Annotated in this window: 106 protein-coding genes (1 of these 106 running past the window's edge); 70 read left to right on the forward strand and 36 right to left on the reverse strand. The window is 35.2% G+C overall.

Features of this window, described 5'->3' with window-relative positions; genetic code table 11:
• Nucleotides 1–484: 484 nt before the first annotated feature.
• The 5 genes from NK356_RS05405 (at nt 485) to NK356_RS05425 (ending at nt 6,837) form a co-directional block, all read left to right on the forward strand.
• Entirely contained in the window at nt 485–1,651 is a 1,167-nt protein-coding gene (locus NK356_RS05405) for a T9SS type A sorting domain-containing protein (protein ID WP_253316400.1), read from the forward strand.
• 126 nt (nt 1,652–1,777) lie between these two features.
• A complete protein-coding gene (locus NK356_RS05410; protein WP_253316401.1) occupies nt 1,778–4,429 on the forward strand; it encodes a 4-alpha-glucanotransferase in 2,652 nt (883 codons plus the stop codon).
• 139 nt (nt 4,430–4,568) lie between these two features.
• Nucleotides 4,569–5,564, forward strand: coding sequence for a hypothetical protein (locus NK356_RS05415; RefSeq protein WP_253316402.1), 996 nt, complete (start codon nt 4,569–4,571; stop codon nt 5,562–5,564).
• Nucleotides 5,565–5,750: 186 nt separating this feature from the next.
• Nucleotides 5,751–6,200, forward strand: coding sequence for a hypothetical protein (locus NK356_RS05420; RefSeq protein ID WP_034695675.1), 450 nt, complete (start codon nt 5,751–5,753; stop codon nt 6,198–6,200).
• A gap of 127 nt (nt 6,201–6,327) precedes the next feature.
• Entirely contained in the window at nt 6,328–6,837 is a 510-nt protein-coding gene (locus NK356_RS05425; RefSeq protein ID WP_002981834.1) for a ferritin, read from the forward strand.
• A gap of 73 nt (nt 6,838–6,910) precedes the next feature.
• Here the strand turns inward: NK356_RS05425 and NK356_RS05430 are convergent, their stop codons facing one another.
• Nucleotides 6,911–7,135, reverse strand: coding sequence for a hypothetical protein (locus NK356_RS05430; protein WP_034695683.1), 225 nt, complete (start codon nt 7,133–7,135; stop codon nt 6,911–6,913).
• 132 nt (nt 7,136–7,267) lie between these two features.
• Entirely contained in the window at nt 7,268–10,408 is a 3,141-nt protein-coding gene (locus NK356_RS05435) for an exodeoxyribonuclease V subunit beta (protein WP_253316403.1), read from the reverse strand.
• Between the two features lie 182 nt (nt 10,409–10,590).
• On the opposite strand from NK356_RS05435, the gene NK356_RS05440 reads away from it, so the two are divergent.
• From NK356_RS05440 to NK356_RS05455, 4 genes are all read left to right on the forward strand, one after another.
• Nucleotides 10,591–11,337 (forward strand): hypothetical protein, encoded by a 747-nt coding sequence (locus tag NK356_RS05440; RefSeq protein ID WP_034695688.1) that lies wholly within the window; start codon nt 10,591–10,593, stop codon nt 11,335–11,337.
• Entirely contained in the window at nt 11,338–12,156 is an 819-nt protein-coding gene (locus NK356_RS05445) for a hypothetical protein (RefSeq protein ID WP_253316404.1), read from the forward strand.
• 15 nt (nt 12,157–12,171) lie between these two features.
• A complete protein-coding gene (locus NK356_RS05450; protein ID WP_253316405.1) occupies nt 12,172–12,984 on the forward strand; it encodes a carboxypeptidase-like regulatory domain-containing protein in 813 nt (270 codons plus the stop codon).
• A 79-nt stretch (nt 12,985–13,063) separates the two neighbouring features.
• Complete coding sequence (locus tag NK356_RS05455; RefSeq protein WP_034695695.1) at nt 13,064–13,798, forward strand: SIMPL domain-containing protein; 735 nt, start codon at nt 13,064–13,066, stop codon at nt 13,796–13,798.
• Nucleotides 13,799–13,852: 54 nt separating this feature from the next.
• Here the strand turns inward: NK356_RS05455 and NK356_RS05460 are convergent, their stop codons facing one another.
• The 3 genes from NK356_RS05460 to NK356_RS05470 all read right to left on the reverse strand — a co-directional run bounded on the left by NK356_RS05460 (nt 13,853) and on the right by NK356_RS05470 (nt 15,940).
• Nucleotides 13,853–14,365, reverse strand: coding sequence for a GNAT family N-acetyltransferase (locus tag NK356_RS05460; RefSeq protein ID WP_253316406.1), 513 nt, complete (start codon nt 14,363–14,365; stop codon nt 13,853–13,855).
• A 3-nt stretch (nt 14,366–14,368) separates the two neighbouring features.
• Nucleotides 14,369–14,590: a PspC family transcriptional regulator gene (locus NK356_RS05465; protein WP_034695702.1), complete on the reverse strand. Its 222-nt coding sequence runs from the start codon at nt 14,588–14,590 to the stop codon at nt 14,369–14,371.
• 93 nt (nt 14,591–14,683) lie between these two features.
• Nucleotides 14,684–15,940 carry a DUF2851 family protein gene (locus tag NK356_RS05470; protein WP_253316407.1) on the reverse strand — a complete coding sequence of 419 codons (1,257 nt, stop codon included), beginning with the start codon at nt 15,938–15,940 and terminating at the stop codon, nt 14,684–14,686.
• A gap of 901 nt (nt 15,941–16,841) precedes the next feature.
• Between NK356_RS05470 and NK356_RS05475 the strand changes: the two genes are divergently transcribed.
• From NK356_RS05475 to NK356_RS05495, 5 genes are all read left to right on the forward strand, one after another.
• On the forward strand, nt 16,842–18,401 hold the full coding sequence (locus NK356_RS05475; protein WP_253316408.1) for a T9SS type A sorting domain-containing protein: 1,560 nt from the start codon (nt 16,842–16,844) through the stop codon (nt 18,399–18,401).
• Between the two features lie 28 nt (nt 18,402–18,429).
• On the forward strand, nt 18,430–21,210 hold the full coding sequence (locus NK356_RS05480) for a hypothetical protein (protein ID WP_253316409.1): 2,781 nt from the start codon (nt 18,430–18,432) through the stop codon (nt 21,208–21,210).
• A 3-nt stretch (nt 21,211–21,213) separates the two neighbouring features.
• The gene (locus NK356_RS05485) at nt 21,214–24,870 is read left to right on the forward strand and encodes a DUF6443 domain-containing protein (protein WP_253316410.1); all 3,657 of its coding nucleotides are present in this window, start codon (nt 21,214–21,216) and stop codon (nt 24,868–24,870) included.
• Between the two features lie 12 nt (nt 24,871–24,882).
• On the forward strand, nt 24,883–25,512 hold the full coding sequence (locus tag NK356_RS05490) for a hypothetical protein (RefSeq protein ID WP_253316411.1): 630 nt from the start codon (nt 24,883–24,885) through the stop codon (nt 25,510–25,512).
• Nucleotides 25,513–25,774: 262 nt separating this feature from the next.
• Nucleotides 25,775–26,101, forward strand: coding sequence for a hypothetical protein (locus NK356_RS05495; RefSeq protein WP_253316412.1), 327 nt, complete (start codon nt 25,775–25,777; stop codon nt 26,099–26,101).
• A gap of 723 nt (nt 26,102–26,824) precedes the next feature.
• Here the strand turns inward: NK356_RS05495 and bshA are convergent.
• Together bshA and NK356_RS05505 are read right to left on the reverse strand one after the other, a co-directional pair.
• Nucleotides 26,825–27,973, reverse strand: a complete 1,149-nt coding sequence (bshA, locus tag NK356_RS05500; protein ID WP_034695707.1) for an N-acetyl-alpha-D-glucosaminyl L-malate synthase BshA — start codon at nt 27,971–27,973, stop codon at nt 26,825–26,827.
• Between the two features lie 26 nt (nt 27,974–27,999).
• Nucleotides 28,000–29,703, reverse strand: a complete 1,704-nt coding sequence (locus NK356_RS05505; RefSeq protein WP_253316413.1) for a glycoside hydrolase family 3 protein — start codon at nt 29,701–29,703, stop codon at nt 28,000–28,002.
• 116 nt (nt 29,704–29,819) lie between these two features.
• Here NK356_RS05505 and NK356_RS05510 point away from each other — a divergent pair, with 116 nt between their 5' ends.
• Nucleotides 29,820–30,359 carry a hypothetical protein gene (locus NK356_RS05510; protein WP_253316414.1) on the forward strand — a complete coding sequence of 180 codons (540 nt, stop codon included), beginning with the start codon at nt 29,820–29,822 and terminating at the stop codon, nt 30,357–30,359.
• A gap of 81 nt (nt 30,360–30,440) precedes the next feature.
• On the opposite strand, the gene NK356_RS05515 is transcribed toward NK356_RS05510, so the two are convergent.
• The 9 genes from NK356_RS05515 to NK356_RS05555 form a co-directional block, all read right to left on the reverse strand.
• Nucleotides 30,441–31,394: a hypothetical protein gene (locus NK356_RS05515; protein ID WP_253316415.1), complete on the reverse strand. Its 954-nt coding sequence runs from the start codon at nt 31,392–31,394 to the stop codon at nt 30,441–30,443.
• A gap of 159 nt (nt 31,395–31,553) precedes the next feature.
• Nucleotides 31,554–32,150 (reverse strand): GTP cyclohydrolase II, encoded by a 597-nt coding sequence (ribA, locus tag NK356_RS05520; RefSeq protein ID WP_052198528.1) that lies wholly within the window; start codon nt 32,148–32,150, stop codon nt 31,554–31,556.
• An 18-nt stretch (nt 32,151–32,168) separates the two neighbouring features.
• Nucleotides 32,169–32,627, reverse strand: a complete 459-nt coding sequence (locus NK356_RS05525) for a hypothetical protein (RefSeq protein WP_253316416.1) — start codon at nt 32,625–32,627, stop codon at nt 32,169–32,171.
• Nucleotides 32,624–33,238, reverse strand: a complete 615-nt coding sequence (locus NK356_RS05530; protein WP_253316417.1) for a DUF4254 domain-containing protein — start codon at nt 33,236–33,238, stop codon at nt 32,624–32,626. The genes NK356_RS05525 and NK356_RS05530 overlap by 4 nt, the downstream gene beginning before the upstream one ends.
• Nucleotides 33,239–33,253: 15 nt before the next feature.
• Entirely contained in the window at nt 33,254–33,469 is a 216-nt protein-coding gene (locus NK356_RS05535) for a twin-arginine translocase TatA/TatE family subunit (protein WP_034695724.1), read from the reverse strand.
• 31 nt (nt 33,470–33,500) lie between these two features.
• Nucleotides 33,501–35,063 (reverse strand): murein hydrolase activator EnvC, encoded by a 1,563-nt coding sequence (locus NK356_RS05540; protein ID WP_034695725.1) that lies wholly within the window; start codon nt 35,061–35,063, stop codon nt 33,501–33,503.
• A complete protein-coding gene (locus NK356_RS05545) occupies nt 35,060–35,905 on the reverse strand; it encodes a DUF4292 domain-containing protein (protein WP_034695727.1) in 846 nt (281 codons plus the stop codon). The genes NK356_RS05540 and NK356_RS05545 overlap by 4 nt, the downstream gene beginning before the upstream one ends.
• Nucleotides 35,906–36,010: 105 nt before the next feature.
• Nucleotides 36,011–37,027 carry a sugar phosphate nucleotidyltransferase gene (locus tag NK356_RS05550; protein ID WP_034695730.1) on the reverse strand — a complete coding sequence of 339 codons (1,017 nt, stop codon included), beginning with the start codon at nt 37,025–37,027 and terminating at the stop codon, nt 36,011–36,013.
• A 153-nt stretch (nt 37,028–37,180) separates the two neighbouring features.
• Nucleotides 37,181–38,608, reverse strand: coding sequence for an oligosaccharide flippase family protein (locus NK356_RS05555; RefSeq protein ID WP_253316418.1), 1,428 nt, complete (start codon nt 38,606–38,608; stop codon nt 37,181–37,183).
• A 101-nt stretch (nt 38,609–38,709) separates the two neighbouring features.
• On the opposite strand from NK356_RS05555, the gene NK356_RS05560 reads away from it, so the two are divergent.
• The gene (locus NK356_RS05560; protein ID WP_253316419.1) at nt 38,710–40,047 is read left to right on the forward strand and encodes a dihydroorotase; all 1,338 of its coding nucleotides are present in this window, start codon (nt 38,710–38,712) and stop codon (nt 40,045–40,047) included.
• A 196-nt stretch (nt 40,048–40,243) separates the two neighbouring features.
• On the opposite strand, the gene NK356_RS05565 is transcribed toward NK356_RS05560, so the two are convergent.
• From NK356_RS05565 to NK356_RS05575, 3 genes are all read right to left on the reverse strand, one after another.
• On the reverse strand, nt 40,244–42,541 hold the full coding sequence (locus NK356_RS05565; protein WP_253316420.1) for a GH92 family glycosyl hydrolase: 2,298 nt from the start codon (nt 42,539–42,541) through the stop codon (nt 40,244–40,246).
• Nucleotides 42,542–42,618: 77 nt separating this feature from the next.
• On the reverse strand, nt 42,619–43,302 hold the full coding sequence (locus NK356_RS05570) for a response regulator transcription factor (protein ID WP_034695738.1): 684 nt from the start codon (nt 43,300–43,302) through the stop codon (nt 42,619–42,621).
• 12 nt (nt 43,303–43,314) lie between these two features.
• A complete protein-coding gene (locus tag NK356_RS05575) occupies nt 43,315–44,568 on the reverse strand; it encodes a sensor histidine kinase KdpD (protein ID WP_034695740.1) in 1,254 nt (417 codons plus the stop codon).
• Nucleotides 44,569–44,727: 159 nt separating this feature from the next.
• On the opposite strand from NK356_RS05575, the gene NK356_RS05580 reads away from it, so the two are divergent.
• The 9 genes from NK356_RS05580 (at nt 44,728) to NK356_RS05620 (ending at nt 53,312) form a co-directional block, all read left to right on the forward strand.
• Nucleotides 44,728–45,138 carry a DUF1573 domain-containing protein gene (locus NK356_RS05580; RefSeq protein ID WP_034695742.1) on the forward strand — a complete coding sequence of 137 codons (411 nt, stop codon included), beginning with the start codon at nt 44,728–44,730 and terminating at the stop codon, nt 45,136–45,138.
• A gap of 175 nt (nt 45,139–45,313) precedes the next feature.
• Complete coding sequence (locus NK356_RS05585; protein WP_034695744.1) at nt 45,314–46,195, forward strand: SDR family oxidoreductase; 882 nt, start codon at nt 45,314–45,316, stop codon at nt 46,193–46,195.
• A gap of 84 nt (nt 46,196–46,279) precedes the next feature.
• Complete coding sequence (locus NK356_RS05590) at nt 46,280–48,220, forward strand: M1 family metallopeptidase (protein WP_253316421.1); 1,941 nt, start codon at nt 46,280–46,282, stop codon at nt 48,218–48,220.
• Nucleotides 48,221–48,767: 547 nt separating this feature from the next.
• On the forward strand, nt 48,768–49,655 hold the full coding sequence (locus NK356_RS05595; protein ID WP_253316422.1) for a DUF2589 domain-containing protein: 888 nt from the start codon (nt 48,768–48,770) through the stop codon (nt 49,653–49,655).
• Nucleotides 49,656–49,670: 15 nt separating this feature from the next.
• Nucleotides 49,671–50,366, forward strand: coding sequence for a hypothetical protein (locus tag NK356_RS05600; RefSeq protein ID WP_034695748.1), 696 nt, complete (start codon nt 49,671–49,673; stop codon nt 50,364–50,366).
• Nucleotides 50,366–50,944: a hypothetical protein gene (locus NK356_RS05605; RefSeq protein WP_034695751.1), complete on the forward strand. Its 579-nt coding sequence runs from the start codon at nt 50,366–50,368 to the stop codon at nt 50,942–50,944. The genes NK356_RS05600 and NK356_RS05605 overlap by 1 nt, the downstream gene beginning before the upstream one ends.
• A gap of 11 nt (nt 50,945–50,955) precedes the next feature.
• Nucleotides 50,956–52,218 (forward strand): S8 family serine peptidase, encoded by a 1,263-nt coding sequence (locus NK356_RS05610; RefSeq protein WP_253316423.1) that lies wholly within the window; start codon nt 50,956–50,958, stop codon nt 52,216–52,218.
• Nucleotides 52,215–52,418, forward strand: a complete 204-nt coding sequence (locus NK356_RS05615) for a hypothetical protein (RefSeq protein ID WP_253316424.1) — start codon at nt 52,215–52,217, stop codon at nt 52,416–52,418. Before NK356_RS05610 ends, NK356_RS05615 begins: the two co-directional genes overlap by 4 nt.
• Before the next feature lie 66 nt (nt 52,419–52,484).
• On the forward strand, nt 52,485–53,312 hold the full coding sequence (locus NK356_RS05620) for an endonuclease/exonuclease/phosphatase family protein (protein WP_253316425.1): 828 nt from the start codon (nt 52,485–52,487) through the stop codon (nt 53,310–53,312).
• Nucleotides 53,313–53,316: 4 nt separating this feature from the next.
• Here the strand turns inward: NK356_RS05620 and NK356_RS05625 are convergent, their stop codons facing one another.
• Both NK356_RS05625 and NK356_RS05630 read right to left on the reverse strand, forming a co-directional pair.
• On the reverse strand, nt 53,317–54,003 hold the full coding sequence (locus tag NK356_RS05625; RefSeq protein WP_253316426.1) for a response regulator transcription factor: 687 nt from the start codon (nt 54,001–54,003) through the stop codon (nt 53,317–53,319).
• Complete coding sequence (locus NK356_RS05630) at nt 53,993–55,315, reverse strand: sensor histidine kinase KdpD (protein WP_034695763.1); 1,323 nt, start codon at nt 55,313–55,315, stop codon at nt 53,993–53,995. The genes NK356_RS05625 and NK356_RS05630 overlap by 11 nt, the downstream gene beginning before the upstream one ends.
• A gap of 248 nt (nt 55,316–55,563) precedes the next feature.
• On the opposite strand from NK356_RS05630, the gene NK356_RS05635 reads away from it, so the two are divergent.
• Together NK356_RS05635 and NK356_RS05640 are read left to right on the forward strand one after the other, a co-directional pair.
• Nucleotides 55,564–57,933 carry an outer membrane beta-barrel family protein gene (locus NK356_RS05635; protein WP_253316427.1) on the forward strand — a complete coding sequence of 790 codons (2,370 nt, stop codon included), beginning with the start codon at nt 55,564–55,566 and terminating at the stop codon, nt 57,931–57,933.
• Nucleotides 57,934–58,039: 106 nt separating this feature from the next.
• Complete coding sequence (locus NK356_RS05640) at nt 58,040–59,905, forward strand: M1 family metallopeptidase (RefSeq protein WP_034695887.1); 1,866 nt, start codon at nt 58,040–58,042, stop codon at nt 59,903–59,905.
• A 169-nt stretch (nt 59,906–60,074) separates the two neighbouring features.
• Here the strand turns inward: NK356_RS05640 and NK356_RS05645 are convergent, their stop codons facing one another.
• From NK356_RS05645 to clpB, 9 genes are all read right to left on the reverse strand, one after another.
• Nucleotides 60,075–61,484: a phosphatase PAP2 family protein gene (locus NK356_RS05645; protein WP_034695767.1), complete on the reverse strand. Its 1,410-nt coding sequence runs from the start codon at nt 61,482–61,484 to the stop codon at nt 60,075–60,077.
• Nucleotides 61,485–61,592: 108 nt separating this feature from the next.
• The gene (locus NK356_RS05650) at nt 61,593–62,606 is read right to left on the reverse strand and encodes a zinc metalloprotease (protein WP_034695769.1); all 1,014 of its coding nucleotides are present in this window, start codon (nt 62,604–62,606) and stop codon (nt 61,593–61,595) included.
• Nucleotides 62,607–63,015: 409 nt separating this feature from the next.
• Nucleotides 63,016–64,020 carry a zinc metalloprotease gene (locus tag NK356_RS05655; RefSeq protein WP_034695772.1) on the reverse strand — a complete coding sequence of 335 codons (1,005 nt, stop codon included), beginning with the start codon at nt 64,018–64,020 and terminating at the stop codon, nt 63,016–63,018.
• Between the two features lie 248 nt (nt 64,021–64,268).
• A complete protein-coding gene (locus NK356_RS05660) occupies nt 64,269–64,910 on the reverse strand; it encodes a response regulator transcription factor (RefSeq protein WP_034695775.1) in 642 nt (213 codons plus the stop codon).
• Nucleotides 64,907–65,638, reverse strand: coding sequence for a sensor histidine kinase (locus tag NK356_RS05665; RefSeq protein WP_253316457.1), 732 nt, complete (start codon nt 65,636–65,638; stop codon nt 64,907–64,909). Before NK356_RS05665 ends, NK356_RS05660 begins: the two co-directional genes overlap by 4 nt.
• A gap of 32 nt (nt 65,639–65,670) precedes the next feature.
• Nucleotides 65,671–66,318, reverse strand: coding sequence for a hypothetical protein (locus NK356_RS05670; protein WP_034695781.1), 648 nt, complete (start codon nt 66,316–66,318; stop codon nt 65,671–65,673).
• A 26-nt stretch (nt 66,319–66,344) separates the two neighbouring features.
• A complete protein-coding gene (locus NK356_RS05675) occupies nt 66,345–66,890 on the reverse strand; it encodes a hypothetical protein (protein WP_253316428.1) in 546 nt (181 codons plus the stop codon).
• A gap of 203 nt (nt 66,891–67,093) precedes the next feature.
• Entirely contained in the window at nt 67,094–67,246 is a 153-nt protein-coding gene (locus NK356_RS05680; RefSeq protein WP_185103682.1) for a hypothetical protein, read from the reverse strand.
• Between the two features lie 138 nt (nt 67,247–67,384).
• Nucleotides 67,385–69,979 carry an ATP-dependent chaperone ClpB gene (gene clpB / locus NK356_RS05685; protein ID WP_253316429.1) on the reverse strand — a complete coding sequence of 865 codons (2,595 nt, stop codon included), beginning with the start codon at nt 69,977–69,979 and terminating at the stop codon, nt 67,385–67,387.
• A 557-nt stretch (nt 69,980–70,536) separates the two neighbouring features.
• Between clpB and NK356_RS05690 the strand changes: the two genes are divergently transcribed.
• From NK356_RS05690 to NK356_RS05785, 20 genes are all read left to right on the forward strand, one after another.
• The gene (locus tag NK356_RS05690; RefSeq protein ID WP_253316430.1) at nt 70,537–71,115 is read left to right on the forward strand and encodes a TetR/AcrR family transcriptional regulator; all 579 of its coding nucleotides are present in this window, start codon (nt 70,537–70,539) and stop codon (nt 71,113–71,115) included.
• A 325-nt stretch (nt 71,116–71,440) separates the two neighbouring features.
• Nucleotides 71,441–72,757 (forward strand): phenylacetate--CoA ligase family protein, encoded by a 1,317-nt coding sequence (locus tag NK356_RS05695; RefSeq protein ID WP_253316431.1) that lies wholly within the window; start codon nt 71,441–71,443, stop codon nt 72,755–72,757.
• Complete coding sequence (locus NK356_RS05700) at nt 72,757–73,842, forward strand: 2Fe-2S iron-sulfur cluster-binding protein (RefSeq protein WP_253316432.1); 1,086 nt, start codon at nt 72,757–72,759, stop codon at nt 73,840–73,842. The genes NK356_RS05695 and NK356_RS05700 overlap by 1 nt, the downstream gene beginning before the upstream one ends.
• A 115-nt stretch (nt 73,843–73,957) precedes the next feature.
• Nucleotides 73,958–74,896: a 1,2-phenylacetyl-CoA epoxidase subunit PaaA gene (gene paaA / locus NK356_RS05705; RefSeq protein WP_034695794.1), complete on the forward strand. Its 939-nt coding sequence runs from the start codon at nt 73,958–73,960 to the stop codon at nt 74,894–74,896.
• A 103-nt stretch (nt 74,897–74,999) separates the two neighbouring features.
• On the forward strand, nt 75,000–75,281 hold the full coding sequence (gene paaB / locus NK356_RS05710; protein ID WP_034679196.1) for a 1,2-phenylacetyl-CoA epoxidase subunit PaaB: 282 nt from the start codon (nt 75,000–75,002) through the stop codon (nt 75,279–75,281).
• A gap of 103 nt (nt 75,282–75,384) precedes the next feature.
• Entirely contained in the window at nt 75,385–76,134 is a 750-nt protein-coding gene (gene paaC / locus NK356_RS05715) for a 1,2-phenylacetyl-CoA epoxidase subunit PaaC (RefSeq protein WP_253316433.1), read from the forward strand.
• A 6-nt stretch (nt 76,135–76,140) separates the two neighbouring features.
• Nucleotides 76,141–76,950 (forward strand): alpha/beta hydrolase, encoded by an 810-nt coding sequence (locus tag NK356_RS05720; RefSeq protein ID WP_253316434.1) that lies wholly within the window; start codon nt 76,141–76,143, stop codon nt 76,948–76,950.
• A gap of 3 nt (nt 76,951–76,953) precedes the next feature.
• Complete coding sequence (paaD, locus tag NK356_RS05725) at nt 76,954–77,418, forward strand: 1,2-phenylacetyl-CoA epoxidase subunit PaaD (protein ID WP_034695803.1); 465 nt, start codon at nt 76,954–76,956, stop codon at nt 77,416–77,418.
• A gap of 142 nt (nt 77,419–77,560) precedes the next feature.
• The gene (locus NK356_RS05730) at nt 77,561–78,361 is read left to right on the forward strand and encodes an enoyl-CoA hydratase/isomerase family protein (protein WP_034695806.1); all 801 of its coding nucleotides are present in this window, start codon (nt 77,561–77,563) and stop codon (nt 78,359–78,361) included.
• Nucleotides 78,362–78,396: 35 nt separating this feature from the next.
• Nucleotides 78,397–78,633, forward strand: a complete 237-nt coding sequence (locus tag NK356_RS05735; RefSeq protein ID WP_367399295.1) for a four helix bundle protein — start codon at nt 78,397–78,399, stop codon at nt 78,631–78,633.
• A 157-nt stretch (nt 78,634–78,790) separates the two neighbouring features.
• Complete coding sequence (locus NK356_RS05740) at nt 78,791–79,924, forward strand: 3-hydroxyacyl-CoA dehydrogenase NAD-binding domain-containing protein (RefSeq protein WP_253316435.1); 1,134 nt, start codon at nt 78,791–78,793, stop codon at nt 79,922–79,924.
• An 89-nt stretch (nt 79,925–80,013) separates the two neighbouring features.
• Nucleotides 80,014–80,322: a hypothetical protein gene (locus NK356_RS05745; RefSeq protein WP_034695814.1), complete on the forward strand. Its 309-nt coding sequence runs from the start codon at nt 80,014–80,016 to the stop codon at nt 80,320–80,322.
• 9 nt (nt 80,323–80,331) lie between these two features.
• Complete coding sequence (locus NK356_RS05750; RefSeq protein WP_253316436.1) at nt 80,332–80,745, forward strand: PaaI family thioesterase; 414 nt, start codon at nt 80,332–80,334, stop codon at nt 80,743–80,745.
• A 111-nt stretch (nt 80,746–80,856) separates the two neighbouring features.
• Nucleotides 80,857–82,062 (forward strand): 3-oxoadipyl-CoA thiolase, encoded by a 1,206-nt coding sequence (gene pcaF, locus NK356_RS05755; RefSeq protein WP_253316437.1) that lies wholly within the window; start codon nt 80,857–80,859, stop codon nt 82,060–82,062.
• Nucleotides 82,063–82,168: 106 nt separating this feature from the next.
• Entirely contained in the window at nt 82,169–82,762 is a 594-nt protein-coding gene (locus NK356_RS05760; RefSeq protein ID WP_253316438.1) for a transferase hexapeptide repeat family protein, read from the forward strand.
• 55 nt (nt 82,763–82,817) lie between these two features.
• On the forward strand, nt 82,818–83,432 hold the full coding sequence (locus tag NK356_RS05765; RefSeq protein ID WP_253316439.1) for a transposase: 615 nt from the start codon (nt 82,818–82,820) through the stop codon (nt 83,430–83,432).
• A gap of 58 nt (nt 83,433–83,490) precedes the next feature.
• Nucleotides 83,491–84,318: an alpha/beta hydrolase gene (locus tag NK356_RS05770; RefSeq protein WP_253316440.1), complete on the forward strand. Its 828-nt coding sequence runs from the start codon at nt 83,491–83,493 to the stop codon at nt 84,316–84,318.
• Nucleotides 84,319–84,426: 108 nt separating this feature from the next.
• Nucleotides 84,427–86,922: a phenylacetic acid degradation bifunctional protein PaaZ gene (gene paaZ, locus NK356_RS05775; protein WP_253316441.1), complete on the forward strand. Its 2,496-nt coding sequence runs from the start codon at nt 84,427–84,429 to the stop codon at nt 86,920–86,922.
• A gap of 120 nt (nt 86,923–87,042) precedes the next feature.
• On the forward strand, nt 87,043–87,768 hold the full coding sequence (locus NK356_RS05780) for a hypothetical protein (protein ID WP_034695830.1): 726 nt from the start codon (nt 87,043–87,045) through the stop codon (nt 87,766–87,768).
• Nucleotides 87,769–87,888: 120 nt separating this feature from the next.
• Nucleotides 87,889–88,050, forward strand: coding sequence for a hypothetical protein (locus NK356_RS05785; RefSeq protein ID WP_156106444.1), 162 nt, complete (start codon nt 87,889–87,891; stop codon nt 88,048–88,050).
• A 57-nt stretch (nt 88,051–88,107) separates the two neighbouring features.
• On the opposite strand, the gene NK356_RS05790 is transcribed toward NK356_RS05785, so the two are convergent.
• Nucleotides 88,108–88,785, reverse strand: coding sequence for a CPBP family intramembrane glutamic endopeptidase (locus NK356_RS05790; RefSeq protein WP_034695831.1), 678 nt, complete (start codon nt 88,783–88,785; stop codon nt 88,108–88,110).
• Nucleotides 88,786–89,020: 235 nt separating this feature from the next.
• On the opposite strand from NK356_RS05790, the gene NK356_RS05795 reads away from it, so the two are divergent.
• The 3 genes from NK356_RS05795 to NK356_RS05805 are packed head-to-tail and all read left to right on the forward strand — an operon-like array spanning nt 89,021 to nt 93,223.
• A complete protein-coding gene (locus NK356_RS05795) occupies nt 89,021–89,791 on the forward strand; it encodes a DUF4241 domain-containing protein (protein ID WP_253316442.1) in 771 nt (256 codons plus the stop codon).
• Nucleotides 89,792–89,793: 2 nt separating this feature from the next.
• Entirely contained in the window at nt 89,794–90,480 is a 687-nt protein-coding gene (locus NK356_RS05800) for an SMUG2 DNA glycosylase family protein (RefSeq protein WP_034695832.1), read from the forward strand.
• 58 nt (nt 90,481–90,538) lie between these two features.
• Nucleotides 90,539–93,223: a DEAD/DEAH box helicase family protein gene (locus NK356_RS05805; RefSeq protein ID WP_253316443.1), complete on the forward strand. Its 2,685-nt coding sequence runs from the start codon at nt 90,539–90,541 to the stop codon at nt 93,221–93,223.
• Between the two features lie 87 nt (nt 93,224–93,310).
• On the opposite strand, the gene NK356_RS05810 is transcribed toward NK356_RS05805, so the two are convergent.
• Both NK356_RS05810 and NK356_RS05815 read right to left on the reverse strand, forming a co-directional pair.
• Nucleotides 93,311–94,132, reverse strand: a complete 822-nt coding sequence (locus NK356_RS05810; protein ID WP_253316444.1) for a T9SS type A sorting domain-containing protein — start codon at nt 94,130–94,132, stop codon at nt 93,311–93,313.
• Nucleotides 94,133–94,168: 36 nt separating this feature from the next.
• Nucleotides 94,169–94,720, reverse strand: a complete 552-nt coding sequence (locus tag NK356_RS05815) for a phage tail protein (RefSeq protein WP_051934321.1) — start codon at nt 94,718–94,720, stop codon at nt 94,169–94,171.
• A 256-nt stretch (nt 94,721–94,976) separates the two neighbouring features.
• On the opposite strand from NK356_RS05815, the gene NK356_RS05820 reads away from it, so the two are divergent.
• The 14 genes from NK356_RS05820 to NK356_RS05885 all read left to right on the forward strand — a co-directional run bounded on the left by NK356_RS05820 (nt 94,977) and on the right by NK356_RS05885 (nt 107,239).
• The gene (locus tag NK356_RS05820) at nt 94,977–95,741 is read left to right on the forward strand and encodes an enoyl-CoA hydratase/isomerase family protein (protein WP_034695836.1); all 765 of its coding nucleotides are present in this window, start codon (nt 94,977–94,979) and stop codon (nt 95,739–95,741) included.
• A gap of 424 nt (nt 95,742–96,165) precedes the next feature.
• Nucleotides 96,166–99,117 (forward strand): SusC/RagA family TonB-linked outer membrane protein, encoded by a 2,952-nt coding sequence (locus NK356_RS05825; protein ID WP_034695893.1) that lies wholly within the window; start codon nt 96,166–96,168, stop codon nt 99,115–99,117.
• A gap of 12 nt (nt 99,118–99,129) precedes the next feature.
• A complete protein-coding gene (locus NK356_RS05830) occupies nt 99,130–100,635 on the forward strand; it encodes a RagB/SusD family nutrient uptake outer membrane protein (RefSeq protein WP_253316445.1) in 1,506 nt (501 codons plus the stop codon).
• 166 nt (nt 100,636–100,801) lie between these two features.
• Nucleotides 100,802–101,419, forward strand: a complete 618-nt coding sequence (locus NK356_RS05835) for a hypothetical protein (protein ID WP_034695838.1) — start codon at nt 100,802–100,804, stop codon at nt 101,417–101,419.
• Entirely contained in the window at nt 101,419–102,039 is a 621-nt protein-coding gene (locus NK356_RS05840; RefSeq protein ID WP_034695840.1) for a hypothetical protein, read from the forward strand. Before NK356_RS05835 ends, NK356_RS05840 begins: the two co-directional genes overlap by 1 nt.
• 94 nt (nt 102,040–102,133) lie before the next feature.
• Nucleotides 102,134–102,424: a transcriptional regulator gene (locus NK356_RS05845; protein WP_034695841.1), complete on the forward strand. Its 291-nt coding sequence runs from the start codon at nt 102,134–102,136 to the stop codon at nt 102,422–102,424.
• Nucleotides 102,425–102,491: 67 nt separating this feature from the next.
• A complete protein-coding gene (locus tag NK356_RS05850) occupies nt 102,492–102,779 on the forward strand; it encodes a hypothetical protein (RefSeq protein ID WP_253316446.1) in 288 nt (95 codons plus the stop codon).
• Nucleotides 102,780–102,809: 30 nt separating this feature from the next.
• On the forward strand, nt 102,810–103,106 hold the full coding sequence (locus NK356_RS05855; RefSeq protein ID WP_034695842.1) for a hypothetical protein: 297 nt from the start codon (nt 102,810–102,812) through the stop codon (nt 103,104–103,106).
• Between the two features lie 26 nt (nt 103,107–103,132).
• Nucleotides 103,133–103,618 (forward strand): Coq4 family protein, encoded by a 486-nt coding sequence (locus NK356_RS05860; RefSeq protein ID WP_034695844.1) that lies wholly within the window; start codon nt 103,133–103,135, stop codon nt 103,616–103,618.
• A gap of 9 nt (nt 103,619–103,627) precedes the next feature.
• On the forward strand, nt 103,628–103,924 hold the full coding sequence (locus NK356_RS05865; protein WP_253316447.1) for a hypothetical protein: 297 nt from the start codon (nt 103,628–103,630) through the stop codon (nt 103,922–103,924).
• A 66-nt stretch (nt 103,925–103,990) separates the two neighbouring features.
• On the forward strand, nt 103,991–105,361 hold the full coding sequence (locus NK356_RS05870) for a DUF4153 domain-containing protein (RefSeq protein WP_253316448.1): 1,371 nt from the start codon (nt 103,991–103,993) through the stop codon (nt 105,359–105,361).
• Nucleotides 105,362–105,418: 57 nt separating this feature from the next.
• The gene (locus NK356_RS05875) at nt 105,419–106,072 is read left to right on the forward strand and encodes a DUF1361 domain-containing protein (protein WP_253316449.1); all 654 of its coding nucleotides are present in this window, start codon (nt 105,419–105,421) and stop codon (nt 106,070–106,072) included.
• 54 nt (nt 106,073–106,126) lie between these two features.
• Complete coding sequence (locus NK356_RS05880; protein WP_034695852.1) at nt 106,127–106,666, forward strand: hypothetical protein; 540 nt, start codon at nt 106,127–106,129, stop codon at nt 106,664–106,666.
• Between the two features lie 60 nt (nt 106,667–106,726).
• Entirely contained in the window at nt 106,727–107,239 is a 513-nt protein-coding gene (locus tag NK356_RS05885; protein WP_253316450.1) for a hypothetical protein, read from the forward strand.
• Nucleotides 107,240–107,328: 89 nt separating this feature from the next.
• On the opposite strand, the gene NK356_RS05890 is transcribed toward NK356_RS05885, so the two are convergent.
• The 3 genes from NK356_RS05890 to NK356_RS05900 form a co-directional block, all read right to left on the reverse strand.
• Nucleotides 107,329–108,987, reverse strand: coding sequence for a S8 family peptidase (locus tag NK356_RS05890; protein WP_253316451.1), 1,659 nt, complete (start codon nt 108,985–108,987; stop codon nt 107,329–107,331).
• A 269-nt stretch (nt 108,988–109,256) separates the two neighbouring features.
• Nucleotides 109,257–109,706: a D-aminoacyl-tRNA deacylase gene (gene dtd, locus NK356_RS05895; RefSeq protein ID WP_034695854.1), complete on the reverse strand. Its 450-nt coding sequence runs from the start codon at nt 109,704–109,706 to the stop codon at nt 109,257–109,259.
• A gap of 9 nt (nt 109,707–109,715) precedes the next feature.
• Entirely contained in the window at nt 109,716–110,171 is a 456-nt protein-coding gene (locus NK356_RS05900) for a hypothetical protein (protein ID WP_034695855.1), read from the reverse strand.
• A 109-nt stretch (nt 110,172–110,280) separates the two neighbouring features.
• Between NK356_RS05900 and greA the strand changes: the two genes are divergently transcribed.
• The 6 genes from greA to NK356_RS05930 form a co-directional block, all read left to right on the forward strand.
• Nucleotides 110,281–110,751: a transcription elongation factor GreA gene (gene greA / locus NK356_RS05905; RefSeq protein WP_034695856.1), complete on the forward strand. Its 471-nt coding sequence runs from the start codon at nt 110,281–110,283 to the stop codon at nt 110,749–110,751.
• 57 nt (nt 110,752–110,808) lie between these two features.
• On the forward strand, nt 110,809–111,198 hold the full coding sequence (locus tag NK356_RS05910; RefSeq protein ID WP_034695857.1) for an HIT family protein: 390 nt from the start codon (nt 110,809–110,811) through the stop codon (nt 111,196–111,198).
• Nucleotides 111,199–111,266: 68 nt separating this feature from the next.
• The gene (gene clpX / locus NK356_RS05915; RefSeq protein WP_034695858.1) at nt 111,267–112,454 is read left to right on the forward strand and encodes an ATP-dependent Clp protease ATP-binding subunit ClpX; all 1,188 of its coding nucleotides are present in this window, start codon (nt 111,267–111,269) and stop codon (nt 112,452–112,454) included.
• 74 nt (nt 112,455–112,528) lie between these two features.
• Entirely contained in the window at nt 112,529–114,505 is a 1,977-nt protein-coding gene (locus tag NK356_RS05920) for a T9SS type A sorting domain-containing protein (RefSeq protein WP_253316452.1), read from the forward strand.
• Nucleotides 114,506–114,510: 5 nt separating this feature from the next.
• Entirely contained in the window at nt 114,511–114,732 is a 222-nt protein-coding gene (locus tag NK356_RS05925) for a hypothetical protein (RefSeq protein WP_034695862.1), read from the forward strand.
• Nucleotides 114,733–114,793: 61 nt separating this feature from the next.
• Nucleotides 114,794–115,343, forward strand: partial view of a TlpA disulfide reductase family protein gene (locus tag NK356_RS05930; RefSeq protein ID WP_034695865.1) — the 5' portion only. It continues 743 nt past the right edge of the window; 550 of the gene's 1,293 nt are visible here — the first part of the coding sequence; its start codon is at nt 114,794–114,796; its stop codon lies beyond the right edge, outside the window.

A 115,343-nucleotide genomic window follows, 5' to 3' on the forward strand; every position in this document is an offset into this window, starting at 1 on the left:
TCCAACAATGGGTCTTTACCTTCAATACTATTCTTTATTCCAACCCAGTCTGTCACTCCGTAGGAGTCTAAATAAAGCTCTTTCGTGGAATTAAAATAACAGAAATATAATTTCTTCTTATTAAAATGCTTCGACTCCGCTCAGCATGACACTGCTGATACTGACTGCTAAAAAACTTAGACATTTTCTTGTCATCTTACATTCTTTAAACCTCTCATACATGAACCTTGATTCTTACGGAATGACACAATGGTATAGCAATGTGACACTTGAAATAAAGAAGATAGTAGAACAAAAATTTATAACCAATCATTCTAATTCTGACTCCATAACCTCGTATCACGAAACTCGTCATTCATTATTTTTCATCTCTCCAGTGTCCCTATTTAAATTTTATTCAAATACCAGGGATTTTTAATTTTCTAATTCAAAAATTATGTAACTTAGTAAGATAAAAACGATTACGAATCTAAAAATATATGATATGAAAAAACATTTATTCCCTCTGTTTTTACTGTTATTAGGTGTGAATGCACAGGCACAACAGGATTTCTTTGCGATTACAGGAAAAGATACCCAAAGTATTACTTTCAACGATTTTAGGGCAATTGATGGGGTTAGTGGAACTTCAAGAGAGAAGTTTTTTACTGCCGAATCTTCATCAAAAGTATTTTCCCAAACAAGAAAAGGTGTTGTAGCAGAAGACAAAAATTCTTACAATCATTCTCAAGCCGTAACATTAGCTGCTCTTGCCTATGATTCTTCGAATAATAATCTGGTATACATGCCTATGTTTTCTTCGAATATTTATGTTTTGAATCCAAAGACAAAAGAAATTACCTTAGTGGAAAATAATGTGGCAAGAGTATCATCATGTGATATTAATTCTCATATTACCAGAATGGCAACCGGATATAACGGAAACATTTATGCGGTAAATAATGCAGGAACACAGTTTTTAGAAATCAGAAAAGAAGCCGGACAATACAATGTAAATGATCTAGGAATGATTAAAGATGATCCTTCAAATGGCAGAAATTCATTTACTGCAATGGAAACCGGTTTTGGAGGTGATATGATTGCTGATGCAGATAATAACTTCTATGTTTTTGCAGCTTCAGGAAATGTTTTCAAAGTCTTGACCAAAGATTTGAAAGCTAAATTTATAGGTAAAATTGCAGGTATTCCTGATAACTATTCAGTCAATGGTTCCGCAGTAAACGCCCAAGGAAAGGTTGTAGTAGCTAGTGCAAAAGGAGGAGCTTTATACGAGGTTGATCTGACAACTTTACAAGCGAAACAACTTCCGGGAGAAGAAGGACTGCATATTTATGATTTAGCAAGTAAATATTTTGCTAATGATAAATCTTCAACAGTAAATACTCTGGCTGCTAATCTTGATATTTATCCAACAAGAGTTGATGAACATTATATCAACGTTCATATTAATAACAATGTAAAAGGTTCCATTAAACTGAACATTTTTGATATGGCTGGTAAAAATGTAATGACTCAGAACCTGTCTGTGAAAGAGGGTTCATTGGATGAAAAAGTATATCTTAAAGGGTTGGTAGCAGGAGCTTATATTGTGAATATTGCTGATGAATCAGGAAAAATAATATTTAATAAAAAGATTCTGGTAACAAGATAATAGAGTGCTACAATTCAGTATATAAAGACCTTTTCAAATTATTTTGAGAAGGTTTTTTAATGATTATTTGATATCCAATAAGTTTTATTTTTCGATATTAAAATGTACTTTTATAAAAAAATATAGATGAAACTATACTTTAATGTAGGATATATTGTAAATGCTGGAGAAAACCTGCAGCTGGTATTTGGTGAAGAGGAGAATGCCTTACATGTCCATACTATGTTTTACGCGGAGAATGGTGTATGGAAATGTGAAGTAGACTATTTTTCAAAATTCATTTCCTATCATTATCGAGTAGTGAATGAAAAAGGAAATGTATTAAGGGAAGAATTTGTGGGACATCATCTGAGTTTTCCACATAATTATAAGGAATTTATCATTTTTGATGAATGGAATAACAAAAACTTTCCCGAGAATTATTTAAATAATAAAATTCTTTACAATAAACTGCACGACTTTATTCCTGAAAAAGTTACTGTTTTAAAAAAACATACCCATCTCTTTAGAATAGAAGCTCCTATTTATAATCCGGATTGGAGGATTGTTCTTTTCGGAAGTACAGCATCTTTAGGAAACTGGAGCTACGAAAAAGTGGTTCATCTGAATCAGACAGATTTTGGAATGTGGGAAGCTTCCGTTGAAATTCCGGAGAATGAATTTATCCAATTCAAATATTGTATTTACGATACTAAAGAAAATAGGGTTATTGATGTAGAAACCGGAGAAAACAGATTTACGGTAGCTAACCAATTATCTGATGTTTTGCAGGTTGTTTCCAACCATTATTTCAGGTTCAAAGGATATCAGATGTATCATGATGCCGGTGTAGCAATTCCCGTATTCTCTTTGAGAAGTGAAGACGGATTTGGAGTGGGAGAATTTACAGATCTTAAAAAACTGGCAGATTGGACTAAAGAAACCAATCTTGGAATTATTCAGATTCTTCCGATCAATGATACAACAGCTAATTATTCCTGGACGGATTCTTATCCTTATGCAGCTGTATCCGTATATGCTTTGCATCCACAGTATATCTCTTTAGAAAGTCTTGATTATTCTTTACCGAAAGAATTAGTTAAAGAGTATCTATATGAAAAAGAACATTTAAATGCTCTGGATCTGATTGATTATGAAAAGGTGATAGAGGGAAAGTGGAAATATCTTACCGCTGTTTTCAACAAGGAAAAGGATAAAATTTATAAAGACAGAAATTTCAAAAAATTCATCAAGGATAATGAATATTGGCTTGTTCCTTATTCTGCGTTCTGTGTTTTGAGAGACAAATATAAAACACCTAATTTCAACGAGTGGAAGACCCACAAAAAGTATATTGCAGGAAAGATCTCACAATTTTTTACAACGAAAAATAAAGATTACGATACCTCAATGCTTCATGCCTGGGTACAATATCAATTACATGTACAGCTGAAAGAGGCTGTTGATTATACCCATAACCTGGGAGTTTCGTTGAAGGGAGATCTTCCCATTGGTATTTACAGATATTCTGTAGAAGCCTGGACAGAACCGGAATTATTCGGTATGGATTTCCAGGCTGGTGCACCTCCTGACCAGTTTACTGAACTGGGCCAAAACTGGGAGTTCCCAACATACAATTGGGAAGCGATGAAAGCAGACGATTACAAATGGTGGAAAAACAGATTCAAAGCACTGGAACAGTATTTTGATGCCATGAGAATTGATCATATTTTAGGATTCTTCAGAATATGGAGAATGCCAATTTCTGCTGTACAGGGAATTTTAGGGTACTTTTATCCAGCTGTTCCTATTGTAGCGGATGAATTTAAAGCCTGGCAGATTCCGTTCAGTTTTGACAGATACTGTAAACCTTTTATCAACAATAAGATCTTATGGGATTATTTTGGTGAAGAAAGCGGAAAAGCTCTTGAGTTTATGAACCGTAATGAAGATGGTACTTATACTTTCAAAGAAGAATTTGATACCCAGAGAAAACTCGTTAACTTTTTTAAGAAAAAACCACATGGTTCTATTGAAGAAAAATTAGTTTCCCTTTGTGCCAATGTTTTGTTTTTAACAGAAGAAAGAAACGGGAAAACAGTTTACCATCCGAGATTCAATGTTTACAATACGGAATCTTATCAATACCTTCCTGAATCAGAACAGAAAAGTATTTATGATCTGTATCATGATTACTTCTTCAGAAGACAGGATCACTTATGGTTTGAAAAGGCTATGGAGAAACTTCCGGTTATCCTGAATGCTACTAAAATGCTGATCTGCGGTGAAGACCTGGGGATGGTTCCTGCCTGCGTACCCATTGTGATGGATGAATTGGCTATTATAGCCCTTAAAGTACAGAGAATGCCTTCTGAAAATATTCCATTCTATAATCCTAAGAATGCCAATTATATGAATGTGGTGACAGCTTCTTCTCACGACAGTTCCACATTGAGACAATGGTGGAAAGAAGATCCTGCATTGACACAGAAATATTACAACCAACAGCTGATACAGTACGGAAAAGCTCCTGAAGATCTCAATCCTCATCTTGCAGAGATCATTATGAAGCAGCATTTATATAATGAAGCTATGCTGGCTATTTTCCCGATTCAGGAGTTTCTGGCGACGGATGCAGAACTTACCAATAAGAAAATGGATAACGAAAGAATCAACAATCCTGCAGTTTTTCCACATTATTGGTGCTACAGAATGCATATCAAACTTGAAGACCTGAAAGAGCAGAAATCTTTCAACAATAAAATTGCTCACTGGGTAAAAGATAGTGGAAGGATGTAAATTTAACAATTGATTATCAGTTAGTTATAAATAATTTAAAAGAAGTTTGATCTTATGATTTAACTTCTTTTTTTTATTTGTATCAAAAAGATAGAATTAAGATATTCTGCTATATATTAACCAATTAACGACTATAGAGATGAAAAAAATATTTTTGGGATTAGCTCTTGGGTTAGGCATTTTAACGTCGGCTCAGCAGTATCCGAATAATGGTTGGGATGATGATGGTTATTATCAGAATGATGGAGGTTATTACAGTGATCAAGATGATAGAAATTATTTCCCTGACGATTATTATTACAATTATCCTCAGGACTATTATCCAAGTAATTATTACCAAAGCTATTATAACGACTACAGAGGAAGTATTATTAATATAGACTGGAACGGATTTTTCGTACAGAACAGATTAAGCAGATGGCAGGTAGATCAGATTATGAGATTGAATAATCTGTATGCAAGTTTTACAGCATGGAATAATTTCTACAGATATAATCCGGACAGATGGTATTATGACAGGTTTTATGCTCTGGAAAGAATCTTAGGACCAAGAGTATTTGTAGTTTTCCAGAATAACTATTACAGAGGTTCAAGCCCGATAGTGTATTTTCAGAATTACAGAAGAACTTATTATGTACCGAGATATACTGTAATGCCAAGATATAGAAATATTAATATCAATATTTACAGGGTAGACCGATCAAGATTCCGCAGAATGGATAATCCTACTTTTGATATTATCAGAAGAGACAGCAGACCAGATAACGGTTTCAGAAACACAAGAAGCAATGGAAACTCAGGAGGGTTCCGTGGAAATAACGGAAATAACAATAATTCCGGTTTCAGAAATGAAAGTAATGGTGGTTTCAGAAACAGCAATGAAGGCGGTTTCAGAGGGAATTCTGATAATGGAGGAAACAGAGGAAATGCCGATAACGGAGGCTTCAGAAATAATAATGGAGGCGGTTTCAGAGGAAACAGTGATGTAAGAAGAGAAGCTCCTAAAAGAGAAGATAATGGCGGATTCAGAGGGAATAATGGAGGCTTCAGACAAAAATCTGAAAATTCTGCACCAAGACAAGAGAACCGTGGTAATAGCGGTGGCGGTTTTAGAGGCAGTTTAGTAAGGAATTAATTTTCATATATTATATTTAAGTGGTGTGAAGGACAGGTTTTTATAATCTGTCCTTTTTTTGCTGTTTTGTTAATTTATTTTTATTAAAATTTAACATTATTTATGAATTTGTCAATTTAACTTGTGTTTTAATTCATAATCAAAAAGATATAATAACAAAATAACAATTAATTAAATTTTAAAAAGATGAAAAAATTAGTTTTAGCAATAGCATTTATCGGAATGGGAGGTTTTGCAATGGCACAACAGACTACAACTCCACAAGACAGACAGGCAAGAGCGGTTGAAATGAAGCAGAAAATGGAACAGAAACAACAGGAACGTTTAGACCAGATGCAAAAAGACCTTAATCTTAACTCATCTCAGGTAGCTCAGATAAAGGCACTTCAGGATAAAAGAAAAGCTGAAATGAAGGCGGAATTCGACAAAAATAAAGTAGACAGACAAGCTAAGATGCAGGAAATGCAGGCCAAAAGAGCACAGATGGATACTGATATGAAAAAAATCCTTACTCCTGATCAATATGATAAATGGCAGGCTGACAGAAAAGCTAAAGCAGAGAAAATGAAAATGGCAATGAAGGAAAGAAGAATGATGAAAAAGCCAATGAATACGGGAACTGCTGAAGTAAAATAACAGTTTGTAATTTTAGTTTTTTAATGTGTTAAGGATGGATAGTTTTCCATCCTTTTTGTATTAATTTTCTTTAAAACTTTTGATTTCGGGCTTTTATTCCCTATTTTTGACTATAAATTTAATACTTATGGTTAGCGAAAAAATTGCAAAATTAATTAACGAACAAATTGCCCACGAACAATACGCCGCTCAATATTATCTTTCAATGTCTGCATGGTTTTCTGGAAAAGATCTGGATGGAATTGCCAACTATTTCAGAGTACAGAGCAAAGAAGAATTGATGCATGCAGATAAAATGTTTGATTATTTGAATGATGTAGGAGGAGAAATTATCATCGGAGAAATTCCAAAGCCACCCCATGAGTTCGAAAATGCAACAGATATTTTTGAAAAAGCATTAGCACATGAGAAAATCGTAACTAAAAGTATTTTCAATATTGTAAAAAATGCAAACGAAGAAGGAGATTTTGCAACAACATCATTCCTGCAGTGGTTTATCAACGAACAGGTAGAAGAAGAAGCAAGTGCTTCTCAATACGTAACAAAAATCAAAATGGTATGCGATAATCCATCTGCATTATACCTTTTTGATCAGGAATTGTCTCAGAGAGTATTTACTCCTGATACAACCGCTTAAGATTGAAAATTCTTCAAAATATAAAACCGTTATCCTCAGGAATAGCGGTTTTTTTTATTGTATGATAATATCGTTATTTCTTATACGTAGGTCTTTGTATTCTCACTGCAGAAATAAAAACGACTGCTCCCAATACAAAGCTCAGAAACAACGAGTTGGCAATGTTTTCAGTAGACATATAATGACGGTTATCTTCTGTAGCAGATGAATCTAAGTAATCCACAATATGATAAATGACCATTGTAGAAAACAACATCATAATCAGACTTATTACAAGGGAAGTTAAATATATTCTCATGGTTGGTTAGTTGTAATCAAAATATAATCAAAGACTATATTTTATTCGTACTGAATAAAAATAATAAAACCTTTTCTATTTTGAAAGATTTTTTACAAGAATTATGATATTAACCTTTTGGGAATGTTTAAATTATAGATAAATAATCTGAGTTTTGATTACTTTTTTACCCAGGCGTTCAAGAATATTTTTATATCCTTCTACCTGTGCTTCATCCTTCGCTTTTTGTTCACCGGTTTTGAAATCAACAATGATATACCCTTCTTCTCCCTTTAAAATACGGTCTGGCCTGAATATATGGCTTTCTCCTCTTTCAGAAATCATGATATCTTTTTCATTGATTACTTCCCATTTTTCATCAAAGAATTCTGCATAAGTTCTGACAATTTCCTGTAGCGTAAGCTGTATCTCATTTTTTTCCTCCAGCGTAATCTGGCCTTCCAGAGCATACCCGTCCAATACTTTCACTATATCTTTTTCGGTATTGATTTTCGATAAAAGTTCATGCACAAAAAGCCCGATTCTTACTTTTTCATTTCGTACCTGATAGTTTTTTGAAGGTGTTGCAATCTTGATAGAAGTACTTTTTTCATTAACATTCTTCAGATTTTGGATATTCTGGGTTTTAAAAGAAGAACTCTTCTCTTTTGAATATTTCTTCAGCATCTCAGGATTTACGACATACACATCAAACTCATCAGCCTGTTCAGGATTTTTTGTTTGAAGGAATTCCAGTAGCTCCAGGTTATTGGAAGTCTTATTGGCCTTTTGAAGATAAAAAAACAGCTGTTCAACAGGTCTTGTAGTCGCAACATACTGAAGACATAATCTGTCAATCAGGTTTTTATAAGAATTTTTAGTATTGAAAAACAGAATTTCATCATCATAAACTTCCAGATTTTTACTGAACTGGTTGATGTTGACGGATTTTAATGCTTCATTTTCGTTGGTATCAAACCAGTTGGTAAATTCACTGTCCCGGTTTTTGTTCATCATAGGGATAAAAACAATCGGGAATTCCAGTCCTTTAGACTTATGGATAGTCATGATCTGAACGGCATCAATATTTTCCGAAGCCTGAATAGTGTATGATGAAGCTTCTTCGTCCCAATATTTCAGAAACTCTTTGGTACTGGCACCGGCATTCTGCGTAAAGTTGAAAAGCATTTCCAGGAAGTTCAGTAGAAAGTCTGTTTCTTTATTTTCAACAGAAAATTCGTTGATGTAATATTCAATAAAATTATAAAGATTGAACCTCGGGAAGTTATCCTGTTTAAGCTGTAGTGAATATTTTTGCTGAATAAACTGCAGAATTTCTTCATGTCCTTCAATATCCAGAATTTCTTTCATTCCTAAAGTGAAATCCGGCATATCAATTTTTCCCAATGTATTCAGATGGTACATCATCATAATCAGACAATGTTTATTCTTTGAATTGAGTTCCCAGCGAAGAAATTCAATAACCGCCTTTAAGGTATTGGAAAGTTCCAGCGTAAGCCCTTTATCGGAAATCGTTTTAATATTCGTTTCTTCTCCTTTATACTTCACCTTTAAGCTTCCCAGCTTTTGAGAATAACTGAAAATATCAAAATTTCCACGGCAAAGAATCGTAATATCTGAAAACTTAAAACCATTATCCAGGCATTCCTGAATATCTTTCCGCATCCTTTCTGAAGTATCAGTATAAAATTCTTCATTCGTAAGATTTTCAATCAGATTTACCTTTACACGTCCATCCATTTTAGACTTTGGATTTTGCTCGGCATCTGCCCCGAAAATATTTTTATGCTCTTCCAACAGTCCTTCAGAATGAAAGCGGTACAGCTCATTGTTGAATTGTACAATGTTTCTCGCACTTCTCCAGTTGTCTTTTAGAACCAGAAGATCAGCTTCCTTAGGTGAAAACTCCTTTTTGTTGATAATGTCCAGCATCAGTTTACTTTCTCCACCACGGAATCGGTAAATACTCTGCTTGGGATCACCCACCAATGTAAATGAAGTGTATTCTGTAGAAACACTGTGATCTCTCAGTGGAACAAAATTCTGCCACTGCAGTTCCGATGTATCCTGAAACTCATCAAAGAAATAATGCTGAAACTGTGAACCTACTTTTTCATAAATAAAAGCCGAAGGTTCATTTTTAAGATTTTCATTGATCAGAATATTGAATTTAGAAAGAAGAACAAGATCATTTTCCTCCTCAATCTTTTGGAGCTCATCCTGAATATCTTTATTTACCTTTAAAGGAAGAAGAGCAGATAAAACTTTCTCTTTCTTTTGGGTCTCGATGTACAGAAGAATCAGTTTCATTCTGTTGTCGAGAAGCTGGTCAAGGATTTCGAAAATTTCAGCTTCTTTATGTTTGGATTTTGAAGACGCTCCTTTTCTGTAATTATTGATAACAGATTCTTCCTGAGTTGTAGGGAAAGGAAAACCAGCTCTTTTCTGTTGATAAAAATCTATAACCTTAGTAAAGAAGCCTCCGATTCCGTTTTTACCCTGAGCAAAATCTTCAATATCAATATTTCTTGATTTGAATAATTCAATAGAACCGGCAGCCAGCTCTGCAGACTGTTTTTTATTGAGAACAATCTCTTTACGAAGCGTATTCTTTATATTCTCATAATTGGCATCGTCAAAACTTTTATTGCTTTTCAGATGTTCGTAGTGAATATCCTTTACAAATTCCTTCGCAGAATCATAAAGATTTTTGTTAAGATTAATCCTTTCGTTATTTTCAAGACTATAATCTACATAATCCATGAAAGAATTGGAGATGTTTTCATTCTCACCAATCTGATCCAGCATTTTATCAACGGCTTCTATCAGAAATGGCTCAGCTTCAATTTCAAGATTAAAATTTTTCGCCAGTCCTAATTCATAGGAAAAACTTCTTACCAATCTTGAGTTGAAACGGTCAATCGTTCCGATATTCAGTGTGGAATAATTGTGGAGAACGTAATCCAGTAGTTTTTTAGAACGGTGATGAAGCTCATCAATGGTAATTTTCAAACCTTGTTCTTCAAATGCTTTCTGGATATTTTTCAGATCTGTATTTTCAGTATACTCTTTCGCAGAGAAATTTCCCAGCCAGGATAAAATTCTTTCCTTCATCTCATTCGCTGCCTTGTTGGTGAAAGTCAGTGCGAGTATATTCCTGATCGACTGCTGTTGATTAGGATAGCGGAGACAGATCATCAGAAGCCTTTGTACCAGGGCATATGTTTTCCCGGATCCGGCAGAAGCATTGATGACTGTGTAAGAATTTTGCATTGTTGAAAGAGAATTGAGACTGCAAGTTAGCTAAAATTTAAAAGAAATTTTAACAATTTAATCAGCCGATTTAACAGTTTAGAAGGTAAAAATTAAAAAGAAATATTAAAACGCGTTAACTGTGGTTAAACTTATGGGATAAATTAAAAATAATTTTAGCTTTGCTTTATAAAAAATAGCCCGTGAAACTTAAACTATTCTTTTTCTTATCCTTTATTCTTTTTATCCAAACCCATGCCCAAAGCTATATATTTGGTAAGATCATTTCTGAAAATGGTGCTGAAATGCAGGATGTGAATGTCGTAAATATCAGAACTGACGAAATAGTGGTTTCAAACCGGGATGGTCATTTTATGATTTCCGGAAGGCAGGGAGATGAACTACGGTTTATAAAAGCAGGTTATGAGCGTCTCACAAAAAGAGTTTCTCAGGAAAATACCCAGTCTCCTATGAATATAAGTATGGTTCGCCAAACTATTCAGATTCCTGAAGTGGAAGTAAAACAAGGGCTTACCGGAAACCTTAAAATTGATTCAAAACTTTACAATAAGCCGAAGAAGGTGGAAAAACTGATCAAAGAAATGGATCAGTACATTGCTCAGAAATCAGATCCGAGAATATTGGCAGCAAGACCCGGAGAATTTGTACAACCAAAAGGAGAGGGATTTTTTATAGGAAAAGTTAAAAATAAATGGGATGATGTAGATTTAATGAAGTACATCAGAGCAAGCCTTGGTGATGATTATTTTACCAATCTTAAAATAGAAAAACCTCTGATAGATCATTTTATTTATTACGTTTTTGCTGGTGGCTTTGAAAGGAAAAAGATTCTGAAATATGGATTTTGCAGTGATGCGGATCTGAACAGGTTTCAACGTTTTGTCCTGACAAGAATTTCATCTTATCGTGCTCCACAAACTCAAAGATAGATGGAAATTAAATATATCAAAAGGTTTTTGTTTCTTGCGCTTTTTTGTATCGCTCAAGGATTGTGGGGACAACAAAAAATATCAGGGAAGGTAATAACAGGAGATGAACTGGATTTAGCACCTGTACTCGTTGTTAATATCTCCGGGAATAAAAGCACATTAAGCGATATGTCCGGGAATTTTGAAATCGAAGCCAAAGAAAATGATGAGATCAGATTTGTAAAAGAAGGATATTATCGTGTTGATAAAAAAATAACCAAAGAAGAGATCAATGCTCAGCTCAATATTATCCTAAAGAAAATGGAAATTCAAATTCCTGAGGTTAAAATTAAGTATAAACCTACCGGAAATCTGGCAAAAGATAATCAGCACTATAATGAATCCAGAAAACTTCAGGCTTTAAAATCAGATATGGAGGATTATATGAGAAGTCCATTGAATCAACCCTTACCTAATAATGCTATATCAAAAACTTTTACAGGACATGATTTTAATGTAGGCCAGGTAAATCTGTTTGGCGTATTTAATGCTGTATCAGGTCTGGTAAAGAAGGCAACACAACCTAAAATTACCAAAGCGAATTATAATGAAACTCAGGATTTCCTGAGGAGAGTAAGAAATGAAGTGAATCTGAATTTCCTGAAAAAATACGGAATGGATGAAGAACAGATTGATGCATTTCTTCTGTATGCTGATAAAACGCGTTCATTAGCGAAAAGATATCGAAAAGATTTTAGTGTCAGTGTCGTTGAATATGAAATTAAAGTTGCCTTCGGGGAATATAGTAAAACACATAAACTAGAAGGAACTCAAGAATAATATATAAATTAAAAGTTGGCTTATATCACTGAAAATATTGAAACATTAAAACAAAGAAAAATATTTCTTTTCCTGCTTATTCTTTGCAGTAGCTTTGTTTTGTCCCAACAGAAAGTAACGGGGCGAATAGTGGATGACAATGGCGAAAATCTGAGTAAAGTGATCGTGATTAACATGTCTACTGATAAGAAAGTATATTCTGATTCTGAAGGTATATTTTCTATTGATGCCAATCCTAACGATGAATTAAGATTTGTAAAAGAAGACTTCAACAGAGTCTCCAGAAGAGTTCTTATCAATGGGAATAATTTACCTCTGTTTATTACACTTCGTCAGATTCCGAGAGATGTAGGTGAAGTGAAAATTGTAAAAAAACTCACCGGAGATCTGGAAACAGATTCCCGGATTGTAGCCAAAGTAGATAAAGGAGAGCAGGTAAGAGATGCGGTTGGTCTTCCGCAGCCGGTAGGCAAAATGAGAGAAAAGCCGGCAGAAGTGAAAAGTGTGCTTTTACCAATACTTTTAGGAAACCTCAATGTTCAGGGAGTATATGATCTGATCAGCGGGAAAGCCAGAAGACAGAAAAGACAATACAGATATGATGATCTTCAGGAACATATTGCCTGGGTTCGGGACAGAATAGATGATGAATATTTTATCAAAGCCGGAATTCCTGGTGACAGAATTTCAGAATTTATACAGTTTTCATTTCTGGCAAAACCTCAGGTACGAACTTATGTAAAAGCAAGAAACCTTTCCGGTGTTATGCTGAGGTTGGAAGAGACAGCTCCTCTTTTTATAGAGAGATTGCAGCAAAATCAAAAGTAATTTGAATGTTAATAAATTCTTAAAATATTGGAATAGAAATTGATACAATATGAAGTAACAATCCAAATTCACAAATTTTATGAATAAAAACATTTTTGCAGTAGCTATTGCAGCATTAGGTTTTGTCATTGGTCTCGGGTTTTTAGGAAATGCTATTAAAAACAGAAATAAATCTGAAAATACCATTTCTGTAACAGGATTAGGAACAAAACAGTTTACATCAGATCTGATCACCTGGTCCGGAAGTTTTTCGAAAAATAATGTGGACCTGAAATCTGCTTATGATGAACTGGCAATGGATAGAAAAGTAATCAATGACTATCTGCTTTCAAAAGGAATACAACAGAAGGAGATCGTATTTTCTTCGGTAGATATTCAGAAACAGTTCAGAAGCTATAATGATTCAAACGGGAACTATGTTCAGGGAGAATTCTCCGGATATAATCTTACACAAAAGGTTTCTATTGAAAGTAAAGAAGTGGGAAAAATAGAAAACCTATCCAGAAATATTACTGAAATTATCAACCGGGGAATTGAATTCACTTCTTCTTCACCAGCTTATTTCTACACCAAACTGGCTACAGTGAAACAGGAAATGATCGCCAGTGCTACAAAAGATGCAAAAGAACGTGCTGAAAAAATTGCGGAAAACTCGGGAAGCAGCCTGGGAAATCTGAAAAAGGCAACCATGGGTATAATTCAGATTACGGCACCCAATTCCAATGAAGATTATTCTTATGGTGGAACTTTCAATACCTCTTCCAAAGAAAAAGAAGCCAGTATTACCATCAAACTGGAGTACGAAGTAAATTAAATATAAATATCAGTAAAAGAAAAACGCCGGAATAGCTTTCCGGCGTTTTATATTTTAAGCATAAATAATTTTATGAATTTCTTTTTTAGCTTCCTCCACATTTTCAGGGGTGTAGTTAGCAAGCAGCCATAAGTTCAAAGATTTCTTTCCTTCACCATAGCTAGGCTGTACATGAGTGGTATCAATCAAACTGAAATTATTTCTCTGATAAAAAGAATAACGTCTTGAAGCATCTTCACTCAATTCTGCAGGCTCAATTTCCAGGATAATACTCGGATAGCTTTCAGATAAATGATTCATGATATGAGAACCTAATTTTTTGCTTCTGAATGCTTCAAACACTTCAAAATGTTCTACAAAAACAAAAGAACTCAGCTTCCAAAGGATGAGGTAGCCGATAGCTTCCGATTCGTGGATAACAGACATGAATTCTACATAAGGATTTGAAAATAAACTTTCAAACTGATCTTTATCTCTTTGTTCGTCTACAGGAAAAGTCGTCGTGTAAGAAGTATAGATTTCCTGAACTCTATGATCTTCTGCAGAAGTAATCGGTAAAAATTCCATAATTTATAAATCAAAGACACTAGGTCTTCTGGTAATGAAAATATCTTTAATCCAAAGGGTGAATGCCAATCCTAAATAGATCAGAAAGAAGAATCCGGCTGTTGCAAAAGTAGAGTAAATGAAGAAAATTCTCAATTTAGAAACAGGAATTCCCAGCTTGGCACCTGTTCTTGTCAGTACACCAAACCACTCTCTTTCCATTTTATGACGGATATTACTCAGCATTTCCAGATTGTTTTTAAGAATTAAATCTAATACTCAAAGTTAAGAATTTTTTTTGACAACGTTTTTTGAATGATATAGCCTTTTCAGATCAGGTTATTCTTTTAAAAGTTTAAATCCAATGGTACAGGATAAACAATTTTTCGGTTCACAAAAGGTTTTATGATGATAAATAAGACTTTGACTTTCCAGCGCATTGGTGACCTGTAGTCCAAGTTTTTTCCAGCTTGTAATGATAGTGTTTTTCTCTCCGGCAACAGTTTTGTAAAGCTCAATAATTTCGTCTGCAATATCTTCCTGATGATATCTGTGATAGGCATATTGTAAAGGAATTACCGTGTTTACAATGAGAAGATCTATAAAATCTTTGCTCAATGTTTTAGGCTGTACTTTGGAAATACTTCCGAAATTAAAATGAAAATCCCAGTACTCAGAGGCTTTTATAGATTGGAAAATGGAGTAGAGTTGTTCTGCACTTCTCGCTTCCATAATTTTTGAGAACAAATTCTGATGTTGGTAAAGGTCTGCTAATTGAGATAATCGGATGGTAGGAAAATTGGGAGGTCTTAATCTTAAAAACTTAGGATAGAGTTTTAAATCAGGAATGGAAAATTTGGCTTTAACGAAATCGAATTCTCTTTTCCATATTTTCATCTGCCCGTCCTGTGGTTTCTCAAGCCATCCTGAAATTCCAAATAACAAAGCTTCAAGCTGAAGAGGATTCTGACGGATTTTATTAATAATACTGTAATCGATACTTTCTGCAATCTGCCGGAAAATTGAAGCATTTACTTTTAAACCGAATGAATAGGCAAAACTGTGAAATAAAACAGCTTCAAAATTATTTTTATATAGATTTAAACTCTGTTCAAGCGCTGAAGATTTTTCATCCAGTTTTTTCAGGATATTTTCTTCATGAAAATTGACAGGTACTTTTTTCGGATCAAAAATCTTTTCACAGGCAATAAATTCGTCTCCATTAATAAGTTTATCATATTTCCCTACGATATTTTCATCAATATAATTATGCAATTCCAATGTTGGAACCTGCTTTTCTGTAAGTTCATGAATTTCTATGTCATGCTGAAATACCACATGAAGAATAATATTCTGATAATTGGGATCCTGGGAATGATGGTGGAAAATCCAGTCTGAAGAGCGTATATGCAGTTCTATATTTCCTGCGAGCAGTAAGCCGTTGATTTTGATTTTTGCATCAAGAAAATCGGGGCCTGCGTTTTTATTCCATTTTCCGAAATGGATGATCTCAACGGAATTTCCTTCAATATCCTTGAAGTCAAAATGTTTGAAAATCTTATAGTTCCAAAGATATTGAAGTAGTTTTTCCGTCATAAGTGTGACGTAAATATATTAAAATATTATTGTATTTGTTTGGTTCTTATAAAAGAATAAGTTTTTATTAATTTAATGTTTATGATTTATTTATTTGATTTAGTGTGAGTTGAAACTATATCTGTTTTTTTGCTTTATGATTATTTTTTTCAAAAGTTGAATTTTAAAATTATTTATATCTTAGCTCTAATAATTTTAACGAAACAAGCGTAAGCTATCATTTGGAGCACAGAAAACCGCGAATTTTCTAAACAGCCCTAAAAATGATAGACTTACGCCCTTGTACCTAATACGGGCATGAGGGCTGTAAGTCATATCTGGGCTGTTGGGTTCTTCGCGGTACCTCTGTAGCAGATTGACTTTAGCTCCGTGCCTTTCTTTTTATAAAAAATAAGAGAAATTTTTTCGGGGTTAAATATAATACGACATGATCTGTCGCTATGAAGTAATAGCTTTGTTATTAGAAAGAAGACATTACAAAACCACCAATTTAAAATGAAAAAATATGAAATTACTTTATTTTATTTCTCAACATTACAATGCAAAATACCGTGATTTTACGGATTGTCCAAAAAACAGATAGTGTTTAAGTTTACTGCCAGAAAACCGAAACAAATGAGAGAAAAGAAATTATGTTCCCCAACTTAATTTCTTGTATGCACGATATAAGAAATTTTATCTTATTTCTTTAGTGTAGGGCTTTAAAGCCTAAGGTCTTTGTGACTAATTAAGTAAATCCTGATTTTTTAATCAGGCTATATCATCATTTTAAAAAATAAACCAATATGAAAATATTCTACCCATCAGGATAGACTAATCCTGTTGCGCAAAGTCATATCAATAGGCGGTAATGCCTTATTGAGACTTGTTTTAAATCAAAAAATACAAAATTTTAAAAACAATGAAAAAAAATTACACGATTGCACTTTTCTTGTGCACATTTCTGGGCATTTCCGGCCAAGAAACAGAAGTAATCTGGCAGCGTGATATAAAGTCCAGTACGCAGGATTTTTTAAGTCAGGTTACAACTACCATAGATCAGCAGTATCTCATTACGGGTAGCTCAATTCAGAGTGCTCCTTCGAGTGGTTCAGGATTAGCAGGCCAAAAACAAAACAATGGTTATGATTTCCATCTGGTCAAATTGAATCAGCAGGGACAAGAAGTCTGGGAAAAATATTTCTCAGGACAAAATCATGATTATTTATCAGCTACAGTTACGACACAGGATGGAGGATTTTTAATTTCCGGCACTTCCTATTCAGGAAAAGGACTGGACAAAAAAGAGGATTCTAAAGGAGGTTCAGACATCTGGCTTATCCGTCTTAATGAGTTTGGCGATGAATTGTGGCAGAAAACTTTAGGAAGCACTTCTGATGAAGAGGCAAGAGTAGTGATTCAAACGACAGATTTAGGATTCTTTCTTGCAGGTAATGTACAGAATTCTTCAAAAGGGTATGGATCTAAAGATGCATTAATAATAAAATTGGACAAAGACGGAAAAGAATTATCTCAGCTTGTTTTAGGTGGAAAAGGCTTAGATGAGGTTGAAAAAATGATTCCAACAAAAGACGGAGGAGCATTACTTGGCATATATTCCAGAAGCGGTATTGGAGGGGCAAAAACGACGGAGAATTACGGAGAAGGAGATTACTGGATTATCAAACTGGATAAAACTGGAAAGGTTCAATGGGAGAAAAACTATGGTGGTAAAGGTGATGATCATGTAAGAACACTGGCTGTAACCTCATCCGGATATTTAATCGGTGGAGAATCCCGGTCTAAACGTTCAGGAAATAAAACAGTGGGAACTCAGGAAGGTACAGATCTTTGGCTGATTTCTTTAAATGAACAAGGCGAACAGCAGTGGCAGAAATCCTACAGTTTTGGAAATCGGGATGTTCTAATGGGTATGAATGTCCTTCATTCAGTGGATGACAAATCTAACAAAGGAGTTTTACTCGGTGGTTATACTCCTTCAGAGGGTAGAGTGGAGAAAGATGATAATACATTTTGGCTATTGTATATTGATCAGTTAGGGAACGAGGTATGGAGAAAATATGTAAATGGAGAATCCAGACAAAAAGAAGAAAGACTTTCCGATTTAAAATTAAATAGAGACGGTTCAATCATTCTTGCCGGAACTAGTGCAGAAGAGCTTGGAAAAGAAAACTGGAAGATTGTAAAACTGGGTGATAAACAGGTTGATCAGTTGATGGAAAAATACGACATCAAAATCTATCCGAATCCTGTCTCTGATTATGCTTACATAGAAATCGGTTTTGACTTTAAAGATGCGGATATTCTATTGTATGATATGAGCGGAAGACAACTTCAAAGTATAAAAACAAAAAATAAAGTTACCAAAATTAATACTCAGGCACTCATTCAGGGAGCTTATCTGGCGACTATAAAAACGGATACTAATAAAACAGCAAACGCCAAATTAATAAAGAAATAAAACCATGTTTAAGAAAATTATTTTAGCTATGATTTTTCTAATCTTTAATTTAGGAAAATCACAGATTGAAAGGAATTATGGGGATACAGCCCAGCCTGTACCCTCAGCCTCTTCCTTTTCTTCTTATGTAAATACCCCTGTCTCTTTATCTACTGGGATACCAGGTATTGGAATTCCTTTATTGTCATTACCAACAGGAAATAAGGACTTTGAGATTATGACATCATTGAGTTACCACCCTTACAATACAGGACAAGACAAACCTGCTAGTGAAGTTGGTCTTGGATGGTCTTTATTTAAAGGTGGCGCTGTTATTTCAAGAGTAATTAATGGTGCTGTCGATGAGTTCTATTATGATGCAACGAAATCAAGTTATAAAAAGAATTTATTTGATGACATCTATTACTACGATTTACCTGGTAATTCAGGAAAGTTCAAATTTGTCAGAGATACTATTAACAATACTTTTACTCTTAATAATATCTCAGGAAGTAACGTTAAAATAGAATACACAAGAGATTCTAATACTGCGACACTTGTCCTTAACTCTTTTAAAATAACTGACAGCAAAGGATTTAAATATGTTTTTGAGGATTATAGCATTGCAAGATATGATACAAGTTCTAAAGGTTTTAATTATAAATCGGCCTTCTATTTAACAAAAGTTATTGACGAAAATAATATTACGATAGCTACTTTCAATTACCAGAAAAACAGTAAAAATGTAGATAATAGCAGTATTTTATTATATCAGAACTGTAAGATGGAAAGTATTACTACTTCCTATGGAAAAATCACTTTTGAAAATGTATACAAAGGAATTAGTGATGATGACCCTTATATTATAAAAAGTCTTAGTTTATTGGATATGTCCTCTCATCTTATTGCTAAATACAGACTTGATTATCAAAGTTTTTACAGTTCTACTTATCCAAATAATGTCAATCAAGGAAAAAGGACTCTGTTATCAGTTCAAAAACTAGACAGAAATCAAAACCTTATTGAAGGAAGACAATTTACATATGATGGAACGGGTTCAGAAACCAACTATGGAACTTCTCCAAATCCTAATGAATATGGAAACTTTTTGTGCCCTGATAATACAAAAGCCGATCCTAAAACATATACCTTAGGGCTCCTCAAAAAAATGACTTTACCTGAAGGTGGATATGTCGTATATAATTTTGAGGCTAATGAAGTTTATGAAAATAAAAGTAACCTACAATTAGATACTAATCAGCTCAAAGAGCCTACATTACAATATTTAAATATTGCTAATACAGTTAATTATAATACAAATAGCAGTAGGAGCTATACATTTCAGGTATCAACATCGCAAAAGTTTTTTATTAAACTTTTAATTGATGAAGTTTACGAAATCGTAAACATTCACGGAAATATTATTCTCCCACCAACCTATAAGTTATTAAACTCAATAGGAAATGAAGTTACAGGAACTGCTAATGGCTGCTCAGAAAATGTTAAATATTATAATTTAGCGCCAGGGACTTATACATTCAAAATCAGTGGAAATGGAAATGGACGCATTCAAAATTATGAGATAGTTAATTTATCTGCTCCTTATAAAAATACAACTCAATTGAAAATAGGAGCCCGAATTGCCAATATAAAATATTACGATACAGATAATACAGTAAAAAAAGCCATGTCTTACAAATATGATTTGTTTGATAATAGCGGGACAAGTGGTAAAGTATTTTCCGGAGAAGTCTGCAATGAGGAAATAGGAAATGTAAATGAATCTGTATTGTATAATAATGTAAAGGAGATATATGAGGGAAGCTCAGAAAGTCAGGGTTATTCCCAATATTATTTCAAAACTCCTGATGATTATACAAGCACTATCAATTTCTATAAACCTTATTATAATATTACCTCTACAGCTCTTTTGACAAAAAAAGAAATGTACAATCAACAGAATCAACTAATTTCCAGTGAAAATACAGATTATGTGCTTGATGAAATTGGTGGAGTACAGGAATATATTATTTGTGGAGGTTACAAGTCTAAAAGTGCCTGGTTAAAATCAACTACAACCACATCTAAAACATTTTATGCTAATGGGAGTAGTTTACAAGGTACTACAGAAACAACTTTTAATACTACTAATTTTCAACCTGCCTATACAAAGAGTACTTCTCCGGATGGAAAAATTACTGAAACCACTATAAAATACCCTTTAGATCTTTCGAATACACGTTTGATCAATGCCAATATGCTTTCAATCCCTCTTCAAACGGAAACAAAGGTAAATGGAAGTATTGTCAGCAAAGGTGGGGCAAAATATGAATTTGTAGATAATTTGTATCCTTCTTCTGTAGTTACTTTTGAGATGAAAGATTTAACGCCTATAACAACAATGGTCTATGATGTTTATGACAGTAAAGGAAACCCTGTACAGATTAAGGGTAAAAATGGTATTCCTACAGTAACAATCTGGGGATATTATCAAACATTACCTATTGCTGAGATTGCTGGAGTTACTTATAGCCAAATCTCTAGTTTACCATCAGTCCTTGCTGCTATAAATGCCTCTAATGCTGATGCTGATAATCCTGCTAATGAGGCATCTCTATTACAAGCTTTGGAAAATCTACGTAGAGACCCTGCATTACAATCTAATCCTGTAACAATTTATACCTATGATCCTTTAATTGGGATTACTAATGCCGTTTCTTCTAATGGAGCAAAAGTATCCTATGTATATGATTCTGCCAACAGATTAGTAAAAACAATGGATTCTGATGGAAAAACACTACAGGAATACCAGTATAACTATAGACACTAATACATGATGAAAAAAATTTTAAATATATTCAGTCTTTTATGGCTAGCAGGGCATTCTTACGCTCAAACATTAAATGCTACAACTGCTGAAAACTACGTATATACTAAAAGTTGTCTGGATGCAGACTGTATCAAAAAAACTGAAGCAATACAATATTTTGATGGATTGGGAAGAGCAAAACAGACAATAGGAATTAAAGCCACTCCATCTGGCAAAGACATCGTAAATCATGTAGAATATGATGCATTTGGAAGAGTAGCTAAAGAGTATCTTCCAATTCCACAGAACACAACACAAAATGGTGCCTTTTATACAGCTCCGCTATCCAATGCCCCCACAGTATTTGGGCAGGAGAAAATTTATTCGGAAAAACAGTTTGAAAACTCTCCTTTAGGCAGAATTAACAAGATTACACCTTTAGGCAATGATTGGGCACAGCATCCTGTACAAATGGGATATAGTGCAAATATTGCCGGAGAGGTAAAGAAATATACTGTAATCAACTCCTGGGTCGATGAAGCTACTTATTCAAAACTGGTAGAAAGTGGAACCTACGGTGCCAATCAGCTGATGAAAACTACTGTCATAGACAGCGATAATAATACTTCTGTTGAATTTAAAAATGCTGCTGGACAGACAGTTTTAGTACGCAAGAACGACGGGGCAAAGGATGTAGACACCTATTACGTTTATAATGATTTGGGAATGCAGGTTTTCGTTATTACGCCATTGGCTGCTACAACTACGGTAGATGGAAATGCTTTAGATAATCTATGTTATCAATATCGTTATGACAGTTTGGGTAGGTTGGTAGAAAAGAAACTTCCTGGCAAAGATTGGGAATATATGGTGTATGATAAAGCCGACAGGCTTATCCTTTCTCGTGATACTAATATGAAGCAAAACAACCAATGGTTGATGACAAAATATGATGAGCTTGGAAGACCTGTTTATACAGGCTTTTTAACAGGAGGAGATAGAGCAGCGAGACAAAATGATTTGAAAAACCTTATCATCACTGAAAAAAGAGATGCAACTGGTTTTTTTAGAAGTGCAACAAATATTTATTATACAGAAAACTATTTCAGTGGTGAAACACCCGTCATTTTAAGTATTAATTATTACGATACATATCCACAAGGAACTCCTCCTAAGCCAGCAACTATTTTTGGACAAGATATTATATGGGATAATACCTATGCTTTCCAAAACACAAAAACTCTTCCTACTGCTTCATATGTGAAGAATATTGATGATGATTACTGGACATATAACTGGATATGGTATGATTCGAAATTAAGAGCTGTAGGAAATCATTCTATCAATCATTTGGGAGGATACACCAAAATAGAAACAAAGCTGGATTTTGCAGGTGTTGCAGTGCAAAGTAAAGCGTATCACAAGAGATTACAGACTGATCCTGAGAGAACTATTAGTCAAATTTTTGAATATGATGATCACAACAGGCTTTTGGTACAGAAACATCAGGTTGATAACAACCCTATTGAAATTTTGTCACAAAATGAATATAATGAACAGTCTCAACTGAAAAGAAAAAAAGTAGGCGGAAGTGTATCTTCTTCTCCTCTTCAGGCTATAGATTATACCTATAACGCTTTAGGTGCACTTATTAAAATTAATGATCCTGTTAATTTAAATGGTAAATTATTCGGATATGGAATTAAATATACCAATCCTGAATATAGTAATATTGGTCAAGGGAAATACAATGGCACGATTACAGAAATAGATTGGCAAAACGCTTCAGAGAATGTACAAAAAAGATATACCTATACTTATGATAAGCTTAACAGACTGAAAGATGCCATATACTCAGAACCTGGTTCTACAACTCCATTTAACAATTATTATAATGAGTATCTGAGCTATGATCTGAACGGAAATATTAAAACTTTAAAAAGAAATGCTTTTCCTGTATTTGGTACAACAGCTACACAAGTAGATGATTTGGTGTACGACTATACCGGAAATCGCTTAACCAAAGTGACAGAAAATGCATTGAATGATTCAGGATATGAAGGGGGCAATAATACTATTACCTATGATCTGAATGGGAATATGAAAGATATGCTGGACAAAGGGATACAGTCTATCAGTTATAATTTTCTTAACCTGTCTGATACTTTTACTATTGTACAGAATGAATTAGGCAATCCTATTAATAATACAATTAAATATTTGTATAGTGCAGATGGGACTAAGTTTAGAAAAGTATATACAAGCCAAACAGGTGGAAAAAAAGCAAGCTCCATTACCCAAACTACTGATTATCTGGATGGGTTTCAATATACTTTTGAAAAAGGGAGTACCTGCATAACATGTAGAACGAGCAATGCTTATGAACAGCAAGCCTATAAAGGTGTTTCTGATACTGGAAAAGTAATTGCACCACAATGGAATCTTGATTTTGTTGCTACCGCAGAAGGCTATTACAGTTTCACAGAAAACCGCTATATTTACCAATATAAAGATCACCTTGGAAATATAAGGGTAAGTTTTGCAAAAGACAGCACAGGTAATCCTGAAATTTTAGATACCAACAACTATTATCCTTTCGGGCTCAACCATATTGGAAATACATTTTCTCCGTTTGGAAGCTTCTATAGCTACAAATACAATGGGAAAGAATTGCAGGAAAGTGGTATGTATGATTTTGGAGCAAGAATGTATATGCCGGATTTGGGTAGATGGGGCGTAATAGATCCACTAGCGGAAGCATTCAGCCAGTTTAGCCCTTATCATTATGGAGCAGATAATCCTGTAATGTTTATTGATCCTGATGGGATGAGAAATGTCCCTTATGATGGTGGTATTATTAATAATGTTCCTGATGGTTCATATTGGTTTGCCGGGATGAATGGGAATTTCACTTATACTCCTCAATTTAAACAAGGAAGTCGTAATGGTGGAGGTTCTACTCAGGGGACTTTTGGAAATACACAGGCATATAGAGACCTAATGTTAGCTACGCAAAATAAAGGAACATTTGGTTTGACAAATACCAATGGGGCTATGAAATGGTGGACTGATATACCTGATAGTTATGATAAAGAAGGAAATTTTGTGAAGGGTGTTGGTGGGTTTAATATTCTAAAATTATTAGGTAATGGTTTATTAGGACTTACGAATGATATAGAAAGTGCAAGTCATTCTTTAATGAAATATCAAACAGAAGATTTTTTTAAAGACACTGAAAAACATTTAAATGGGCAATTAGGAAATGCTAATATGATAATAGATGAGTATAATAAATTATCTAGTGTAAACAAAATAAATGCTTCAACTTTTCTTTCAGCAGTCAGTGGTATTAGAGCCGGAAAGATTTTAAGATCAACTGAAGGATTTATGAATTCTGCGGGTAAAATTTCTAAAAGATTAGGCTATGTTGGTACAGCATTAACGGCTGGGGTAACATTATATGAGTTTGGAACTGATACTTGGGATGCTCATTCAATTGTAAATCTTGGTCTATTAGGTGCAACAGCTATTGCTACATTTGCCACAGCTCCTGTTATAGTTGCAGCAGCTCCTGCTATTCTTGCAGGGATTGCAATTTATGGAGTAGCAGACTATATGTTTGGAGTAGGCGATCAGTTAGATAAGAGTATTGGTAGAAAATCTACAATTTGGTACCCATAAAAAAAATATTAAATGAAAAAATATAAATTTAAAAATTTTTCAATAAAAAGACTAATATTGTTTATGTCTTTTGCTTTTATTTTAGTAATAATATTAACTATACTAACTTCTATTTATTATAATCCAAAAATTTTTCCTGCGATTGTACTTTTTGTATTATCAGCTTTAAGCTTTATGTTAATTAAGAATAATTGTACGATTACATATAATATAATTTTGGATAATGATTATATTTTTTTTAACAATAAAAAAATTGATATAATAGATATTCGTAATTATAATTTTAGTGAAACTGAAAAATTTTATGGATGTAGATTAGTCTTTAAATCTTATAAATTTTTTTTAAATATTCCTAAAAAAGACAGCGGTAATTATTTAAATTTTAAAGAAGATTTAATTGAAATTATCACTTTACAGAATAAAAAAAGAAGTAATGATTTGATTGTTGAATACAATTGGTATAATACTAAATCAGCTAAGATTTATGGTTATATAATGATTGGGATAATGTTAACATGGCTAATGTTAATGGTAATGTTTCCTAATAAATTGAATCTATCAAATTTAGGATTGTTCTTAATTGTTTCAGTAGGCCTTTTACCAATTTTATTGAGGATTTTTAAAAATAATAGATCAGTATAGAAAACTGGCAATACTAATTAATAATTTTTGACAACAAAATAGAGCATTGATTTCAATGCTTTATTTTAAAATACTAGTAAACTTACTTGAAAATTCCAGAATAAGTTTTAACATGTAATCCTTAATAGATAATTCTCAAAAAAATTGTAGATTTTGACGACTTATTATTCAATCAGCTAAACGAATTGGATGATAAATATTATGAATTGGAACAAGAGAATATTATGAATCTATTGGAAAATTATTTGAATAATTATAAAAAATGAAACTACTAGATTTAGTAAAATATTTTAGAGATGGAAGCTCTTTTGACGAGTTTTGTCACAAGCAATCTTTGGATCTTGAATCTGAAGCTATTGAAATTTACATGGAACAGCCCTTGAAAATTGACAATGATCTGGCTTTCTTTGAAATTGAGAAAACAGAAGGTAATTATGAATATTCAAGTGATGGTGTAGAATATTCTAATTTATTTGATTTCTATTACTTTCTGGATGCTATTGATGAGTCAAATAATGCAGAAAATAGTTCCGTAAGTAATGAGAACTTAACAAAGCTTCTTTATGACTATGCAATTAATGATGCATAAATATTAAAATTTGGAATTCACTTAAATAATTAAATGGCTCCTGTTTAATACCTCAAACAGGAGCCTATTTTTTTCCAATTGAGTAAATTATATTAATTCTAATTGCTGGACATCGGAAACTTTTTCTTGAAATTTATAAAAGGCTATAAATGATAGGATCTAGAAGTTTCGCAAGTACTAGACTGCTTCTAGAGCAAGACTTTATATTGTTTCTGGTAAGACAGAGTTAGCAAAGAAAATCTTAATTCGCTATGCCGAAAAATCTTGGTGGCCTGTAGAACATCTTCAGGTTTTACCTATGAAAATCTTTCAATATGGAGAATTATTGCCAATTTTAAGTAATGAATTAAAAATGGAAATTTTAAGTTTACCCAAAGCTAGATTAGTAAAATAGTCAAACTACGAAATAAAAGAAAGTATTGAAACAGTATAATGATGATAAATAGTGTGTAGCACAAACGTATTAATTATATCTAATCTTTTTTAATAAGAAACAGGTAATCTAATGATTACCTGTTTTATTTTTAATCTAAGTATCAAGTAACGTTTAGATATTTGAAATCAGAATATAATTTCTATTGTGGTTGACACAAATATTGACACTTTTATTATTTTATTTTGTATAATGTGTTTATTTTTAATTGTTTATGTTTGCTGTATTTGGTTCCAAAGATATTGAAGTAGTTTTTCCGTCATAAGTGTGACGTAAATATAATAGAAAAATTATACTTTCGTCAGCTCCTTATTAAAATTTTCTATGGTTGTTCTATACATTTTCTCATAGATAGGAAGAATGTTTTTCAAATCGAATTTTATCGCCTGATCTTTCGCATTTTGCTTCATTTTGGCTAAAAGTTCGTCATTACTCAACAGCTTGATGGTGTAGTTGCTCATGGCTTCCACATTTCCGATTTCAGCAAGATAACCTGTCTCTCCCTGGATATTCACCTCAGGAATTCCACCTGCATTGGAACTGATGACCGGTGTATAAGCTGCCATGGCTTCCAAAGCTGCAAGACCGAAACTTTCCTGTTCAGAAGGCAGAAGAAATACATCCGAAAGCTGCAATATTTTATAAAGATCATTTACTTTTCCTAAAAGACGGATTTTGGAAATAAGATCAGGATTTTCTTCCAGGAACTGATTCACTTTTTCCATATCAGGACCTTCACCAATGATGATCAGCTTAGATTTAACTTTTCTCTCCACATTCTTAAAGATCTGTAGCACTTCGTCTACACGTTTTACAGGACGAAGATTGGATACGTGGATCAGGATTTTTTCATCAGGATTGGCAAACTGTGTTCTCTGGCACTCAGAACAGTCGTCAAATTCTGAATTATCAATAAAATTGGTAATGACCTGAATTTCTTTTTTGATGTTGAAAAACTGAAGAGTATCTTTTTTCAGACTTTCAGAAACTGAAGTAATAGCATCAGATTGATTGATCGAAAATTCTACCGCATGTTTATAACTTGGATGCTGGCCTACAAGGGTAATATCTGTACCGTGCAATGTAGTGACCAACGGGATATCATTATTGTCTTCCTTCAGCATTTGTTTTGCCGTAAAAGCAGCATATGCATAAGGAATGGCATAATGTGCATGAAGAAGATCCAGTTTATAAAGATTAACAACCCTATAGATCATCGAGCTTAACGCAATATCATAAGGCTGATACTGGAAAAGCGGATACGTCTGAACATTTACCCTGTGAAAGAAAATATTCGGGTTGGTGATATCTAATCTTGCAGGAAGTGCAGAACTGATGAAATGTACTTCATATCCTTTATTGGCAAGGGACATTCCTAATTCTGTTGCTACAATTCCGCTTCCTCCATAGGTGGGATAGCAAAGTATGCCTATTTTCATTAGATTATTGTTGTTTTAATTTTGTATTATTTGGTGTTTGTTGAGGTTGTCAAATTAAGATCTATACCCATTCCAGGTTTCAACTGATCATTGACCAATACTGGCAGTTTTCCCCATATTTTTGTTTTTCCGTTGAAAGCATCTGCAGTTGCATTCATAGAATCATCATTGTTTTCATAAGAAACAAGAACCGTTGAAACTTTTGAAATATCAATATCCTTTAATGCATAAGCACTTCCGAAGACATTCAGAATGACATTTTGATTTTTGGTAAGATCAGAAAGTACTTTTTTAGATTCTGCAGAGATTTTATATGGCTTATAAGCTGTTGAATTATCCTTATGGAAACCTACGATAACTGTAGAACCGGCAGGAATCATATTAATTTCTCCCGCTTTTTTAATGATAACATTGTTACCCAATCTGTTGGCAAAAGTCTGATAAGGAGCTTCTTCAAGAGGAACATAATAAACCTGTTTTCCTGTAAGAGGCAGTAATTTCTTTTCATCCTTTAATAAAGTCAATGCATTGGAATAAAGATTCTGTACCAACTGAGCGTGAGAATTATTATTCAAATCAGTATTGATATTCTCCGGATTTTTAGGAGTGTATTGAGTCAATCCAAGGAAATATTTGGTTAAAAGGATTTTCTTCACACTTTCCTCTACTCTGGATTGAGAAATTTCTCCTTTATCAAGAGCTTTCTGAATCAATTTTTTACCTTCAGAAACGCCTTGTGAGAAAAGCATGATATCATTTCCTGCTTTAAAGGCCATAGCATCCAGTTCACCGGGTTTGTATTTGTTCGCTACAGCACCCATGTTTAATGCATCGGTAATGATTAAACCTTTATAACCCAGTTTGTCTTTCAGTAATCCTGTAATGATATTTTTAGAAACAGAAGCTGGAATTCCTTTTCCTGATTCTAAGCTTGGAACATATAAGTGAGCCACCATTACACCACCGATTCCTTTATTCATCAACGCTTTGAATGGTGCTAGTTCTACGGTATTAAGTCTGTCAATATTGTGAGAAACTACAGGAAGATCAAGGTGAGAGTCTGTGCTGGTATCACCGTGCCCCGGAAAGTGTTTGATTGCTGCTAAGATGTTGTTATCCTGAAGACCATTGGAGTAGGATAGGGCAGAGCTGATTACATTATTCACTTCAGAGCCGAAGCTTCTGTTCCCGATAATCGGATTATTAGGATTGGTATTGACATCTACCACAGGTGCAAAATCCCAGTTGATTCCCATTCTGTGACAATCTTCTGCAATTTTTGCTGCCATCTGATACACCAGATTTTTATCCTGAATAGCACCTAATGTCATGGCCCAAGGAAATTTGTGAGCAGTAGCAATTCTCTGGTACAATCCCCATTCTGCATCCATCCCAATCATTAAAGGAACTTTAGACTTTTGCTGAAATTCATTGACCAGATTGATTTCCCTTGCGGCATCATCCTGCATTAAAATCAGACCTCCAATTTTATCATTGGTAACAATATTTCTTACCTGGCTGATATACTCTTCTCCTTTATTGGTATATAATGCTACAATAAAAAGCTGTCCTAGTTTTTCATCCTGAGAAAGATTTTTATATGTTTTATCAACCCATTGCTGCGCTTTTTTCAGATCTTCCTTAGAAGCATTTTTGGGCTGATACTGGGCTTTCACATTAGGGCTTATGAATGCGACAATAAAGAGTGAAGTATATAATAATTTCTTCATGACTTTTTTGAATAAGAACAAAAATACAATTAAAAAAGTGAGGAAAACAAAGTTTTTGAGATTTTTGGTATATGATTTGAATACGCAATATAAATAATAACTAAACTTTACTAAAAATGAAAAAAATACTTCTCTTCTTATTCCTGGGTGCTGTAGGTTTTACTGCTTATAGCTGTGATAATAGTGATGATGTTGTGGTACAAGGTCAGGATAATGATACGTATTCAACAGCATATGATATTATTCCGAAATTTAATAAACAAGATAGCTATACATATCATTTTGATGATGCATTTAAAAGTCCATTACTTGAATCAGATGTAGTCCTTATTTATTTACAAACAGGTCTTACAAATAATAATTCTCCAATTTGGAAATTGCTTACCTATACAGAATATCCTAATAATGGTGCTGATAAAGTTGAATATTCATATGACTTCAGTAAATTTGATATTGGGATTGATGTAAGATCTACCAATGGAGTTAACTTGGATAATAATCCAGTATATTACACGAATAAAAAATTCAGAGTAGTAATTGTTCCTGCAAAAACAGGTACATCTAAGAGCGCAGCAGCAGCTACGGTTGATTATTCAGACTATAATAGTGTAATTAAGTATTACAATATTGATGAGTCTAAAATCAAGACTAAATAATTTAGAAATATCTTTTCAGTTTTTTATAATTAAAAAAGCCCCGGGAGAAATTCTCTCGGGGCTTTTGATATTTTAAATTGCTTAGCATCCTCCTCTAAATCCACATGGAAGGCTAGGGTCTGGAGTAGTAACTCTTGGTGGTACAACATGAGTTTGATCAAATGGTTTTTTTATTATTTTTATACCTGCAAGGAACATTTTGAATTTACTTTGGAGTATCTGGTCAGAAATTTCAGGTAAGAAATGTATTAATAAAGCATTTTTATTTTCAAGGGTTGAAAAATTGAAAATAAATGTTTTTGGCTGATGATAAGGTTTATATGGTATTTCAGCTTTTTGCCTTTTATAATAATTAGGGGAATTTAATGCATTTGCTATTACAGGCCTCCAAGCACAAGGATCAGCTCCAGGTATTTCTGAAGATGATTTTAGCTCTAATGCCACTGTTGGAAATGCCTGGCTCTTGTCAATTTTATAAGAATCCTTCTCGTCACTGTGATAAGAAGCATTTTTAAGTTCAAATATATAATCACTAATGTATGTTTTTAATGTAATTTCATAAGTTGCATTAGCTTCAAACGGAAACTCTATTGCAATTGCAGAAGAGATTGGGTCATTAGTTAACCTATTTTGTCCTTGCATGCTAGTAACTGTTTTAGGTCGATTCTCAGAATCAAACCTAATCCCTTTCCAAAGAAACATATCAGTTCTTGGCATTCCATATCCGCGAATTCTGTACCCAAAAAATGTAAGTGGATTTGGTCCAAATGCAGCCGTTGATGTATAAATATTATCAACACTATAGCCAGTTTTGAATGAACATCCTCCACCATCTGGTTGGCCAAGAGGTTTATTTAAATCCAAATCCATTAAAGTAATTTCGCCTCCATTTAAGGCTAACATTTTATTTGATACAGATGGTAAAACTTCTTTTAAGTTTAAATTTTGTTCTTCATCTTGGGTATATAGCATGTCATTACTGCTTGCACAGCCAATAAAAAATAATGAAGAAATAACGAATAATGTTTTTTTCATGATTGAATAATTTTTTCCCTGCAAAAATAAATTAATTTTACAAAAAATACACTAATTGGTGAAATGTTATTGGATTAAGAGGTTTGTGTTAATTTAAATAATTAAAAAGCTCCAAAAAACATATGTTTTTTGGAGCTTTTTAATGTTAGATTTATAAAATTAATTATCATTGTCATCCAGAAGATGTCCAAAGAAATCTTTTTTTGTCTGCAGATATCCTTTGCTTATTTCATTCGCAGGAATCTGTAATGGTACTCTTGAGTTAAGGTGAATATTGCTGTCTACAACATATTTTACCTTTTCAGGATTATTGGTAAGAAGGTTGATATCTTTTACCTCTAATAGATTAAGAATTTCAATGGCTACGCCAAAGTTTCTGTCATCTGCAGGAAGTCCCAGTTCAAGATTAGCCTGTACAGTGTCCAGACCTTTTTCCTGTAGTGAGTATGCCTTCAGTTTATTGATGATCCCGATGTTTCTTCCTTCCTGGCGAAGGTAGATGATAATTCCACCGTTTTCATGGATATATTTCATTGCAGCATCCAATTGTTGACCGCATTCACATTTTTTTGAATGGAAAACTTCTCCGGTAATACATTCTGAATGGAAACGAACATTAACTGGTTTTGAGAAATCTGTATTTTCTGCAACAATGGCCATATGAGGCATCCAGTCGTTTTCGTTTTCGGAGAAAGCTATCATTCGGAAAGTGCCGTGCTCTGTGGGAACATTGGCTTCCGCCTGAATTTTAATCATTGATAGTTCAATTAGTTTTTAACTTCCTGGCAAAGTATCTTCAATAACAGAAATATTGGTTTTTAAACGCACCAGATATCTGTTAAGAACTTCATCGTCGTCTCTGTCAAGGTTTTGCCTTAGCTTTTGAATTTTTTTGTATGATTTTTCGAAGCTTTTAAGGGCTCTGCCTTTTCCCGCAGAATTGCTGGCATCAATAGCATATAAATAATTCTGAAGACTGTATTTCAAGCTGGTAATCTCATCATTTAATCCGTTGTTTTTAAACTTGGGAAAAGTAGAGATCATGTTTGAAATTTCAGAAGCATTTACATTCTGTTTGATATTGATATTGAAATTCTTCTTTGAGCTTCTGTCTGAATCAGACCCTTTAGCATCACTATAAAAATTATTTGACAACGGAGAAAGATTAAGCTTTTCCGTTGCGCAGGAAGATGTTAATATGATAAGTACTCCAAAGAAAAATAGTCGTTTCATTTCTGTTGCCCTTTTTGATAAAGGATTGGGTTAAGACTTTCATCGTTGTACATTTTCATTTGTTTGTACACTTTCATCTTAACGTTACCGTTCTCAATATCAGTAAGCAACTGATCTATAGAAGTTGATAGGTCTTCTTTCTGAGTAAGCAGAACATCCAGTTTAGCCTGGCAGTTGTTTCTGTGTTCTTCAGAAGCAGATTCTCTATTAGCTTCTAACGACATATGATAAACCTTTAATGCAAGAATTGATAGCCTGTCTACTGCCCAAGCGGGAGTTTCTGTATTTATTTTTGCTTCAGGTTTAGGAGTTATATTTTCAAACTTATTAAGAAACCAGCTGTCAATATATTCTACCAGATCAGTTCTTTTCTGATTGGAGGCGTCTATTGTTCTCTTCAGTTGAAGAGCTTCTGCCGGATCAATATTTTCATCTCTAATTATATCTTCCAAATGCCATTGAACGGTATCAATCCAGTTCTTTGCATACAAAATCCGTTCCAAACTATCTTTTTCGAACGGGTTATTAATTAGAGTGTTAACGTCATCAGACACGTGATAGTCTTCAATAGCTTGATTGAAGACTTTCCATGCAGTCTCAGTAAATTTCATTAATTCTAAGGAATTTTAGTTGCTAGAAGAATTATTATTGTTGTTTGAAGAAGATTTATTTTCAGAACCTGGTTTGTCTTCTTCTTTCACTGCATCTTTAAATTCCTTGATTCCAGAACCTACTCCTCTCATTAATTCCGGAATTTTCTTTCCTCCAAAAAGTAATACCAAAAGTATTGCTACGATAAGGATGTGCTGCCAAGATAAGGCAAGTATTGTTAGTGTATTCATCTCTTAAAATTTTTGCAAAGTTACACTTTTTTTAATATGAAATCCAACCTAATGGATCAACTGGTGTACTTCCGTTCCATACTTGGAAATCAAGTGTATAAGCACCATCAAAATCCTGAGCTATTGTACCTACAGGAGTTCCTGATGAAACCTGCTGTCCTTTGGAAACACTTACATTTCCTAAGTTGGAATAAATGGTAAAATAACTTCCGTGTTTGATGATTACAGTCTTTGTTCCGTCATTGTTGGCGAGAACTGAAGATACTGATCCCGGGAATACAGATTTTGCGCGTGTACCTGAAGGGACGGAAATTTTAATCCCGTTATTTTCTTCAGTAATATTTTTGAAAACCGGGTGTGGTTGTCTTCCGAAACGGTGAGTGATTTGTCCGGCTCTGTCTGCAGGGTAACCAAGTCTTCCTCTGCTATCTGCAAAGCTGTTTCCGGTAGCGGTGGAAACTCCGTAACTTGTCATAGCTTTGGTCTCAGCTGCTTTTTTCTCTTCTTCTTTTCTTTTCGTAAGAGCTGCTTCTGCTGCTCTTGCTGCGGCCAATTTATCAGCAGCTTCTTTAGCTCTTGCATTGGCCTCATCAGAAGCCTTTTTAGCGGCTACTCTTCTTGCTTCATCTCTTGCATTAGCTTCTGCCTTTGCTGCGTCTTCATTACGTTTTCTTTCTTCTTCAGCTCTTTTAGCTGCAAGGTCTGCTGCTCTCTTGGCTTCTGCTTCTGCAAGTCTTCTTTCTCTTTCAAGGGCTTCCGCTCTTGCTTTAGCTTCTGCTTCGATTCTTGCTTTCTCTCTCTCAGCAGCTAGTTTTGCCAAACGTATTTTTTCTGCTTCAGCTTTTCTTCTGGCTTCTTCTTCCGCTTTGGCGATTCTGATCTCTTCTGCAATAATAGCTCTGATCTGTCCTTCCAATGCTTTAGACTGAACTTGTTTTTGCTTAAGTTCAGCGGTCAATTTAGATTCGTTTTTCTTGAAATCAGCAACCAGTTGTTCTTTCTGGGCTCTTTCAGTATTGATGGTGGCCAGGTCTTTCTGTTGGTTAACCAATAGATTTTCCTTCGCTTTTACAGAGTTTTGTTTCTGAGCGATGGTTTTTTTGATAAGATTAGCGGCATCTGTGATTTCAGCTGCTTTTTTATCCTGGTAGTCTGAGTATTGTTTCAGATATTGAACTCTACGTATGGCTTCTCCTAAATTTTTAGCAGAAAGTATAAAAGTTACTTTGTTCTGTACTCCTTTGTTTTTATAAGCATTCACCAAAACTTCAGCATAGTTTTTTCTTAAAACAGCCAGTTCTTTATTCTGACGGTTAATTTCCAGCTGACGTAAATAGATATCATCTTCAATGAATCTTTTTTCTTTCTGCGTGTTGTTATAAACCTTTTCTCTTAAAACCAATTTTTGGTTGACATTCGAGAGATAGGCCACGGAAAGCTTAGATTCACTTCTGGTTTTGGCTAAATCGGTATTTATTTGTGCAATTTGTTTTTTAAGTTCGGCATTCTGCTTTTGCAGCTGTTCTTTGGTCTGCTGTCCCTGGTGCAGTCCGAACATCAAAACACCTATTAAAAAGCTAAATTTTCTAATCATTTAATCTCAATTTTCTTATAACTGGATGGTACAGAATAAGGTGTTTCCATCCTCGAAAAGTCAAATTTCGTATTTTCCAGTAAAATTTGACTAGATTTTGAGCCTTTTATAATTATTTTAACATTTTTCGGAAGGCGTATTCCTTCGTATTCGTTCCAGTCGCTGTATGAAACATCAAGTTCGTCTGAAGACAGAATATCTTTTAAATTGACGGTTAATAAATCGTAATTAGTATCATATTGGAGAGTCACTTTATACTCTCTGTTTTTTTCATCTGTTACAATTTTCTGATTGATATTAGAAACCATTTTAAATCCCTGCGCATTCTGGAAAAGATCAAACTGTCTGTCGTTGATTTTCACAAAAGTTCTTCCCAGTAAGATTTTTTCTAATGATTTATAGTCAATAAAATTGACATTTAATAAGTTATTAAGGTAATCAAAATCAGAATCTATATAAGTTTTATTGATTTTATCCTGACCTTTTATTCCTTCAGGAGTAGCAATACCTCTTGCCGCATTGATAAACAAGGCTCTAAGATTCATCCACACCTTTTTATCATTTTCAATATAGATTGTTGCATCCAGTGTAGGAACATAGCTTCCTGTTTCTACCTTTACTTTGCTGTCTATTTTGATCTGCTCAAATTTTGGCGGGATCAATACATGTTCATAGAAGGTAAGCTTTTCTCTCACTGGTTCATTAGCATCTTTCGGATTTCCATTGTCTTTTGTAGTATTAATGCTATCCCGTGTATGATCTGTGTCATTTTGGACACTGTTACGGGTCTTACAGGATGATAGGGCAAGAAGCAATAAAAGAAAAGGGATCCAATTTTTCATGTATTTATCTTTAATTAAAAATACGTTGCAATATTAACGCCAAACCACACAAAAACATTTTGTGTGGCTTGATGATATGATGTTTATATAAAATATTTGCTATTCTTATTTAGATAAAAAATCTAAAACGGAATAATCACCTAAAGAAATTTCTCTGGCAACTCCGAAATACTGTGCAGAATTACCGATCATAGAATTGGAAAGGTTTCCGTGATTAATTCTTGTGTTTTCCTGAACCAAAGAATTTTCAATATTAGAATTGACAACGGTTGTATTGTTTCCTAAAGAAACGCCAGGTCCTACTTTTGAATTGGAGATTTTTACATTTTCTCCAATAAAGCAAGGCTGAATAATTAAAGAGTTTTCAATCACAGCAGAAGCCGGATAATTTTTCATTTCTTCTCTTTCATATTCAAGGATTTTGCTGTTGGTTTCTACTGTAGCATTTTTGTTACCACAATCCATCCAGTCATTTACTTTTCCAAGGGTAAACTTAGCTCCTTTCGCTCTAAGGTTTTCAAGGGCTGTTGTTAATTGATATTCACCTCCGTTTTTAATATCATTATCCATGATATAATTGATTTCTTCCATTAGCTTTTCAGCGCTGTTGAAATAATAAATACCGATGATAGCAAGATCAGAAACGTAAGTCGTTGGTTTTTCAACAAAGTCTGTAATAAAGCCGTAGTTATCCAATTTTACAACTCCGAAAGCAGATGGATCTTCAACGCTTTTCACCCAGATTACTCCGTCAGAATTTTTATCCAGTTGGAAGTCTGCACGGAAAAGAGTATCTGCAAAAGCAATAACGATATCACCCTGCATAGACTGCTCAGCACATTTAATAGCATGAGCCGTTCCCAAAGGATCGTTCTGATAATAAATACTTCCTTTTGCTCCCAGCTTTTCAGCAATCTGAATAAGAGATCTTTCGATCTCAGGACCAAAATCTCCGATGATAAACGCTACCTCTTCAATATTTTCTCCTGCAACTTTAGCAATATCTTCCACCAATCTCTGTACGATAGGTTTTCCTGCAATAGGAATAAGAGGTTTTGGAACAGTCAGTGTATGTGGACGTAATCTGGAACCACGTCCAGCCATAGGGACAATAATTTTCATAAATTATATGTATAAAAGATGTTTTATAAGATGTTTCGAATATGAAGGCTAAAGATAATAATTAAAACCTTTGTGGTACTATGATTTATATCTTTTTAAATATTTGTTTAAATTAACAATAGGTTGGTGTACAAGCAAAATAAAGACCAAAGTTTAATTCTTTCTGAATCTCGATAAAATCAGGCTTTTCTCAGAATAAATCAAAATTCCGGTAAAGATTAAAAAGAGTAGATTGCTTGCTAGAATATTATAGTTGAGATACTTTACAATGATGAAACTAAAAACCCCAAGCAGTATCAGAAAGAAAGACATTTTCTTCATTCTGTAAGGAATAGGATAATATTTTTGACCTAACAGGTAAGAAACAATCATCATAATAATATAAGCTCCAAAAGTAGCCCATGCTGAACCCATCATGCTGTGATAATAATTTAAAGCAAGAAGATTAAGTCCTATGTTGATCCCTGCTCCGAGCCATGAAATGACAGTTCCCATACTGGTTCTGTCTGTTACTTTATACCATGTTGAAAAGTTATAATATATTCCAAAACAAAGATTAGCAATAACAATTATCGGGATGATATCTATCGCAATCCAATACGATTTATTAGGAATAAAAACGGCTTTCAACCATGATATATTGGCAATGATTCCCAGTGCTACAGCACAGGCGAAAAACGCAAAATATTCTGCTACTTTGGCGTAGGTTTTTTTCGCATCTCCTTTATCCATCTGTTTAAAGAAGAAAGGCTCAATACCCATTCTGTAAGCGGTAACAAATAACGTCATCAGTACAGCAAGTTTATAGCACCCTCCGTAAGCACCGGCTTCTTCATCGGAAATATAATTTCTCTGTATGGATTTATCAAAGTTTTCATTCACCATAAAAGCCAGACCTGCCAGCATCAGTGGGAAGGAGTATTTGATCATACGTCCGAACAATGAAGTGACAAACTGAAATCTTACCTTTAATATAATAGGAAGTAATAATAAAAAACCTAAGGCACTTCCTGCCAGATTACTGAAGAACGGATAATCTACATTTTGATCCAGCCCCATACTTCTTGATATGTTTTCCGGAATCCAGAAGAATAAAGCAGCAGTGAAAACAGCCTGAAAAATAGCCTGAACAACTCTTACTGCAGAATATTTGATGGGTTTATTGTGGAAACGAAGCCATGCAAAAGGAATCACCAATAAATTGTCAAAAAAAGCAATCATGGCAAACCATCTGATGTATTCAGGGTTATCGTGGTATCCCGCATAATCTGCAATGGGTTGATTGAACAAATAGCACAATGCAAGGAAAAGAGTGGATGTAGAAAATAAAAACCAAAATGAGGTATTGAATGTTTTTTTCTCGTTATCCTCTTCGGCTGAAAATCTAAAATACGCTGTTTCAAAACCAAAAGATAGGATAATGTTAACAAATGAAATCCACGCATAAAGTTGAGTGAAAATCGCAAAACCTTCATTGGGAATCTTATAGATCAAAAGTGGATTAAGGATAAATAGAATGATTCTTGGTGCTATTGCTCCTACTCCGTAGATGATTGTTTGTCCTAATAGTTTTTTATACAAAGCCGAATTTTTTTTGCAAATGTAAAACTTTAAGCATTCGTTTGGTTATTTTGAAGTTAATTAAAACTGAAAATCTTAATTTTGTGTAGAAATAAATTGAAATGAAAGTTCTTATAAAAAATGTAAATATTGTTAACGAAGGAAAAGTCTTTGAAAGCGATATCTTAATAGAAAATGATTTAATATCTAAAATAGCTGCCGGTATTTCTGAAGATGCAGATCAGATTATTGATGGTTCAGGAAAATATCTTCTTCCCGGAGTAATTGATGATCAGGTGCATTTCCGTGATCCGGGCCTTACTCACAAAGGAGATATTGAAACTGAATCAAGATCTGCCATTGCAGGTGGAATAACCAGTTTTATCGATCAGCCAAATACTGTTCCCAATGCGGTTACCCAGGAATTATTAGCAGACAAGTATGAGATTGCTTCTCAAAAAGCATATGCTAACTATGGTTTTATGATGGGCGGAACGAATGACAATCTGGAGGAAGTTTTAAAAACAAATCCTAGAAATGTTCCGGGAATCAAATTATTCTTAGGATCATCTACAGGAAATATGCTGGTAGATAATCCTGAAACACTTGAGAATATTTTCAGTAATACTAAAATGCTGATTGCTGTTCACTGTGAAGATGAAGCTACCATCAGAGCCAATACACAGAAATATATGGATGAATACGGGGATGATATTCCTGTAAAATTCCATCATCTGATCAGAAGTGAAGAAGCATGTTATAAATCTTCATCCAAAGCCATTGAACTTGCGAAAAAAACGGGAGCTAGACTTCACGTTTTCCACCTTTCAACAGCAAAGGAAATGGAGCTTTTCCGAAATGACATTCCTCTAAAAGATAAAAAGATCACTGCTGAGGTATGTGTTCATCACCTTACTTTTACCAACGATGATTACGAAACAAGAGGAAATCTTATCAAATGGAATCCGGCTGTAAAAACCCAAAAGGATAAAGATGCACTTTGGGAAGCATTGCTGGATGACAGAATAGACGTGATTGCTACAGACCACGCTCCGCATACCGCAGAAGAGAAAAATAATGTATATACAAAATGCCCTTCTGGAGCACCTTTGGTACAACATTCACTGGTTGTGATGCTTGAAAACTATAAGAACGGTAAAATATCTCTTGAGAAAATCGTTGAAAAAATGTCTCATAATCCTGCCATTCTTTTCAAAGTTGAAAAAAGAGGTTTTGTAAGAGAAGGCTATAAAGCAGATCTTGTTTTAGTAGATTTAAATCAAGACTGGACGGTTTCCAAAGACAATTTACTGTACAAATGTGGTTGGAGTCCGCTGGAAGGAATGAATTTCCACTCTAAAGTTACCCATACTTTTGTTAATGGACATCTGGTGTATGACAATGGAAAAATTGCAGAGGAGAAATTTGGTGAGAGGCTACTTTTTGAACCAAGAGATTAATAAGAAAAATCGTAAAATATTCCAGATATATTGGGGTATTATAAATTCAATAGGAGCGGGCTTTAGCCCGCTCTTTTATTTTGAAAAACTCCATTGGCTTTAGCCAAAACTTATTCTTAGTTATCGTAGATGCAGGAGATTACGCAGATTTTTTAAACCAATCATCTGATCAATCCGCAATAGATTTATTCATTATTTACTTCTTCGCTTTATTCCCCATATAAAAAGTAAGTTTCCCGCCATTCATAATTTCAGAATGCTTCAATGTAAAGTTTTTAATCTCTTTTCCATTCAAAAGAACCTTCTGAACATATACATTTTTCGGACTTTGATTGATCGCTTCGATTTCAAAAGTTTTTCCGTTTTCCAGATTCAATACAGCGTTATCAATGGCAGGACTGCCGATAGCATAATCTTCAGAACCGGGAGCTACAGGATAAAATCCTAATGAACTTAAAATATACCATGCACTCATTTGTCCGGCATCATCATTTCCTCCCAGTCCGTCTGGTGTTGCTTTGTATTGCATTTCCAGAATACGGCGGATTTGTGCCTGTGCTTTCCATGGCTGTCCGGCCCAGTTATAGAAATAAGCTACATGGTGAGCAGGTTCATTTCCGTGAACATATCCACCAATAATTCCTTCCCGGGTAATATCTTCAGTGTCTGCAAAGAATTCATCTGGTAGATGCATCGTGAAAAGTTCATCAAGTTTTGAAGCAAATTTCTTCTTTCCACCCATCATCGTAATCAGTTCAGCTGGATTTTGTGGAACAAAGAAACTGTAGTTCCATGAGTTTCCTTCAATAAAACCTTGCCCGTGGGTGCTTAATACATCAAAATCCTTTTTAAAGCTTCCATCAGCCAGACGGGGACGCATAAACCCGATGGTTTTGTCAAAATTATTTTTCCAGTTTTCAGACCGTTTGATAAACTGGTTGTAGATTTCTGTTTTGTTTAAATGTTTTGCCAGTTGAGCAATAGCCCAGTCATCATAGGCATATTCCAGGGTATTGGAAACTGAAGTTCCGTTTTTCTCAGCCGGAATATAGCCTAGGTCAATATATTGTCCGATGCCTTCGTAATTTCTTTTATTAGCAGTTTCTAAACATGCTTTTAAGGCTTCTTCAGGATCACCTGCATAATTTCCTTTAATAATGGCATCAGCAACGACGCTTACACTGTGATATCCACTCATACACCAGTTGTCATTGGCATAATGTGACCAGATAGGCAGCATTTTCATCGAAAACTGATTGTAATGAGCCATCATAGACTTTACCATATCACCATTTCGTTTAGGCTGGATGATATTAAAGAATGGATGTAGTGTACGGTAAGTATCCCACAGAGAGAAGGTTGTATAATTGGTAAAACCATCTGCTTTGTGAACATTCTGATCCAACCCTTTATATTCTCCATTAACGTCCATATAAGTTGTAGGGTTAATGAAGGTATGATACATTGCTGTATAGAAATTCGTTTTTTCTGTGTCGGAGCCCTTTATAACAATTTTATTTAATTCCTTATTCCAGTTGTCCTGGGCTTGAGCTTTAGCCTGATCGAAGGTTATATTTCCGGCTTCTTTTTCAAGATTTTCCAAAGCATTGGTCTGGCTTACCGGAGAAATAGCCAATTTTACTTCAATGGCCTCATTTTCATTGGTATCAAAATCAAAGAACATTTTCAGATCCTTACCTGCGATTTCCGGGAAATTCTGATTTTGGTCGAATTTTCGCCAAAACCCTTTATAAACTTGTTTCTCATCATAATTTTTCTGACCGTAAGATTTAAAAGGTTTTGAAAACTTCATGGCGAAATAAACGGTTCTGGTTCTTGCCCAGCCATTGGTCTGTCGGTAACCTGTGATGGTGTTTCCGTTTTCTACACGAACGTATGTCCATACATTTTTTCCATCATAATTGTAAATACCGGCCATGAGATCCAGAATAATATGAGACTGGTCAGATTTCGGGAAAGTATAGCGGTGAATTCCTACTCTTGGTGTTGCAGTCAGTTCTGCAAGGATATTGTGATCATCCAGTTTTACTTTATAATATCCGGCTTCTGCTGTTTCGTTCTGGTGTGAAAACCTACTTCTGTACCCACTCCCAGGATTGGAAGCTGTTCCCGGATTCAACTTAAGTTTTCCTACAGTAGGCATCACCAGAAAATCTCCGAGATCGGAATGTCCTGTTCCGCTGAAATGGGTAGAACTGAAACCAACAATGGTTTTATCTTCATAACGGTAACCGGCGCAGTATTTATAAACCTCACCATTATACTTTCCGTTAAGTTCATATGAGATGGAGTCTGTTTCAGGGCTTAGCTGTACAGCACCAAAAGGAACAGTTGCTCCCGGATACGTATGTCCCATCTTTTCGGTTCCGATCAGAGGATTGACATATTGTATTAATTTTTCAAATTTTTGAGCCTTAAACTGTGTACTTACACATAAAAGAAATAGAAAAACAGTAGATCTGTGATTTTTCATTAATGATCAATTTTCAAAGTTTAAAATTAATTAAAATCATCATTTGCTGTTATGTTTTAGAGTAATATGGGGATTATTTATTCTTTTTCAGAAAAGCGGAAACCTATTCCGTGGAGGTTTTCTATTAAAACGTTCTGCTCTTCGGCCAGTACCTTTCGTAATCGGGAAATAAATACATCAAGACTTCGTCCCATAAAATAATCATCATCACCCCAGATCGCTTTCAGGATTTCCTGTCTTTTGACCACCAGATTTTTGTGGCGGATAAAATACAAAAGAAGATCAGATTCTCTTTGGGTAAGAGTAATGCTGTTTTCTATCCCTTGAAGGGTATAGTTTTTAGGATCAAAATTATATTTGCCCACCTTATATTTTAAAAGAGTAGTATCCGTTTTCTTAGTCCGTTTAAGGAAAACCTCAATTTTCAGCATTAGTTCTTCAATACTGAAAGGCTTTACAAGATAATCATCAGCGCCTATTTTAAGCCCTTTGATTCTGTCTTCTTTTAAAGCTTTTGCAGAGATAAAAATAATCGGAACCTCAGCATTTTTACTACGGATTCGCTGTGCCACCTCAAATCCGTTCATGCCGGGCATCATAATATCCAGCAGACAAATATCGAAATCCTGACTGTTAAATGCTTCCCATGCAGATTCACCATCAGAATAACAGCTGATATCATAATAACTTTCCAGGCTGTCTTCCACCAGAAAGGCTATTGTTTTGTCATCTTCGGCATATAAAATTTTAGATTTCTCCATACTTACACATGATTAATTTGAAAATGGGAAGAAGAGCGTCGTGGTAATTCCTTTATCTTCATTATTTTCTACAGAAATTTTCCAGTGATGCTGTTGAACTACTTTTTTTACATAAAATAATCCCAGTCCGAAGCCATTCACTTCTTCACTTCTTTTGGTGTGTACCCGATAAAACTTTTCAAAAATATGAGGAATATTTTTAGCGGGAATTCCCATTCCGTTGTCTTTAAACTTTAAATATAATCCTTTTGAATCTTTGTGAGCTGAAATTTTAATCACGGGGTTTGTTTCGCAATACTTGATGGAGTTATCCAGAAGGTTATAAATGATGTTGGTAAAGTGAAACTCATCTGCCATTACCGAAGTACTGTTTTCAATATTGATTTCGATGCTGAGGTCTTTATTTTTGTGCTGTATATTGCCTGAAATCTCCTGAATAAAAGGGAGAAGCAGGATTTTTTGAGGTTTTAATGAAAGCCCTGCCGCATCGTTCTTCGCAATATTCAATATTTTTTCAATATGACCATTCAGCTTGTGACTTTGATTGATAATAATGGAAGTATAGGTTTGCAGTTTGGAATTTTCCTGAACCATTTCCTGCTTGTTAAGTGCTTCCGAAGCTAAAAGTATAGAGGATAAAGGAGTCTTAAACTCGTGAGTCATATTGTTGATGAAATCACGTTGGAGTTCCGAAAACTTCTTCTGCTGAATGATCGTATAAATAGAATATACATATACCAGAAGAATGATGATAAGGGCAAAAGTAAGGAGGTACCAGAATCGTAATGAACTGATCAGATAAGTGGTTTTATCCGGGAAACGTATGGAAAAGTAATAGATCAGATTTTTATGCTTCGGAAAATTGATCACCTTGTTGCTGGGACTTTCCTGATGAGAGGTCATGTATTTCCCATAGATCATTTTATCGCTATGGCAGTTGTATAATGCATACACATAATCTGTGTTGATCTGGAAACGGGTAAATTCTGTTTTCAGATAATATTCAAGAACTACGGGGTGAAATTCATTGTTGATATTAACCACATAATAGTCATTGGCAATGTTCTGTACAGGATTTTCGGTGTAAGAAGTTTTTCCTCCGGAGAGCTTTTCCGCAACTTCCATTAAGGCGATATTAACCTTTTGGTTAAATTTTTTATCTTCAAGATTATAAGCCTGGCGGGTCCACATCAGCTGTGCTATTAAAATTCCGATAATAGCAACGAATCCCAGCGTTATAATAATATTGAGTCTTTTTATTTTCATTTCCTGAAACAATATTATCCAAAAATATCTATTTATCTTTTATTATTAACAACTCGTTAACAAATGTTAGACAGCGGTTAACAAGTTGTAATCACAGTCTGCTTTACATTTGCTTTATCGAAAGAAAATAATCAGTTTCAAATATTAAAATTTATACTCATGAAAAAACTAAAAATTACAGCTCTTTTGGCAGTGTTGGCATTCTCTCCTTTTTATGCTAATGTACTTACTGCAGACGCTCCATCCATTGTAAAAATGGTTGCAGATGCTATTAAATGGAAATCTGAATCTATTGATGTAGGAAATATTCCTCAGGGTAAACCGAAATTGATCAGATTTGAATTTACTAATACAAGCTCAAAACCAATCATTATTCAGAATGTAGCTCCTTCTTGCGGATGTACCACTGCAGATTATACAAAAACGCCTATCCAGCCAGGGAAGAAAGGATTTGTAGAAGCCAGCTATAACGCAGCAGCGGCAGGACCATTTATGAAGACTGTAAACGTTACTACTAGTGACAGCAAAACTCCTAAGACACTTTCTTTCAAAGGAGTGGTAGCTTCTTAATACATTGTTTAAACAAATGAAAAAATAGCCTGGTAATTGTTATCAGGCTATTTTCTTTTTAAATAGTTGATCTATTTTAAGAATAATATAAGGAACAATTATTTGTAGCATTATTTATCAACCCATTTTAAAGGATTGCATTTCAATATTTAGTATTTTTAAGAAAAAATATTTTATGAGTCTATATACACAACCTATGCTGCGCGAAGGTGCACTAAAAGATAAAGTAGCGATTGTAACGGGAGGCGGAAGCGGCCTTGGAAAAGCAATGACCAAATACTTTCTTGAACTGGGTGCCAAAGTGGTGATTACTTCCAGAAACCTGGAAAAATTACAGGGAACAGCTAAGGAACTGGAAGAGGAAACAGGAGGTAAAGTGCTTTGTGTAGCTTGTGATGTAAGAAACTGGGATGAGGTGGAAGCCATGAAGGAAGCCACTCTGAAAGAATTCGGAAAGATTGATATTTTATTGAATAATGCTGCCGGAAACTTTATTTCTCCCACAGAAAAACTGACTCACTCCGCTTTTGACTCTATCCTTGATATTGTTTTAAAAGGAACAAAAAACTGTACTCTTTCAGTAGGAAAACACTGGATCGATTCTAAAACTCCGGGAACTGTACTGAATATCGTAACAACATATGCATGGACAGGTTCTGCTTATGTAGTACCATCTGCCTGTGCAAAAGCAGGAGTTCTGGCGATGACAAGATCACTGGCTGTAGAGTGGGCGAAATACGGAATCCGTTTCAATGCTATTGCTCCGGGACCTTTCCCAACCAAAGGAGCTTGGGACAGACTCCTTCCTGGAGACCTTCAGGAGAAATTTGATATGAAGAAAAAAGTTCCGTTGAGAAGAGTAGGAGAACATCAGGAGCTTGCCAATCTTGCCGCTTATCTGGTTTCCGATTATTCAGCGTATATGAATGGGGAAGTGGTAACTATTGATGGTGGAGAATGGCTTCAGGGAGCCGGAGAATTCAATATGCTTGAAGCAATTCCTAAAGAAATGTGGGATGCTTTAGAAGCGATGATTAAAGCAAAAAAATCAAATTAAATTAAACTTATATTAAAAAAACTCCCGGATGTGTAACAAATCCGGGAGTTTTTTTTACCTATACACTAAATAATACTTTTTCAAATGAATTTTAAACTTCCAACCCTTGTTTCGACGCTTGCAGTGGTTCTGTTCTCAGGAACTGCCTATGCACAGCAAACCCCGAAATATGATTATGTAGAAGCATTTAAACCTTTCTTCTACCCTCAGACAGGTACAGCAACCCGTTCTGCAAGCGGACAGCCGGGACACGCCTATTGGCAGAATTCAGCCGATTATCATTTGAATGTCAGCCTGAATGAAGCTAAAAAAGAGATTACAGGTACAGCAGAAATTACCTACACCAACAACAGTCCCGATAAATTAGGTTTTCTTTGGCTGCAGCTGGATCAGAACCTGTTTGCAAAAGATTCCAGAGGAAATGGCGTAGTTCCACTTTCAGGAAGCAGAAATGGAGCTCATGGTGAAGAATTTAATGGCGGATATACCATTAAATCAGTTAAGCTAGATGGTAAAAAAGAAGTAAAATATACTATTACCGATACGAGAATGCAGATTGATCTTCCAAAAGAATTAAAAGCTAATGGAGGAGTTGCAAAAATAGAAATTGAATATTCCTTTATTTCTCCTGATTACGGATCAGACAGAATGGGTATTCAGGATACTAAAAACGGTAAAATATTTACCATGGCACAATGGTATCCGAGAATGTGCGTATACGATGATGTTTTAGGATGGAATACACTTCCTTACCTTGGAGCTTCGGAGTTTTATTTAGAATATGGAAATATTACAGCTAATATTACTGTACCTGCCAATCAGTATGTAGTGGCATCCGGAGAACTTCTGAATGAGAAAGAAGTGTACAGCAAAGAAGAAATCAACAGATGGAATGAGGCAAGAAACAGTGATAAAACGGTAATGATCCGTCCTGAATCTGAAATCGGGAAAAATAAGGCATCTGGTACAAAAACCTGGAAATTCAAAATTACGCAGACAAGAGATTTTGCGTGGGCATCTTCTGCCGGATTTATTTTAGATGCTGCAAAAATCAATTTACCTAGTGGAAAAAAATCTCTGGCTATTTCGGCTTATCCTGCAGAAAGTGCTGGCGAAAAAGCATGGGGAAGATCTACAGAATATACGAAAGCTGCTATAGAACATTATTCCAAAAAATGGTATGAATATACGTATCCGGCGGCCACCAATGTAGCAGGAAATGAAGGAGGAATGGAATATCCGGGAATCGTTTTCTGTCATATGGATTCTAAAGGAGAAGACCTTTGGGGCGTTACAGACCATGAGTTCGGACACAACTGGTTTCCTATGATCGTAGGATCTAATGAGAGATTATTTGCCTGGATGGACGAAGGATTCAATACATTCATTAATGGACTTTCAACCGAAGCTTTCAATAAAGGAGAGTATTACCGTAAACCTAACCTGGCAAGATCAGGAAAGTATTTGTTGACTGATGATCTGGAGCCTGTAATGGTAGGACCGGATAATATGAAAGAAAGAAGTATCGGAGCTTTGGCTTACTATAAGCCGGGAACAGGATTAGATGTTTTAAGAGAAACTATTCTTGGGCCTGAAAAATTTGATAAAGCATTCAGAACATATATTGACCGTTGGGCTTTTAAACATCCAACACCATGGGATTTCTTCCATACGATGGAAAATGTTTCAGGAGAGGAACTGAACTGGTTCTGGAGAGGATGGTTCTTTAATAAATGGAAAATTGATCAGTCAGTTAAGAACGTACAATATGTAAACGGAGACTTTAAAAACGGAGTTCAGATTACGGTCGAAAATATTGGCCAGCTGCCAATGCCTACAACAGTACAAATCAAATTCAAAGATGGAACTGCACAGACGGTGAAAATTCCTGTTGAAGTCTGGAAAAGAAATACGGAATGGACCTTCAAGGTAGATTCCAGCAAGGAAATTGATGAGGTGAAACTGGATCCGAATTCTGTTGTTCCGGATGTAAATCTGGAAAATAATAGTAAAAAACCTGCATAGAAATATTGAATCTATTTAAATTGGCGACTATATACAATTTTACGCCATTGTCATTGACTACGTCGAATCTTCGATTTCTGACGAAGGAAGAATCTCATGTAAAACCTGGATTCTTCATTTCATTCCTGAACTATGTTCGCAGACTTTTAGTCTGTATCAGAATGACAGAATCATTATAATAAGTAAGATAGCAGATTAATGTAAAATTGTATAAATACCTTTAAATTTAACGCAAAGATTAATATTAATACTGAATTTTTCAGGGAGCAAAGATGGAATCAACTTCATTGATTCTTTCTAAGCGTAAGCATATTCATACAGCTTCATCAGCAGCTTGTTGCTTTCTTAGCTTACTTAAGAATAGGAAGAAATCATATCATCTTTGCGTTTCAAAAAATAAATATCTGAAAAGCCTGAGCTTACCACCGTAAGTTCAGGCTTTTTATTTTTAGGGTGTTTTTCCGGGATAAGTAGAGGTGTTTCCCTACAATGTTTTGGTAGTCAGTGATATAATTTTGTCCCACAATATTAATCAAAACAAAAAAACATGGAAACATTAAAATCGGTGCTTGAAGCAAGCCACACCAAAAAAACAAAAAATGAGTTAATTGATCTTTTATCAGGAGTAGAAAAAGTGCTTACCCCGGCAGTCTATGAAAAAGTATCGGGAGTTGAAACTTCAGAACTGAGTTCATTGACGAATAAAGAATTATTAGCCATCGTAGACGAATTCAAAAAAAGCTATGATGAAAAGTGGGAAAAATCTTTCTCAGGTGCGTCTTCAGAAATCATGAAAATGATTGCAGGTAAAATAGCTGCTGATGAAGAAATTTTCAGAACTTCTGATGCAGCCAGCGCAGATTTTGCCGCAGAACTGGGAAGCATTGACTTTGCAACTATTATTGGCGGACCGTTGGATGCCTGCGTAAAAGCACAGTCTAATGCCTCTATTGCCACCGTTAATTTCATCAATGAAGTTGGGTTTGAACTTACAGATCCAGCCAATGCTGCCAGTCCTAAAAAACTGAGAATGGCAGAATTCAAGTACAAAAAAAATATTCCGAATCCTGATTTTAAAGAAGATGAACCGGTAAGTGCTACCAACCCAAAAACGATTCCGAATGATGTAGAAATTTCAGTGCCTTTTATTGCGTTGCTGAATGTTCCGAGTTTCAGAATTGAAACCTGTGAAGTAGATTTTAATGTAAAACTTAATTCTACATACACAAAAGATGTAAGTGATGAATTCGGGATCAATGCCGGAGTATCTGGCGGATGGGGACCTGTAAAATTCAAAGTGGATGTATCCTATAAGAGAACTTCCAGTACAGGAATCAAAGTGGAAAAAGAATATTCTCTTGGGGTAAAAGTACGTGCCACCAATGATGAAATGCCTGCAGGACTTGAGAAAGTGCTTGGACTTCTTTCACAATAACAGATTTTACGAAAGATGATAAAACTATCAGACTACCTGGATTATCTCAACAACGAGATAATTCAGGCTCGTAAAAAAGCAGACGAAAATGCGGTTCTTATTGCCAAAGAGTACGCCCGTCATGAATACCTTAAATATTTTAAGGTTCCGCGTTATGCGCTGCCCAGTGTAAAGATGGATATTCCGATCAAAATCACAGATATAGATTCAGATTCTAAGTATAATTTTAAACTGAATCAGGATCAGTTTGTGACAGAAATAAATGAAAGAATTCGTCTGGCAAACAAAGATAAAAAACTGAATATTCCAGAAATTAATAAAAGACAGATTCAAACTGAAGAGTTTAAAACCCTGTTCAGTAATCTGGAAAAAAATGATCAGAAATTCGGAAAACTTCCAGCCAATGAAGTTCTTAAACTGGATCTCAGAAAGAAAATGCAGATTCTGAATTCAGGAATATTTCGACCTCAGGAAGGAACAGAAGAAGAAACCGATGAACTGAAAGAAATTTTTTCAAAAGTTCTGTTGAATAAATATACGCTGGTGAATGCAAAACTGAACAGCATTTACATAGATCCCAATACAAGTGCAGCGGAAGATAAAGATAAACTCTTCATCAACCTTCATGTGGAAATGGAGGAGGAAGGAATCAGGATTGTATCATACAAAGATAAAGACGGCAACGAAATAGAACAGATAACTTTTGAGTAATGCAGGAACTTATTCACTTTACGGTACAGAAAATCAAAGAACTGCTGGAACAGTTCAATGAAGTTCAGGCTTTATATCTGTCAAAATCATTTGACTTTGATGCCCGGTTTGATGCATTTCTCAACGAAGTTCTGGAATATTTCCGTACCAAAGGAAACACCAGCCATGAATCTGAAGTATTGAAAATTATGAATATGATTTCCACCGTTAAAAGAGGTTTTAATCCTATAAAAATGGAGAAAATATTGAATGGGAGAAGGGAAATACTCGGAGGATTCTCATTTAACGGAATGGAAAGTATTTATGGTATTCTCATGGAAATATATGCCAAGGAAAACAAAAAACTTGAGGATGCGGAAGAACTTATTTCAGGAATCATTGTCTCATTATATCAGAATGGTATTCTGGACGATGAAAAGCTGAAAGACATGAATTCTGTTCCCAAAATTGAACGTTTCTGGAATTCACTGGTTGAGCAGAATACAGCCATATCCGGAATTAATAAGAAACTCAGACTGACCATTATTCCGGAGGATATTTTTCTTATTCTGGAAAAGGTATTTCTGAAATTAATTTAAAAAAGATCATTATGGAAACCGGAAGATATATCGTTCTGTTGCAGAATCAGCAGAAAACAGCACTCAAAAAAATAGAGAAAGAACTGGAAGTAAGTATTACCTCTTCAGAATTGCTGTCCAAAGAAAACCGTTCTTATGAAATTATTGATAAGGATAACGGTGTACTTTACAAAAACCTGGGAGTTCTTGTGGTGGATAATATGGATGAAGATCAATTGAAAAGTGCCGTAAAAGATGAATCAAATTCTATTGTATACTACGAAAAAGAGAGAGAATTTTTTCCAGCAGATGAATTGCAGCTGATTAGTGAACTTAAAAAACAGTCAGCCGGACTCGCAGAAAAAATTTCAGAACTTGAAAAATATATCATCAGCAAACCTTTGCCTCAAAAATCATTCATTGAAATGGAATGGGGATTAAAAGCAATCGGACTGGAAAATGCGAACTATACAGGAAAAGGAATTGATGTCTGTATTCTCGATACCGGCCTTGAAACTTCCCACCCGGATTTTTCCCATGAAGAAATTGAAGGAAAATCTTTCATTGATGGTGAAGACTGGAACAGAGATCCCAACGGACATGGTACGCACTGCGCAGGAGTAGCTACAGGAAATACAAGAAGTGATACCGGAAAACGATACGGAATTGCCAGAGACTGCAATCTGAAAATAGCAAAAGTGCTTGCAGACAATGGAAGAGGAACAACCAGCAGCGTGATTGATGCGATAGATTGGGCCATCTCGAAAAAATTCAGAATACTATCCCTTTCACTGGCATCTCCGGTGAGACTAGATGATCAGCCTTCTGTTCTTTTTGAAACCATTGGAGAAAGAGCGCTGGAAAATAACTGTCTTATTATCGCAGCTGCGGGAAACGACAGCAACAGACCGCAGATTCCACAGCCTGTTTCAATGCCGGCTAATTCAAAATCGATCATGGCAGTAGGAGCTATTGATGCTCAGATGAAGATCGCAAGATTTTCAAATGCAGGTCTCAACCCGTCCACAGGAGGAAGTATCAATGTCTGTGCTCCCGGAGTTGATATCATCAGTTCCTATCCTAAAAATGCAAAAAATAAAAGTAATTTGTACTACAGCATGAGCGGTACAAGTATGGCTGCACCGCATGTTTCCGGGCTTGCGGCTTTGTATATGGAACAGTTTCCCGATAAATCAGCAAAAGAGATCTGGGAACTGATTGAAAACAAAGCAAGACCTATCGAAGGCATAAAATACAGAGATATTGGAAACGGTTTAATACAGATATACTTATGATCACTTACCTCGCAGTTTTAAAGAAAGATATAAATTTAAAAAAGCTTGAAGTTCTCCTCAAAAGTAAAGGCATAAAACTGGCTGCTCACTACAAAACCATAGGAGTTGTAAAGCTTGAAAGTACCATTTCCATTTCGGAGTCTGAATTCCAGGAGTATTTTATATCTATAGAAGAAGAAAAAGATAATTTAACAATATAATCACATCAATAAAGCTTTTCTGTCACAGAGAAGTTTTATTTTTGTCTCTTAATGATAAAATAACATATGAATTTCAGATTTTCAATGGTGTTTCTGATGTTTTTTGCATTAGGATTCTCCCAAGACCTTACCGTAATGAGTTTTAATATCAGACTGAATGTAGAGTCGGATAAAGATAATGCCTGGCCAAAAAGAAAACAGGACGTTGCAGATTTATTGACGTACTATCATCCTGATTATTTCGGAGTACAGGAAGCGCTTCCGGAGCAGATGAAAGATATTAAAGCAGGTTTAAAAAACTATGATTATATCGGAGTAGGAAGAGATGACGGTAAAGAAAAAGGAGAATTTTCTGCCATCTTTTATGATACAGCCAAACTGGAAATTGTAAAATCCGGGACGTTCTGGTTATCTGAAACTCCGGAAAAACCATCAAAAGGCTGGGATGCTGCGCTGAACAGAATCTGTACCTATGCCGTATTTAAAGATAAAAAATCGAAGAAAGAATTTCTGGCCATGAATCTTCATTTTGATCATATTGGAAATGTAGCAAGAGTAAAATCTTCTGAATTGATCCTGAAAAAAATCAAAGAACTGAATCCAAAGAATCTTCCGGTAACACTGAGTGGAGACTTTAACCTGACAGATGATTCAGAACCGATTAAAATTCTTTCCCAGAATATGAAAGATACTTTCTATCACTCGGAAACCAAGCATTATGGCCCGGTAGGAACTTTCACAGGCTTTAATGTGAATGAAGTTCCAAAAGACAGAATCGACTATATTTTTACACAAGGTTTTAAAATAAGATCTCACCGACACATCAATGACAGAAGAGAAAATCTTTTGTATCCGTCAGATCATTTTCCGGTGATTGTGAATCTTTCCCTATAAAAAATCAATTGGTTGGAAAATCAATTTCAAATCCAATTCCTCGCAGGGATTGGATTTTTATTTGAGGATCACTGTTAAAATATTTGCGAAGCCTGCTGATGAAAACATCAAGACTTCTTCCGGTAAAATAATCATTGGTTTCCCAGAGATTATCCAGAATATTATCCCTTGTAATGATGGATCGGTTGTGCTTCAGAAGATACAGAAGAAGTTCCTGTTCTCTTATGGTCAGTCGGTTGTTTCCATTAGGATGTGACAACAGAAGTTTGGTGGTGTCCAGTGAAAATTCTCCGATTTTTATCTGACTTTCGGTAATGGAGGGAAGTGTTCTCTTCAGAATATTTTTAATTCGTAAAACAAGTTCTTCAGGATCGCAGGGTTTCGCAATATAATCGTCAGCACCTATTTTCAATCCGGTCAAACGGTCAATTTTTTGATTTTTAGCCGTTAAAAATAACAATGGGAAATTACTCCTTTCCTTAATGATCATTTTCGCCAGAGAGAAACCATCTATATTGGGCATCATCACATCCAGAATTCCTATCTGAAAGGGGAAATCAGCCTGAACCAATGGTATGATATCTTCCGGATTCTGAAACCAACTGACTTCAAAATCTTCCAATTCAAGATACTGCTTAAGAATCATTCCGAAATCCGGATCATCTTCTGCCAGAAGGATTTTAGTTTTCATAAGGAATTGATATTTTAAAAGTGCTGCCTGTATGAAGCTGGCTGGAAACTTCTATTTTTCCACTATAGTTGGTAATGATTTTTTTTACAAAATAAAGTCCCAGCCCAAGACCTTTGCTATTGTGAATATTGTTATTCTGTATTCTGTAGAATTTTTCGAAAATATTATTCAGTTCTTTTGTTTCCATGCCCTGACCATTGTCGGAAACTTCAATTTCCAATTGTTGAGAACTGTTTCGGACATCTATTTCAATAATCGATGCTCCATATTTTACACTGTTTTCACAAAGGTTTTTAATGACCGTCTCCATTAGATTTTTATCAAAAGGAAGCTCTTGTGAAACTGTATTTTCAAGGTTAAAATCTGTATTTGGATAAGTAACTGAAAGATCCTGAATAAAAAAGTTCCAGTCTTCAGGTTGTATGGCGGTTATTTCATCAGGAATTTCATCTTTATGAAGCTGAAACATCAGGCTTTCAAGACGTGAAATCTGTCTGTCAATAAGAGGAAGCGTTTCAGGATTCCACTCTTTTTTTAATGCTTTCGAAGCTATTTTTAAAGTAGCAATAGGCGTTTTAAACTCATGCGAAATGTTATCCACAATGTTGTGGAGAACTTCCACCTGCTTCTGCTGCTGAATAAGATTTCTGATCGTGAAAATATAAAGCAGAAGAACTCCCGAAAGAAGAATAATGCAGCATATAATCAATAAGGTAAGCTCTTTGAAAACAATACTTTTTATATTTCTGATCTCAAAATCTGTCTGGGTTTTTACAAGAAAAGTATTCTTTTTTTCAATATGTCCTTTATCTGTATCATTTCTTTTGGTGGTTGAGGTTTCCCAACTTCCGTTACTGGCAATGCGTGGATTTTTTAGCTTATCCTGCGTTTCAAAAATAACAATAGGTTCGGTAATTACTTTTGAACTGTCCGGAAGATGGACAATGGAAAGATAGCGTATTCTTGCGGAGATTTCGTAGCCGTCTTTTTGATAACGGCTGTCAATATAATGAACCAGTCTTTCTCTGGCAGATTTCCTGTTTTCTATGAAATAACGGAGAAAATCTTTTTTGTTGATCTCTTTATTATGATACTGTATAATGATTTCCTGAAGAGAATCATCATTTCTTTCTTTAGCCTCCTGGATGTCTTCAAGATTGTCTGTGTAATTGGTAAGTCCGTCATTCACAGATCTGTAGATATCCCTCTCTTTTACCTGGTAGGTTTTATACATAAAATAAACCTGAATTCCCAGTAAAAGCAGGAATAGAGCGGCAAAAACTGAGATGAGAATTTTACTCTTGGTTATCATTAAAACAAAGATAAAACTTTAGTCATTTTCCGGAAATGATTATTTTATTATTAACCTTCCGTTAACCATAGTGTTGAATCTCCACAAATAAAGCTTTATCCATCTTCCTGAAGCTGGATGTTTTGATATCAGAAAATACATTAACCCATCATTAACCTTCTATTAACCGTATTTTTTCCAGCCAATGTAGAATTTTGTACCCATAGAACAGAACAATAGTTTTTGTTGGAGAGGATAAAAAAATAACCATGTATAAAATTCTTTTTCTTTTGTGTTTTCCCATCCTGATTCTTTCCCAGCAAAAAAAAGCTGGAGGAACAGTGGTAAATACCGAAAATGAAAAGCTTTCATCTGTAAAGGTGGAAGTGTATAATGCTCAGGATAAATTAATCAAAGAATTAAAAACAGATGACAATGGGAAATTTGTACTGGAAGATATTTCAGAGGAAAATATAAAGCTGGTCATTAAAAATCAGGGATATTCTTTATTTGAGAAAAAAGTGGATTTAAAAGAGCCTGAACTACTCAATATCATTCTTAAAAAAGAATCTCAGGAAATAGAAGGAGTGGTAATGACGAAACGCAAACCTTTAGTGAAAAGAAAGGTAGACCGTCTGGAATTTAATGTGGAAAACAGTAATATTTCTTCACTCAATGCCTGGGAAATTCTAAAAAATACGCCCAGTGTCACGATCAATAACAGTGTATTGAGTGTAAAGGGAAGTACCGGAATTCTGGTGACTATTAATGATAAAAAAGTAATGCTGACAGGGGATGAACTTAAAAATCTTCTGGAAAATACACAGGGAGATGAAGTGAAATCTGTGGAAGTGATTACCAATCCGCCTGCAAAATATGAAGCCTCAGGAAGCGCAGTACTGAATATCGTTCTGAAAAAGAATAAAATTGAAGGCTACCGCGGTATTCTTTCATCCAAATATGTGCAGACACAATATGCCAAAGGTGTATTTGGTCTTTCTCAATATTATAAAAAAGATAAACTTTCCTTAATGGGAAGCTATTATAAAGGGCTGGGAACGTACTACCGGGAAGGAACAGACTATGTAAACTATCCGGAAAGCCAAACCCGATGGGTAAGTACGATGAACAGGAAGGATAAAAACAATAACCAGAATACCCTGAATTTTAATGCGGAATATGAACTGGACAGTTTGACCAATCTAAGCCTCAACTACTCAGGGTATTTTTCTCCAAAGTCCTTCGGAACTTATAATGTTCCTACGTTGATCTATAACCAGCAGGATATAGTGGAATCTGATTATACCACGATCAATGATCACCGTTCCCGTTCCATCAATAACTCGGTAAGTTTTCAGATAGACAGAAAACTGAATAAGAAAAGCAGTCTTTCATGGATCAATTATTTTACAGGAAATAATGTGGATAAATACCAGAATGTAATCACATACCTGAATTTTGCAGGACAGCCACCGAAAGAAGATAATTTCCTCACACAGAATAAAGCAGATGTTCAGCTGTATTCCACTCAATTCGATTATCAGTGGAAAGGGGATAAGCTGGAACTTGAATCGGGAACGAAATATAGTTTTGTAAAGACAAGCAGCCAACTTGATTTCTCTGATAACGAGAACGGAGTATTACAATACCGGCCGGAAAAAAGCAGTATTTTTGATTATAAAGAACATAATTTTGCCCTGTATTCATCATTAGCCTACAATATCGGGAAATGGAGCTTCAAAGGTGGGCTTCGTGCGGAAATGACAAATCTTGAAGGTGTAGTTTCAGAACCTTATGAATTGAATAAAAGTAACTATTGGAAATTTTTTCCCACGTTTTATGCACAATATACCACAGAAAATAAACAGGAGTTTGGATTCTCCTATGGGAAAAGAATCAGTAGACCTTCTTATTCATGGCTGAATCCCGCAAAATCTTATTATAATCTTTTTTCCTATTATCAGGGAGATCCAAAATTAAAAGCCACCATTACTCATAATCTCAATCTTACTTATTCCTGGAAAGACTGGAATCTGGATTTGTACTACAGAAAAGAAATATATCCTTCGATGGAAATCTCCTATCAGGAACCAAGTACGAACAGTTTGATTTATTATTTTACCAATATTGAGAAAGGAGAAGCTTTCGGAGTAAGTTTGTATAAAAATTTCCAGGTGAAGTCCTGGTGGAATGTAATCCTTTCTGAAAATCTTGAGCACAACGAGAATTATTTCAAAGGAATTGACGGAATGCTGTATAAAAATAAAGTCTGGAACTGGGTTTCAAACATCTCAACAAGTTTTACGCTGGATAAAAACAGCGACTGGAAAATGGAAATGGGACACCGCTACTATTCTCCCGGTATACAGGGAACATTCAGAATATCTTCTCTATGGTCAGCCTATTTTGTAATGAATAGAAAATTCTTTAGTAAAAAACTGGAAGCCAGCCTTGTTTTTAGTGATATTTTCAGATCTACAGGGCAGAAGGTCAGTACAAAATATGCAAATCAGGATAATTATTTTCTTGATTATTCAGATACTCAGGGAGTGACATTTTCATTGAAATTCAACTTTGGAAATCAATCGGTTAAAAATGCAAAAACAATTAAGAAGACAGCGGAACAGGATCGATTGTAGAATATTTTAATATAAAAGTTCATTACAGTGAAATATTATCGTGAAAGAATGATCGTCTGATGGCACATTTTCGCTATTTTTGATGCTTATCTTTAAAAAGATTGCTATGAAGAAAATTTTTTCCGGAATGCTGATCGCAGTTTCTTTTCTGCAATTGTCAGCTCAGGAATTGTATATGCCGAGGAATATCAAAAAAGCGTATGAAAGAGGAACACGTGATATCTCCGGAGCGCCAGGAAAAAACTACTGGCAGAATAAAGGAGTGTATAATGTAGAGGTGAAAGTAGATGCTGCTACAAAAATAGTTTCCGGAAAGGAAACCATTGTCTATACCAACAACAGCCCGGATAATCTGAACGAACTGGCTATACGATTTGTGAATAACCTTCACAAACCACAGTCGCCAAGATCAGGATTTGTATCTAAAGATTTCCTTTCATCCGGACTGAAAATTAAGTCTTTTACTGTAAATAATGTAAAATATGAGATCAACAGTGATGACTGGAGTACTGTTGAAAAAGTAAAATTAAAATCAGCTGTAAAATCTAAATCAAAAGCTGAGGTTAAAATAGAGTGGGAATATCCATTATCAGTTCAGAGTGGAAGAGAAGGGCAGATTGATCCTGAAACATTCTATGTGGCATATTCTTTTCCAAGAATTTCCGTGTATGATGATTACAACGGATGGGATATGCTTCAGCATTCGGACAGACAGGAATTTTACAATGATTTCAATGATTACAGTTTTGCCATCACCGCACCAAAAAATTATGTTGTTTGGGCAACCGGAGATTTTCTGAATCCGGAAGCTGTACTTCAGCCAGAATATTTAAAAAGATATAAAGCTTCCTTGAAAAGTGATAAGCTGATGCATATTGCCACTGAGCAGGAAATGAAGTCCGGAAAAGTAACAAAGCAGAACAAGTGGAATGTCTGGAAATTTAAAGCCAGTCATATTACAGATTTCTGTTTTTCGATGAGTAACCATTATGTTTGGGATGCAGCCAGTGTTCAGTTAAAAACAAAAAGAGCCAGCGTTCAGGCCGGATATAAAAACGGAGCGAAAGATTTTGAACACTATGTAGACTGGATGCGCTATAACCTGGATTGGTTCTCAAAAAACTGGCCGGGCGTAGAATATCCTTACAATGTAATGACAGCTATTCAGGGGTATGCAGATATGGAATATCCTATGATGATTAATGATACCAGTATTCCTGATGATCTTAATGATGCGAGGCTGACGGCAGATCATGAAATTGCCCATACTTATTTCCCTTTCTATATGGGAATCAATGAAACAAGATATGCATTTATGGATGAAGGCTGGGCGACTACATTGGAATATCTTATAGGAATTGATGAAAACGGAGAGGCAGCTGCTAAGGAGTTTTATAAAAACTTTCGTGTTAAAAAATGGATCAATGATCCTTCTGCAGAGCAGGATCAACCTGTGATTACGATGAGTACGCAGGTGAGCGGTGCCGGATACGGAAACAACTCTTATGTAAAATCTTCATTGTCGTATCTGGCTTTGAAAGATTACTTAGGAGATGAACTCTTCAAAAAAGCATTACACCATTATATGGATAACTGGAATGGGAAGCATCCTGTTCCATGGGATTATTTTAATTCTATGAACACAGGATCAGGAAAAAATCTGAACTGGTTCTTCCAGAATTGGTTTTATACCAATAATTATATTGATTTAAAAGTCACAGGAGCCTCTCAGAAGAATGACATGCTTACCATCAATGTTTCAAATGTAGGAGGATTTGCCATACCATTTGATGCCATATTATCTTATGATGACGGAGCTACGGAGAAAATTCATTTTTCACCTTCAGTTTGGGAAAAAGATCAAAAACTGACTGATCTTGTAATTCCTATTAAGAAAAAAGTAAAATCTGTACAGTTGGACGGAGATATCTTTATGGATTATACTCCGGATGACAACCGTAGAAACCTATAAAAGTAAAAGAGGCTGTTCCAAAAGTCAAATAATTGGCTTTTGTCATTCGGACGAAGGAAGAATCTTATTAATAGTCAATTGAGATTCTTCACTACATTTATGAACTTCGTTCGCAGACTTTCAGTCTGTGTTCAGAATGATACTTTTGGAGACAGCCTCTTTTGTATTCTTAAAAATAGGCCGTTAATCTTAAGCCTAATGTAATATAACTTATTTTTTCCTTAGCAATCATATTGTTTAGTTCCTGATCCAGTTCGTCGCCATCCTTAATTTCATCGCTGAAGTAATAGCGGATTGTAGAATTGATCTGATTGTAATCTGTATAGAAAGTAAGGCCTAATCCCGGATTGAACTTGTAGGTCATGGAAGCACCCGTGTTCCAGCGGAAAGCCGGTTTTGGTTTGTATCTGGCGATCTGAAGTTCGTGGTTTGGAGCATCAATGTCGTTACCTTTTACAAATACTTTTCCACTTGCTGTTGCAGCATATCCTCCCGTTACCTTTAAAGTAAGCTGCCATTTTTCTGATAGCTCATGAGAAAAATATGGTCCGATGCCTGCAGAAAGAAATCCCATAGATTGTGTTTTGATTTCATGATCGCCAAAATCCTGTCCTTCATCAAAAGTTATTCTTTGAGATTTAATAGGGAAGCTGCTGAAGGATACATCTGCACCTACGCCCCATTTTTTTGAAAAGAAGTAAGCGCCTTCCAGTCCACCCTCAAAACCGATTTGTTTTTTATCATCCAGTTCAGACTCTCTCAGGAAATTGGTAGTGCCTAAAGCTGTTCCCATTTTTAGAGCAAGAAAAGATGGGTAATCATTCCCCTGTATTCTGGATAAAATACTTAAATTATCTCCCTTGTTTTTATAAATTTTGTCGATAAAAAAATACCCGAGTTCTGTTGATATAATTCCGATACCCGCACCAGCCAGAATATCAGGAACCCAATGTCTGTTGTTTAAGTTTCGTCCAAGCCCTGTAAGAGTGGCAGAACCATATCCTGCAATACTGTAGGCTGGGTTTACCAAACCATATTCTTTATGCAGAAAACTGGCATTGGTAAAAGCCATTGCGGCATGTCCTGATGGAAAAGAGTTGTTTTTGGATCCATCCGGACGTTCTACTTTTGTTGTATATTTAATAGAATTGACTAAAATGGCCATGATGGCTAAACTGGTACCATAAGATAAAGTAGCTCTCCCGAGATTGTTTCTACCTTTTACACCTGCCAGTTTTAATCCGTAAACAGCTACGGCTGGAGCGTATTGTAGATAATCATCATATTTTACTTTGAAGTTGGGAAGGTATCGGTTTCTTACCTCACGAATATTCTCTTTTTCTCCCCATGTTGCAGCAGCAGCGGTAAACAGAAGAGCAGGAGCTACTGATTTTTTCACCCATTCTTTTTGAAAAAAAGGAGTTTTCTCCTGAATAGCATATCCTGAACTGATAAGTGCTAAATCTTTCTTGAGATTTCTGGATGGGATAGTATCCTGTGTTTTAATTCTGATAGTATCCTGAGCTTTAATACAGTATAAATGCAATAGTATTCCTGATGCTAATGCTATTTTTTTCATCTTAGTGGTGTTGAATTTTAAATCGCGTAAAAATATTAAAAAAATCTATCCCAAAAATTGAGATAGACTATTTTAATATTTTTATAATATTCTAATTGAGGTTGTTGGTTATCTTAATCCAGCTCTTGGTCCGGATGCTGCCACTACAGCCTGCATTCTTGTTTTTTGATTGGCAGAAAACATCACCATAGATTTATCGTCTACATAATCCATATAGTTCATGAACATCTGAGAACGGCTTACACCACCACAAACTCTGTTTAAAGGATAAGTAGGATTTCCATAGTTAGGGCCTGGAGAAGTTGGAGTGTCATTAGAGTAATCTGTCTGGCATCCTGCATCAGAAGATCCCCAAAGGTGTGGAAGGTTAAGATAATGTCCTACTTCATGCGTTACTGTTCTTCCTAAATTGAACGGAGCAGAAGCACCTGTTTTTCCGATATATTGATACCCAATTACAAGGCCATCATACCATTGTCCTGCATTTTCAGGATAATATGCGTAGCCTAAAGTTCCAGGTTGGTTGTTTTCGTCAAGAATTGAATTAACAACCCAAATATTCATATTTTTATTTACATCAGTAGCATCAATACCTCCGGTGCTGGCTTTTTTCATTTGTTCAAGATCAGATCTCCAGCCTGTTTTTGTGCTCTGCTTACGGTTGGTTGCTACGAGTTTGAAACGGATTTTTACATCACCTGCCGCAGCTGGTTGAAATGCAGAAGGAATTTTATTAATATCAGAATTGGTTGCCCCATAATCGGCATTAAGTACAGCAATTTGTTCTGCGATTCTTGCATCAGAAACGTTTTGCGTAGAAGTGTTGTAAATTACGTTAAAAACAACCGGGATTTCAACAGTTCCATCTGCAAGAACTTTTCCCACTTTAAGATTTTCTGCAAATTTTTCAGTACTGAATTCAATATCAGCCATTTTTTGTTTTAGTGCAGGGTTTTTCAGAAGCATTGCTTGTCTGATTTCTTCTGATGGACAACCTCTTTTAAGAGCATTCGGAACAGTGTTTTCCTGATCCGGAGAAGTCTCGTTTTGATTGGTTAAGCTGTCGTTGTTGCACGCCGACATAAGGCCCAGAATCAGGGCTCCAAATAAGAATTTTTTCATATCGTTATAATATAATTTGGTTGAGGGCGTGAAATTATATCATTTGAAATTAATATGCAAATTATTTTCGCAAATATTTGATAAATAATTAATTTTTATCCGATTTGATTGAATTTTAGTTAAAATTTGATATTTATTTTATATTTCACATTTAAGTGTATTTTAAGTGTAAATAATTTTATTGTTTTTCTGTTTTTTGTAGAATATTTTTTATAATAAATCTGTGTAAGATGATTTTTAAAAACAAGTCAGAAACCATTGATTTTTCATCAGATTATATTCTAACACTTCCAGTGGTGACTTTAATTTCAACGGTTTTCATTTGTATTTCTGAAACGGGAACAGACCAGAATAAAAAAAATCTGTCTCAAACTCGAGACAGATTTTAAATATGTAAAAGATTTTAATTTTAATACACTCTCAATCCGGATCTTGCGCCAGAAGAAGCTACTACAGACTGCATTCTTGTTTTTTGTCCTGCGGAGAACATAAACATAGCAGCATCATCTACATAATCCATATAGTTCATAAACATTACAGATCTTTGTACACCACTACACGTATTATATAGTGGGTAAGAAGGTTTTCCATAATTAGCAGTAGTTTGTGTAGGAGTATCACTTACCTGGTCGTTTCCACAATTGGCATCTCCCCAGATATGTCTTAAGTTAAGATAGTGGCCTACCTCATGTGTTGCAGTTCTTCCCAGGTTGAAAGGAGAAGAAGCTCCGGTTTTTCCAAAATATGGTGCAGCAATTACAACACCATCATTCCATAAACCTGCAGATTCAGGGAAAGTGGCATATCCAAGAATAGTACGTCCCTGACTGGTCATTTTGCCTACAACCCATAAGTTTAAATAATTGGTAGGATTAGTAGCATCAATTCCACCTTTAGACGCTTTTTTCATATCATCATTAGTCGCCCAGCTTGTTTTTGAAGTGGATTTTCTAACGGTATTTACCAGTCTGAATTTTACTTTTGTATCACCAGAACTTACGGTTTGGAATTCGGTTGGAATTTTATTAACATCACTGTTCGTGCCTGTATAGTCTGCATTCAATACTGCAATTTGTTCTGCAATTCTTGCATCAGAAACGTTTTCAGCTGTAGTTTTGTAGATGACATTTACGATAACAGGTATTTCTACAGTGCCATCAGCAAGAACTTTTCCAAATTTCAGATCATTGGCGAACTTTTCTGTATTGCTTTCTAATGCCGCGAATCTTTGTTGAAGTTCAGGACTTTTTTTCAATGCTTCCTGTCTGATTTCCTCAGAAGCACAGCCTCGTTGGGCTAAACCTGCAGTAGTTGCATTTTCGTCAGTTGTGTTTTCATTTTGATTGGTAATGCTGTCATTGTTACATGCAGCCATTACAGTGAGCATAAAAGCTCCAAATAATAGTTTTTTCATATCAAAATCATTTAGGTTGAGGATGTGAAATTATATTATTTGAAATTAATATGCAAATAAATTTTTGATTTCTTTGTAAGATTGTTAATTATTATCTATGATTATTAGTTTTAGTTTAATGTTTTTTAAAATGTATTGAATTTTAATCAATTTTGAAAAATGTACTAATGTGATCTTAGTTTTTAATTATTTTGTATGAATTCTTTTCGTTTAAATTTGCTTTTGATAGAATTTTTTCATGGTAAAATCTAATTTGCGAAACCATTTTTAATGGCAAAAACGGCAAGCCCTACGCGGGTTTTCAAATCCAGTTTTTCACATAGTTGATCACGATAGCTTTCCACTGTTCTAGGACTGCAGCACATTCTGTCCGCAATTTCCTTATAGCTGAGTTCAGTTACTGTATATTTCAGGAACTCTTTTTCTCTGTCTGAAATTCTTATTGCAATCTCAGATTCCGTCTCTTTGTTAAGATTGGAAAATATAATTTTAGAAGCCCAGTCCGGGTAAAAAAAGCCATCACTATTGAGGCGGGTAAGTGCGGTTTCCAAATCTCTTGGATGGGTATTTTTTAGCAGATAGCCTTTGGCGCCGCTCCTAATCATCTTAATTACACTATTGTCATCTCCCTGCATACTGAGAGCCATGATTTTAATATCAGGATGATTTTTGCTAAGCCAGGCTGCGGTTTCAAAACCGTCCATAATCGGCATGCTGATATCTAAAAGAATAATATCGGGAATGGCATTGCCTTCTTCGAATTTCTGGATGAGATCTTTCCCGTTTTCACTTACATAGATGACTTCAAATTCACTGAAATTACCAATAATTCCTTCCAGAGCTTTTGCAATAAGTATATGGTCGTCAACAATGACAATAGATTTTTTCATGACTGTTTTTTTAAGATAATATTGATTTGTGTTCCTGCATTTTCCTGGCTTTCCATACAAAAACTTGCTCCTATGATTTCAGCTCTGTTTTTCATATTCGTGAGCCCTATTCCGTTGGATTTGATCTGTGAAGTATCAAACCCGATTCCATCATCACGAATATCAAGCTCCCAAAGAGTGTCTTCTGAAGTGTTCAGGTTTATAAAAATATTTTTACAACGGGAATGTTTTATACTGTTTTGAATAAATTCCTGAGTAATCCTAAGTAAAACATTTTTATGAACAAAGCCTAAATCCAGTTGTTTGAAATTGTGTTCAAAACTTACATGGCATTTTTTGAAGGAATTGGTGTTATCTACTTCTTCCTGAATCAAAGTTACAATTTCCTTCTGGTTGATATTATCATCTGTCAACGTTTTTGACAAGCTTCTAAGATCCTGCAGAGATTGATTAATAATCTGTGAAACCTGATCAATTCTTTCACTTGCTTCAGAAACTTTGTTTTCATAAAGCATCTGTTGTACATAAAGACTTACGAGGGTAAGTTTCTGGCCAATATTGTCATGCAATTCCCTGCCGATTTGCTGCATGGTGGCTTGTTGTATTTCCAGTTGGGTAGACAGGAGTTCTCTCTGATGAAGTTCGTTTTTTCTTTCAATTTCATTTAAGTATTCTTTTTTCCGTTGTCTGTAATTCCGGATATAGATAAATACGGCTATTACAAACATCAAAAAAAAGATGTTGAATGAAATAAGAGTGATTAAGAGTTCTGTCTTCCCCATATGAATGAACTTGCAAATAAAATATACATCACTGCTCCTGAAACCTGAAAATATATAAAATAAATATCCCAGATATCAATATATTTCCAAAGAAGAGAGTTAAATGTCATAAATGGTAGATTAGCGATGTAAAAAAGCGTTACTCCCAGATTGATATAAAACATTTTGTTTTTACTGAAATTGAGAATCTCAGATGAATTAACCTGTTTATAAAATTCCATAATGACAAGAGCCATTAAGAGCAGACAACCTATATTATAATTGAAAGAAAAGATTACTTTCTTTTCCGGGAAAAAAAGTGCCCTGAGAACATATGTTAAAAGATATGTTCCTGTTAAGATATAGAATAGTTTTGTTTTCTTTAGAGATTCTTTTGCATACAGCCAATAAAAAAATATAAACTGCAATGGAATCACAAAATAGTTATGAAAATTTATTCTGTCTATTTTAAGCGGTTTTTCTCCCCATTTTACAGCTGATTCACATAAAAAAATAACAATCAGATAAATGGCCAGATATTTCCAATGTAGTTTTTTTACGCGATTATAATAAATAAGGGAGGTTATGGCAGCAAAGGCTTCTCCCCAATACATAAATGAAGAAAAAAATTTTTGAATCTCAGTCATGCTGTGTTTAAGGATATGAATGGTAATTAATAAGATGTACCCAACGGAGGTGATGGTGGAATAAGTGTTCCGCTATTTTCTCCCAAACCATTATCTTCACCTTCTCCTTCACCTTCTCCTCCCAGACCTGTGACAGATCGTGCATTTAATGCCATTGATTTTCCGTTAGCACCTTGGAAAGGATTGAAATCATAATCAATAAGTTCTCCTGCTTCATCGGCTTTTTTCAATGTTGGGATCATTACCAGAGTGTGTTTTTCTGCATATTCTTCAGGAACAGGGTGAGAATCCATAATAGACCAGTTTTCCTGTTTTGGATAAGAGGCGTAATAAAATCTTATTCCCAGATCTTCTTCAGAGGTGGCAGGATCCACTTTTGCTGCTTCTTCTTCAATTTTTGCAATAAAACTTTTTAATTTCGGAAGGTCAAACCAAATAGAATGAGCGTCTTGTATTCCTAAAGTGTTATTGATAGCACTTAAATGATTTTGACGGTAATTTTCAATCAGAGCCTGAATAAGACTGTTTGACATAGTCCCAGGCTGTAATGGATTGTTTGATTCTGTATTCATAGCTTAGTGGTTTACGGTAAAACTCAATTAATATGCAAATCTCGTAAAAAATATTATAGAAAATGTATTTACGAATTGGGAATTACACTGTTATTTTTACCGTGTTTTTACGGATTGCATGAAAGGTTTAATGATTTAGATCCTACTCAAAGAAGATTTCACACTATAAAAAAGCGGAGAAATATGCTTTCCCCGCTTTTTCTTTAAATGCATGGATACTTTCTCCAATCCCTGCAAGTGTAATCTACAGTACAACAGAGGCCTTGAGGGCAGCTCCAGTCTTCGCCACACGCAATTGGGAATGGTTCAATTCCGCCATCAATTTTCTTTAATTCATTTCTTTTTAGTTTTTTCATGTTGATTTTGTTTAAGTTATTAGAATAGTAAATATAATTATATTTCACTTAATAAGGATAAATTGAATAAAAAAATAAGTGCTGCAGATTATTCTACAGCACTTATTCACAAAAATAATGTATATGAAAAAAACTATTTTATTGTTCGGTAGGTCGGAAAACTAATCCTGTTTCTACAAAATAATCCAATGTAATTCTGTCTCCGTCATTCACATTTCCGGCAAGAATTTCTTTAGACAATTTGTTTAAAACTTCCTGTTGGATTACTCTTTTCAATGGTCTTGCTCCGAAAGCAGGATCATATCCTTTATCCATCAGATAATCTACGGCATCCTGAGTGAAAGTCATAATGATGTTTCGTTTAGATAACATTTCATTGAATCCTCTCAATTGATACTGAACGATTTTTCCGATTTCTTTTTTCTTTAAAGGCTGGAAGAGTACAATTTCATCAATTCTGTTCAGGAATTCCGGACGCAGTGTCTGTTTTAAAAGATCGAAAACTTCATCTTTCGTTTTATCTACAATTTCATCCTGGTTTTCCTCAGTAAGGTTTTCAAAATTCTCCTGAATCAGATGCGAACCTAAATTCGAAGTCATGATGATGATCGAATTTTTGAAATTCACCACTCGTCCCTTATTATCTGTCAGACGTCCATCATCCAGAACCTGAAGTAATGTATTAAACACATCAGGGTGGGCTTTTTCAATCTCGTCTAAAAGCACTACGGAATAAGGTCTTCTTCTTACTGCCTCAGTTAATTGTCCGCCTTCATCATAACCTACATATCCCGGAGGAGCTCCTACCAATCTTGAAACACTGTGACGTTCCTGATATTCACTCATATCAATTCTTGTCATATTGTTTTCATCATCGAATAAGAATTCTGCCAATGCTTTTGCCAGCTCAGTTTTACCGACTCCGGTTGTTCCCAGGAACAAGAATGAACCGATAGGTTTTTTATCATCGCTCAATCCTGCTCTGTTTCTTCTGATCGCATCAGCAACCGCCTGAATCGCTTCATCCTGTCCTACAACTCTGTGGTGTAGTTCAGTTTCAAGATTCAATAATTTTTCTCTTTCGGATTGTAATAATTTGGTAACCGGAATACCTGTCCATTTACCAATTACTTCGGAGATGTTTTCTGCAGTAACTTCTTCTTTAATCAGTTCATTCTGATGATTCTGCATTTCCAGCTCTACTTTGGCTAGTTCTTCCTCTTTTTCACGAAGTTTTCCATATTGGATCTCCGCTACTTTTGCATAATCTCCTGCTCTGGAAGCTCTTTCTGCCTCGTGTTTCAGAGATTCTATATCTTTTTTGATCTGGGTAAGATCTTCACTTTTCTGTTTTTCTTTCAGCCATTTGGCATTGATCTCATTTCTCTGTTCGGAAATTTTAGCAATATCTTCCTTCAGATGATCAATTTTAGTCTGATTACCTTCTCTTGAGATAGCTGCCAGTTCAATTTCCAACTGCATCAGTCTTCTGTCCAGAACGTCCAGCTCTTCCGGCTTGGAATTGATTTCCATTCTCAATTTTGCAGAAGCTTCATCAATAAGGTCAATCGCTTTGTCCGGTAAGAAACGGTCTGAAATATATCTTTGAGACATTTCTACCGCAGCAATAATTGCCTCATCTTTGATTCTTACTTTGTGGTGCGCTTCGTATTTATCTTTAATACCACGAAGGATAGAGATTGCAGATTCTGTATCCGGTTCTTCCACCATTACTTTCTGGAAACGTCTTTCCAACGCTTTGTCTTTTTCAAAATACTTTTGGTATTCATTCAAAGTAGTGGCACCAATGGCTCTTAATTCTCCTCTTGCCAAGGCTGGTTTTAAGATGTTGGCTGCATCCATTGCTCCTTCACCGCCTCCGGCTCCAACTAAAGTGTGGATCTCATCAATGAAAAGAATTATCTGTCCATCAGACTTGATTACTTCATTCACAACGGATTTTAAACGCTCTTCAAATTCACCTTTATATTTTGCTCCGGCGATCAAAGCTCCCATATCCAGAGAGAACAGCGTTTTATCCATCAGGTTTTCAGGAACGTCACCGCTGATAATTCTGTGGGCAATTCCCTCAGCAATCGCAGTTTTACCTACACCGGGTTCCCCAATAAGGATTGGGTTGTTTTTAGTTCTTCTGGAAAGGATCTGTAAAACCCTTCTGATCTCTTCATCACGCCCGATTACCGGATCCAGTTTTCCTTCAGCTGCTAACTCGTTAAAGTTTTTAGCATATTTATTTAAGGATTGATAAGTTTCCTCTGAGCTTGCAGAAGTGGCTTTGCTTCCTTTTCTTAATTCTTTAATAGCACCATCCAAAAGATTTCTGGTTACACCCATATCTTTCAGCATTTTGGATACTTCGGAAGTGGTTTCCAGAAGAGATAACCATAAATGCTCAATCGTTACATATTCGTCACCCATTTTTTTAGCGATGTTGGGTGCATCCAGTAATACTTTATTAGCAGATTGTGAAAGATAAATGTTTCCTCCCTGTACTTTAGGAAGTTTCTCTAGATTTTCACGGTTTCGCTCTCTTACTAAATTAGCATCTGCTTCAGATTTTTTTAATAAGAATGGCGATATATTTTCATCTACCTGGAAGATTCCTTCAAGGAGATGTTGAGGTTCGATACTTTGATTGCCCAGTTCCATAGCAACCTGTTGTGCTGCCTGGATGGCTTCCTGTGATTTTACAGTATATTGGTTTAAGTTCATATTTTTATATATTTTTGGTAATGGTTTGTTTAAAGTTTAGTTTTCAATTTGTTTAAACTTTTGTTTTTGAAACATTAAGATTGTATTAAGGTTTTTAGAGTATTAAGATAAGCTTCGCTTTAAGCTTAAAATCAGAATGATTCATCTTAACTATACTTTATTTCTTAAATCTTTCTTAATGGTTCTAATATATATCCAATTTTTTTTGATAAGTTTAAACAACTTCTTTTAAAAAACATCAAGAAACCAAATTCTGAGGCTTAGTTTCTTAATGCCATCAATTATTTAATCATTTATTCGATGACTGTATCGCAAAAACTGTTCAATTATTAAATTTACAAAAAAATAGGACAAATTTTCCGGATATTGTATTTTTAACGGAAATTTAACTTGACAAAATTTCCGATTTCGTAATTATTTCTTGGAAATCCATGAACAAAAAGTCATAGCAAGGTAAAATAACTTAAGATTGAAACTGAAGATGATGGGTCTTTTTTCTTTTTATGCTCAAAAAATGACCAGTTTAATTCAGAATAATTACTTTTGCATTTTACCAGATGGAATTAAAAGAAAAACAGAGAAAAATATTAGACGTAGCCGTAGAACTTTTCAAAGAGAAAGGGTATATGGGAAGCTCAGTAAGAGACCTGGCTACCAAACTCAATATCAAGGCGGCATCGCTGTATGCACACATCCGTTCAAAGGAAGAAATTCTGGAATGGATTTGTTTTGGTATTGCTCAGGAGTTTTTCGATGAGCTTCAGGAAGTAAAAAATACAGATATTGCTCCAAAGGAAAAGCTGAATCTATTATTGGATAAGCATCTGTCTGTTGTTCTTAAAAACCGTGATGTTACCCATATTTATTCCAATGAATGGAAGCACCTTGAAGAAAGACTTCCCGAGTTTGTAGAATTAAGGAAAAATTATCAGCAGGAAGTTGAGAAACTGATTTCTGAGATCTACAAAGCGGAAAAATGGGAGCTGAAATCACCATCATTTACCACAAGATTTATCCTTCATACTTTAAATAATTCCTATTTCTGGTTCAAAAGAAGCAGTGATTCCACTGATGAAATTACCGATGAGATCAGAGAAAAAATTCTTTTTGGCTTACTTGGAAACCAGAAAAAATAACCACTCCGTTTGTCATTGACTACGTCGAATCTTCGATTTCTGACGAAGGAAGAATCTCATAATTATGCTGTTTAGTCATAAATTTTAATATTGCGTTTGTTATTTTGGGATAGAGAAATTGATTCATTTAGGTATTTAATAGAGATTCTTCACTGCATTGATGAACTACGTTCGCAGACTTTAGTCTGTGTTCAGAATGACACAATAACTAATTTAAAACTATCTTTCTTATTTAGAATCATTCAAAATATGACAAAAGTCATAAAAATTTTGCCAGCTCCCAAAATCTTTTTAAATTTACACCTAACAAATGTTAGTTAGTTTTATGGATTTTTCAGTTGAATATCTGGAGCTGGGTCAGTTGAGACAGCTTCAATCCGACCGGTTGATCAGCCTGATCAGCTATTTGGGAGAGAAGTCGGAATTTTATAAAAAGAAATTTGATGAATTGCAAATATCTCCACAGGATATTAGGTCGATTGAAGATATCGCTAAACTTCCTATTACTTACAAACAGGATTTAAGAGATAACTATCCATTCGGGCTATTTGCTGTTCCTAAAAATGAGCTTCAGCGTATACACTGCTCAAGCGGAACTACAGGAAAACCAACGGTAGTAGGATATACTAAAGAAGATGTAGACCTTTTCAGTGAAGTGGTGGCAAGATCTTTACATGCTGCAGGAGCAAGACCGGGAATGCAGTTGCACAACGCTTATGGCTACGGAATTTTCACAGGAGGATTAGGGCTTCATTACGGAGCTGAAACGTTGGGAATGAGTGTTCTTCCTATTTCAGGAGGGATGACGGCAAGACAGGTAGACCTGATTGTGGATTTCAAACCTGAAGTGATCTGCTGTTCGCCATCATACGCTTTAACGATTGCAGATGAATTTGCGAGAAGAGGAATTACTGCAGAAGAAATCAGTCTTAAATACGCAGTATTGGGCTCAGAACCATGGACGGAGATTATCAGAGGTCATATTGAAGAAAAATTAGGCGTTCATGCAACCAATATCTATGGGTTAAGTGAAATTATCGGTCCGGGAGTTTCCATGGAAGATTTCGAAGAGAAAGGTGGAGCTTATATCTGGGAAGATCATTTTTATCCGGAGATTTTAGATCCGGTGACCAAGCAGCCGGTTCCCTTTGGAGAAGAAGGAGTATTGGTGATCACTACTTTAACTAAAAAAGCAATGCCGCTTTTACGTTACTGGACAAATGATATCACAAGCCTTTACTACGATGAAAATGCCAAAAGAACCATGGTAAAAATGAAACCCATCGTCGGGAGAGCAGATGATATGCTGATCGTAAGAGGAGTCAATGTTTATCCAAGTCAGATTGAAGATGCTTTTTCTTATGTAAAAGGAGTGGTTCCGAACTACTATTTAACTCCTGTGGAAAAAGAACATATGTGTATTGCTTTGGATATTGATGTTGAAATAGATGATGAATTGGTAAAATCTCAAAAAATAGAATCAAATACCGATGATTATTTTAATTTTGTCGGCAACTTTGGAAAAAACATAGAAAACGAAATAAAAAAGAGAGTAGGAATCACTACGAAAGTAAAAGTTCATGCTCAGGACAGCCTGCCGAAGTGCGAAGGTGGAAAAATTAATAGAATACTTAAAAAATAATGAATTCATTTTATAAACTTAAAACAGTTAAAGTTCAGAAAGATACTTCCGAAGCAGTGAATGTGGCGGTAGAAATCCCTGAAGAACTGAAAGATAAGTTCAGGTTCAAGCAGGGACAGTATCTGAATTTCCGAATGACAATCAATGGAAATGAAGAAAGACGTTCTTACTCTATCTGTAATGCTCCAAGTGAAAAGGGCAATACGCTGGAAGTATTGGTAAAGTTGCTGGAAGGCGGAAAAGTGTCAGGGTATTTCAATGAACATCTTCACATGGATGAAGTGCTGGAAGTAATGCCTCCGATGGGTGGCTTCAATACTTCTTATCACCCGACAAACGTAAAAACTTATGTTGGTCTGGCTGCAGGAAGCGGAATTACTCCTGTATTATCCAATATGAAAGAAAGTCTTTATCAGGAGCCTAAGAGTAATGCTTATCTGTTTTACAGCAACAGAAGCATGAATCATGTTTTAAGAAAGGCAGAGATTGATAAACTTGTAGAGCATTTTAACGGAAGACTTAAGGTAATTTACCTGGTAAGCCGTGAGAAGCACGAAGATCCTGTTTTTGAAGGAAGAATTTCATCAGAAAAATTAGAGCAGCTGTTTGAAAGATATACAGATATTGATGTAAAAGAAGCTACTTATTTCATTTGTGGACCTTCAGAAATGATTAAGGGGATTGCAGACTATCTGAAAAAAGACAAAAAAGTACCTGCTATCCAGGTTTTATTTGAATATTTCACCGCTCCGGATGAAGAAAATACGGAGGAAATGAGTGATGAATTCAAGGCAATTGCCAATATTGAAAGTATGGTAACGGTGATCATTGATGATGATGAATATTCGTTCCACCTTAATTCTAAAAAAGAGAGTATCTTAGATAAAGCATTGAAAGATCAGCTTCCGGTTCCTTTCGCATGTAAAGGAGGCGTTTGCTGTACGTGTAAAGCACAGGTTCTGGAAGGGGAAGTTTTCATGGAGAAGAACTATGCGCTTACCGAAGAAGAAGTAGCCAGAGGCTTCGTTCTTACCTGCCAATGTCACCCTACAACCAATGTGGTGATGCTTAATTATGATGTTTAAGACAATTTGAAAATGAGAAAATGTGCTAATTTGAAAATGTCATTATCGTGTTTAAATTTCCAAATTGCCTAATTCTCAAATTTCCAAATTATTTAATTTTCAAATTCAAAAAAAGATGGACTTAGAAAAATTTGTTCAATACGTTCACGAAGAAAATAAAGTAGAACCAAAAGATGTAATGCCGGATGATTACAGAAAGTTATTGGTTCGTCAGATTTCACAGCATGCACATTCTGAAATTGTAGGAATGCTGCCAGAAGCCAACTGGATTTCCAGAGCACCTTCATTGAGAAGAAAAATGGCTCTTTTAGCTAAGGTTCAGGATGAGGCAGGTCACGGCCTATATCTTTATTCTGCTACTGAAACTCTAGGTGACGGAAGCATCAGAGCGGACAGAGATGCTACTTATGATGATATGCTGGAAGGAAAAGCAAAATATTCAAGTATTTTCAACTATCCTACGTTAAGCTGGGCAGATATCGGGGCCATAGGTTGGTTAGTAGACGGTGCTGCTATTATGAACCAGGTAATGCTGATGGGGAACTCTTACGGTCCTTATTCAAGAGCGATGGTGAAAATCTGTAAGGAAGAATCATTCCACCAAAGACAAGGGTATGAAATTCTTATGGCATTGTGCCGAGGAACAAAACAACAGAAAGAAATGGCTCAGGCTTCGTTAAACCGTTTCTGGTGGCCAGCTCTGATGATGTTCGGACCTAATGATGACAGTTCACCCAACTCTAAAATCTCTATGAACTACAGAGTAAAAAGAGAAAGTAACGACAGTCTTCGTCAGAGATTTATCGATGTTACTGTTTCTCAGGCTGAATTCTTAGGATTAACCATTCCGGATAAAGATCTGAAATGGAACGAGGAAAGACAGCATTATGATTTCGGAGAACTTCCCTGGGATGAATTCATGGAAATCTTAAAAGGAAACGGACCTTGTAACAAAAAGCGTATCGAAACAAAGAGAAAAGCGCAAAGAGAAAATTCGTGGGTAAAAGAGGCTGCGGCAGCTTTTGCAGAAAAACAACAAAAAGAAGTAATATAATTTAATGTATTAATTTGAAAATATGCTAATTTGAAAATGTAACTACTACGGATTAATTTTCAAATTACCTAATTCTCAAATTTTCAAATTCTCAAATTAAAATATGGCAAATTTAGATATGTGGGAAGTGTTTATTCAGACTAAACCGGGATTATCTCACAAACACGTTGGAATTGTACAGGCACCAACAGCAGAAATGGCTTTGCAGAATGCAAGAGACGTTTATACAAGAAGAAAAGAAGGAACTTCAGTTTGGGTCGTTCCAAGTAAATATATTGTGACTTCAGAAGGAATTGATAAAGAAGCATTCTTCGATCCGGCTGATGATAAACTATATCGTCACCCAACGTTCTACGACATTCCAAACGATGTAAAAAATATGTAATAAAGAATAGACTTAGAGATAATAGACCAAAAGATAATAGATAAAGCATTGAAGTCTATTTTCTATCAGTCTATCATCTACTTGTCTTAAAATGTATTAAACAATGAACCCATTATATAATTATTTATTAAAACTAGCAGACGACAGTTTCATTATGGGACAGCGTTTGTCTGCATGGTGCGGTGAAGGTCCTTACTTAGAGGAAGATATTGCATTGACGAATATTGCGTTGGATGAACTAGGTCAGGCGAATAACTTTTACGTTTACGCTTCAAGAGTGATAGACAACGGAAAAAATGAAGATGATATCGCATTTTTAAGATATGAGCACGAATACGTCAACGCCCATTGGGTAGAACTTCCTAATGAAGATTATGCACAGACTATTCTTAAAGTATATGTATTGTCTGTGTATCAGAAACTGATGTATGAGGCATTATCAAACTCTGCTAATGAAGAATTGGCTGCCATTGCTCAGAAATCATTGAAAGAAGTAAGATATCACTATACGCACGCTGCATCATGGATGAAAATCTTTGCTCAGGGAACAGAAGAAAGCCGTGGACGTTTGGTAAAAGCCATTGAAAATATCTGGGAATATACGAAAGGTCTTTTTGCTAAAACAGAAGGTGAAGATGACCTGGTTGCTTTAAATATTGCTCCCAATTCAGACGCTCTTTACGAAGAATTCGTTGCAATTACCAAGAAAGATTTTGCAGATTTTGGGTTAGAATATCCTGAAAATGCTTTCATGCAGCCAAAATCAAGAACAGGATATCATACAGAATATTTCGGATTTATTCTTTGTGAGCTTCAGTATATGCAGAGAGCATATCCTGGCTGTACCTGGTAATAAATTATGAAAAAGGTGCTTCTTGGGATATTGACTTTTTTTCTTGCAGCATATGTGATACTATGTGTTGGAATCTATTTTTATCAGGAGAAAATTATTTTTTATCCTGAAAAGTTACCGGAAAATTACAAGTTTACATTTGAAGGTAACTTTGAAGAAGTACCCATCAAAACGCAGGGTGGAAAGCATTTGAGTTCTGTTTTATTCAAAGCTCAAAATCCAAAAGGAGTCATCTTTTATCTTCATGGAAACGGAGGGTCCATAAAAAGCTGGGGAGAAGTCGCTCAGCTCTATCGAAGTATGAATTATGATACTTTGATACTTGATTACCGAGGTTACGGAAAAAGTGAAGATAAAATAAACAGTAAAGATCAGCTTTTTTCGGATGTTGAGACTGCTTACAAAGAGCTTTTAAAAAGATATCCGGAAAACAGAATTATTATTTTAGGATATTCTGTAGGAACAGGATTAGCCGCAAAATTAGCATCCATGCATAATGCAGGATTATTGATTTTACAGGCACCTTATTACAGTATAGAAGATGAAATGAGTCAGAAATTCTCATTCCTTCCAAAATTTTTACTGAAATATAATTTTGAGACTGGTGAATATTTAAAAACCGTTCAGTCACCCGTTGTTATTTTTCATGGGGATAAAGATGAGGTTATTAACTATAAAGCCTCTTTAAAGCTTAAAAATAACTTTAAAAAAGGTGATCGTCTGATTATATTAAAAGATCAGTATCACAACGGAATAGCAGATAATTTGGATTATCAGAATGCAATGAAAGCCATTCTTGATTCTGATAAAAAATAAAATATGAATCAGCTTTTAGATTTATTAAAAACAATTCCCGATCCGGAAATTCCAGTCATTGATATTGTGGAATTAGGAATCGTAAGAGATGCACAGATAACAGGAGAAAATACCTGCGAAGTGATCATTACACCTACTTATTCTGCCTGTCCTGCTATGTTTACCATTGAGGAGGACATTATCAAAATGATGAAAGAAAACGGATGGGATGCGAAAGTAGTAACCAAGATGTTTCCGATCTGGACAACAGACTGGATTACTGATGAAGCGAGAGAAAAACTCCGTGTTTACGGAATTACACCTCCAGAAAAAGGAGCAGACGAACACCACATCGGGAAACCGAAAAAATGTCCGCGTTGTGGTTCTGAGCATACCAAGCAGATCAGCAGATTTGGGTCTACTTTGTGTAAGGCATCTTATCAGTGTTTAGACTGCCTGGAGCCATTTGATTATTTTAAATGCCATTGATGAGTTATTCATCAATCCACAACAAACTTTACGGCTATGCAAAGCATAACGAAGGAATTGTTAGAATGTTAAATTATTAGACGGTTACATTAATTTATATTGTTAAATTAGTGCGTTGTTAAATAATAAATTAATAAAAACTATGTATACACAACTTGATATTGAAACGCATTTTGACGGAAAGCTGAAAATCGCATATCTTAATCAACCGGAAACGATGAACGCCCTTACCAAGCCGGCTTTATCAGATCTTAGAGACTTTGTTAAAGAGTGCAGCGAAGATGAAACGGTAAGATGTGTTGCCATTTCCGGAAGAGGAAGAGCATTCTGCTCAGGTCAGAATCTGGATGAAGCTTTTGTAGTAGGCAAAGAACACCATGATCATGACATCATCAGAAAAATTGTGGTAGACTATTACAATCCATTAGTAATGGAAGTTACCCGTTGCAAAAAACCGGTTATTGCTTTAGTAAACGGTCCTGCAGTAGGAGCTGGAGCAATGTTAGCTTTAATTTCCGACTTCGTTTTAGCGAATGAGAAAGCATATTTTGCTCAGGCATTTTCAAATATCGGTTTGATTCCTGATACAGGAGGAACTTACTTCTTACCGAAACTTTTAGGTAGACAATTAGCCAATTATTTAGCATTTACAGGTAAAAAATTATCTGCAGAAGAATCTAAAGCGTATGGTCTTGTAGCAGAAGTTTTCACTGAAGAAGAATTTGTTCCAAAATCTATGGAAATTCTTGAAAGAATGGCGAACATGCCGACAGCGGCAATCAAACTTACGAAAAAAGCGTTTGCCAATTCTTATACCAACACATTGAAAGAGCAGCTTGAACTGGAAGGAGATCTTCAGCAGGAAGCAGCAGGCACAGAAGACTTCATTGAAGGAGTAAATGCCTTTTTACAAAAAAGAAAACCTAATTATAAAGGAAGATAATTAATTTGAAAATGAGTTAATTTGAGAATTTGTAAATGAGAAATGACAAAGAAAATATTATTGTAAATAAGACTTTTGATTTTGCACTCAATATTATTGAATTTTCAGAAGATTTATATGAGGATAAAAAATTTCCTTTGGCAAATCAAATTTTTAAATCAGGAACTTCGATTGGAGCTAATGTTAGAGAGGCTCAAAATGCAGAAAGTAAGGCAGATTTTATTTATAAATTAAAAATTGCCGCTAAAGAAGCTGATGAGATAGAATATTGACTTTTGCTGTGCTTAAAGTCTCCATATTTGAAATCTCCAAACGAAAAATTAATGTCTGATTTAAAGGAAATTCTATTAATTCTGTCTAAAATTATTTCAAGTTCAAAATTAAAATAATTTTCAAATTAACTCATTTTCAAATTTTCAAATTTAAAATATGAATGTAGGAATTATCGGTGCCGGAACCATGGGAATCGGCATTGCACAAGTAGCCGCAACGAACGGATGCAAAGTATGGGTTTATGACGCCAACGCAAAACAAGTAGAAACGGCAACGGTAGGTTTGGAAAAAACCTTGACCAAATTGGTTGATAAACAAAAAATTTCGGCAGAGAAAATGACTGAAATTTTAGCTAATATTTCCATTGCTACGGAATTGAAAGATTTCAAAGATTGTGAGCTGATTATAGAAGCCATTATCGAAAACAAAGAGATCAAAACCAAAGTATTTACAGAGCTTGAAAACTATGTTTCTGAAAGTTGTGTTCTCAGTTCCAATACCTCATCTATTTCTATCACCTCTCTGGGTGCAGAACTCAAGAAGCCGGAGCGTTTCATCGGAATTCACTTCTTCAATCCGGCTCCATTAATGCCTTTAGTGGAAGTCATTCCATCCTTATTAACAGAAAAAACATTAGCAGAAAAAATCTACAACCTCATGAAAGAATGGGGAAAGACTCCTGTTATTGCCAAAGATATTCCAGGGTTTATTGTCAACAGAATCGCCAGACCTTATTATGGAGAAGGCTTGAGAATTGTTGAAGAAAACATCGCTACACCGGAGCAGGTAGATGATGCTATGAAAACATTGGGGAACTTCAAAATGGGACCTTTCGAATTGATGGACCTTATTGGAGTGGATGTCAACTTTGCAGTAACAACTACTGTTTACAAAGATTATTTCTACGATCCGAAATACAAACCGTCTTTATTACAGCAAAGAATGTCTGAAGCCAAACTTCACGGCAGAAAAACAGGAAAAGGGTTCTACGATTACAGCGAAGGAGCAGAAAAACCTGTAGCTCAGAAAGATAATGCTTTATATCAACAGATCTTTTTAAGAATCATTTCAATGCTGATCAATGAAGCTGTTGAAGCCAAAAGATTAGGAGTTGCCAATGACGAAGATATCGAACTGGCAATGCAGAAAGGTGTCAACTATCCAAAAGGTTTATTAAGCTGGGGTAAAGAAATCGGGTATGCAAAAATCTCCGAAACCCTTCAGAACCTTTACGAAGAATATCAGGAAGAAAGGTATAGACAAAGTCCATTACTTCGTAAAATGAATTAAATAATTTGAAAATGTGCCAATTTGAAAATTGATTATAATGGGTTTTCATTTTCAAATTCTCAAATTTATTTAATTTTCAAATTAATATTATGGATATAGATGAATTCAGAGCAGAGCTGGAGACCAGACTTTTAATTGAGAAAGAATACTTAATTCATGAAGCTTCCTCAGTTGATGATCAGGAAAGGCTTGAGCTATTAGGAAAGTTTAATGAGAAATATAAAGAGCTGATCAAAAGATTGGCCAGCGAAAATGGAATTGATTTAAACGAATCCTATCCCTCTGAAAACTCATCAGACTCAGAAAACCTTTCATACGGGCAGATTATTCTTGGGAAAACCATGAGTGTTTACGACAGATTATCAGATGAACTGTATGAAGAAATAATAAACATATAATTAATAGAAATGAATCCAAGACAAGTAGCAGATTATATGTTCAATCAGGATTATTTTTCCCAGTGGATGAATATTAAGATGATTGAAGTAAAAGAAAATTACTGTTTAATAGAAATGCCAATCAAGAAGGATATGCTGAACGGACTTAAAACAGTTCATGGCGGAGTTACCTTTGCTTTTGCAGACTCTGCGCTGGCATTTTCTTCCAACAATACCGGAGATGCTGCCGTAGCATTGAACTGTATCATCAATTTTACCAAAGCAGGAAAGGAAGGCGATGTTTTCAGAGCAGAAAGTATCTTGGTGAATGATACAAGAAAAACAGCTGTTTATGACATTCAGATTACCAATCAAAACAAAGAACTGATTGCAAAATTTGTAGGAACAGTTTACAAAATCGGAAAAAAAGTAACAGAATTATAAAGAATTCGAAAATTTGAGAATGAGGTAATTTGAAAATTATTGTACTCCATTAATTCTTTACTTGCCTGAAATTTTCAAATTCTCAAATTGACTCATTTTCAAATTAAAATTATGAACAACGTATACATCATAGACTATGTCAGAACTCCCATCTCGAAACTGCAGGGAGGATTATCAGAAGTAAGAGCCGATGACTTGGCTGCTATTGTTATTAAAGAAGTAGTAGCAAGAAATCCTGAAGTTCCTGTAGAGGAAATTGAAGACGTTATTTTCGGATGTGCCAATCAGGCGGGTGAAGATAACAGAAACGTTGCAAGAATGGGGCTTTTATTAGCTGGTCTTCCTTATAAAATTGGTGGAGAGACTGTAAACAGGCTATGTGCTTCAGGAATGTCTGCTGTAGCGAATGCATTCCGTTCCATTGCAGCAGGAGAAGGAGAAATCTATATTGCAGGAGGAGTAGAGCATATGACGCGTTCTCCTTATGTGATGTCAAAGCCAAGCGCTGCTTTCGGTAGAGATAGTCAGATGTTTGATACTACTTTCGGATGGCGTTTCATCAACCCTAAAATGAAAGAACTATACGGGGTTGACGGAATGGGAGAAACAGCTGAAAACTTAGCAGATATCCATCAGATCAACAGAGAAGATCAGGATAAATTTGCTCTTTGGTCTCAGCAGAAAGCGACAAAAGCTCAGGAAAGCGGCAGACTGGCAGAAGAAATTGTAAAAGTTGAAATTCCTCAGAGAAAAGGAGATCCAATCGTTTTTGAAAAAGATGAATTCATCAAACCTACTTCATCCATGGAAGGTCTGGCAAAACTTCGCCCGGCTTTCAGAAAAGAAGGAACAGTAACAGCAGGAAATGCTTCAGGAATGAATGATGGTGCTGCTGCTTTGATTCTGGCAAGTGAAGAAGCTGTTAAAAAATACGGGTTGAAACCCAAAGCAAAGATTCTGGGATCTTCCGTAGCGGGTGTAGAACCAAGAATTATGGGAATCGGACCTGTAGAAGCTGCTCAAAAATTATTAAAAAGATTAAACCTTTCCCTGGAAGATATGGATATCATCGAATTAAACGAAGCATTTGCAGCACAGGCACTCGCTGTAACAAGAAGCTTAGGGTTGAAAGATGATGACGCAAGAATAAATCCGAATGGAGGTGCTATTGCAATTGGTCACCCACTGGGAGTTTCGGGAGCAAGAATCGTAGGTTCTGCAGCAATGGAACTTCAGAAACAGGATAAAAAATATGCATTGTGTACCCTTTGTATCGGTGTAGGTCAGGGATATGCAATGGTCATCGAACGGGTTTAATTTGAAAATGTGCTAATTTGAGAATTTGAAAATGACATTCAATATAATTTAAATTAGCTCATTAATTTCCAAATTATCCCATTCTCAAATTTTCAAATTAAAAAATATGAACATCTACTCATATCACGGGATTCGTCCCATTATAAAACCTTCTGCTTACATTCATCCGCAGGCAGTCATTATCGGGAATGTAGAAATAGGTGAGGAAGTATATATTGGTCCCAATGCGGTCATCCGTGGCGACTGGGGAAAAATTATCATTAAAGACGGAGCTAATGTACAGGAAAACTGTACCCTTCACGTTTTCCCGAATATAGAAACTATTCTGGAAGAATCAGCACACATCGGACATGGCGCGATTATTCATTCCGGACACATTGGAAAAAACTGTCTGATCGGAATGAACTCTGTGGTAATGGACAAAGCCTATATCGGCGACGAAAGTATTGTCGGAGCATTGGCTTTTGTACCAGCCAATTTCAGATGTGAACCAAGAAAACTTGTGGTAGGAAGCCCAGCAAAAATTATCCGTGATGTTTCTGACGAAATGATTCACTGGAAAACAGAAGGAACAAAACTATATCAGGAACTCGCAAGAGAAGGAAAAGAAGCCATTCTGCCATGTGAGCCTTTTACAGAATATGTTCAGCAGATTCCCACCAAAACTGTGGATTACAGTATCTGGGATGATATAAAATAGTATGAATTTTTAAAATAATTGCTGATAATCAAACCCAACGGGTTTTTAAAACCCGTTGGGTTTAAAAATTTTAATACCAGATTTAAAAAGAATGATTAATACAGAAAATTTTGAATTTGAAGGTGTATATCACGTTTTCTCCCATGTAAATGGGACTGAAGTTATTTTTCGTGAACCCTCAAATTATCAATTTTTTCTGGAAAAGATAGATAAGTATATTCTTCCGGTTGCTGATATTTATGCTTATTGTCTGTTACCTAATCATTTTCATTTGCTGTTAAGATTTAAGAATTTTGATAATGTGAATAATGAAAATGAGCATCAGTCTTTAATGAAGCATTTTGGTAATTTATTGAATGCTTATGCTAAAGCTTACAACAAAAGATACAATAGGAAAGGTGCTCTTTTTTTGAATTCGGTAAAACGAAAAAAAATATCAGATGAGAAGTATTTATTGAAAGTTCTCCATTACATCCATAATAATCCGATTAATCACGGATTTGTAAATAAAATTGATGAATGGAAGCATTCTTCATATAATTCATATGTAACTCCTAAAAAAGGAAGTAAATTGGATAGAAAGGAAATCATGCAGTATTTTGATTCGGTAGAAATTTTTAGAAATTATCATCAGTCTACTGTTGAATATGACTTTTTAAATTTTGAATAATTGCTAATAATCAAACCTAACGGGTTTCAAAAACCCGTTAGGTTTAATAAAATTAAATATGATTAAAAAAATTGCACTTGCATGCAGCATTATGTTGGCGGTAGGTTGTACACTAACAGCACAGACTGTTACTACAAAACCGCTTACAATAGGAGAAGTGAGGACGATAAAGTCCAAAACATTAAATGAAGACAGAACGCTGAATATTTATCTTCCACAGGGATATGATAAAACAAAATCATATCCGGTGATCTATTTGTTAGATGGAAGTATGAATGAAGATTTTATTCACGTTACAGGATTAGTACAATTCTTTAATCAGATGTATTCCATGCCGGAAACCATTGTAGTAGGAGTTGCTAATATAGACCGAAAAAGGGATTTTACTTTTCACACGGATTTAAAAGACTTACAGAAAGACTATCCTACAACAGGACATTCTGATAAGTTTATTGAATTCATGGAAAAGGAATTAAAACCTTATTTGGAAAGCCAGTTTAAAACTACAGACAAATATCTTTTCGGTCAGTCTTTAGGAGGACTTCTGGCAACAGAAATCCTTTTGAAAAAACCGGAAATGTTCAATAACTATTTTATCATCAGTCCAAGTTTGTGGTGGGATGATGAAAGTCTTCTCAACCAGGCAGGAGCATTGCTTTCAAAATCTCCGGATACGAAAAAGTTTGTCTATGTTTCTGTAGGGAAAGGAGAACATCCGGTGATGGTAAAAGACGCAGAAGCTTTCTATGATGTTTTGAAAAAAGCAGGAAAGAAAAACTGGACATTGGAATATAAAATGATGGAAACAGACAATCACGCAACTATTCTTCACAGAAGTTTATATGAAGGATTGGTGAAAATGTTTCCTTATCAGGAACCGAAATAATTTTAACTCAAAGAATAATACGGATTCAAACCTTATAGGTCTCGAAGATCTATAAGGTTTAGATAAGTTTATTAAAAAGATTAATCTAAGCAAAAAGTAAAAAACTATATGGAAAAGTTAAAAAACTATATCTACGGACAATGGGTAGAAGGTACCGGAAGCGGAGTTCCTTTGTACAATGCCGTTACAGGAGAACAGGTAGCTGTTTCCGATACAGAAGGGCTTAATTTTGAACAGGCTCTTGACTACGGAAGAACCGTAGGGTATAAAAACCTTTCTTCAATGACTTTCTACGACCGTGGGGAAATGTTGAAAAAAGTAGCACTTTATCTGTTGGAAAGAAAGAAAAAATATTACGATTTATCATACAAAACAGGAGCTACCCACGTTGATTCATGGGTGGATATTGAAGGAGGTTTCGGAACTTTCTTTACCTATTCCGGACTGGCAAAAAGAATGCTTCCCAATACTTCATTTTGGGTAGATGGTGACACTCAGAAGATTTCTGCTAACGGAACTTTCTTGGGAACGCATATTTTAACCCCAAGTGAAGGAGTTTCTGTACAGATCAATGCTTATAATTTTCCGGTATGGGGAATGTTGGAAAAACTATCCACTTCCTTATTGGCTGGAGTTCCTTCTATTGTAAAACCATCTCCTTTCGGATCTTACCTTACCAATGCAGTGTTTCAGGATATGATTGAAAGTGGAGTATTGCCTGAAGGAGCTGTTCAGTTAGTGTGCGGAGAACCAGGAAATATCTTAGATTATGTACAGGATGGAGATTCTGTATTGTTCACGGGCTCAGCCAATACAGGAAGAAAATTAAAATCACTTCCATCTATTGCAGGAAATGCGGTTCGTTTCAATATGGAAGCAGATTCCCTGAACTGTTCAATTCTTGGATTGGAAGCAAAACCGGGAACACCTGAATTCGATCTGTTCATCAAAGAAGTTCGTAACGAAATGACTACGAAAGCAGGACAGAAATGTACTGCAATCAGAAGAATCATCGTTCCTGAGCATTTAATCGGTGACGTTCAGAATGCTTTGTCTAAAGCTTTAGATCAAACAAAAATCGGAAACCCATTAAGCAGAGAAACCAAAATGGGATCTTTGGTGGGAAGACAGCAGTATGAAGAAGTTCTGAGAAAAGTAAATATTTTAAAATCAGAAACAGAACTTGTCTATGACGGAAAACACGAACTGGTAGATGCTAACTATGAAAATGGAGCATTTATGAGTCCGAAATTATTCCTGAACGACAAGCCTTTCGAAAAAAATATCTCTCACGATGTAGAAGCTTTCGGGCCGGTATCTACATTAATGCCGTATAAAGATGCTGAAGAAGCGGCTGCATTGGCAAAAAGAGGAAAAGGAAGTTTGGTAGGATCTATCATTTCTCATGACGAGAACTTTATCGCAGAAACTTCATGGAAAATGGCTTCCCAGCACGGAAGAATCTTTGTATTGAACAGAGATAATGCTAAGGAAAGTACTGGTCATGGTTCACCGCTTCCGACATTAATGCACGGAGGTCCTGGTAGAGCTGGTGGTGGAGAAGAAATGGGCGGACTGAGCGGTCTTCATTTCTTCCTACAGAAAACAGCAATCCAGGGATCACCGGATGTGTTGAAAGCAATTACTAAGATTTACCAGCAGGGAGCAGAGAAAAAATTCTCAGACAAACATCCTTTCCAGAAATATTTTGAGGAAGTAGAAGTAGGAGATTCTTTAGAAACGGCGGGAAGAACGGTTACTGATGCAGATATCGTGAACTTCTCCAATGTGTCATGGGATCATTTCTACGCCCATACGGATGCTACGAGTTTAACGGGAACAATCTTTGATAAAACAGTTGCTCACGGATATTTCATCCTTTCAGCAGCAGCAGGATTATTCGTTTCAGGTAAAAAAGGACCTGTTATTGCTAACTATGGATTGGAAGAATGCAGTTTCTTCAAACCTGTATATGCAGGAGATACCATTACTGTTTATTTAACAGCAAAAGAAAAAATCAACAGAGGAGTAAAAGGAAGAAATATTCCTTCCGGTGTTGTAAAATGGCTGGTTGAAGTGGTGAATCAAAGAGATGAGGTAGTTTGCGTGGCAACAATCTTAACATTGGTGGCAAAACAATCTCCTTTCATCGATCTGAATGTGAAAAACGTTCAGAAAATACTGAATGGACTAACAGAAACTACACCTTCTCTTTGGGGAAAAATGTCTCCACAGCAGATGATCGAGCATCTGGAAAAAGCTGTATTGGTAAGTTTTGGAGAGCCGGAAGCGGAAAAATGCTATACTCCGGAAGAAAATCTTGAAAAATGGCAGGATTCTCTTTATAACCACAGAGCAATGCCAAAAGAATTTACAGCTCCATTCCTTCCACAGGATGGCTCACTTCCTGAATTAACACACAAAAACCTGGAAGCAGCAAAACTGTCATTCATAGATAATGTGAAGAAATTTGTAATCTATTACAAAGAAAATCCACAGGCAGAACACATGAATTATGTTTTCGGAAAACTGAATAAAGAAATGTGGGAACTGATGCACAAAAAGCATTTTACCCACCACTTCCAGCAGTTTGGATTGATTTAATTCAAAATAAAATATAAATTTATAGTCCCTTCCGGTTTAAACTGAAAGGGACTTTTTAATACTCCCTGTCAAGGTTTGAAATTTTGACGTAAATAAGAAATTCAGAAAAAATTTTTAATCATGAAATCTTTAAAAATCTCTTTTACCGCTGCCTTTTGGGCTTTCCAAATTTTAGTTCTTTCTTCCTGTTCAGGAAATCTTAAGTCAGATAAAGACGGTTATTTTTCTGAAGAAAAATTTGTAGATAGCGTGAATGTAGGTAGAAAAGGTAAAGCAAAAGTAGAGTTTGAAAAGTTTCGACATGTTAAGAATGGTGATGTATTTGTTACCTTGAATTTTTATGATTTAAAGGAAGTATGGGTGGAAAGTAAAGGTTCAAAGTTTCATACCTGGGAACTAAAGAACAGTTTTAAATTCGATAAAGATGGAATATCTGATATGGATGTTCAAATTGGTGATTTCAATAACGATGGATTTAATGATATAACCTACCAGAGTGCTATCGCTGGAAGAGGAGGAAATGTAGTGATGACATTATTTGTTTATGATCCTGGTAATAAAGATTTCATCCACATCAAAAATTCTGAATCTTATCCGAATTTAACTTACAATGCAAAATTAGATTGTATTAATTCACTCATTTTAACTGGCTCTACAACAACCGTATTTCTAAAAATTAAAAAAGATTCTCTGCATGAATTTGCCAGAGTTGATGTTTCAGATAAAATAATAGTGGAAGAAAAAGATTCTACAGGCAAGTTTAAAATTATTGAAGAAAAACCATTCAAAGGAAATGATGAAGACTTTTATAAAATTTTTAAAAATTACAAGCCTTTAGAATATTAATAATATCTATAAATGTTCATTATTTCAATTAGTTATACTTTTTATTTGAAAAATTATTAACTTTAATAGGCGAAATCCGAAAAGCATATAGAGTAGGAGAGAACATCAAAACAAACCACTATGAAAAACTTAAAAAAACTTTCAAGACATGAGTTGAAATCTCTTAAAGGTTCCGGACCAAACTGGTCTTGTGCCCTTAATCCTTGTCCTCCCGGAAGCTGTTGTCTTCCTGGAAGATGGCCTGATATTGCCAGAGCATGTTATATATGTGCTGATTCTTAGATTTTTTTCACTTAAAACAATACATAAAGCTGCTGTTCCTCAGGATTGGCAGCTTTTTTATAATCTCTTCTTCAGCTTAAAATATCCAAATATTAAAAGAGGCAAAGCCAATATCTGGAACAAAAAAACAAGCAGCGACGAAATTCCCTCAAGATGGTTCTCATTAGCTTTTATAAAGAGTTGTTTACCTAGCGGACCGTTTGAAAATACAATAATATTAAACAAATTCCAACCAAAATGCAGTGCAATAGGCAGGTACAGAGATTTTGTTTTAGCGAAAGATACTGCCAGCATCCATCCAAAGATGGCGGTCATCCCAAAAATAATTCCCATCTGAAAAGGATTTCCGAATGCGTTATAAGAAAACCAGTGGTAGACTCCGAAGCAGGCAGCAGATAAAAGACAGGCTTTTGTAGTTCCCCATTTTTCAATAGCAAGGTAAAGCAGAGCTCCTCTGAAAAGTAACTCTTCAAATAATACAGACTTCAGAACCCACCATATCCCCATCAATGCAGCGGATAATGTAAGTTGCTTATTCAGAATCCAGCCATTATTGATGAATGCTGTTGTCATGATATGATAAAGACTGCAAATGGCAGTGGCTAAAAGAAAACCTATTCCAAAATAGATTAATCTTGTTTTGCTGGGCTTGAATCCTAAAACAGAAAGGTCCTTATTTACCGTGAACTTAAGGAGAAGCCATGAAATGATAAGCTCAATGATAATTCCAATCATAGGTTAAAAGTTTTTAGTTGAGTGAAATTGCTATTTCATTGAGAACGAATTTAATAAAAAAAATAACATGCATTAAAACTTGGGAATAGGATGATAAAATATGACGATTAAGTTTCTTTTTGATTAATAATTTATTTAAATGAATAATTAAGTTTTAATAGATTCTTAGTTTCAACTTCTTCTTTCTCTTGTAAAAAAGTACTAATTTTAAAATTCAATCATAAAATCAAGAGCAATGAACGAAAGCTGGATGCAAAAATGGGAAGAAGTGAAAAATATTCTGGTTTGCCCTACAGATCTGGAAATATATTTTACTTCTGATGAAATTCTGGGACAGAAAATGGAGGTGATGGAAATCGGAAATGTTTCTCTTCCTTCCGGAAAAGTGGTGGTAAGAGATCCGCTGGTGTCTTTAAATGCCAATCAATCACCTTATTTTATTCAGGCTCCGAAAGGAAATTTTCCTGTAACTATTGCTGTAGTAAAATCTGAAGATTGGGGAAATAGATATGCTGTTGTAAAAGTTGAATTTACCAAAGAAAAACCTGTTGTTTATAGAGAAGCCTTAGTTGGGATTGAAGAGTTGGAAGGGGTAACTGATGAAGATTTTTTTGGCTTTGAGGTAGATGCTGGTTTAGGTTGTATTGCGGATAAAGAAGTACTTCCTTTTGTAGATCAATTTGTTGATGAAATAAATGTCGACAATGTTTATGATGATTATTTTGCAGGGCTTTTCTCCCAAAGCTATAAAGATTATCCCAACAATCAGAGAGAAGCAGGAGACTGGATCAACTGGACGGTTCCAGGTACCAACTATCAGATTCCGATGTTTGCTAGTGGCTTTGGTGACGGCAGCTACCCTGTTTATTTTGCTTATGATAATAACGGAGAGATATGTGGTTTATACATTCAATTTATTGATATTGAATTGGCTTTAAGTGAAGAAGATGAAGAAGATGATCTTGACGACGATCAACCTGAAAACTTTATTTTTTCTAAAAACTAAATATGAATACAACTTTTGCAGACCATGTTATTACGTTCAATGAAAACCTGAACTATACGGGAAATTTACCTGAAGGTTTTGATGTTCTGAATCCATATCTTGAAAACCCTGAAACATTAATGGTAATGCAGAAGTTTTATCATAAATATTACAATGATTCATCTCAAAGAAAATTTATCATTGGAATCAATCCGAGCCGCCATGGAGCAGGAGTCACCGGTGTTCCGTTTACCGATACCAAAAGGCTTGAAAGTATTTGTGGTATAAAAATGGAATCTGCCCACACTCATGAAGTTTCTTCTGTTTTCATGTATGATATGATTGAAGAATATGGAGGTGCCGATCTTTTTTACAAAGATATTTATATCAACTCTCCATTTCCGTTGGCTATTGTGAGAAAAACAAAAAATGGTTGGTTGAATGCCAATTATTACGATGACAAAAAGCTCTTCGACGCTGTAAAGAATTTTATGATTGATTCTTTAAAGAAACATATCAGTCTTAATCTTGATACATCAGAAGTCTTTGTTCTTGGTAAAAAAAATGCCGATTTTATTTCAAAATTAAATAAAGAAGCAAAATTGTTCGATAAAATGACTGTTCTTGAGCATCCAAGATATATCCAACAGTACAAATTGAAAGAAAAGCAGTTTTATATAGACAAGTATATTCTTGCATTGAAAAAATGAAACATCGAGAGGATGTGATTTCTATGATTGTATGTGTTGTTTTTATTAAATTGTGCTTATGAATGTTTTTCCTAAAGACACAACTTTTAAATACAGCTGGCGAACTTATCAGAAGAAAATTTTAGACAATATGGATGACTATCTCCACGATAATCATCTTCATATTTCGGCTCCTCCTGGTTCTGGAAAAACGGTTCTGGGATTAGAAATGATGTTGAGACTTGGTGAACCAACATTGATTGTTACTCCCACGCTAGCAATCAAAAACCAATGGATTCAGAGATTTTGTGAGCTTTTTCTGGATACGGAAACTGTTCCTGAATGGATATCTTCTGATATTAAAAATCCTGGAATTATAACTGTTACCACTTATCAGGGTATTCATTCTGCTTCTGGAATAGATGAACAAGACGAAGATCTGATAAAAAAATCTTCAAGAATCTCAATTGCAGAAATCATTAAAAAGCTAGAGAAGCAAAAAGTAGGGACTCTTATTTTGGATGAAGCGCATCATTTGAAAAATGCTTGGTGGAGAAGCTTAATGGAATTGAAAAATAGAATTAGTCCTAAAGTTGTTGCTCTTACTGCAACACCTCCTTTTGATGTTTCTGGTTCTGAATGGCAAAAATATATTCAGCTGAATGGTCCTATTGATGTAGAAATTTCTGTTCCTGAATTGATGATTGAAGGAGATCTTTGTCCTCATCAGGATTTGGTTTATTTTACTTCACCCTCAAAAGAAGAGGAGAGGAAACTTGAATACTATCATCATCAGGCAGCCACATTTTTCGAAGAAGTTCAAAATGATGATACGCTACTTGAAGCTTTTGAACAGCATCCTGTTTATCAGCATCCAGCTGTGCATTTGGAATGGATTTACGAAAACATATCATCATATACTTCGGGACTTGTTTATCTTCATTTCAGAGGAAAGGAGATTTCGGATATTCATTTTAATATCATTGGAGATCAGCAAAAATATGTTCCTGAATTTGATTTCTTCTGGATGGAAGAACTTCTTGATTTTTATCTTTTATTGGATGATGCTAATTTTAAAAAATATGAAGAGCATCGGACAGATCTTGGGAATAGGCTCAGAAGATTGGGGTTTCTTGAACAAAGAACAATCAGTTTTTATAATAGTAAAAATGTAAATCAGATTCTTAATTCAAGTATAGGAAAACTTCAGGGCATAAAGGAAATTGCAGATTTTGAGTTTTCAGTTCTTAAAGAAGATCTCAGAATGGTAATTCTCACGGATTTTATTAAAAAAGAATATCTGAGCAATAGCACCGAGAATATAGTAAGTCTTGATAAAATTGGAGCGATTCCAATATTTGAAAAACTTAGAAGAGAAAATTCGCAAAATAAAAAAATAGGTATTCTTACAGGTAGTTTGGTGCTCATACCTTCGAGTGCAAAGGATCTGTTTGATCAGTTTTGTGTAAAAAAGAGCATATCTGGAGTGTCTTTTTCTGCCCTCTCTTATGATCAGAATTATTTGATAATTAGTCTTACAGATCAGATAAAGCATGATGTGGTTCATATAATAACTGAGATTTTTCAATGTGGAGGAATTCAGGTCTTAATTGGGACAAAGTCTTTGTTGGGAGAAGGTTGGGATGCTCCCAAAATGAATAGCCTTGTGCTGGCCAGTTTTGTAAGTTCTTTTGTGCTCTCTAATCAAATGAGAGGAAGAGTTATCAGAACAGATAAAGATAATATAAACAAAACAGGAAATATCTGGCATCTTATATGTTTTGATTCCTATGATATTGGTGGAGGACAGGATTTCAGTAATATAAAGAAAAGATTTAAAACTTTTGTTGGTATTTCCTACAAAGATGAGGTTACCATTGAAAATAATTTTGAACGACTCAATATTAAAACGATAGAACGTAAAGAAGAATTACCGGAAATCAATCAGATATTCTTTGCATGGGCAAAAGATAGAACTGCTCTTGCTGAGCGATGGAAAACAGCTCTTGATAAAGGAAATGTTTTGGTGGAAGAAATTGAAGTCCCTTCAGTGAATATGACAGATATGGGGAAAATGCGGATGGATTATTTAGGTAAAATGAGCGGAAACTTTGCAAAGATAATGGTGTCATCCATATTGCTATTTTGGCAGGATCTTCTGATGGGGCTTCTCCGAAATGTTGATGAAATTAATTCTATAAAAAGTTTTTCATTACTGGTTTCTCTATTTGGGATTGCAGGTGTTGTTGTGTATGGTGGGAAACTGTATAGATCTACAAAACAATATTTAAGATGTAAAGATGTTGGGAGGCAGCTGAACTCCCTTGCTGAAGTAGTTTTGTATGGATTACTCTATGAAAAAGTAATACGAACCTCTATTGAAAAACTTCGAATTGTAAGTTCTTCAGACAAAAATAAAAATGCATTTTGTTATTTGGAGGGAGGAAGTCAATATGAAAATGCCCAATTTATACAAACTTTACAGGAACTGGTATCCCAAATAGATAACCCAAGATATCTATTGAAACAAAAAAGAGGTTTATTATTTTTGAAAAAAGATATGTACTATCCTATACCCGAGATTTTTGCAAAAAATAAAAAAAGTGCAGAATTTTTTAAAAAACTATGGGATAAAATGATAGGAAAATCTGAGCTGATTTTCACAAGAACTATTGAAGGGCGTAAAATTTTATTAAAATTGAGATTCCAGGCTTTACTCAATAGAAACGGAAGGATAGAACATCTCCACAAGTGGACCCGATAAAATGACAAAATCCCTTCGTCGAAAGGGATTTGTCATTCATGAATTAGAATCTTTGTGGGAATATGGAACTTGTGAAATTTCTTATTTTTAGTTTTTAATGACTTTGGTAGATTCTGTTGCTGTTTTAATAATATAAACTCCTTTTGGAAGCTCTGAAATATTGATTTCATTATTTCCCTTTTGAGTTTGTATCGTTTTCAGAATTTTACCATCAAGACCATAGATTTTAGCTTCACTGGCTTTTTCTGTAGTAATAGAAATAGGCCCGTGGGTTGGATTAGGATAAACAGTCAAGTCTTTTTTAATGCTTTTAGCTTCCGAAGTACCCAATACCAGATTACTATCTTTTACCCAGGTGAAAGCATCCAAACCTACATATCGGAAAGCTCCGTTGGCTGTGATTTGTAACTCATCTATCACAATGTTTGAGTAGTTCTGACCATTTAAGTTGGTAAGATCAATTAAGGTGTATCCATTCGTGCTGCCTAAACTGGTTGCAAATCCGGTAGTTTTTGTTTGGGTAAATTTTGTTACTCCGCTTAATTTTCCGGTTATAGTCAGATTTCCTGTTACATTAAGGTCCAGGTTCAATGCAGAAAGATACATCCAGAATCTGTTTACTTTAAACAAATTAGAAGTGGTTTTTATACTAAATGATGGCGGAGATTGAGTATCGTTGGAATTATCAATATATCTGTTATCATTAGCTGTTCCGCTCCAGCCAGTTCCCGGGAAATTTCCCTGAATATCAAAAACACTTACATGTGAAATGATATTGAAAATGACTCCATTATCGGTGAAGCTTGTACTTCCGTTCGATTCTGTCTCAAATTGTTCCGTACTGGTCTGCCCGAATGAGAAAATTGAAATGAGCAGACTACAGATTGTTAAAAAAGTAGTGCTTTTCATGATTTTTGTTTTAAATGTTAGGTTATTGTGTAGATATTAATCTCTTGGAGGATAAATACCTTCAACACAAATGATATAATTTAAACCTAGATAAGGAGGCATATTATTCACAGGCAGATTTTGTCCTATGAAGGCAATACTTTGATTATTAATAATCGTATCAGGGTTAGCATCATTCACAAAACTCGGTACAGCATTGAAATCTCTTCCTACTTGTGTACCTGAGATGGCAATTGTTGAAGTGGCTGTAGGAGTAGATGAATTAGCATTCTTATTTGCTACTTTAAGCTGAAATCCTGCACCTACACTTGGAAGGTTGGATGCTAAAAGTGTATTTTGTGTAGTTCCGGATACTACTCCCAAAGGATAAAATTGGTTCGCATTTACATTCCCTGCGCCTAAAGCCATACGCCCTTTTAAGTTAGGGAGAGCGAAAGTAGTAATACCGTCTCCACCATACGTTGTTCCTAAAATAGAGAATAAGGCAGAATTTCTTGAAATGCTTATTAGACTTCCGTCGCAAAACATCCAGCCTCTAGGTGCGAAATTTCCTGCAAATAATTTTACAATTCCAATGTACTCTTCCATGATGATTTTTTTTTAGTTTTTAAATTTCTTACTCTTTTACAGGCTTTTCAGAATCCGCCTTTTGATTATTTATTCTCAGTTCAAAGGAACGATTAATAGTAGGGTGGTGCTAGAGTAGAAAATACCAAATTAAAAACTCCGTATTTCTACGTAATAGATGGTGTGAAATATGCGGGTTTAAAAAGAAAATTTATACTTTAAGTTTCTCTGAACGAGCTGTATTTCGTATTTTTGTAACAATCCAATAAAAATAAAAATGAGCGAATTTGTAGCATCAGAAATTAAAAATAATATTGCCGAAATCACTTTCGGAACACCCAAAAGTAATTCTCTTCCGGGAGCAATTTTAGAAAAGCTGGCAGAAACTATTCTTGAAGAAGGAGCAAAAGATGAGGTGAAAGCTATTTTAGTAAAAAGTGCAGGTGAGAAAGCTTTTTGTGCAGGAGCAAGTTTTGACGAACTCTTAGCAATTGAGGAACTGGAAGCTTCCACGAAATTTTTCGGAGGTTTTGCTAAAGTTTTAAATGCAATGAGAAACTGCGGAAAAATTGTAGTGGTAAGAGTTCAGGGAAAAACAACTGGTGGAGGAGTTGGAATTGCTTGTGGAGCAGATTATTGTTTTGCTACTAAAGATTCAGCGCTGGCACTTACTGAAATCAATCTTGGAATCGGGCCTTTTGTAATTGGGCCTTATGTTGAAAGAAAAATAGGTAAGTCGCAATTCTCTGCAATGGCAATTGACGCAGACTTCAGATCTGCTGAATGGGCTGAGCAACATAATGTTTATCATTCCGTTTCAGATACAATTGAGGAAATGGATGAAAAACTAGAGAAGTTTTTACAGACTTTAGCTTCAAGAAGCAGCGATGCTCTAACGCTAATTAAAAAAGTTTCTTGGGAAGGAACTGACCACTTCAATGAGTTAATGCCGGCAAGAATTCATATGAGTGCCAGTCTTATTCTTGAAGATTCTGCCAAGAAAAATATTGAGTCCATTAAAGAAAAATTAAGAGTGAAGTAATTTTTTTTATTGTTTTAAAAAATATTTTATCTAGATACTATGATCCGGGAAGCATTTGTTTTTCCGGATTTTTTATGCTTTATCATAATCTTAGATTCTTATGTTTTTTTCATAGAAATCTAGCATTTTCTATTGTGTTTTTTTAATTGTGTTATTTGTGTATTATTTTGGTTAATTATTCTATAGTGTCAATGAAATCATATTTTTAGTTTTATTTTTTCATTGTTTTAACGTATTTTAAATAATTGTTTAATATTTTTAAAACTAAATTAACGTATTTTTAACTTATATTTTTAATTGATATTAAATAATGAGTTAAAAATATAAATCATTTGCATTTAATTTATTTAATTATCTTTTTTATTGCCTTTTTATTAATTTTAGTTACATATATTTGCATTCATACTGTTAAAATATGTTAAATATGAAAATGAAGTTAATATTGAGTACTGCTGTGTTGTTCTTTGTAGGAGGACACATGGTAGAAGCCCAAAAGGCTAAGCGCGACACCATACCGCAGGATACTAAGATTGATGAAATTGTGGTGGTTGCTTACGGAAGCCAGAAAAGAGAAACAATGGTTGGCTCCAATACTGAAGTAAAAGCAAAACAATTTGCCGATCGACCGATAACGAGTATCGGACAGGCGCTGGATGGTGCCAGTGCTGGTGTAAAAGTGAGTACGGGTACAGGGCAGCCAGGAAGCTCACCAAGTATCCAAATCCGAGGGATAGGTTCTTACGGGATTTCAACATCTCCTTTGTATGTTGTAGATGGTGCCATTTATACGGGCTCTCTTGCAGCTATCAATCCTAATGATATCGCATCATTCAATATTCTGAAAGATGCTGCTTCTACCTCTTTGTATGGTTCTGCTGCAGCTAATGGTGTTGTTCTGATTACTACAAAATCAGGAAGAAAAGGAAAAGATGCGTTTAATTTTAGCATGAGTACCGGAGCGGTAGGAAGATCAATCCCGGAATATGACAGAGTGAATGTTTATCAATATTATCCTCTTGTTTGGGAGGCAATAAGAAATGGTAGGATGACCTCTACACCAGGTACTACTGTAGCAGATGCCAATGCTTACGCCACAGCGCAATTGATTTCAGGTGTTCTGAAAACCAATGTATTTAATGTACCGGATAATCAATTGGTGGTAAATGGTGTTTTAAATTCCGATGCTAAACTTAAATATACTGATTTAGACTGGCAAAAGCCTTTAATGAATACGGGTTTCAGACAGAATTATGAATTAAATTACAGTGGAGGAAGTAATACAACTACCTATTTTTCGTCAGTAGGATATACCAATGAAACAGGGTATCTTATTAAATCAGATTTTGAAAGATTTACTGCAAGATTGAAAGTGGACTCACAAGTGAAAAGCTGGTTAAAACTTGGAACGAGTATCAGTGGAGTATCTTCTAATGGGAATAATTCTGTGGATGGGGCTGATAATAATACCGCATATATCAATCCATACAGATGGACAAGAACAATGGGGCCTATCTACAGCCCGTATGCTCATGATCCTAATACATTTGCTACTCTGTATGACAATGCTGGTAATGTAGTCTATGATCCCGGAAATGCAAGAGGTGTTGATGCGGCGGCAGGAAGAAACGTAATTCAGGAAACACTTTTAAATAAGGATCTTTCTAAGAACTATTATATCATATCCAGAGCATATGCTGAAATCAAAGTAAATCCGTATCTTACACTTTCCACTAATGCAGGATATGATATCAGAAATAACAGAAGAAGTACATACGGAAATAAAATTATAGGGGATGCAGCTCCGTTAGGTGCAGCAGAGAAATATAGTTTTACAGAACAGACTTTCACCTGGAATCAACTCTTAAACTACAAAAGAAAATTTGGAGATCATAATTTTGAATTCCTTTTGGGGCACGAAAATTATAAATACACTTATGAGTATCTGTATGGATATAAAAAAGGACAGATTGTAGATGATAATGATGAATTGGTCAACTTTGTAACTCCGGCATCTCTTACTTCCCGTTCGGACAATTATAGAAAAGAAGGTGTGTTTTCAAGATTGAACTATGATTATAAATCTAAATATTTACTTTCAGGTTCTATCCGTTGGGATGGTTCATCCAGATTTGCCAAAGATGTAAGATGGGATTCATTCTGGTCTATTGGGGCAGGATGGAGATTAAAAGGAGAGGAGTTTTTAAGTAATTCCAATCTCATCAGTGAATTAAAACTGAGAGGTTCTTATGGAGAAGTTGGAAACGATGGAACAAATAGTTATTATATGTACAAGAGTACTTATACGTTAGGGTATAATAATGCTCAGGAGCCCGGAATTTTATTTGGTTTCCTGGCAGATCCTTCTATTACTTGGGAGGCAAATAAACAAACTGATGTAGGAGTTGATTTTGGTTTTTTAAATAACAGAATTACAGGTTCGGTAGAGTATTATAATAGGGTTACTGAAGATCTGATCTTCCCTGTTCCTCTTCCGGTTTCTGCTGGAGTTCCGGATAATACAATCAGCAGAAACGTTGGAACAATGTATAACCGCGGATTCGAATTCAGTATTAATGCAGATATCATTAAAAATCAAAATTTCACCTGGAATATTAATGCCAATGCATCTACTCTTAAAAATCAGATAACAGAACTATCTAATGGTATCACTGAGATCATCAATGGAACCAAAAGAATTTCTGTAGGACACTCAATATATGATTATTGGTTAAGACAATGGTATGGGGTAGATCCTGCAGATGGCTCTCCTTTGTTCTTGGTAGCTGATGCTTATGCTAATACAACAGCTGCAGATATAAGAACTGTAAATGGTACTAAAGTGACAACCAATTCCAGTAAAGCCAAATTCGATTATTCGGGAACGGCAATTCCAGATTTATTTGGAAGCTTTGGAACGTCCATTACTTATAAACAATGGTCACTGTCAGCATTATTTACTTATCAGTTAGGTGGAAAAACATATGATTCTAATTATGCGGCATTAATGTCTAGTTATTCACAAGGTGGAGCTTTGAGTCCGGATATTCTTGACAGATGGACAACTCCAGGGCAGATTACTGATGTTCCGGCATTGAATTCTATAACATATACAAGCTCAAATATTGGTAACAATTCAAGGTGGCTGGTAAGTTCGGATTTTATTACATTCAGACAGGCTACTTTAAGTTATAATTTCAGCCCAGAAACTTTATCACAGCTTGGAGTTTCAGGATTAAGAATCCTTGTTTCTGGTGAAAATTTATGGAGTAAAACAGCTAGAAAAGGGTTGGAGCCTTCTCAGGCATTCAACGGTACCGCATCAAACAGGTATACTCCGGCGAGGGTGGTGACAATAGGATTTAATGTATCTTTTTAAAAAAATTAAGTAATGAAAAATATCGCAAAACAATATATAAAGTGGGCTGTTGTTCTTTCAGTCCTTATGGGAACGCTTTCATGTGAGAGTGATTATCTTGAAACAGATCCTACCACTGCAGCTTCAGAAGAAGCGGCTTACTCAAGTGCTGCCAATCTGATGGCAATCATTAACGGAATGCATCGAGATATGTATTATAGACAGAATGATAGCCAAGGACAGAATGGTCAGGGGGGAATTATGATCATGATGGATGCTTTAGCAGATGATCTTGTATTTCCTTCTACAGGAAACGGTTGGTATGTTTCAACGGTGAGATGGCAGGATCAGGTAAATGATAGTGCATCTAATGCTTTTTACCCTTATCAGTTTTATTATGCATTAATCAGAAATGCAAATCTCGTTATTGCGAATGGCCCTTCAGTGCCTGCTCCCAATGCAGCTGATGCAGCTACTATTAAAACAGCTATTGGTGAGGCTTATGCATTCAGAGCTTTCTGTTATTATATGTTAGTTCAAATTTATGGAAAAAGATATGTGCCAGGTGCAAACAATACCCAGCTTGGGGTTCCGATTAGACTGGTTGCAAATGAAATACCTTTGGCGAGAAATACTGTGGAAGAAGTGTATACTCAGATCAATAAAGACCTTGATGAGGCTGCTAGCAGATTAACAGGGGTTGCCAGAGCTACGAAAGCACATTTTAATGATAAGGTGATTTTAGGGCTGAGAGCCAGAATTGCATTAACACAAGGTAATTATGCGGCGGCTGTAACGGCAGCTCAATCAGCACGTGTAGGTTTTGCTTTGATGGATAATACAGCTTATATGGCTGGATTCAATAATTTAGCTGCTAATGGTGAGTGGATGTGGGGTGCTATAATCATAGCAGACCAAGGTGATTCATTCTCAAATTTTGGTGCTTATATGTCAAGAAATTTTAACTCTACTAATATACGTCAGGCTCCAAAAGCAATTAACAGTAAATTGTTTTTATCATTCCCGTCTACAGATGTAAGGACTAAGAATTTTGATCCAACAGGAGCACATACAGCGCTTGCTTTGCCTTCAACATATTCTAAATTCCCATATACAAGCCAGAAGTTTCTTGCTGCAAGTCAGGGAGACAGTAGGGTAGATGTTCCTTATATGCGATCTGCAGAAATGTATCTTATTGAAGCTGAAGCTTTGGCCAGATCAGGAAACGAAGCAGGATCGAAAGCTGTTTTTGATGTGTTTGCAAAAAACAGAAATCCTTCTTACACTGGAGCTACCACAACGGGTGCGGCCTATATCACTGAGATTCTTAACAGCAGAAGACTGGAGTTCTGGGGTGAAGGTTTCAGATTCTTAGATCTTAAGAGATTGAATTTAGGCTTGGACAGAACAGGAGCTAACCATTCTTCTGTAGTTACCAATAACGTAATGACAGTGGCTAACACAGATTTACGTTGGGAATTTCTGATTCCAAGAGCTGAGATCAATGCTAACACATTGATTGTTCAGAATCCATTATAACACGTACAGATTTTAATATATGATTGAGAATCCTGCTTTAGCGGGGTTCTCTTTTTTTTATGTCTAAATAAACGATGAGGTTTTCAGTAAAAAATATTTTAAAATATAAAATAAAGAGTTGGTAGATTCAAAATAAATTATAACTTTGTAATTCAAAGTTCTTTTTATGGATTCAAAAAACTATCACGAAGACTTATCCCATATCCGTTCTATGATGGAACGGTCCTCCAGATTTATTTCCCTAAGTGGTTTATCCGGAGTTGTTGCGGGTTTAACGGCTATTATTGGAGCTGTATATGTGTATTTTGTATTTCAGAGGGAAGGAATCAGCTATTTTGATGGAGACAGGAATATTCTGGGACCTGCCTTGGTTAAAGAACTTGTTCTGATTGGGATTGCTATTTTGGTTGTAGCTGTTCTTAGTGGTTATATTTTTACTGCTCATAAAAGCAAAAAGAAAGGTTTGAAGATCTGGGATGCCACTACAAAGCGACTTTTGATTACCTTTGCAGTGCCTTTGGTAGCAGGAGGTGTCTTTTGTCTCGCTCTACTTTATCATCATCTTTTTGTTTTCATTGCTCCGGCTACTCTGATTTTTTATGGATTGGCTCTGGTAGCCGCAGAACGATATACATTAACGGATGTAAAGTATTTAGGATATCTTGAGATTATTTTAGGACTTGTTTCTTTGTTCTTTTTAGGATGGGGATTGCTGTTCTGGGCCATTGGTTTTGGTGTTCTGCATATTGTGTATGGATTGATCATGCATAAGAAGTATAAGTAATGGGAATTGGTTTTGTCATATTAATACACCTTTTTGTTATATCAGCTTTCGGTCTTATCTGTGCTGTTGTAGGTTGTTTACTTACTTATTTTATAAGCAGTAGAGAAAGAAGAAGGAATAAAATGATATTAGCATTTATAGGACCTTTTGTGGCATTTTATACATTTTATATTGTCGGAATTATCAGCTTATCCATTGTGTCGGAAAATAAAAAAGTAGATATTGGAATAGGTGATGCCTGGTATGTTCCTTTAAAAAATGACTATCAGCTATTATTTATTGATTTGCCTGAGCAGGCAAGTATTAATACTGGAAAAGGACTGACATTGGTTTCACAAGTGGCTAAAATGGAAGAATTGGGTAATCAGGTTTTTGGAAAAACATTTGACAACGAATTTTTTTTCGTGGATTTAAAAACAAATGAGGTAAAGACTTTTCAAACAGAGAAAGAGTTAAGTGCCTTACATGTAAATAAAAAACTCAATCTAGTAGATACAACTGAATTTTATTCAGAAAGGAAAAACGATATTATGGGCTATTGGCCTTTGTTGATACTGTTTTTATCTCTTATTATCAGTATTGGAGCGGTGTACATATGGAAGTTAATTTTAATTTTTTAATTGTAAAATTGCTTCAGGCTGTATTGATAGAGAAGTAAAGAAAATGAAAGATAGTCAGATTTTGGCTATTTCAGAATAAATAAGATAAAGTAAAATGATCAAAATAAATCAGCTCAATAAAGAATTCGAAAGCCGTGTAAGATTGGGCATTATGTCTGTTCTTATGGTTAACGACTGGGTTGATTTTTCCGAAATGAAAAACCTGCTCGAAATAACCGATGGAAATCTGGCAAGCCACAGCAATGCACTGGAGAAAGCTGGTTATATAGAAGTGAAAAAAGAATTTGTTGGGAAGAAACCTAAAACCTCATATCGCGTTACACAGAGCGGAAGACAGGCATTTACGGAGCACTTGAATGCTCTTGAAAAATTATTGGGACGATAGTCCTATATTTTTTTGAAAATTAACTTTGAATTACAAAGTACTTTATATTTTAAAATTAAATAAAATTATGACACAAAAACAAAAAACAATCACAATTTATGCCCTTCCATTGGCTTTACTCAGTATTCCATTGGTTGGCAATCTATTGTCTAAAGAAGTAAACTGGTCAGGATCAGATTTCCTGATTGCAGGAGCTTTGCTTTTTACAACTGCTTTTCTCATCAATCTGGTAAGAAACAGAATTAGAAAACAAAGTCAGAAAGTGATGATATGTATTTTTATTTTGCTGGCTATAACATTGATATGGCTTGAATTAGCAGTAGGGATTTTCGGAAGTCCGTTTGCCGGAAGCTAAAATCTGATTTGTGATTAATCCTAAATAATAATGAAAGATTCAGAAATAATAAATCTAGGCAAGGCAGTATTCGGAATATTTTTTTCAATTGGAACTCTTTGTCTTTTAGGGGCTCTGATTACAAAAGATAACTGGTTTGCCGGAGCGGGATATCTGCTAATCGTTTTCGGAGTGCCAGTCAATTTATTATGCATATTGGGGTTCTTGACATATGGTGTTATAAATACATCAAAATTTAAAGAATGTATGATAGCCATACTTATTTTGACTGCCAATATTCCCATCGCATTTACTTATGCTATTATAGGCTTGGGGTATTTCAATTAATATCCATAAATATATTTAATACTATTATGAAAAAAATACGCGTTCAGTTCCTGCTTTTTGTATACGATAAAACTCAAAAATTATACAGAAAATATTTCAAAAAGAAAAAAAGACAATGGCAGTTCAATGAAAAGCAACTGTTGGAGTTTCAGGAAGATTCTTTAGGTCGAAAATTAGGAGAGTTTTACAGGAAGCACGGCTTCTCAATGATACCAAAGATGGAAAACCACGATGTACATCACCTGATTACCGGTTGTGGAACCAACTTCGAGGATGAAATTGCCATGCAGTACCTGCTTCTGGGAAACGGTAAGCTCAATGCGCACCTTCTGGCTGCAATCGTATTAGGAACAATTATTCTTCCTGAATATGTGAAAATTTATATCAAAGCTTATAAAAAGGGACAAAATATGAGAGCCTTTCATCATTGGGACTTTGAAGAATTGCTATGGCAGAATTATGAACATGTGAAAGACTTTATTCAACAGAAAGAAACGGTAGTTCTTCATTAAAAGCTAAAGATGATGGGAAAAATAAAATTCAGTCCGCTAGGAAAAAGATCATTCATTGTTTCTTTTCTGCTGGGAACCCTTCTACTGTTTGCATTTTGGATCACAAGAGCTGAATTTCTGATCATATTTGGGTTTTATTACGTTGTGATTGCTGCTGTAACTAACCTGTTGATCACTTTATATGAGTTGATGGAATACCTGAGTGATGTTTCCGAAAAGAAAAGAAATGGAAATTCTGTTCTTCTATTACTACTTAATATTCCTATTACTTTTCTATACCTCACCCTATTCTTTAATTTTTGTTGATCTCTATACTTGTACACCTTAAATCTTTCAATCCTTTAAATCTTTAAATATTAAATAGTAAACCTCATGAAAACACATCATTATATATTTCTTACAGCTATTCTCTTTGTCATTGTCTTTTATGATCAGGAAGTAGGGCTGAATCTTGGAATTCTGGGAATTGTCTATGCTGTATTAACGCTGTTGAGAACACCGGAAAAAAATAAAACAAAAACATTATATGTACTTTTTGGAACAAGTATCCTGTCCAGTATTGCATTTGCGTGGTTCGGAGATTTTCCATCCTTTATTGCGGTGGCGAGCTCACTGCTTTTGCTTGGCTATAAATCGAAGAACAGAAGATTGAAAATTCTCTTTTTAATTCCGGTTTTTATTGTGAATTGCTGTACTTCATTCTGTCGTTTTTTCAGTTTTGATGAATGGCTGCCTAAGAAGAATATTCCAGGATTATGGCAAAAGACATTTGCTTTCATCTTGATCCCGCTGATACTGGTTTCCGTCTTCTTTGGAATTTACTCTGCAGGAAGTAATCACTTTGCTGCTCTTTTCACCAATTATGAATTGGATCTTAATATTTGGCAGGTATTCTGTCTCTCGGTTTTAGGTTTTTTTATAGCCTTTAATTACTGGAACTATGCGGTGGAAAAGCTCATCTACAAAAGCAATCATGTTCTTAATAATGAGTTTGGCAAAGATTCCCGGATTCCCAAGGCTACTTATTCTTTTCTTGATCTTGATGCAGAAAGAATGAGCGGAGTAATCTCTTTTGTTTTATTGAATATTTTATTGGTGTTCTTTATTATTACTTATAATTATGAACAGTTTTATGAAGTTGTAAAAACACCAGTTCAGCTTTCCGAAGAAACCCATGAAAGAGTAAATGCTGTAATCATGTCTATTATAATGGCAATTCTGGTGATTATGTTCTATTTTAAATCCGGATTTAATTTTGATCCAAAAGCAGGACTGTTGAAAATTTTAGCCAAAATCTGGATTCTTCTCAATGCTGTTCTTGTTGTTTCTGCAGCTCTTAAAAACTATGAGTATATTATTAATTATGGATTTACCTATAAAAGATTAGGGGTTCTTGCTTTCCTGCTGTTATCATTAGTTGGTCTGGCGTTGACTTTTATTAAAATTCAAAAGCAGAAAAGAAATATTTTCCTTGTTAACACTATGATCTGGTATTTTTATGGAACTATTCTGGTGTGCAGTTATTTCAATTGGGGAGGTTTTATTACTTCTCAGAATATGAAACGAAAGGATTTTGTGGTCAATTATCATTTAACTTCCATCAACTTCAGTGAAAAAGCGCTACTGAAATATGCAGAGGAAAAAAATGATCAGAAGCTTAAAAAGACCTTGCAGGATAAAGTGAAAAATGAAACATCCAAAACATTCCTTTCAAAGATCATATATTATCAGACTATACAATAAAAGATCATGAAAAACTTAGCGGGATCCTCTAGATTTAAAATTAATATATTGTTGATAATGATGACGATATTCTGTTTCAGCCTCTCTGCTTTCAGATATTACATCAGCGATACAAAAGTGTTTTTGTTTCTCAACTGGAATCTGTTTCTGGCCTGGATTCCTTTATTACTGAGTTCTTTTATTCTTGCCTTTAATATCAAATGCAAAACTTCATTGCTCTTTATAGTAATAGTCTGGATATTGTTCTTTCCCAATTCTCCTTACATTCTTACAGATCTTTTTCACCTCAGAGCAAGAAATGAGATACCGATCTGGTATGACCTCATTGTGATTCTTTCCTATGCGTGGACCGGGCTGATCTGTGGTTTTATAAGTCTTCATGATATTGAAAAGAGACTTTCTGATTATACGAATAGAAATGTCATTAATGGAGTGGTTGTCCTTTTTCTTTTCATGAGCAGCTTCGGAGTTTATCTCGGTCGGTTTTTGAGATGGAATAGCTGGGATGTTCTCAATAATCCTTTTGGTCTGTTCTCGGATATTGTGGTGAGATTCATCTATCCGATGGAATATACCAAAACATGGGGTGTTACTCTTTTGATGGGAATAATGCTCAACTTTATGTACTTTACATTTAAATGGGCAGGAACTAATGATGAAAAAGAATTACAACCGGAAAATAAAACATTAAACGGATTGGAACAATTTTAGCATTTCAATGAGCTCAGCATAATACATGTTGATCCATTCTTAAAATTAATTATTATGAAAAAAAGCTTATTGTTAATTCCTTTGATAATTGTTGCCTGTAAAAAAGAACCTGCTGTGACAAATGTCCCGGATAAGGACTCTACAGTGGTAACAGAAATGCCGGACTCTGTGGTAAAAAAAGATTCTGTAGCATTAAGGAAAAAAGATTCAATTATTAACAATGCTCCGGTCACTAAGGAAGTATTACGTAAAGGCGTAATGAGAGATGAAAAAGACGGCCAGATTATAAGAACTGCAGACGCCAACCAGTTGCCTTTTACAATTGGAGAGGAATTTACAAAGGATGATCAGGATTTGATTTTAAAACTGACCCGTTACGACCGCCCGAATATCAAAGCTAAAATTTCAACAAAAGAGAAAGATTTTAATATCCGTTTCAATCAGATCAGACTTCCAAACGGGAACTACGACGGACCTTTTGGAAGAGAAATTACTTATGATACTCCCGGACAAGGTGAAGTATGGCTGATTATCGGGAAAAGTAACATGGCTTCCGGAAATACCAAGGGAAGTTTTACAGTAACTGTAGAATAAGGCTCAATCAATTTGGTACAATTTCTGCAAACTAAACTCTGAAGTTTAAAATTTAAAATTATGAAAAATATAGTTCTAACAGCAATGACCGCTTCAGCTGTACTCGTAAGTTGCGGAACCGTACAGTCGCTGGTTCAGAATACATTTCCCTACACAACGAATGTTTTAGTGTCTACAGGAGTTCCTGCAGATAAAGAAGTTTCTTCTACTGCAACAGCTACCAATGTACAGACATGGTTCGGAGGAAATAACAATGCAAAAATTAAAGATGTAAGAATTTCAGATGCGAAAATCTCTGTAGCAGCTCCTTCTGGGGGAAACCTGAGTGCATTCAAAACTGTAAAAATATATGTTTCATCTAACGGAACAGGAGAGAGATTAGTGGCTTCACGCTCCAACATCTCTACCAATTCTTCCAGCTTAAATCTTGATCTTAATGATACAGGATTCCTTGACGAAATTGTAAAAAGTTCAGGATTGACGGTAAGAACCGTTTATGAATTGAAGAATCAGACCTCTTCAGATATGAACATCAAAGTAGCGCTTAATTTCAGCAGCGTTCCAGCAAAATAAAATCAATAAAAATTGATAGCAAAAACCCTCTTTCAGAAAGCTGAAAGAGGGTTTGATGTGAAGTAAAATGTATAAAAAAATCTTATATTTTAGAGTTTGGTTAATTTCTCAACAACTCTTCTCTGGCCTTCATTAATATTGATGATATACTGCCCCGTAGGAAGTTGTGAAATATCAATCTTTTCATTCGGTAAAACCGAATTTTTAATCACTGTACGTCCCTGAAGGTTAATAATCTCTATATCCAGTTTTTTATTTTCACTGCTTTTAATAGCAATGGAACTGCTGGATGGATTAGGATAAATTTTAACCTCTAATGATGGTAAAGTCTTAACAGGTGCTACAAAATTACTTTCCAGTTGAAGGATAGCATTCTTCACATTAGGAAGAGGTCCGATCTTTTGCCCCGTCACTGTTCCTCCCTGAGGAATTCCTGTTGAAATTAAAAGGTTTTTCATCGCTGAAGGTGTTAAATATTGACCTGTAGTCTGGCGATAGAAAGACTGAATCAAAATAGCTGCAGAAGAAACCACAGGTGTTGCAGAACTTGTACCGCTGAAATAATTATAAGTTCTGTTGTTGTCATTGTCATATTTCACATAAGATCCATAGCCTGCTGCCATCACACTGCTTCCCCAACCCTGAACATCCACTCTGTTTCCAAATGTACTGAAGCTTAATTTTGAATGGGTAGTATTAGGAGATCCTGCTCCTACAATGATAGCACCACTGTTTCCTCTCGCAAGATAGGTTGCATAAAACGGATCATCCAGATTTTGGTTTCCATTACCTGCCGCTGCAATGATAATAATTCCTGAATCAGTAGCAGCTTTCGTAAGATCCCAGATTACTTTGTCATATTCCGCAGGGCAATACTGACCGTCTTTTCCACCAGTCTGCATTTCGTATAATATAATATCTCCGGCCTGAGATGCATTAATAGATCTGCTTACCGCAGAAGCTCTGTTGTATCCCACCGTAGTCCATTCCATATAACCTTTTATTTCAGAAGCACTATAAGCAGCTCCTGTAAGTCCGATATTATCTTTTATTGAACCTAAAATACTCACAACTGCTGTTCCGTGGTCACGGTAATTATTATTGGCTAATCCTGCATTAGGTGAATAACCAGGTTCAAGCTGTATAGAGTTTTGATTAGACAGCATTTCGTGAGTCTTGTAGAACCCGTATTCTACATCTCGTACACGGATATTCTGTCCTGTGATTCCTCTTGACCATGCATATTTGGCGTTGATTCCCGGATTGTCATTCAGATAAGTCTGCAGGCTTTCCAGATCAGGAGTGGCCACAAAAGCATTGACTAATGGTGGTTCGATAGGTTCGGCACTCATTACAGATACATATTCTATTTCAGGAAATCTCTCAAGAGTATGGATGATTTTTTCTGAAGCTTCTTTATTTTGAAGAGGAATATCAGCCTTATAAATTCTTTTCAGCTTTTCCACAGATTCTCCGGAATTACCGATGGCTTTGCTGCTTCTGGCCATTTCATCAAGTTTGCTGTCTGTAAAATCCAGATCATACTTAAATGAGATGTGATTTTCTCTTGAAAATCTTTCCAGATCAGCGTTTCTGCTGAAAGCCGTTTTTTCTGAATTGATGCCTTTTGAAAAGCATACATAAATAATTGAATTTTGATTATTAGCCATTTTGGGCTGGCTGTCCTGTCCGAAAGACAAAGTAGAACAGAACGCAAATAATGCGAAAAGGTTGATTTTTGTTTTCATATGATTTTGTTAAATGGTTGTAAATCAGTTTTGATTTATATCAAAAATAATAATAAAATAAAAACAAATCACGTTTTTGTGATTTTATTTTTTAGATTTTTTACTCTTTTCTTTTGTATAAAGGATTTCTTTGTTGATGAACGATACCCCTCACAGGTTTTTAAAACCTGTGAGGGGTAATGGCAGATACATTTTATGCATTTCAATCAAAAAAAATACGTTCCAACGAATTGAAACGTATTGCTTTATGGTTATATTTATTTCCCGATTTAGCTTTTGGTAAGAGAATCCATGACAATGGTAACCGGCCCGTCATTGATCAGGGAAACTTTCATATCTGCTCCGAAAATTCCGCTTTCTGTTTTTAGTCCGGATTTAGCGATTTCTTCCTTAAAATAATCAAAAAGTGGCACCGCTTTATCCGGTTTGGCTGCCTTTATGAAAGAAGGTCTGTTGCCTTTTTTATAATCTGCAATCAATGTAAACTGACTGATGGAAAGGATTTCTCCTGAAATATCTTTCACGGAAAGGTTAAGCTTGTCATCTTCATCTCCAAAGATTCTCAGATTTAAAACCTTTTGTACAAGCCAGTCGGCATCTGTCTTTTCATCATTTTCATCTATACCTACCAGCAGCATAAGCCCTTTTCCGATTTCACCAACAATTTTTCCGTCTACTTTTACACTGGCTTCGGAGACTCTCTGTATAACGATTTTCATCTTGTATTTTTAATAGTAAACATTTAAGATTTTACTTGCAGCATCATAACTGTAAGGATAAGTTTTAGGTGGCAGAGATGTTTTGGCTCCAGACTCCGGCTGTCCTGTACTTAATATCCATCTTGTATTATCCTGTGGACAAATAATGGCAATATTGTCTTTTACCTCAAGAGTTGTATTGTTATCAGGACATAGATGTGGTGCATTCCTGTCATAGACTTTAAACCCGTTTGCAGTCCGGACAATAATCAACCCTCTGGTTCCTGACTGTTGCTCGTTCACATAAATCCAGCCATTGATATTGTTCAAAACGTAATAAGCAGGCAGGTTTAGATTAAGCGATACATTGATGGGAACATTTGGGAAACAGTTCACAGTATCTTCTCTGCTTCCACATGAGTTTATAGTTAAATTACTGAAAATCAATAAAATGAAAATGGATAAGATTGAAAAAGTTTTTTTCATTTCAATTTAAATTTTTATATATTTGTAAAAATTAAACGATTACAACACGAAAACATTGTCCGGCAAATGTCGGATTATTTTTTTATACTAAAACTAAATTTTGAAAATTATGGCAAGCTATGTTACTAAGGAGGGCCTAGAGAAAATGAAAGCTGAGCTGGAACAGTTGGAAACTGTGGAGAGACCAAAAATTACTCAGCAGATCGCAGAAGCAAGAGATAAAGGAGATTTATCTGAAAATGCAGAATACGACGCAGCTAAAGAGGCTCAGGGGATGCTTGAAATGAGAATTTCTAAGCTGAAAGATGTTATCTCTACTTCTAAAATTATAGACGAAAGCCAATTAGATACTTCAAAAGTTTCAATCTTAACAACAGTGAAACTTAAAAACAATGCTACCAAGCAAGAGCAGGTATTTACATTGGTACCGGATAACGAAAGCGACCTGAAGACAGGAAAGATTTCTGTGAACACACCTATCGCAAAAGGACTGTTAGGAAAAGCTATTGGCGAAATTGCTGAAATTACTTTACCTAATGGAAACAAACTGTCTTTTGAAGTATTAGACATCTCTCTATAGTCTGATACTCCTTTCTATTTCTGAACTTCTAAATATCTAACCCAAACTTCTGATAAAATGAGCACTATATTCACAAAAATCATTAATGGCGAAATTCCCTCTTATAAGATTGCAGAAAATGAAAACTTTATTGCATTCTTAGACGCAATGCCTTTAGTGAAGGGACATACTTTAGTAGTACCTAAAAAAGAAGTGGATTTGATTTTTGATCTTGAAAGTGAAGAATACAAAAACCTTTGGGGATTTGCCCAAGAGGTAGCCAAGAAGATCAAAACTGCAATTCCATGTGTAAGAGTAGGAGTAGCAGTGGTAGGACTTGAAGTTCCTCATGCACACATCCATCTGATTCCTTTAAATAAGATGGAAGACATGAATTTCAGAAATGAAAGATTAAAATTAACGAACGAAGAATATACAGAGATTCAACACTCAATTATTAATTCTTAACAACCAGAAAATCGTAAAAAAGTAATTTTTTACGATTTTCTTTAACATATACATATATATTATATCATATGAATTCCAACCAATGTTCTTTCTGTGGCAGAAAAAGAAATGAAGTACAGATGCTGATTTCTGGGCAGAATGGTTTTATTTGTGAAAATTGTATAGAGCAGGCACATGCTATCGTAAAAGATGGTGCATCAAAAACAGAATATTCACCTGCTAATAGTATGGAGGAGCTTAAAAAGCCAAAAGAGATCAAAGAATTTCTTGATCAGTATGTGATTGGACAAGATCAGGCAAAAAAGCAACTTTCCATTGCTGTGTATAACCATTATAAAAGATTGCTTCACGCTAAGGACGAGAATAGAGAAGTAGAGCTTGAAAAGTCAAACATTATCATGATAGGAGAGACAGGAACGGGTAAAACGCTTCTGGCAAAAACTATTGCAAGAGAACTTAATGTTCCTTTCTGTATCGTGGATGCTACTATTTTAACTGAGGCAGGATATGTAGGAGAAGACGTTGAAAGTATTCTTTCAAGACTTTTGATGGTCGCAGATTACGATGTGGAAAAAGCTGAAAAAGGAATTGTTTTCATCGATGAGATTGATAAGATTGCCAGAAAATCAGACAATCCAAGTATTACAAGAGACGTTTCAGGAGAAGGCGTACAGCAGGGATTATTAAAACTGTTGGAAGGAAGTATTGTGAATGTTCCGCCACAAGGAGGAAGAAAACACCCGGATCAGAAATATATCCAGGTAAATACCCAAAACATCCTATTTATTGCAGGAGGTGCTTTTGACGGGATCAAAGAGATCATCGAAAGAAGAATGAACAAGCAGGCAATTGGCTTCAGTTCTGAAAAAATCAATAAAACAGACGAGGACGAATATATATTAACAAATATTAATGCAATTGACCTTCGTACTTTCGGATTAATTCCGGAACTTTTGGGAAGATTTCCAATTATTACTTACCTCGATAAACTCACAAAAGAGACGCTGGTAAGAATCATGAAGGAACCTAAAAACTCTATCGTGAATCAATTTGTGGAACTTTTTAAAATGGATGGCACAAATTTGGTTATTACAGACGGAGCAATTGAAAAAATCGTAGAGGAAACTATTGAAAAAGGATTAGGGGCAAGAGGGCTTAGAGGGACCACCGAAAAAGTTCTAGAAGACTATATGTTTTCAATAGGAGAGGAGAAAGATATCATCTTAAATGAAGATAATGTTTTGATTAATAGATAAAATATTTTTTTTTTTAGAAAAATAATAATACCTTTGCGGGTGAAGATTGTATTAACACACAAATAATTTATACAATGAGAAAAAGTTTATTTGCTATAGGTCTTTTAGCAATTAGTTATTCTGTTCAGGCGCAGATACTTTGTCATGTTGACACTAATGCTAATATGTATGTGAGCGAAGGCACCCTAGTTTATAGCGGTGGAGGTGTACAAACAAAAGGTAATGGCCTTTTGGACGTGCATGGAAATATCATGGTTGTAGGATCTGCTACAGATGGTTTTAAAACAATTGATGCCGGAGGTGCTGATAAGACTGACGGTGGAAATATCATCTTAAGACTTAATACCCCTGCTTCTTTTGCTACTTCCACGTATGGTCAGCTGTACATCGACGGACTATCCCAGTCCAACATCACAGGTATTGTCACTAAAGAGTACAGAACTACAAGTAACGGTAGTGGCAATTATTTCCAACAAGTTGCTTTACCTTTCTTTGGTAAAGCCTTAAGTTCATTATCTACTGAAGTTGGTAAAACTTTCAATACCGGTAGATATAGTAATCCAATTCTAAAGTGGGATAACGCCAATGCGGTTTCTGCACATTTTACAAATTTAGCATCTACTACTGCTGATGGTTCAGGGTATTATATGTTGAAAGTTTCCAGCAATGACTGGAATCCAAGTGCACCTGCAACTGGAACTGTTTTCAATATCAATGGAAAACCGTATGCTCCACTAACAGGAACTGTGTCATTGCAGAATGCAGGAAAATCTAATTTAGGAGCTTCCAATGTTGTATTCGGAAATGGTGGTAACGCTGTGAATTCTTACAACGAAAAGTACAATACTTATCTTGATGATTCATTTGAATTTACTACCACTCCATGGGCTGGAACATTTGGACAAAATTTCTACCAATTCGGTAACCCTTTCCTTACCAACTTAGATTTATCTAATATTGGATATACTGAAAGCGTTACAGGATCAGACGGAAATGCAGTAAAAAATATCTGGGGTATTGAATATAATCCAGGTACTGTTGTTACACTTCCTGGAGGTTCTACTTACGCTACAGGTGCTCAGGTAGTTACTTATGTAGCTACAGGTGACGGAGTTGCTCCGGCAGTTGGAGATGTGAACCTAGATAAAATGGTTATCAAACCTATGCAGTCGTTTAAAATAAAGTTAAGAGACAATACAGCTCAGACTTTAGACTTTAATCCACTGAGAAGATTCAAATCAACAGCTAGAACAGCAGGTACTCCTAACGGTGTAAATGCAGCTAAAACGGCTGGTAAGAATACAGCCAACACTGTAAAACAGCTTGGGGTAATTGGTCTTGATGCTAATGGTAATGAGATTTCCAGAACTTACTACGTGGTTTCTCCAGCATTTACAACTGGACACCAGGTTTCTACTGCTACAACAGTTCAAAGTTCAGCTGGTACGAGAATTATCGGTACTTATGAAGAAGCATTGAATGGTGGGTATGATAATAATTATACTAACTATTGGTTATATATTAACGAAGCTAATGAGAGTAACTTCCAAGGTAAAAATGTTAAGTTAGTTAACTACAAACTTGATCAGGTTAAATCTTATAAGTTCGAGATCAGAGAAAATGCAGAACTTATTCCTGCTGGTGCACACCAGTTATCTTCAGGAATTGGTTTCTACTATAAAGCGGAAAATGGAAATTTAGTACAGGCTAAACAGGGAGATGTGGTAGCTGTAACAAATGAAGAAGCTAACTTGTATTATGGTGAGCCAAGTAATATTACTTTAGGTGTGGATAAAACAACTTCTAGTGTTTCCAGAACACTTGTTGTTTACGATCCATCTATTACAAATTACATTGTTAGATTTGATCCAAAATGGAAAAAAGCAGACATTCAAGTTTATGATATGAGCGGTAAACTGGTAATCTCTAAAAAAGCGGTTGAAACATCCAGAGATTTTGTAATCGAGCTGAATGGCTCAGTTAAAAATTCATATGTTGTAAAAATCGTTTCTGATAAGGGAGAAACTGTTAACACTAAAATCTTAAAATAAACCACATGAAAATTATTAATAAACTAGTCTTGGCGTTTTTCCTATTTGCTGTATTCGTAGCAAATGCCGCTCCACCACAACCAGCAATCCCAGGAGGAGGAGGAAATGGAGGAAATGGTACCGGGTCACCAGCCTCACCAATTGATATGTATGTATATGTACTTGGTATTGTAGCAATAGGATTTATTGTTTACTTTACAAAAAAGTACAAGAGCGTAAAAGCATAAAATTTTATTAAAATAATATTAAACTCTCTGATTAGTCAGGGAGTTTTTTTATTTTTACTTTATGAAAAAGATTTATACGCTATCAGCGGTTTTGGCTGCATTTGCTTTACAGGCTCAATTTACTGTTACAATTCAGGCTCCGACAGATTTTAAAGACCAGGATGCTATTCTATATACACTTAACGGATCAAAAGATATTATTGTTACTAAAGAACAGAGTAAGAATAGTACATGGACTTTTAAATATCCAGGTCATTATATGGGGATGATGAAAGTTTATTTTCCTGGCTCTAATAATACTGTAAGCTTTATTTCTGAAAATAAAAATGTCAACTTTAAACTGGATATTCAGAATAGCAAAGTAAAAGATGTTACTTATCTGGATGATGCCAATAATCTGATGAGCAAACAACAGGAAGGCTCCCAAAAGAAAGAGCTTATTTTGCCAGCTTTAGCACAAATCAAAGAATATTACAAAGACAATACGGATTTTGGAAAAGCTCTGAAAACAGAAATTGACAGACTTTCTGGTTCTTCAAGTTCTATTGATGCTGCACAACACCCATTTATTGCTTATTATAATACGAATTACAGCAAGTTTCTTTCTAACT

The organism is Chryseobacterium sp. S0630 (assembly GCF_024158915.1).
In the GTDB taxonomy this organism is placed as follows: Bacteria; Bacteroidota; Bacteroidia; order Flavobacteriales; family Weeksellaceae; genus Chryseobacterium.

Coding starts and splice junctions, on each gene's coding strand:
- NK356_RS05405 (WP_253316400.1), top strand. CDS start 485: ATGAAAAAACATTTATTCCCTCTGTTTTTACTGTTATTAGGTGTGAAT.
- NK356_RS05410 (WP_253316401.1), top strand. CDS start 1,778: ATGAAACTATACTTTAATGTAGGATATATTGTAAATGCTGGAGAAAAC.
- NK356_RS05415 (WP_253316402.1), top strand. CDS start 4,569: ATGAAAAAAATATTTTTGGGATTAGCTCTTGGGTTAGGCATTTTAACG.
- NK356_RS05420 (WP_034695675.1), top strand. CDS start 5,751: ATGAAAAAATTAGTTTTAGCAATAGCATTTATCGGAATGGGAGGTTTT.
- NK356_RS05425 (WP_002981834.1), top strand. CDS start 6,328: ATGGTTAGCGAAAAAATTGCAAAATTAATTAACGAACAAATTGCCCAC.
- NK356_RS05430 (WP_034695683.1), bottom strand. CDS start 7,135: ATGAGAATATATTTAACTTCCCTTGTAATAAGTCTGATTATGATGTTG.
- NK356_RS05435 (WP_253316403.1), bottom strand. CDS start 10,408: ATGCAAAATTCTTACACAGTCATCAATGCTTCTGCCGGATCCGGGAAA.
- NK356_RS05445 (WP_253316404.1), top strand. CDS start 11,338: ATGGAAATTAAATATATCAAAAGGTTTTTGTTTCTTGCGCTTTTTTGT.
- NK356_RS05455 (WP_034695695.1), top strand. CDS start 13,064: ATGAATAAAAACATTTTTGCAGTAGCTATTGCAGCATTAGGTTTTGTC.
- NK356_RS05460 (WP_253316406.1), bottom strand. CDS start 14,365: ATGGAATTTTTACCGATTACTTCTGCAGAAGATCATAGAGTTCAGGAA.
- NK356_RS05465 (WP_034695702.1), bottom strand. CDS start 14,590: ATGCTGAGTAATATCCGTCATAAAATGGAAAGAGAGTGGTTTGGTGTA.
- NK356_RS05470 (WP_253316407.1), bottom strand. CDS start 15,940: ATGACGGAAAAACTACTTCAATATCTTTGGAACTATAAGATTTTCAAA.
- NK356_RS05475 (WP_253316408.1), top strand. CDS start 16,842: ATGAAAAAAAATTACACGATTGCACTTTTCTTGTGCACATTTCTGGGC.
- NK356_RS05480 (WP_253316409.1), top strand. CDS start 18,430: ATGATTTTTCTAATCTTTAATTTAGGAAAATCACAGATTGAAAGGAAT.
- NK356_RS05485 (WP_253316410.1), top strand. CDS start 21,214: ATGATGAAAAAAATTTTAAATATATTCAGTCTTTTATGGCTAGCAGGG.
- NK356_RS05490 (WP_253316411.1), top strand. CDS start 24,883: ATGAAAAAATATAAATTTAAAAATTTTTCAATAAAAAGACTAATATTG.
- NK356_RS05495 (WP_253316412.1), top strand. CDS start 25,775: ATGAAACTACTAGATTTAGTAAAATATTTTAGAGATGGAAGCTCTTTT.
- bshA (WP_034695707.1), bottom strand. CDS start 27,973: ATGAAAATAGGCATACTTTGCTATCCCACCTATGGAGGAAGCGGAATT.
- NK356_RS05505 (WP_253316413.1), bottom strand. CDS start 29,703: ATGAAGAAATTATTATATACTTCACTCTTTATTGTCGCATTCATAAGC.
- NK356_RS05510 (WP_253316414.1), top strand. CDS start 29,820: ATGAAAAAAATACTTCTCTTCTTATTCCTGGGTGCTGTAGGTTTTACT.
- NK356_RS05515 (WP_253316415.1), bottom strand. CDS start 31,394: ATGAAAAAAACATTATTCGTTATTTCTTCATTATTTTTTATTGGCTGT.
- ribA (WP_052198528.1), bottom strand. CDS start 32,150: ATGATTAAAATTCAGGCGGAAGCCAATGTTCCCACAGAGCACGGCACT.
- NK356_RS05525 (WP_253316416.1), bottom strand. CDS start 32,627: ATGAAACGACTATTTTTCTTTGGAGTACTTATCATATTAACATCTTCC.
- NK356_RS05530 (WP_253316417.1), bottom strand. CDS start 33,238: ATGAAATTTACTGAGACTGCATGGAAAGTCTTCAATCAAGCTATTGAA.
- NK356_RS05535 (WP_034695724.1), bottom strand. CDS start 33,469: ATGAATACACTAACAATACTTGCCTTATCTTGGCAGCACATCCTTATC.
- NK356_RS05540 (WP_034695725.1), bottom strand. CDS start 35,063: ATGATTAGAAAATTTAGCTTTTTAATAGGTGTTTTGATGTTCGGACTG.
- NK356_RS05545 (WP_034695727.1), bottom strand. CDS start 35,905: ATGAAAAATTGGATCCCTTTTCTTTTATTGCTTCTTGCCCTATCATCC.
- NK356_RS05550 (WP_034695730.1), bottom strand. CDS start 37,027: ATGAAAATTATTGTCCCTATGGCTGGACGTGGTTCCAGATTACGTCCA.
- NK356_RS05560 (WP_253316419.1), top strand. CDS start 38,710: ATGAAAGTTCTTATAAAAAATGTAAATATTGTTAACGAAGGAAAAGTC.
- NK356_RS05565 (WP_253316420.1), bottom strand. CDS start 42,541: ATGAAAAATCACAGATCTACTGTTTTTCTATTTCTTTTATGTGTAAGT.
- NK356_RS05570 (WP_034695738.1), bottom strand. CDS start 43,302: ATGGAGAAATCTAAAATTTTATATGCCGAAGATGACAAAACAATAGCC.
- NK356_RS05575 (WP_034695740.1), bottom strand. CDS start 44,568: ATGAAAATAAAAAGACTCAATATTATTATAACGCTGGGATTCGTTGCT.
- NK356_RS05580 (WP_034695742.1), top strand. CDS start 44,728: ATGAAAAAACTAAAAATTACAGCTCTTTTGGCAGTGTTGGCATTCTCT.
- NK356_RS05585 (WP_034695744.1), top strand. CDS start 45,314: ATGAGTCTATATACACAACCTATGCTGCGCGAAGGTGCACTAAAAGAT.
- NK356_RS05590 (WP_253316421.1), top strand. CDS start 46,280: ATGAATTTTAAACTTCCAACCCTTGTTTCGACGCTTGCAGTGGTTCTG.
- NK356_RS05595 (WP_253316422.1), top strand. CDS start 48,768: ATGGAAACATTAAAATCGGTGCTTGAAGCAAGCCACACCAAAAAAACA.
- NK356_RS05600 (WP_034695748.1), top strand. CDS start 49,671: ATGATAAAACTATCAGACTACCTGGATTATCTCAACAACGAGATAATT.
- NK356_RS05605 (WP_034695751.1), top strand. CDS start 50,366: ATGCAGGAACTTATTCACTTTACGGTACAGAAAATCAAAGAACTGCTG.
- NK356_RS05610 (WP_253316423.1), top strand. CDS start 50,956: ATGGAAACCGGAAGATATATCGTTCTGTTGCAGAATCAGCAGAAAACA.
- NK356_RS05615 (WP_253316424.1), top strand. CDS start 52,215: ATGATCACTTACCTCGCAGTTTTAAAGAAAGATATAAATTTAAAAAAG.
- NK356_RS05620 (WP_253316425.1), top strand. CDS start 52,485: ATGAATTTCAGATTTTCAATGGTGTTTCTGATGTTTTTTGCATTAGGA.
- NK356_RS05625 (WP_253316426.1), bottom strand. CDS start 54,003: ATGAAAACTAAAATCCTTCTGGCAGAAGATGATCCGGATTTCGGAATG.
- NK356_RS05630 (WP_034695763.1), bottom strand. CDS start 55,315: ATGATAACCAAGAGTAAAATTCTCATCTCAGTTTTTGCCGCTCTATTC.
- NK356_RS05635 (WP_253316427.1), top strand. CDS start 55,564: ATGTATAAAATTCTTTTTCTTTTGTGTTTTCCCATCCTGATTCTTTCC.
- NK356_RS05640 (WP_034695887.1), top strand. CDS start 58,040: ATGAAGAAAATTTTTTCCGGAATGCTGATCGCAGTTTCTTTTCTGCAA.
- NK356_RS05645 (WP_034695767.1), bottom strand. CDS start 61,484: ATGAAAAAAATAGCATTAGCATCAGGAATACTATTGCATTTATACTGT.
- NK356_RS05650 (WP_034695769.1), bottom strand. CDS start 62,606: ATGAAAAAATTCTTATTTGGAGCCCTGATTCTGGGCCTTATGTCGGCG.
- NK356_RS05655 (WP_034695772.1), bottom strand. CDS start 64,020: ATGAAAAAACTATTATTTGGAGCTTTTATGCTCACTGTAATGGCTGCA.
- NK356_RS05660 (WP_034695775.1), bottom strand. CDS start 64,910: ATGAAAAAATCTATTGTCATTGTTGACGACCATATACTTATTGCAAAA.
- NK356_RS05665 (WP_253316457.1), bottom strand. CDS start 65,638: ATGTTTGTAATAGCCGTATTTATCTATATCCGGAATTACAGACAACGG.
- NK356_RS05670 (WP_034695781.1), bottom strand. CDS start 66,318: ATGACTGAGATTCAAAAATTTTTTTCTTCATTTATGTATTGGGGAGAA.
- NK356_RS05675 (WP_253316428.1), bottom strand. CDS start 66,890: ATGAATACAGAATCAAACAATCCATTACAGCCTGGGACTATGTCAAAC.
- NK356_RS05680 (WP_185103682.1), bottom strand. CDS start 67,246: ATGAAAAAACTAAAAAGAAATGAATTAAAGAAAATTGATGGCGGAATT.
- clpB (WP_253316429.1), bottom strand. CDS start 69,979: ATGAACTTAAACCAATATACTGTAAAATCACAGGAAGCCATCCAGGCA.
- NK356_RS05690 (WP_253316430.1), top strand. CDS start 70,537: ATGGAATTAAAAGAAAAACAGAGAAAAATATTAGACGTAGCCGTAGAA.
- NK356_RS05695 (WP_253316431.1), top strand. CDS start 71,441: ATGGATTTTTCAGTTGAATATCTGGAGCTGGGTCAGTTGAGACAGCTT.
- NK356_RS05700 (WP_253316432.1), top strand. CDS start 72,757: ATGAATTCATTTTATAAACTTAAAACAGTTAAAGTTCAGAAAGATACT.
- paaA (WP_034695794.1), top strand. CDS start 73,958: ATGGACTTAGAAAAATTTGTTCAATACGTTCACGAAGAAAATAAAGTA.
- paaB (WP_034679196.1), top strand. CDS start 75,000: ATGGCAAATTTAGATATGTGGGAAGTGTTTATTCAGACTAAACCGGGA.
- paaC (WP_253316433.1), top strand. CDS start 75,385: ATGAACCCATTATATAATTATTTATTAAAACTAGCAGACGACAGTTTC.
- NK356_RS05720 (WP_253316434.1), top strand. CDS start 76,141: ATGAAAAAGGTGCTTCTTGGGATATTGACTTTTTTTCTTGCAGCATAT.
- paaD (WP_034695803.1), top strand. CDS start 76,954: ATGAATCAGCTTTTAGATTTATTAAAAACAATTCCCGATCCGGAAATT.
- NK356_RS05730 (WP_034695806.1), top strand. CDS start 77,561: ATGTATACACAACTTGATATTGAAACGCATTTTGACGGAAAGCTGAAA.
- NK356_RS05735 (WP_367399295.1), top strand. CDS start 78,397: ATGAGAAATGACAAAGAAAATATTATTGTAAATAAGACTTTTGATTTT.
- NK356_RS05740 (WP_253316435.1), top strand. CDS start 78,791: ATGAATGTAGGAATTATCGGTGCCGGAACCATGGGAATCGGCATTGCA.
- NK356_RS05745 (WP_034695814.1), top strand. CDS start 80,014: ATGGATATAGATGAATTCAGAGCAGAGCTGGAGACCAGACTTTTAATT.
- NK356_RS05750 (WP_253316436.1), top strand. CDS start 80,332: ATGAATCCAAGACAAGTAGCAGATTATATGTTCAATCAGGATTATTTT.
- pcaF (WP_253316437.1), top strand. CDS start 80,857: ATGAACAACGTATACATCATAGACTATGTCAGAACTCCCATCTCGAAA.
- NK356_RS05760 (WP_253316438.1), top strand. CDS start 82,169: ATGAACATCTACTCATATCACGGGATTCGTCCCATTATAAAACCTTCT.
- NK356_RS05770 (WP_253316440.1), top strand. CDS start 83,491: ATGATTAAAAAAATTGCACTTGCATGCAGCATTATGTTGGCGGTAGGT.
- paaZ (WP_253316441.1), top strand. CDS start 84,427: ATGGAAAAGTTAAAAAACTATATCTACGGACAATGGGTAGAAGGTACC.
- NK356_RS05780 (WP_034695830.1), top strand. CDS start 87,043: ATGAAATCTTTAAAAATCTCTTTTACCGCTGCCTTTTGGGCTTTCCAA.
- NK356_RS05785 (WP_156106444.1), top strand. CDS start 87,889: ATGAAAAACTTAAAAAAACTTTCAAGACATGAGTTGAAATCTCTTAAA.
- NK356_RS05790 (WP_034695831.1), bottom strand. CDS start 88,785: ATGATTGGAATTATCATTGAGCTTATCATTTCATGGCTTCTCCTTAAG.
- NK356_RS05795 (WP_253316442.1), top strand. CDS start 89,021: ATGAACGAAAGCTGGATGCAAAAATGGGAAGAAGTGAAAAATATTCTG.
- NK356_RS05800 (WP_034695832.1), top strand. CDS start 89,794: ATGAATACAACTTTTGCAGACCATGTTATTACGTTCAATGAAAACCTG.
- NK356_RS05805 (WP_253316443.1), top strand. CDS start 90,539: ATGAATGTTTTTCCTAAAGACACAACTTTTAAATACAGCTGGCGAACT.
- NK356_RS05810 (WP_253316444.1), bottom strand. CDS start 94,132: ATGAAAAGCACTACTTTTTTAACAATCTGTAGTCTGCTCATTTCAATT.
- NK356_RS05815 (WP_051934321.1), bottom strand. CDS start 94,720: ATGGAAGAGTACATTGGAATTGTAAAATTATTTGCAGGAAATTTCGCA.
- NK356_RS05820 (WP_034695836.1), top strand. CDS start 94,977: ATGAGCGAATTTGTAGCATCAGAAATTAAAAATAATATTGCCGAAATC.
- NK356_RS05825 (WP_034695893.1), top strand. CDS start 96,166: ATGAAAATGAAGTTAATATTGAGTACTGCTGTGTTGTTCTTTGTAGGA.
- NK356_RS05830 (WP_253316445.1), top strand. CDS start 99,130: ATGAAAAATATCGCAAAACAATATATAAAGTGGGCTGTTGTTCTTTCA.
- NK356_RS05835 (WP_034695838.1), top strand. CDS start 100,802: ATGGATTCAAAAAACTATCACGAAGACTTATCCCATATCCGTTCTATG.
- NK356_RS05840 (WP_034695840.1), top strand. CDS start 101,419: ATGGGAATTGGTTTTGTCATATTAATACACCTTTTTGTTATATCAGCT.
- NK356_RS05845 (WP_034695841.1), top strand. CDS start 102,134: ATGATCAAAATAAATCAGCTCAATAAAGAATTCGAAAGCCGTGTAAGA.
- NK356_RS05850 (WP_253316446.1), top strand. CDS start 102,492: ATGACACAAAAACAAAAAACAATCACAATTTATGCCCTTCCATTGGCT.
- NK356_RS05855 (WP_034695842.1), top strand. CDS start 102,810: ATGAAAGATTCAGAAATAATAAATCTAGGCAAGGCAGTATTCGGAATA.
- NK356_RS05860 (WP_034695844.1), top strand. CDS start 103,133: ATGAAAAAAATACGCGTTCAGTTCCTGCTTTTTGTATACGATAAAACT.
- NK356_RS05865 (WP_253316447.1), top strand. CDS start 103,628: ATGATGGGAAAAATAAAATTCAGTCCGCTAGGAAAAAGATCATTCATT.
- NK356_RS05870 (WP_253316448.1), top strand. CDS start 103,991: ATGAAAACACATCATTATATATTTCTTACAGCTATTCTCTTTGTCATT.
- NK356_RS05875 (WP_253316449.1), top strand. CDS start 105,419: ATGATGACGATATTCTGTTTCAGCCTCTCTGCTTTCAGATATTACATC.
- NK356_RS05880 (WP_034695852.1), top strand. CDS start 106,127: ATGAAAAAAAGCTTATTGTTAATTCCTTTGATAATTGTTGCCTGTAAA.
- NK356_RS05885 (WP_253316450.1), top strand. CDS start 106,727: ATGAAAAATATAGTTCTAACAGCAATGACCGCTTCAGCTGTACTCGTA.
- NK356_RS05890 (WP_253316451.1), bottom strand. CDS start 108,987: ATGAAAACAAAAATCAACCTTTTCGCATTATTTGCGTTCTGTTCTACT.
- dtd (WP_034695854.1), bottom strand. CDS start 109,706: ATGAAAATCGTTATACAGAGAGTCTCCGAAGCCAGTGTAAAAGTAGAC.
- NK356_RS05900 (WP_034695855.1), bottom strand. CDS start 110,171: ATGAAAAAAACTTTTTCAATCTTATCCATTTTCATTTTATTGATTTTC.
- greA (WP_034695856.1), top strand. CDS start 110,281: ATGGCAAGCTATGTTACTAAGGAGGGCCTAGAGAAAATGAAAGCTGAG.
- NK356_RS05910 (WP_034695857.1), top strand. CDS start 110,809: ATGAGCACTATATTCACAAAAATCATTAATGGCGAAATTCCCTCTTAT.
- clpX (WP_034695858.1), top strand. CDS start 111,267: ATGAATTCCAACCAATGTTCTTTCTGTGGCAGAAAAAGAAATGAAGTA.
- NK356_RS05920 (WP_253316452.1), top strand. CDS start 112,529: ATGAGAAAAAGTTTATTTGCTATAGGTCTTTTAGCAATTAGTTATTCT.
- NK356_RS05925 (WP_034695862.1), top strand. CDS start 114,511: ATGAAAATTATTAATAAACTAGTCTTGGCGTTTTTCCTATTTGCTGTA.